A 115,343-nucleotide genomic window follows, 5' to 3' on the forward strand; every position below is an offset into this window, starting at 1 on the left:
TCGAGCGAATGTGTGAGTTGGCGCTTCACATCCTGCCGCCGAAGACCCGCCCTCTTCTCAACCACCCACCGTCATCAACGTCACGACCCACAACAGCTAGGGCTCGAGCAGGGCGTGCCGGTCGGTCCAGGCGGCGACGGCCTTGCCTATGGCGTCGGGTTGGTCCTCGGGGGCGTGGTGGCCCGCGGGGCCGATCGAGACGGTTTCGGCGGACGCGAAGGTGGTCGCCGCCCAGTCGATGATCGTGCCCGCGCCGAGGCCGACGCCGTTGTCCACAGCCATGATCAGCTTGGGGACGGCCGGGGTGGCGGCCATGGCGCGGCCGTAGTCCTCGACGACGGCGACCACGTCGGCCGGTTCGCCGCTGAGCGGGAACTCGCGGGACCACGCGAGCATCGGGCGGCGGGATTCGGGGGTCGGGTACGGGCGGCGGTACGCGTCGAGGTCGGCGTCGGTGAGGGATTTGGCGCCGAAGGGAAGGTTGAACTCGATGAACATGTTCTCCTCGAGGATCATGCGTTCCCCCTCGGGCGAGCGGAACCGGCGGAACAGCTCCGCGCCCTGCGGCGGCATCTCCGACCAGTCCATCGGGCGCAGGAAGGTCTCGAGCACCGCGATCCCCGCGACCCGTTCGGGATATCTTGCCGCCCAATGCATTCCGAGCGCACCACCCCAGTCGTGGCCGACGAGCACGACGCGGTCCAGGCCCAGCCCGTCGAACCAGGCGTCGAGATAGCGGGCGTGATCGGCGAAGCGATAGGCGATATCGGGCTTCCCGGACTCGCCCATGCCGACGAGATCCGGCGCGAGGACGCGGGTGCGGTCGGCGACGTGCGGAATCACCTTGCGCCACAGGTACGACGAGGTGGGGTTGCCGTGCAGGAACACGATCGGGATCGCGCCGCTGCCGGTGTCGGTGTAGTGCAGGTAGGAATCGAGAACGTCGAGGGTGGGCATCGGAGGGTCCTTCCGTGAGGTGATGACATTCGGTTGGACACGGCCGATGCGCGGCCCGTGACCGGCCCGGGAAGTGACCTCCGTCACCCGGCCGTCGGGGTACGGTGCCCGTATGAAGGCCGTGGTCTGTTCCGAGGGCAAGCTGGACGTCGCCGATATCGAGACCCCGAGGCCCGGGCCCGGACAGTTGCTCATCACCGTCGAGCGGTGCGGGATCTGCGGTTCGGATCTGCACGCGCGGGTGCACTGCGACGAACTCGCCGAGCTGGCGCGGGCGACCGGGTACGAGCACTTCATGCGCTCGCATCAGCGCGTCGTCCTGGGGCACGAATTCGTCGGGCGGGTGGCCGAATACGGGCCCGGCTGCCGGAAGCGCTGGAAGTCCGGCACGTGGGTGGTGGCCCTGCCGATCCTGCGCACCGATGGGGAACCCCAGCTGACCGGGTTGTCCGAGCAGGCGCCCGGCGGTTACGCCGAACAGGTCGTGGTGCAGGAATCCATGACCTTCCCCGTACCCAACGGCCTGTCCGCCGACCACGCCGCGCTCACCGAGCCGATGGCGGTGGCCTGGCACGCGGTGCGGCGCGGGCGGGTCGGCGCCCGGCAGACCGCGTTCGTCATCGGCTGCGGTCCGATCGGCCTCGCGGTGATCACCATGTTGAAGGCCGCCGGGGTGAAAACCGTTGTGGCGAGCGATCTCTCACCGCGCCGTCGCGAACTCGCCACCCGCTGCGGGGCCGACGTCGTGGTCGATCCCGCCGTCGAGGAGCCCTGGACCGCCACCCCGCGCAAGCCCCGCATCACCGGCGCGGCCGACATCTTGAATCTCGGCTTCGACGCCATGGACCGCCTGCGCGCCGTGCCGAAACTGCCCTGGTGGCTGGCCTTCCGCCTGGCCCACACCCTCGACGCGGGCCCCACCGGCCCCGCCGTCTTCGAATGTGTCGGCGTCCCCGGCATTCTCGACCGGATCCTCACGGCCGCTCCCCCACGCTCCCGCGTCATCGTCGTCGGCGTCTGCATGCAACCCGACACCATCCGCCCCGCCATGGCCATCAACAAGGAACTGGACCTCCGCTTCGTCTTCGGCTACGACCCGGGCGAATTCCGCGACACCCTCCACATGCTCGCCTCCGGCAAGATCGACCCCACCCCCCTCATCACCGGCACGGTCGGCCTCCCCGGCGTCCCCACCGCCTTCACCACCCTCGCCACCCCCGACCACCACGCCAAAATCCTCATAGACCCCACCAGCCCCACCACCACCCTCTAACCCCAGGCACGGCAACCCAGCCGCACCCTTTATTCGAATCCGCACCCTGTACAGGGCCATGAAACGGGTGCGGATCCGAATAAGGGGTGCGGCTGTGCTGCCGTACCTGGGGGTGCCCGGCTATTTGGGTCGCCGGGGGTCAGGGGTGGAGGTGGGTGAGGGGGGTGGTCGGGGGGTCGTGGAGGAGGTCGAGGATGCCTTCGGCGCTGCGGGCGGCGGTGCGGCAGGCGGTGGCGGTGAAGCGGTCGGCGAGGGGGTGGGTGGCGCGGGAGCGCCATTTGCGGACGGCGGCGAGGGCGTGGTCGCGGAGGGTGGTGGGGTCGGTGTGCGGGGGGAGGGCCAGGCGGAGGTGGGGGGCGACGCCGGAGCCGCCGATGAGGCGGTGGAGTTCGGCGAGGTCCTCGGGGGGGAGGGGGAGTTCGTCGGTGCGGAGGCGGCCGAGGAGGCGGAGTTCGGCGAAACCGTGGACGTCGGCGAGGAGGGTGCGCACGCGCGGGAGGAGCTGGTCGGCGGTCGGGCCCGGGTGGGCGGTGAGGGTGCGCGCGAGGGCGGTGAGGGCGGAATGGGCCTTCAATTGGTCGGCGCGCTGGGCGAATTGGACGTCGAGGACGGTGCGCAGCTCGTCGAGTCCGCTGCGCTCGGTCAATTCGGCGGCGAGCGTGGCGGAGTCGCGGACACCGAGGCGAATCAGCGTGACCGCCATGCGAATTCCGAACAGGCCGAAGCGGGCCGCGAGGTGGGCGCGCAGCTCGGGGGACACCGGCAACGGCAGATCTGACCGGGCGAACCGGTCGGCCGAGAGCAGGGCGACGCTCAGATCCTCCGCCGGAACCCCCGCCAGCGCCTCGAACGCGTCGTATTCGCGCTGCCGCAGGGTCGCCGCGGCGAACGCGAGCAACCCCGCCACCGGAATCACGGCCTGGCACAGGCCCGTTCGCTCGAGTTCCCCGGCGAACCGCGCGGCCACGTCCCGCGCCGAGTGCAGCGCGTCGATCCGCCCCGCCCCGATCTCGTCGGCCCGCGACACCACGCCGATCACACCGAGCGGCCCGGACTGCCCCGCCGCCGCACCGATCCGCTCCAGGAAACCGACATCGGCGGCGTCGAGACGACGCAGCAGATACACGATGGCATCCGCCCCCGGCAGCGCACCGGCGGCCGGATCGTCGGGCGTCAACAGCCGGGTCGTCCGCATCGACACCTCCCGCGACAGCGACGAGGTGCCGGGCGTATCGATGATCGTGGTGCGCGCCAACGTCTCCGCGGGCCATTCCACCTCGAGATGCGCGACCTCCCGCGGCGCCCCCGCGTTCCAGCGCAACCCGGACAGATCGAAGGTCAACCCGTGCGCGCCCGGCAAACCGTCGGCCCCGGGCTGCCGCCGCACCACCACGTCCGCCCGCGCCCCGTCCCCGGCGACGGCCCGCACGCGCGGCGCGGAACCGTTGCGATACCAGGTGACCACGCGCGTGCACTCGGTCGCGTCGGTGGGCGCGATGTCCTGCCCCACCAAAGCGTTCAGCAATGTCGACTTACCGGCCTTCAGCTGACCCGCGAGCGCGACCCGCAACGGCTGGTCGAGCCGTCGCGCGCAATCGTCGAGCAACGCCGCCGGGCGCGACCGCGGCGCGAACCCCCGCCGGGCCGCCGCAACCAGCCGGCGCGCCTCGGGAACGATGCCCTGGCCTGCGCCGGTGACCTCGAAACTCACGCGGTCACCGTACCGGAGCGCGCTGGGAGCTTCCTGGCACTACCCGGGCGGCAGCAGTGCGTCGGCGTGCCGCCGCAATTCGGCCACCACGCGCAGCTGACGTTCGAGTTCGGCGCCGCGCTCGGCGCGCCGGGCGCTCTCCACCCCGGCCGCGTCCTGGGCGGCCTGCAACGAGTCGTTGATCGAGCGCAGGCTGCGATCGGCGATGCCGGTGAAGTGGTCGCGCAGCACGCGGTGCACCCGATGCAGCCGATCCCGGGACTCCTTGCTCGCCTCGAAGCTGACATCGTCGAGGTAGCGCCGCACCGCCATCTTCGCCTCGTTCCGGCGGCGCGTCAGGCGTTCCCGCTTGTCGTCGCGGAAGGCCTTGCCGCCCAACAGCAGTCCCGCGCCGAGCGAGATCGGATTGACCAGCGCCAGCCCCGCGACGGTGCTCGCCAGGCCGATCATCACCATGCCGCCGTAGGAACCGCGCATGCCGACGAGCAGTTTGTGCCCGAGGCCCAGATCCGGTTCCAGATCGGTGAGCGACACCGACTCGACGCGCGAACCGCCCGGATCGAGCCGGGAACCGACATTGGGCAGGTCGACCGCGCCGAATTCGAGGAAGTGCTCGGAGACGCGTTCGGCCAGATTCAGCGCGCGGGCATGGGTCCACAGCAGGTTGTCGCCCACCGCGCTGTCGACGGTCGCGGTGAGCCATTCCGCCATGGTGTCCCACAGCCGCCCGGGATCGTTGTCGTCGATCCACTCCTCGGCGGTACGGCCGATGGCGCGCAGGCGATCTCGCAGATCGTGGTCGATGTCGGCGACCAGATCGGTGATGCCGTCGCCGAGGGTCTGCTGCCAGGCGGCGGTGCGGCGGTGCAGATCCTCGGCCTGCGTCTTGGCGGTGCGCAGTTCGCGGATCGCGGCCGCGCCGCGTTCGGGATCGCGCAGGGCGACGAGTTCGCTGCCCAGGGCCAGCGCGAGATGTTCGGCGGCGGAGGAGATGTCGAGGGCGACGGCGCGGCGGGTGGCGGCCTGATCGCGGGCCACGACCTGTTCGCGCAGGAAGTCGAACAGCGGGCCGAAGCCGGATTCGCGGCCGAGTTGTTCGTCGCGCAGGCGCATGGCGTGGGCGCGCAACAGGGCCGAGACCGGGATGATGGGGAGTTGAATGTCGTTGCGCCGCAGATGGTTCGCGTCGGCCTCGTGCACCTGACGCCAGTGCGGATACAGGTCGATCTTGGTGAGCAGCAGGGCGACGACCGGGCAGAGCTGACGCACCTGCCGGAGGAAGTCCACCTCGGGTTCGGTGAGTTCGGTGGAGGCGTCCGAGAGCACCAGCACCGCGTCGGCGGCGGGCGCGAGACCGAGCACCGCGGTGGCGCCCGGGTTGCCGTGGCCGCCGAGGGCGGGGGTGTCGACGAGCACGATGCCGTCGGCGAGCAGCGGGTTGGGCGCCTGGATGTCCAGCCGCAGGACGTGACCGTGCGGGGAATGCGTTGTCACCGAACCGATCTCGTCGACCGGAATCGGGACGCGGCGGCCGTCGGTCTCGTTTCCGGTGGGACCGGCGAGGACGAGTTCGGCCGCGGGTTCCGGGCCGTGGGCGAGGAGGACGGGCACCGTGGTGGTCGCGTCGTCGCCGACCGGGCAGACGTCGAGATTCAGCAGGGCGTTGACGAATTGGCTCTTGCCCTGATTTCCCAAGCCCGCCACCACGATTCGCCGCCGCGGATCGCGGACCCGGTCGGCCAGTCGTTCCAGCCGGCCGACCAGGTCCCCGCGTTGCGCGGTGCGCGCGGCGGTGATGGTCTCCGCGAGCACCGTCTGCAAGGGCACAGCCGGTGCGTCGGTCGCGGTCGTGGCAACCACGGTTCCCATACCCGTCCTCACCCGTCCTCACTCGCCTTCCCGATCAGTGCAGCAGGCCGCCGGTGATATCGCCGCCCGCGTGCGTGTCCAGCGCACCGGAGGCGGTGCCGCTCGCATCCCCGAACAGCCCCGTCGACCCGTGCCCCGCCGACTCGAGCCCGCCACCCAGCGATCCGCCGCCACTCGCGCCGAGCGTGGAATCGATCCCACCCGACGCCCCCGTATCGAGCGAACTCCCGAACGCGTGCGAAACATCCACACTGGACCAGGTATTCGCCGCACCTCCCAGCGCCCCGTCCACATGCGACGACAGCCCGCTCTCGACCCCGGTCCCCGCGTGCGCGGCCCCGTCGATCCCCGAGGAGACACCCGTCCCCAGACCGGCACCGGCCTGCGCGGCACCCCCGATACCGGAGGAAAGCCCGGTCCCCAGATCGGCTCCGGCGTGCGCGGCACCACCGATACCGGAGGAGAGTCCGGTCCCGAGATCCGCCCCGGTATGCGCGGCACCACCGAGCGAACCGTCGATACCGGACGAAATGCCCGTTCCCAGACCGGCACCCGCCTGCGCGGCACCACCGAGTCCCGAGGAGATACCCGACTCCAAACCGGCACCGGCGTGCGCGGCACCACCCAGCGAACCGTCGATACCCGACGAAATGCCCGACCCCAGACCGGCGCCCGCCTGCGCGGCACCGCCAAGTCCCGAGGAGATACCCGACTCCAAACCGGCACCGGCGTGCGCGGCACCACCCAGCGAACCGTCGATACCCGACGAAATGCCCGTTCCCAGACCAGCACCTGCCTGTGCGGCACCGCCGAGCCCGGACGAGATGCCCGTCTCCAAACCGGCGCCCGCCTGCGCGGCACCGCCCAGGGAGCCATCGATCCCCGACGACAGCCCGGTCCCCAGATCGGCCCCGGCGTGCGCGGCACCACCGAGCGCGCTATCGATGCCGGTGGAGATACCGGTACCCAGCCCGGCCCCGGCCTGGGCCGCGCCGCCGAGTCCCGCGCCGAGATCGGCGGCGGTCTGCGCGGCGCCGCCCACGGAGCCGTTGAGGCTCGTGGAAAGGCCGGTGCCCAGATCGGTTCCGAGCTGGCCCGCTCCGGTGAGGCCCGCGCCCAGGTCCGCACCGGCCTGGGCGGCTCCGCCGAGGCCCGTGGAAATGCCTGTGCCCAGCTGACTTCCGACCTGACCGGCACCGTTCAGGGCGCCGCCGAGGTTGGACGAGAGTCCGGCCCCCGCGCCCAGCGAGGCGTCCAGGCCCGAGGAGATTCCGGTCTCCAGACCGCTGCCGACCTGGGCCGCGCCGCCGAGGGCACCGCTCAGATCCGAGGACACGCCGGCCCCGAGATTCCCGGCGGCCTGCGCTCCCCCGGCGAGCGCCCCGCCGAGACCCGCCGCGGCCGAACCCGCGCCCTCGATACCGCCGTTCAGCGAACCACCCAGCGCCGCACCGAGATCCGAGCCCAGTTCGGCCGCCCCACCGAGGGCGCCCCCGAGCTCGGTCCCCGCCTCGAGGCCAGTGTTCAGCGCCCCACCGAGATTCGCGCCGAGGTCGCCCGCCGCGCCCAGAGAACCGTTGAGGGCGGCCCCGAGGTCACCGACGGAACCATTGAGGGCCGCACCGAGATCGCCGACCGCACCATTCAAGGCCGCACCCAGGTCACCGACCGCACCCACGGAACCATTCAGGGCCGCGCCCAGATCCGTGCCGAGGTGGGTGGTGGCGTCGGCGAGGCCGCCGACCGTGGCCTGCGTGGCGGCGTTCACCGCGCCGGTGATATCGGCCGTGGCCTCGGTGAATGCCGATGCGGCCGTCGAGATTCCGGCCTCCAGGCCGGTCGTCACATCCGCGCCGATCTCCGTGCCGAGGGTGCCCTCGAGCCCGGTGCCGAGCGCGCCTTCCAGGCCCGTGCCGATCTCCGCGCCGAGGTCACCACTGATGTCGGTGGTGGCGCCGAGCGAACCGCCGAGGCCGCCCGCGACACCCGCGAGGGCGCCGATTCCGGCCGCGAGGCCCGCCTCGAGTCCGGCGACCGCGCCGGTTCCCACCGCGGCGGCCGCGCCGAGTCCGGCGGACAGCCCGGCGCCCAGACCGGCCGCGGTCTGCAGGCCGGTCGCCAGCCCCGCGCCCAGATCGAGGCCCGTCGCACCGGTCAGGCCGAGGTCCAGACCCGTCCCGGCCTGCACGCCGGTGTCTACCCCAGCCGCGACACCGGCGCCCAGGCCCGCCTCGGTGACCGCGCCCGCGGTCGCGCCGAGTCCCCCGGCCGCGGCGGCACCGGCGCCCGCGCCCGCCGCCACGATCGCCGAGAGCTGGGAACCGCCACTGATCAGGGCCGATTCGGCCACCATGGGCGCCACGGCGGCGATATCCTCCGGGGTCACCGCCTCGAGACCCGCGGCGCACAGCGCCTGGGTCGGGTTCGCGCAGTAGCCGACCGCGGCCTCGTGGTCACGCAGCAGGCTGAGGATGAACTCGAGAATCGCGTTGGGGCTCATCGCCATCGTCTCCTGGTTCGGCGGACCATCGGCGATCCGCAGTTGTCGAATTGCCTTTCACGCTAGGAAGCCCTTGCGTTACGCGAAACGGGGTGAAGCCCCCTCCTCGCCCACTCCGGGGGCATTGGGGGCCGTCGGCGTATTAGGGGAATTTCCCCGTATTAATCGACCCCGAGTAACGAGGAACCCCCAGCAACCGACAGGCCCGTTAGGTCGAGACGACCGCACCGCGCTAACGACAGGGGATTCCCGAATGACTCAGGGCCTCGCGCTCGGCATCACCGTCGGGTCGTCGAACACCGTCGCCGTCACGATTCCGGAGCGAGACGACGACCTGCACGCCGCCGCGATCGATGTCCGGCCGAGCGCGCCGGTGTCGGAGGACGTGCTGGCGCGGGTCGGCGATCCGGTCGCCATCCGCACCGACGACGGCGACTCGATCGCCGCGGCCGACCTCGTGGCCGAACTGGTCGGTTGTCTCAGCGACGACACCGGGCCGGTCGCGACGGTGCTCGGCTACCCCGCGTGGTGGTCCGGGCACGCCGTCACCGCCCTGCGCGCCGCGCTGGATCACGCCCGCCTGACCGATCTCACCCTGATCCCCGAACCGGTCGCCGCCGTGCGCGGTCTCGCCGCCACCCACGACGACGTCTCCGGCGGCGCACCGGTCGTCGTCTACGACCTGGGCGCGTCCGGGATCACGGTCTCGGTCGTGGGCGCCGAGCCGGGCGCCGGGCTGCTCGCGCAACCGCTGCGGTCCACCGAGACCGGCGGCGCCGAATTCGATCTGTTGACAATGCGTTACGTACTGGCAAACGCTCAGGGCGAAAACTCCTTCGACCCCTTCGACCCGATGGTCGAAAGGGAATTGGCGGCCCTGCGCCGTCGCTGCGAAAAAGCGAAAGAGGAGCTTTCCGCTATTACCGCGACCGTCGTACCGGTCCGGCTGCCGGACAGCGCCCGCGACGTCCGCCTGGTCCGCGACGAACTCGAGGATCTGCTGCGCGAATCCCTGCTCGCCTCACTGGATCTGATCCACCGGGCCGCGCGCCTGGCCGGACTGGACCGGATCGAGCGCGTCCTGCTGACCGGCGGCGGCAGCGGCATCCCGCTGCTGACCGAACTGGTCTCCACCGAATTCGGCGTCACCCCGATCACCGTCGAGAATCCCGCGCACACCGCGGCGTGCGGCGCGGCCCTGCTGGCCGCCGACATCGCGGCACAGGCGGTCGACACCGCCCCCGCACCCGAGGTGGCCGCGACCACCGAAGCCCTTGCGGTGCAACGACTTCCGGAACCCGAGCGGGCCGCCCTGCTACCGCCCCTCCCGCAGGCGCGTCCCACCCCGCGCTTCGGCACCTGGCGGCGCGCGGCCTTCGTCGCCGGCGCCGCGGTGGCCGTTGCCGCGCTCGCGACCGGCACCCTCGCGGTGGGCACGGCCCTGCAATCCACGCCGACCTCGAATTCGTCGTCGACCTCCACGGGCACCAGCGCCACCAGTACGGCGACCACCGCGAACGGCGCCACCGCCTCCGCCGGTTCGGTCGCGCCGGTCGCGAATACCGCTCCCGGCCAATCGGATCGGGCCCCGGGCGCCGCCGCACCGGTCGCCTCCCGCAACTCGACCGATCCCGCCGCCCCCGCCGCCGCGGGCAACCCCGGCACACCCGGCACCCCGGGCACCGCGTCGGGCGCTCCGCAGGCCGCGGCACCGGCCCCGGACGCCAATACCCCGGCCCCCCAGGCGAATTCACCCGCCCCACAACCGGCCCCGGCCCCCGCTCCGGCACCCTCCGCGCCGACCGCGCAGCCGCCGGTCGTGCAGCCACCCACCGCGCCGTCCCCACCCACCCGGCCGTCCGTGCCGGATCTGGGCAGCACGCTGAACAACGGACTGGATCAGACCGGCAACACCCTCGGTCAGGTGCTCGACACACCGGGCCAGGTGCTCGGACATACGGGTGGCTGAGGTCGAAACGTGGTCACCGACAACACAGTCGCGCTCGAATCGCTCCCGGGTGCGCGCGATATCCTCCGCGAACTCGACGCCCAGGACGGGGAGCACCGGGTCTACCTGATCCGCGGCCGCTCCGGCACCGGCAAGTCCACCCTGCTCGCCGCCATCCGAAAACGGTTGCGGGGCAGGGATTCCGCCACCGTCCTCATCGTCGACGACGCGCACACGCTCGCGCGCGCCGACCTTGCCGAACTCACCGCCACGGTGACCGCCGGTACCCGCACGGTCGTCGTCGCGACCCGGCCGCGGCCGCACGACGCCGGACTGCGCGCGCTCACCGACGCCGTCTCCCGGCGCGGTCGCGTCCTGGACCTGCGCGCCCTGGGCGCGGCCGAGATCGCCCCGTTCGCACGGGAATTGGGCATGATGGTGCCCCGCCCGGTCGCCCAGCACATCCATCGCCGGACCGGAGGCATCCACGGCGGTGTCGTCGCGGCCCTCACCGCCGCGTGCGCCACCCGCCTCGACGCCGGGATCGCCGCGGTCGACGAGGCCGTGGCGGGCTGGGCCCGCTCGCTGCTCGACGGCACCGATCCGGGCCTGCTCGACGTGTTCGTGGTGGCCACCACCGGCGCCGGACTCGACCCCGGCGAACTGGGCGAGGTGCTCGACATCGAGCACGAGACCGCCCTCGACCTCATCGACCGCGCCCGCGCGAGCGCCCTGATCACCGACGCGGATCTGTTGCTCGCCCCCGCGATCGCGCCGCTGCGCACCCTGGTCGGCGACCGCCGCTTCCTGGCCGTGCAGCGCCGACTGCTGGAGGCGCGCTGGGCCGCGGGCCTGCTGCGCGACCACACCGCGCTGCTGCTGGCCGAATCGGGCCTACGCGATCCCCGCTTGGCCGAATTCCTTTGCGCCGCGGCCGAAAAGGCGGGCGAGGAGGCGGTGCGCTACTACGCCGCGGCGGCCGCCGCCGGGGCCGACCGGCAGGCGGTCGCGGTGCGCTGGGCCGAGGCCGCCGCCCGCGCGGGCGACGACGAGACGGCGCTGCGCCTGGCCGAACCCGTCTTGTCCGGAACCACCGCTCCCCCAGCAGAACTCGCCGCGGCCGTGCGGATCTGCGCGAGCGTGTGGACCCGCCGCGGCCTGGCCGCCCGTGCGGCGCAACTGTATTCGTGGCTCGGCCCGCAGCGCGTCGGCCCGGACTGGGCCGTCGGCGCCACCGTCCAATATCTGGCGGGCGAGGTCGAGGCGGCGACCATGCTGTCGGCCTCGGCCGCGCACTGGCCGCCCACCGAGGCCACCGCCCGCGCGGGCCTGATCGCCACCGCACTGGCCTACACCCTGCCCGAACCCCTTCCGCCCGGCGGCGCGCCGCGTCCCGGCGAAAGCGTCCGCGCGGCAGCGGTTTCCGCCGCGTCGACCCTGATCCAGGCCGCCCGCGCCGCGACCACCCCGGCCGCCGACCGCTTCCTGCCCTGCACCGCGGTGTCCATCGCGACCCTGCTGTGCCTGAGCATGGGCGAGCCGCGCCGCGCGGCCGACGCCCTGCGCGGCGGCTCCGAACGCGATCCGCATCTGCTGGTGTTGAGCGCCTGGACCGCCATGCTCGGCGGCGACGAACAGGCCGCGGCCGGATTCCTCGCCGCACTGGATCTCCCGGCCCTGTCGCGCCGCGATCAGTTGCTGGCGCACGGCGTCGCGATCGGACTGGCCCGCCGCGGCGGCGATCACGCCGCGCTCACCCGGGCCTGGGAGTCGGCGTATCCGCTGTTCGACGATGTCGCCGCCGACCTGCTGGCGCTGTTGCCGATCGGCGAGCTGTGGCTGGCGGCGATCCGCCTGCGCGACGAACGCCGGGTGAGCGCACTGGTGGACGCCGCGCGAGAGTTGTTGCACCGCTTGGGCAATCCGCCCGCCTGGGCGAACGCCTTCAGCTGGTACGAGATCCAGGCCGCGATCGCCCACGAACGTCCCGACGAACTGCTGCCGCCCGCCCACCGGCTCAAGGCCGCCGCCCGCACCGGCGACCCGCACGCCGCGGTGCTCGCCGACGCGGGCCGCACCTGGGTGCTCGTGCTGCGCGGGGAGGTCGCCCACGACGAGGTCGCCGCCGCCGTGCGCCGCCTCGCCGAGATCGGCATGAGCTGGGACGCCGCCCGGCTGGCCAGCGAGGCCGCCCTGGCGACGGGCGACTCCGCCACCGCCACCGCGCTGCTCAAACTGGCCCGCTCGGTGCGCGCCGAGGCCCGCCCGCCGCAGCGGCCCGCCCCCGCGCCCGATCCGGCCCCGCGGGCCCGGCCCGAACAGGCGGCCGCGCCCACCGACGCCCTGCTCAGCGACCGCGAACGCGAGGTCGCCGAATTGGTGCTGCTCGGCCTGACCTATCGCGAGATCGGCGCCCGGCTGTACATCTCGGCGAAGACGGTGGAGCATCATGTGGCGCGGATCCGGCGTCGGATCGGAGCGGGCTCCCGTTCCGAGTTATTGTCGATGCTCCGCGCCATGGGACACGGTTCGCTGCTCGTGTGATGCTCGGCGCGGACGGCGCCGCCCCGGGGGCGCACGAGACGCGAAGCGAGGTAACGAGGATGGCCACAGGGGTGGGCCTACGGATCGCCGAGGACGAGTGCATCGCGGCGATCCTCACCAGCGGCACCGAGGACGCCCCCGAACCGGTCTACATCGTGCGCGAACCCGTGCTGCACATGTCCGACGACGGCGACGCGGCGCTCGGCGGCGAACCACCTGTGGGACACAGCCATTCGATCACCGGATTCTTCGCCGCGGTCGGCGATCCGGCGGGCATCCCGGTCGACGACGGCGAGGCGTACCGGGCCGAGGATCTGGTCGCCACCGCGCTGTTCTGCCTGATCAATCTGGCCGCCGACCATCTCGAGGGTCCGGCCGAGTTCTACGCCACCCATCCCTCGGACTGGCCCGAACAGCAGGTCGCCGCCCTGCGCGACGCGCTGGACTATCTGGGTCTGCGGGCGGTCGTGCTGGTCAGCGAGGCCGATCTGCCCGAAACCGACGGCGGCGGACGGGCTTACGCGCGCGACGCGGCCCGCGCCGCCCTCGCCGCCGTGCTCGCCACCCCGGCCGGGACCACCCCGCCCGACCCCACGCACGCCGAGAACGCGCTCGACGTCACCGACATCCTGCCCGCGTTGCAGACCCCGCAACCGGTCGCGCAGGCGTACTCCGCCGCCTTCCCGGCCGCCGAATCCGTCGAGACCACGGCCGCCGAACGGCCGCCCACCACCGCCGAACCCCCCGCGTCCCGACAGCGCCGCCGCATACCGCTGCTGATCGCCGCGGCCGCACTGGTCGGACTCATGCTGGGCGGTCTGGTCGTGGCCCTGCTGCTCCGCGACCACGACGCCCCGGCGTCCCCACCTCCGGACGCGCGCTCCTCGATCTCGACCACCACGCCGCCCCCGCCGCCGCCCGCCCCGACGCCCGAACCGGTCACCGAGGTCCCCGAACCCGCGCCGATCGAGACCCCCGAGGTCACCGAGACCACCCCACCACCGCCCCCGCCGACGACCACACCGCCGCCGACCAGCGCGCCCTCGTCGACCACGACGCCCGCCCGGCCCACCCGGACCACGCCGCGACGCTCCACACCCACGGTTCCGAACCCCTGGGATCCCATTCCGGGCCTGCCGCTGCCGCCCGCGCTGGAGGTCCCGAATCCGTGATCGTTTTGTAGCGAACTTTGCCCGTTCGTGCCCTAAAGTGAAGCGCTGACCGGTGTTACCGCACAACGGCTTACCGCCCCCGGATCTGCCGGCACACACCGGTGCCTGACGAAGGGACTCCATGCGCAACCTGCCGGCGCGTCGCGCCACGGTCAAAGCCGCCGCCGTCGCATTCGCCTCCACCGTACTCCTCGCCCCGGTGTTCACCGCGCCCGCGCAGGCCGCGCCCGGGGTGGAGCAATCCACCGCGGACGAGTTGTCACCCGAACTGGCACAAGCGATTTCGCGTGATCTGAAGATGACGCCCGCCGAATACCTGGACCGGGCGGCCCGGGCGCAGCAACTGGGCGACTACGCGCGCGAGTTCCGCTCCGAGCGGCCCGAGGACTTCGCCGGGGCGTGGCTGGGCGCCGACGGCAAGCCGATCGTGGCGGTCACCTCGCTCGACGCGGCCCGGATCGCGGCCTCCGACGGGTATCAGACGCGGCTGGCGCCGATCTCGGCCGACGGGCTGGAGAGTTCCCTGGATCAGTTGGCGCAGTGGATCGGCGGGCTGCCGCGCGAGATCTCCTCGGCGATCAACTCGGTGGCCATCGACTTCCTCAACAGCCAACTGGTCGTCAATGTCGCCAACACCCCGGCCGGACATCTGCTGAACCTGCCCACGCTGATCGCCAACGTCAAGGTGGTGCTCTCCCCAGGCGGCGGCGGGCCGGTCGAGCGGCGGCCGATGGGCGGGGACACCTACATCAGCGCGCCGACCTCGCTGGCCGACGAGGCGCTCAGGACGGTCGACGTGTGCTCGTTCGGCTTCAACAGTTTCGACGCCTCGGGCAACGCGCTGAACATCAGTGCGGGACACTGCGATCCGAACATCGACAAGGGCGATCAGCACGCCGAGGTCTACGTGCCCGACGTCCGCGACCTCAAGGCCAGCCCGCAGGTCGGCTCGTTCGTGCGGGCCCAGCTGGGCGGGCGCAGCGGCCTGGACTACTCGGTGATCAAACTGAACGACCGCGCGGTGCGGGCGGGCATGGATCAGCCCTCGGTGCGCGGCGCGAACGGGACCACCCTGACCGTCACCGGCGTCGCCGATCCGATCGTCGGCGCGCCGGTCTGCAAGTCGGGCCAATCGTCCACGTTCACTTGCGGTTTCGTGGTCGCCGACCGGGTCGAGACCCAGCTCTACACCACCGACGGCGAATCGAAGACCGTACGCGGTTTCGCCAGTTCGGCCTGCACCCTCGGCGGTGACAGCGGCGGCGCGATCGTCTCCGGCACGCTCGCCCTGGGCATCACCAGCGGCTCCAACGCCGCCGACGCCCCGGACTGCGGGGAGGCCAACATCGGTCTCGCGCAGTACGGGGGAACCGCCTCGCTGGGCATTCCGATTCGCGCGATTCTCGCCGATATCGAAGCCAATCCCGCAGGTGGGGTGGGTTCCGGAATTACGGTTCGCACGCGTAACAACGCGGGCTGAACCCGAACGCGAGATGAATTTTCCCCGCTCCTTCGAGACGAGTAGGCATAACGATCAGAACCCCATATAGTCGCCTCATGCTCCTGCCACGCATCCGTCTGTCCGCCGCGGGATCGAGCCCGCGGAACCCTCTCCGCAGAGCAGCGGTCGCCGCGTCGGCCGCCGCGCTGGTCCTCGGACCGATGGCGGGGTCGGCGTCCGCGGAACCCGCGCCGGCGCCGAATCTCCCGGCCGAGCTCGTCGCGGCGGTCCAGCGCGACCTGAAGATCTCCCCCGAGGAGTACCTGCACCGCGCGGACGTCGCGCAGAAGCTGGCCGGTTTCGCGACCAACGCCCAGCGGCAGTATCCGCAGTCCTACGCGGGCGCGTGGCTGGACAACGCCGGCCAGGCCGTGGTCGCGCTGGCGCAGGGACAGGGCCTCGACGACGCCCGCAAGGCCGCGCAGGACGCCGGTTTCACCGTCAAGGATGTCGCCAAGACCGAGACCGTGCTGCGCAGCGAGAAAAACGCCTTCCAGCAATGGCTTTCGAATCAGCCCGAGGCCGTGGCCAAGGCCGTGCGCGGCGTCGCGATCGACACCGTGAACAACAGCATCGCGGTGCGCGTCGACAAGGCCGGTCTGCCGATGCCCGGATTCGTCGATCCGGCGCGCGTCATCGTCATGCCCGCCCCGCCGGTCGGCCCCGAGGAGGCGGAGATCCCGCAGGCCCAGCCCGTCGCGGGCGAGGGCAACGGCGCGTACTCCGCCGGCACCGGATACGCCTCGGTCGCCGGACGCATGCAGCTGATCTGCTCGGCCGGGTTCAACGGCCTCGACCGCAACAACAACGTCGTGAACATCACCGCGGGCCACTGCGATCCGAACATCCCCGCCGCGGGCACCGCCAACGCGCCGGGCATGTTCGAACTGCTGCCGGGCAACCGCCTCGGCAACCAGCTGGGTTCGTTCCAGAAGTCGGTGCTGGGCAACCAGGACTACTCGATCATCGCGATCAACGACGGCAGCCGGGATCGCTTCAGCAACAACCTGGTTCGCGCGGCCGCGGGCCCGATCGCCATCACCGGCGTGGCCGACCCCGTCGTCGGCGCCCCCGTCTGCAAGTCGGGCTCGCGCACCGGCTTCAGCTGCGGCGTCGTCAACGCCGTCGACCAGACCGTCCAGGTCGGCGATCGTGAACTGACCCAGTCGTTCTCGGCCAACATCTGCGCCCTCCCCGGCGACAGCGGCGGCCCGATCGTCACCGGCACCCTGGCCCTCGGCATCTCCAGCGCCTCCTCGGTAGCCGACTACCCCGTCTGCGCCATCCCCGAGTTCCTCGGCCTCCTCACCGGCGACGCCCCCCAACTCTTCGCCCAGCCGGTCAACGTGGTCCTCTCGGACAACCCCGGCCTCCGGGTCCGCACCAACTGACCCTGACGCCGAAAAGGCCGACAGCCCTTGGGCTGTCGGCCTTTTTTTGTCGTTGATCAGGGGTTCCGCCCCTCAGGCACGGCATCGCTCAGGCACGACACTCCTCAGGCACGGCACCCCTCGAGCAAAGCACCCCCTCCGAAGGCTCACCGATCCGAAGGCCCCGCATGAGTACTGCCTCCGGAGGGTGAGTACTGCCCCCCCAGAGGGCACGCTTTCAATGGCAAGGCAACCCCAGTCGCACCCCTTATTCAAATCCGCACCCGTTTCAGGGCCTTACAAGGGGTGCGGATCCGAATAAAGGGTGCGGCTGGGTTGCCTTGCCTGGGGATGCCAAACTTGTGGGAGGCAGTGCCTTTGAAGGTGCGGCAACCCCAGTCGCACCCTTTATTCGGATCCGCACCCGTTTCTGGGCTCTGGAAGGGGTGCGGATTCGAATAAGGGGTGCGGCTGGGGTTGCCGTTACCACGTAGAGGTACAGGTTTTTTGGGGTGTAGACGGAAGCGGCCCGTGCTCTGGGAGCACGGGCCGCTTCGGGGCTTGCGGGGGTTACTTCTGGGCGGGCTGTTGGTTTTGGGCGGCCTGTTGCTTGGCCATGTTCTCGTCGCTCCACTGGGTGGTGCCCGCGTCGGCGATCATGGTGTTGACGAGTTCGATGCCCGTGGCGATCAGGGTGGGGCCGCCGACGGCGACCGTGCCCAGGATGCCGCCGATGCCGGCGCCGAGGGGGAGGCCGGCGAGGCAGCCCACGCCGAACAGCGGCAGGCCGAAGACGCAGCCGACGACCGCGCCGATGGCGGTGCCGACGAAGCCGCCGACGGCCGTCGCGATGCCGAACTTGCTCGCGAAGTCGTTCATCGCGCGCTGGTTCTCGATCGGCGAGGCGACATCCTTGAGGGCCACCCGGCTGCCGTCGCGGCCGACCGTCTGCACCTCGACCTGGTGCTGGTCGGCGACGGGGGCGATGGTCTTGTCGGGGGTCAGCTGGAGTTCCTTGCCCTCACCCTTGATCTCCGGCTTCACCTGCACCTGCTGGCCCGCGAAGCTGTAGGTGAGCGGCAGCGTCACCAGGGTCTTGCCCTCGGCGTCCTTGACGTCGACCGTGTCCACCGTCGCCGCCGGCTCGTCGGCCTTGGCCGCGACCTCGGTCTTCGAGAGCTGGAACGTTCCCCCTTGCAGTCGCGTCACCACCGACTTCGGCGCTCCGGGCTGCTGCGCGTCCACGAGCTGGACGGAGTAGTTGACTCCCTCGGCCGGAGCGGCCGGCTCGGCATGGGCAGTTCCCAACCCGATGGCCATAGCGCCGATGACCAGGGTGCCCACCGCAGGGTAGCTGCGGAGCTTCATTCGGTTATCCAATCCATCATCAAGTTTCGCCTTGCACGTGTCGTCATCCCCGCGAGAGCCCACGCATCCCTCAGGTCGTACCTGTGGAACCCTCCCCGAGCGGGGAGATGACACACACAGCTAGCAGGACGACTGGAGCTTAGTCCAATAGCTGGCGAGAAGCGAGATCCCTTTTCCGCCAAACGAACTAAGCTGTCCCGGGTTTGGGACGGCATTTGCCGGGTTTTACCGTGATAGCGATCCGCGCTCGCACATAACCGCAGGACGATGGGTGAGCGCGGTCACATCACCGGTCCGGTCAAGCCCCTGCAAGCTGGGGCCTTCCGAGCCGTGAGGATATGATGGACGGATAAGTTACCGGTGGGTAACTTACTGCCCGTTAGGATAACGAGCAATAAGGGTGGCACATCAGCCCTGCCGCCCGGACAGCTCGTTGAACCGAAGGAAGGTCGCGACATGAATGCCCTGACAGTGACGCTGGGCACGATAGGGGCGCTGCTCAGTCTGGTGTGCTGGGCAGCGTTCTTCGGCGGCGTGTGGAAGATCGTCTCCGCCATCATGATCGGACAGCCCGCCCCGGACCGCTGGCGTCCGTTCTTCCCGCGTTTCGGGCAGATGCTGATCGAGTTCATCGCGCACACGCGCATGAACAAGTTCCGCACGGTCGGCTGGGCGCACTGGCTGGTGATGGTCGGCTTCATCACCGGTGCCATCCTCTGGTTCGAGGCCTACGGGCAGACCTTCGATCCCGAATTCCACTGGCCGATCATCGGCAACTGGGGCTTCTACCACTTCTGGGACGAGCTGATGGGCATCGGCACGGTCGTCGGCATTCTGGTGCTGATCACCATCCGCCAGCTCAACCACCCCCGCGTGCCCGAACGGATGTCGCGCTTCAGCGGTTCGAAGTTCGCCCCGGCCTACGTGATCGAGGCGATCGTCCTGCTCGAGGGTCTGGGCATGATCTTCGTGAAGGCGGGCAAGATCGCGCTGAACGGCGAGGGCAACCCCGCCACCGACTTCTTCACCATGCAGGTGGCCAAGCTGCTGCCCGCCAGCCCGACCATGGTGTCGATCTTCGCGTTCATCAAGCTGATGTCGGGCATGGCCTTCCTCTACTTCGTGGGCCGCAGCATCACCTGGGGCGTGGCCTGGCACCGGTTCGCGGCCTTCTTCAACATCTACTTCAAGCGTGAGGACGACGGCGGCGTCGCGCTGGGCGCGGCCAAGCCGATGATGTCCAAGGGCAAGGCGATCGATATGGAGACCGCCGACCCCGACAACGACACCTTCGGCGCGGGCCGCATCGAGGACTTCTCCTGGAAGGGCTGGCTGGACTTCACCACCTGCACCGAGTGCGGCCGCTGCCAGAGCCAGTGCCCGGCGTGGAACACCGGAAAGCCGTTGTCGCCCAAGCTGTTGATCATGTCGCTGCGCGATCACGGCGCGGCCAAGGCCCCCTACCTACTGGCGGGTGGCCGCAAGGATATGGGCGGCGACGAGGTCGGTCTGGTCGACGCCGAGGGCAAGCCGAACGAGGCCGCGCTGGCGAAGATCTCCGAGGCCGCCCGCGCCGAGGCCGAGCGCCCGCTGGTCGGCCCCGAGGACGCGAACGGCGTCATCGATCCCGAGGTGCTGTGGAGCTGCACGACCTGCGGCGCGTGTGTGGAGCAGTGCCCGGTCGACATCGAGCACGTGGACCACATCCTCGACATGCGCCGCTACCAGGTTTTGATCGAGTCGGAGTTCCCGACCGAGCTCGCGGGCCTGTTCAAGAATCTGGAGAACAAGGGCAACCCCTGGGGCCAGAACGCCAAGGACCGGCTCAATTGGATCTCCGAGGTGGACTTCGAGGTTCCGGTGTTCGGGCAGGACGCCGAGACGTTCGAGGGCTACGAGTACCTGTTCTGGGTCGGCTGCGCGGGCGCGTACGAGGACCGCGCGAAGCGGACCACGAAGGCCGTCGCCGAACTACTCGCCACCGCGGGCGTGAAGTACATGGTGCTCGGCCAGGAGGAGACCTGCACCGGTGACTCGGCCCGCCGCGCGGGCAACGAGTTCCTGTTCCAGCAGTTGGCGATGCAGAACATCGAGACGCTGAACTCGGTGTTCGAGGGCGTCGAGGACAACAAGAAGAAGATCGTCGTCACCTGCGCGCACTGCTTCAACGCGCTCAACAACGAGTACCCGCAGATCGGCGGCGTCTACGAGGTCGTGCACCACACCCAGCTGCTGAACCGCCTGGTGCGGCAGAAGAAGCTGGTGCCGGTGTCGTCGGTGTCGGAGAAGGTCACCTACCACGACCCCTGCTACCTGGGGCGGCACAACAAGATCTACAACGCGCCGCGCGAGCTGATGGCCGCCTCCGGTGCCCGCGTGGCCGAAATGCCGCGCCACGGCGAGCGTTCCATGTGCTGTGGCGCGGGCGGTGCGCGCATGTGGATGGAGGAGCAGCTCGGCAAGCGCGTCAACCTGGACCGGACCGACGAGGCGCTGGCGACCCTGGACGGCGGTAACGAGCCCTCCCGCATCGCGACCGGGTGCCCGTTCTGCCGCGTGATGCTCACCGACGGCGTCACCGCGCGCAAGGATTCGGGCGAGGTCGGCCAGGGCGTCGAGGTCATCGACGTCGCGCAGCTCATGCTCGACGCCATCGAGCGGGTCGAACCGACCACGCTGACCGAGAACCTGAAGGTGGTCCAGCAGCCCAAGCGGGTCGAGGCCGAGCCGGAACCGGAGCCGGAACCCGTTGCGGCCGAGGCCGATACGGAGACCGCCGAGCCGAAGGCCGCGCCCGCCGAGGGCAAGGGCCTCGCCATGAAGGGCCCCGCGAAGGCGCCCGGCGGCAAAGGTCTGGCCATGAAGGGCCCGGCGAAGGCACCGGGCGGCAAGGGTCTCGCGATGAAGGGCGCCGCCAAGGCTCCCGGCGCGAACCAGGACGCCCCCGCCGCCGAGACCGGTGACGACGAGTCGGTGATCCCGTCGGCCAAGCCCGGCGGCCTGGCCATGAAGGGTCCGGCGAAAGCGCCTGGCGGTAAGGGCCTTTCGATGAAGGGCGCCGCGAAGGCGCCGGGGGCCAAGGCACCCGACCAGGAGACTCCGGCCGCCGAGAAGGCCGAGGATTCGGGCAGCGCGTCCGCTCCCGCCGCCAAGCCCGGCGGCCTCGCGATGAAGGGCGCGGCCAAGGCGCCGGGCGGCAAGAGCCCGGCGAAGGCCGCGGAAACCCCGGCGGCACAGCCCGAATCGGCCCCCGCCGAGGAGGCGCCGCAGGCGTCGGCCCAGCCCACGGAGACCGAGCCCACGGAGACCAAGCCCACGGTCGCCCCCAAGGGCCTCGCCATGAAGTCGGGCTTCAAGCGTCCGGGCGCCAAGGCCCCGGGTGCGCCGAAGCCCGCGGCGGAAACCCCTGCCGCCGAGCAGGCTTCGGCCCCCGCGGAAACCCCGGCGGCCGAGGAGTCGTCCGACGCCCCGGAAACCGCTGCCCCCTCGGCCTCTAACGAACCCGCGGCGGAGGACCCGAAGCCCACGGAGGCCAACGGCACCCCGAAGCCCCCGACCGCCAAGCCGGGCGGACTCGGCTTCAAGTCGGGCGCGAAGGCCCCGGGCCGAAAGAACTGATCGGCCCGTTATGACCGCGAGGGCGGTGTTGCCGGAAAGTGGCAGCACCGCCCTCGTCGCGTGAGGACACTCTCGAACGGACATAGCCGAGAGTTAGCCTCCACGTGGAAAACTCGACCCGAAACACCCCCTCAAACAAGCATCGCCCCCGCCGAGAAACGGCGGGGGCGATCTCCTGCAGGGGAGGTCGGACATTCGATTCCTATCACGGGAAGCGAATGGGGTTCCAGTGTCGGACAGTTCGACGGACACACTGACGGTAGCCGGTTGATAACGTCGATTCACCAGTAGAAATTGGCGATTCAACACTGGCAAGGCTCTCACCTCGCGCTCCAGCGACACCGCGCGCCGCTGGGCACAGCCGATCTCGACCAGGAAAACCGTCAAGCTACCTCAAGGCTATTGGGAGATTTAAATCACCGACATTCGGTGTAACATCCGCGCATTCGAACGCGACCATCTCTAATGGGCTTTTCCCCTGAGACGACGCGCCAGGCCTTGCGCCCATCGGCCATGCCGAGGCCGAGGGCCCGCAGTGCGGCGGGGTCGGCGATATCGCCTGCCGGTTCCAGGGCCACGCGGGCGCGCCGTCGGGGCCGACCGGTCCGACCGGGCCCTCGCGCAGTTCGACGAGTACGTCGCGGGTCCACGAGTTCGACCGGGTTCACCGTGTGTGGCAAGCCGATCGGGTCCGCGACACCGCGCATCACGTCGTTGTCGTAAGACGATGGGTGTGTCGGTCATCGATTGGGCCCGACGGCCTAGGGCGCGAGGAGCAGGCCGACGGGCCGCGCCCAGCAGACGATCTGCGCACCGGCCAGCGAATAGTTGTAGTTGGCCGATCCGGCGTTGCGCCGGATCACCACGACGAGCACGGCGTGCCTGTCCTGCCGAAACGACGCCGGCGGTACTGCTCGGGGGGGACCCGGCCGCCGTAGTACTCCTGGAAGCGGCAGTGCGCGTAGATGGTTCGCAAGCCAGGGCCAACGGTATCGGTACGCCAAGTAGCACACGATATCGCCGCTACTCGGGCATTGGCCGGCTCAAGCGCCCATCGGACGGCCGCCTCGACCTCGTCGTCCCGGTCCGTCGCGTCGATTGCCCGGGTCGGGCGAACGAGTGCGGTATCCAGGTCCAAGGTCCGGTCCCGCCCTTCGAAAACCTTCGGGACGCTTCGAAACTCGTCGATCAAGTCGACCGCGTCCACTCTGGATTCGATCCGAACGGCGGGGTTACCTCGCCAGTTCGGTGGCGATGCGCGCGCGTCCGGCGGAAGTGACCATTCCGGGGTCACCGAGTCGATCCTGTTCTCTGGGTACCGAGCCATACATCAAGCTGAGAATTCAGCTTCGGCCCGTCGTCCGCTCGCGCGTATTCGGGGGAAGGGGGCGAGCGGCGATTCTGTCAAGGCCGATGGCGGTCGTCTTCCTCGTGGGTCGCGCGCAACGACGGATAGAACTCGATGTCTTCCCAGGCGTCGTCGAACGCCTCGAGCATCCACTCGTACCATCGGATGCCGCGCAGATCATCGTGTTTCACGCACTCCATGAGATTGCGGTGCAGGTCGTCCGCAAGCCAGGACCACCGGTATCTGAAGGCCAGGTATCTGACGATATCGCCGCCGCTCGGGCAGTTGTCCGACTCGAGCACCCATCTGACTACCTCCTCGATCTCGTCCGCTCGGTCCGTCGCGTCGATCGCCCGGGTCAGGCGAACGAGCGCGGTATCCGAGTCCAGGGTCATGTCCCGACCTTCGAAAACGTCTGCTACAGCGCGAAATCCGTCGACCAGCTCGAGGTAGGCGGAGCCATGCTCCATCGTCGCTCTCTTCCGTACGCGGCTCGATGGATGTTATGTCACAGGGCCGCGGGCGCGTAGGACAGAACGCGGAGTTTCTCGGCTCCGAGCTTCTGCGCGATCGGTCTCACCCGCGGGCTGACAAGTGAGCGATAAACAGCCCCGTGGAATCGTAGGTCACTCAGGTTTCGGATCCTGCGTGTGGCCCCTCTTGTTGTAACCGTCCGATCGCATGATGGAGAGCAGCACCTCCTCGATCGCCGGCCCTTCGGCACCGACCCGCCGCAGCGCCTGGGTTGGCACCGCCCAAGGATCCCGAACGATAGCCAGGAACAGATGTTCCACCCCGACATAGTCGTGACCCATGTCGTTCGCGGCCGCTGTGGCGGCGGCGATGATCTGCTGGTATCGCGGAGTCGGTTTCGGTGCGTCTGTCACGTAATGACTTTATCCAATCGATCGGTTCAGCGCGTAATGGCCGCGAGCTGGCGGTATCCGATCCCATTGGTTGTTTCCGCGCTTCCCGAAATATTCCCGGACGAACCACGAGCACCGGGTAATGCAGCTTGTATTGCTGACCGTCATCGGGGTTGGTCCAGATAATGATCTCTTCGTCGCCGTCAACCTTCCTGGCCGCACGGAAAGTCGGGATGTAGGTGCGTTTTCGGCGCGTTCGAACTGAGCTACCTTTCACCGTCCGTTATGCCCAGCCGCACAATGAATTTCGGACATACCCGACCGCCGGAGTATACACAGAAACATCGGGTTTTCATCAGATACGCACGTGGACAAGGCATCTGATCCAGGGGGTCGATTCCGGGATTCCGGGTCCGCCTCGTCGACTGCCAAAGGAGGCGGAACCGGAATCGGGGCGCGAGGGTTATACCTCGCCGCCGCCCACCGCCAGGGCCGTGGTGATCACGACCGAAAGGGGTGGGAGTTCGAGATCGGGCGCGGGCGGGACGATCCAGGTGCAGCCCTCGCGCGTCCAGCGGCCGAGGCCGGTGGGGAGCATGACCGCGCTGCCGATGCCCGGAATGCCGATATCGAGACGATTGAGAACGTCGAGAACCTGTGTGCCGGGCCGAGAGTCGGGGACGACCAGGAAACTCCAGCGAATCTGGCGCGCCAGGACCGGGCCGATCATATCCTGGTCGGTGAGGGCGTCGCGGACTCGTTCGGCGCGCATCGTCGGCAGGTGCACCACACCGGTCCGGCCGGTGATCGGCAGCATGACGAAACCGCCGCGTTCGGTGACCGGCAGCCCGAATTCGTCCCGGTAGTGCGCGACCCAATCCGCTGTGGTCCTGGGCTTTTCCACGTTCACGACGCGCTCCTCGATCCTCCCCATCAGCTTCGCTTCGGATGCTTCCGACCGGAACGCCCGCTCGCCCTCCTTGCGCTGCCCTTGCGCTGCCTTTGGCGCTCACCTGCGAACTCGCTGATACCAGCTCGGTTTCGGCTGTGGTCATGATCACCATCCGCTCGTACTCTGGACTGTGAGTTCGTCGCGGAAGGGATGACATCGTGGTCCGGCAGTGGTCAGGCAGAGAAGCCCGCGCCCTCCGCGATGCGAAGCGGATGAGTATCCGAGAGTTCGCGGCGCATTTGGGTGTTCACGAACGACTGGTCTCCAAATGGGAGGCGGGCGGCTCGCGGGTGCATCCGCGTCCGGTCAATCAGGCCGCCCTCGACACCTCCCTCGCCAGGTCCGACGATGTGGTGCGGGCACGGTTCGCGGCGTTGATCGATCAGCCCCTTATCGATCGGCCCGCACCGGAATTCGAGGCGCGCGGTGAGGGTTCCGCGCCCACCAGGTATTCGAGCGACGCGGAACTGTTGGCACTCGTCGATTCCGGTGCGATGAGAGGCGATGCGTTAGCAGCGATTTCGGAGAGGGATCTGATCATGGCGGCTGCCCACGAAGCGAGCGAGCACGCCGGACGGGCCGAGGCCACCAACGTCGGCGCTTCCACGCTGGAGCAACTCGACGCCGACGTCACGCGCATCGCCAACGACTACGTCCACGTCCCGCCGGTTCCGATGATGGTGGAGATGCTGCGCGTGCGCCGCCGGGTGTACCGGCTGCTCGAGGGTCATCAACGGCCCGCGGACACCGGGCATCTGTACATGCTGGCCGGGACGCTGTCGGGCCTGTTGGCCAACGCCAGCACCGATCTCGGCTACCACGACGCCGCGGGCGAGCAGGCCCGCGCGGCGTGGGCGTACGCGGAACTGTGCGCGCACAACGGTTTACGCGCGTGGACCCGCGGCATGCAGGCGCTGATCGAATACAAGTCCGAACGCCCGCGCCGCGGCATCATGCTCGCCCAGAGCGGGCAGCAGTACGCCGAATCGGCGACGGCCCGGGTGCGGCTGCACAACATCGAGGCCCGCATCTGGTCCAAACTGGGCAGCGTCGCCGACACCGAGCGCTGCATCCGCGCCGCCGACGCCGCGCGCGGCAGCGGCGAGACCGATTCGCTGCACGACGAGGTGGGCGGGGTGTTCGGCTTCAACGAACCCAAGAGCCACTACTACGCCGGGGCCACCTACATCCATCTCGACCGCGCCGAGCCCGCGCTCGCCGCGACCCAGCGCGCGATCGAGCTGTACGCGGCCGGTCCGGAGGAGCAACGCTCCTACGGCGCCGAATCGCTGGCCCGCATCGACAACGCGGCCGCGCATCTGCTCAACGGCAGCCTCGACGGCGCGGCCGAGGCGCTGGCCCCGGTGCTCGAACTCGCCGAGGAGAAGCGCATCGCGCAGTTGGAGGAGCGGCTGAGCGGATTGCGCCGCCGCATCGCGGCACCCCAGTTCCGCGATGCCGCCGAGGCCCGCAACCTGGACGAACGCATCGAGGAGTTCTGCGGTTCGACCTCCGCGGTGCGGATGATTCCGGTCCATTTGTCGGCCTAGGGCACTCCGCGCGGGCGCGACCCGCAGTGGCACCATGGGACGGGTGAGTCCTACCAGCCAGTCACCTCATCTGCCGCCGCGCGTGCTGGAGCAGTCGACCAAGCTCCAGAACGTCGTCTACGAGATCCGGGGACCGGTACACGCGCACGCGGCGCGGCTCGAGGGCGAGGGCCACCGCATCCTCAAGCTGAACATCGGCAATCCGGCGCCGTTCGGTTTCGAGGCGCCCGACGTGATCATGCGCGACATCATCGCCGCGCTGCCCTACGCGCAGGGCTACTCCGAGTCCAAGGGCATCCTGCCCGCCCGCCGCGCGATCGTGACCCGCTACGAGCTGGTGCCGGGCTTCCCGGAGTTCGACGTCGACGACGTCTACCTGGGCAACGGCGTCTCCGAGCTGATCACCATCACCATGCAGGCGCTGCTGGACAACGGTGACGAGGTCCTCATCCCCGCGCCCGACTATCCGCTCTGGACGGCCATGACCAGCCTGGCCGGGGGCACGCCCGTGCACTACCTGTGCGACGAGTCCAACGGCTGGCAGCCCGATATCGCCGATATCGAAGCGAAGATCACCGATCGCACCAAAGCGCTGCTGGTCATCAATCCGAACAACCCGACCGGCGCGGTGTACTCGACCGAGGTGCTGCAACAGCTGGTGGACCTGGCCCGCAAGCACCGGCTGCTGCTGCTGGCCGACGAGATCTACGACAAGATCCTCTACGACGACGCCAAGCACATCTCGCTGGCCACGCTCGCGCCGGATCTGCTGTGCCTGACCTTCAACGGGCTGTCCAAGGCGTACCGGGTCGCCGGATACCGCTCGGGCTGGCTGGTCATCACGGGTCCGAAGGAGCACGCGGCGGGATTCCTCGAGGGCATCGATCTGCTGGCCTCGTCGCGGCTGTGCCCGAATGTGCCCGCGCAGCACGCGATTCAGGTCGCGCTCGGCGGCCATCAGAGCATCGACGATCTGGTGCTGCCGGGCGGGCGGCTGCTCGAACAGCGCGATGTGGCGTGGGAGAAGCTCAATATGATCCCCGGCGTCTCCTGCGTGAAGCCGCGCGGCGCGCTGTACGCCTTCCCGCGGCTGGATCCCGAGGTCTACGAGATCCACGACGATTCGAAGCTGATCCTGGATCTGCTGTTGCAGGAGAAGATCCTGATGGTCCAGGGCACCGGCTTCAACTGGCCGCATCACGATCACCTCCGCATCGTCACGCTGCCGTGGGCGCGCGATCTCGCGGTGGCGATCGAGCGGTTCGGCAACTTCCTGGCCAGCTACCGGCAGTGACGGTCGCCCCGGGTTCACTCCCAGGCGAAACCAACCGTGAGTCTGAAAAATCGAGGTTTTTGAAGACTTAGCTGGCGCTAAGAACGCCGATTTGTGTACAGTAGTCCTCGGCACCGAAAGTGCCCGGCCGAGCCGCCTACCCCCCCTGGGCCGCTCGGCCCTGGATTCGACCGCCTACCCCCCTGGGCGTCGAGTCCCTGGGCGGCGGAGACATCCCCCTGCTCTCCGCCGCCCCTCCCCCCTCTTCAGCTGCGTATTCGCCGCGATCCCGGCATCGGCGTACATGCGTCGCCACGGTGAAGCCGAAAATCGAATCCTTTAAGCTCGCTCCGGTCAGGCACGCAACGGACAGGTAGGGACCGGTGAGCGACCACCATCACCACCACGATCACTCGGGGCCGATCGCGATCGGTACCTCCGCCGCCCGGGTGGTGGTCGGGCTACTCGTCGGCATCGGTGTCCTCGTCGTCGGCGGGGTGATCTGGCTGTGGCCCAGCCACCAGCACGTGGACATCCCGCTGCCGATGCAGACCGCGGGCGGCGGCGCGATGCGGACCGAATCGGGTCTGGTGGTCATGCAGGACATCGGCCCGTGCGGCAGTCAGTCCAACGGCCGGGTGTTCGACGACACCCCGACCCCGCCCGCCACCAGCGCCTACACCTGTCAGCGCAGCCTGGTCTCGATCGACTCCGGCCCGCATCAGGGCAAGCACACCCTGCTCGAAATCGCCCCGGGCCCAGGGCAACCCGATCTGCACGCGGGCGACAAGATCCGGCTGGTCCGGCAGAACGATCCCAGCGGCACCCCCGTCTACGCCTTCGACGACTATTCGCGCGCCCTGCCCCTGGCGGTGATCGCGCTGGTGTTCGCGGCGGTGATCGTCGCGGTGGCGCGCTGGCGCGGATTGCGCGCGGTGCTGGGGCTGGTGTTCGCGTTCGGGGTGCTGGTGGTGTTCCTGCTGCCCGCGCTGCTGGACGGACAGCCCGCGCTGCCGGTGGCGCTGGTGTCGGGGGCGCTGATCCTCTACGCGGTGCTGTATCTGGCGCACGGGGTGAATCTGCGGACCAGTTCGGCGCTGCTGGGCACACTGAGCGCGATGGTGCTGGCGGCGGTGCTGTCCTGGCTGACATTGAAGATGACCCACGTGACGGGGTTGTCCCAGGAGGACAACACCAATGTGGCCACCTACCTCCAACACGTCAGCATCACCGGACTGCTGTTGGCGGGCTTCATCATCGGCTCGCTCGGTGTGCTCAACGATGTCACCATCACCCAGGCGTCGGCGGCCTTCGAACTCGCCGCGCTCGACGAACAGGCCACGCGCCGTGAGGTTTTCGCCGCCGCCATGCGGGTCGGGCGCGACCACATCGCCAGCACGGTGTACACGCTGGTGCTCGCCTACGCGGGCGGGGCGCTGCCGTTGCTGTTGCTGTTCTCCGTGGCGGGACGGTCGATCGGGGACGTGCTGACCGGGGACGCGGTCGCGATCGAGATCACGCGGTCGGCGGTGGGCGGTATCTGTTTGGCGTTGTCGGTGCCGTTGACGACGGCGATCGCGGTTCTGCTGGCGCGGCCGTTCACCCTGCGGTCGGAGCCCGCGGCTCCGGTGCGTTCCGGGGGACCGAGGCGTTCGCCCGGGTCGGGGGGCGCGACTCGAAGGTCCGAGCGTGCCGGGGGACGAGTTCCGGTGGGCGGCAAGGACTCCGGGCCGCCGAGCGGTGAGGCGCGCGGGCGTGGACATGCGGGCGGGGAAGCGCGGCCCCCGGCCGGGCGCAGCGGGGAAGCGCGGGGCCGCCGCGCCGCGCCCGGGCCGCCGCGCGGCGAATTCCGAGTGCGCGACAACGGATCCGGGCCGCCCAGCGTGGAATTCCGGGTGCCCGGTAACGCGTCCGATCAGCCGGGCGCGGAGCACCGAGGGCACGGCAGCGAACCGAACCGCTGGGGCGGCAACGATTTCGGCCGGACGGGCCGCGAATCCTCCACTCCCGGAAGCGATTTCGGATATCCGAACGAATCCGACCACAACACGGGCACTTTCGACGGCTTCACCGACCACGGGCACGAGGAGCAGCCGGACCCTCGGCAGTCCTGGCCCACGCGACGCCCCGAACCGCGGCGGCACCGCTACCGCGACGACTGACCGACTACCGTCCCGGCCCCGGCAGCTGGATCGGCGGCAGCAGCGGCGGAATCGTCGGCACCACGATCGGCGGCAGGCCCGGCACGACGATGGTGTTCTGATTGGGCGGCGGCGGGGCCGCGGTCTGGGTGGTCGTCTGCTGCTGCCACTCCGGCGGCGGGGCGGCCAGCGACTCGTTGGTGGTGTCGGGTCCCGGCGGGGCCGAGGTGGGGGCGGCCGAGGTCGTCGGCGCCTTGGTCGCGCTGGATTCGCCCTCGGACTTGCTGCTCTGCGAATTGCCTTGCAGCACTTGGGGAGCCCAGCCCAGACCCAGTCCGACGGCGGCCACGACGACGAGCGCGCCGACGGCCACACCCGCCACGCTCAACTCCCGGCGACGGCCGCGCGGACGCTCGATGTCGAGGTCGTCGACGGGATCGCGGCGCGGACGCGGCGCGGGCTCCTCGACCAGCCACGCCGGCTGGAGCTGCTCGGTCTCCTCGATCACCAGCGGCGGGGGCTGCGGCGCGCCGATCGGCCGGGCCGGGCGGGCCAGCAGCGCGGCGCCGCGCGCCACCACCGCCTCGGGACGGTCGGGCACCACGACGGGCATGCCGAGCCAGCGTCCGAGTACCTTGGGCACCAACGGGATTCGCGCGCAACCACCCAGGGCGACGACCGCCTGCACGGCCTGCTCGGACCGCATGATCACATCGCGGGTCATGCGCGCCGACGATTCCACGGCGAGGGTGATCAGCGCCTCGAAGTTCTCCTGCGAGATCAACACCAGCCCGTGCTCGCTCGGCAGCGCGACCGCGGTGTTGATCGACAGCTGCTCCTTGGCCTGGCGGCACAGCGAATCCAGCACGGCCAGCCCCGCCGGATCGGCCGGATGGGCGATGCGGCCGGAGGCGATCTGCTGTTCGCGGATGAGCGAATCCAGGTAGTCGCCGCTGATGTCGCTGGTGCGCTCGCTGTGCACGACGCGGCGGCTCGCGACGTCGACCACGGTGACCGACAGGCCGGAGCTGCCCAGGTCGTACAGCGCGATCGTGCGGTAGCCGTGCGTCTCCCCGGAGGACTGGAGGAATTGCAGGGCTGCGACGGCCTCGGGCACGAGTTCGTAATTGGTCAGTTGCCGCCGGGCGAGGGCCGCGCGCAGGGCACGGGCGTGCTGCTCGTTGCGGAAACCGATGGCGGTGGCCGAGATGTCGAGGGTGAGGGCGGCGGCGAGACCGTCGGCGGCGACCTCGGCCATCGGATGGTCGTCGACGGACAGGGCGTGCAGATCGAACAGGTCGGGTGCGAACCGCTCGGCGGAGTTTCCGGAGCGTGGCCGCGCGATGCGGATCGCGCCCGCTCCCACGGAAACTCCCAGTACCGAACTCATCTGCTGCCCATCTCGTTCGCATTCCACGACGCGCGGCGGGCGCCGCCTGCGGATGGCCAGCGTCGCCACACAGTGGGAGCCACTGTACCCGTCCGGAATACCCTACGACGTGCCGAGCCCGGCGTACACCCATCCGGCCGACCGCCAGCTGGCGCGATCGAGACAGTTCCGGCCGTCGATGATGGACCGCGAGCGGACGACCGGGTCCAGGTCGGCGGGCGTGAGCGCGGTGAACTCGCGCCATTCGGTCAGCACCAGAACGACATCCGCGCGTTCGCACGCCTCCGCGACGGAGGTGGCGTAGTTCAGCGTGGGGAAGACCTTACGCGAATTCTCCAGCGCCTTCGGGTCGTACACGGTGACGACCGCGCCGTGCAGCTGGATCATTCCGGCGACATTGAGCGCGGGCGAGTCACGCACATCGTCGGATTCGGGTTTGAACGCCGCGCCGAGCACGGCCACGTTCGCGCCCAACAGCGAACCGCCGCACGCCTGCGCGGCCATGTCGACGACCTTGGTGCGGCGGCGCATGTTGATGTTGTCGACCTCGCGCAGGAACGCCACCGCGTGGTCGGCGCCCAGCTCACCCGCGCGGGCCATGAACGCGCGAATGTCCTTGGGCAGACAGCCGCCCCCGAAGCCGAGCCCGGCGTTGAGGAACCGGCGGCCGATGCGGGCGTCGTAACCCAGCGCGTCGGCGAGCACGGTGACGTCCGCCCCGGTGGCCTCGCAGACCTCGGAGACCGCGTTGATGAACGAGATCTTGGTCGCCAGAAAGGCATTGGCGGAGACCTTCACCAATTCGGCCGTCGCCAAATCGGTTACGAGGTAGGGCACCTCGGCGGCGATCAGATCCGCGTAGATCTCCCGCACCAGTTCCTCGACCCAGGCCGAGTTCGGCCGGTCCCGATCGATCCCCAGCACCAGCCGATCCGGCCGCAGCGTGTCCCGCACCGCGAACCCCTCCCGCAGGAACTCCGGATTCCACGCCACCTCCACCTCGGTCGAGGCGCCCGCCCGCGCCCGCGCCCCCAGCGCCGCCGCGGTCCCGACCGGCACGGTCGACTTCCCCACGATCACGCTGGGCCGCTCCAACATCGGCGCGAGCGTGTCCACCACCGCGTGCACATACCTCAGATCCGCCGCGTACTCCCCCTTCTTCTGCGGCGTCCCCACCCCCAGGAAGTGCACATCCGCATGCCCCGCCGCCTCCTCGTAGGACGTGCTGAACCGCAACCGCTTCCGCTCCAGATTGCGCCGCAACACCTCCTCGAGCCCCGGCTCGTAGAACGGCACCACCCCATCCGAGAGCTTCGCGACCTTCCCCGGATCGACATCCACCCCCACCACGTCATGCCCGAGCTCGGCCATGCACGCGGCATGGGTCGCTCCCAGATACCCAGTCCCGAATACGGTGACACGCATGATCGATTGGTAAGGGGTGGGGGTGGCGGGGTGGGGTCGGTGGGGGAAGGCTGGGGGTAATTGTGGGTGTACAGGGGGAAACTGGGTGGTCAGGGGGTGTGGGGATGATCAGGGGAGGGCTTCGGCCCGGTCGTCCAAGAGCTCCCTGCGGATCAGTGAAGCCTGTAACACCTTGGAACAAGCCGACCTCGTGCACGACGCTGTGCTGCCCGCCGTCGCGCTGGTTGCCCAGCAGCCGCAGGAAACGCTTTGCGAGCGAGGCGAATTGATTGTCCCCCCTGCTGCCGACATAACTCAGCTTTTGCCGGACCAATGCAATTCGAGCAGCGGCCCTAGCTCCACCTGCAACCGATCGGAGATGAGGACGGTCAGCAGGCCCACTGCGAATACGTCTCCCGAGCCAGTCGCATCCTGGGTCTCGTCTTCGCCAACGAGAGTTGGGCCGTAAAAATCCCGAAAATCCTTCTGTCTGTTTCGCTGAAAGTGCCAGATTCCGGTCCGCCTTCGAGCACGACAACAGCGTGAGAACTGCCAATCGACATCAGGATACAGCTCGCCATGTCTTCGTTCGACTCTCCGCAACGATATAGGCCGGTCTAGTGGAATCCGGTCTGATTGACCAGCAGACAACCACCGAGTTGCATTATTACCGGATAAGCGACGGCCTTATCGAAACGACGATCCATAAGTTCGTCATGTCCCGGTCGACCCGGAGTGCGTATGCATCAGGTGGATGTCCTTCAAGAACGCCATGGATTGGGCCGAGTCGCCCTCCTGGTCGAGTACGGCTGGGGCCTGTGCGCGAGTCTGCTCGCCCGAGCTGTCCAGGAACATCCTCGCGTCGCGGCGGTTGAGGTCGAAATCCACGGTCCACGGGGGAGAGCGCTGGTCGTGGTCAGCCAGTTGCCCGCCGACTCCTCGCGCGAAGTCGAGAAGGTCGTCGGCCTCCCTGGCTGAATCGAACCCTAGGCGGTCTGTTATGACTCGGACGGCGCGGGCGAGGCCTGCACGCATGAGCATCGACTGCACTTTCTCTCCAGCGCACAACCTTCCGCCGCATTAGAGTGACCTCGAGCCTGATCCTTGGACAGCTGGGTGCAAGTCCGGGGTGAATGTGCGCGGTGGACTGGATGCAATGCACCCCACAGCACATCGCGATGGTGCCATACTCGGTTAAGCATGAGATAGCTATCCTATGGAGAGGTGACCGTGATGAGCTATCAAAACCCCGAGAATAACGTGCATGGTTACAGTAGATCCAGCGGAACAATTCCAGGTTTAGCGTGGGCAATACTAACACTGGCGATATTTCCAGTACTGGCAATTATTGTTGTGTGGATTCTTCTTACACTGGTGGGAGTTGACACTAGCGATAGCGGTGGACTATTCAAGGTTTTCGTAGCCCTCGTCACTCTCACCGCCTACTACAGCGTGCTCGCAATCACACGTTATAGCGGAAGAAAACCAGCACAAAGAACAAACTCCGGTCCTCCGCCACCCGGATTTTATCCGGATCCGACGGGCTTGCTCCGCTGGTGGGACGGTGCGAAATGGACTGAGCACGTGCAACCGCCGCGAATGTAGCGCTGGAATTGAAAACCGAAAATCTGGAGCCGGTGACGGGAATCGAACCCGCGCCATCTGCTTGGGAAGCAGAGATTCTACCATTGAACTACACCGGCGGTTCACATGATGTGTGACAGTGACTTTAGCAGACGCTCGGGCGTGCAAGTCAACTTGGCAGGTCGCGCACCCACCCTCGGGTTCGGAGGGGTGGATAAGTGCCTGACCGCCCGGTCCACTACGTCGACACCCCTCCGGACGGCGTGGTGGAGCCGGGCGGGTCGGCCCGCTGGGGGTCAGGGCGTTCGGGGTTGCCGGGATGCCTTGGGGGCCAACGGGTTCGGGGTGCGCGGGTGGGGGTTGCCCGGGTGGCGCGGGGGGATGGGGGGAGATGATTCGTGCACGCCTCGGCCTCGTCAGTGGTCGGCTCGCGGAGCGCGGGCCTGGGTCACCATTGAGCGCGGGCGGCGTCCCCTGGGGACAGACCACACAACCTCCGGGGAGGTGCGCGTGTCACAGCGGACCTGGAGAGTGGCCGAACGGGCCAGGTCTCGAAGCGGACCCTGTGCAGGGCCGATGGTAGTCGATCTCGGGGCGGGCTTCCAGGGGAGTCAGGCGGGGTCGTCGGCGATGGTGACCAGGGACAGGGCGAGCGTGGGAGAGACCTCGGGGTCGAGGAGTTGGGCGACGAAATCGGCGGTCATCCACCCGCCGCCGAATTTGCGGACGCGGACGCTGTCGCGGACCACGCCTTCGGTGCGCGCCTTCTCGACAAGCCCTGGGACGCGGACGATGTCGTCGGGATGCATGCCGGGGGTCTGGCCGGTGGCGACGCCGTGGCCCAGGTTCGGGGCCCAGCCGGTCAGCCATTGCAGCGGGCAGGTGGTGGGCCAGCGGGTCTCGAGGACCACGCCGTAGGTGCCGCTCGCGGCGATCGCGGCGCGGGAAACGGCCAGATCCAGCATGTCGACACGCAGTTGGAGCCGATCGAATCCGGCCATGTTCTGGCACAGCACGCGCAGGCGGGGGCCGACGTCGGTCGGGACGTATCGCTGGGCGTAGAGCAGCATTTCGAGATTCTCCGCGCCCGTGCGCACGGGGACGGTGCCCGTTTCGGCGTAACCGGGTGCGGCCCCGAGGATCGCGTGCCACATGCGGACCAGATCCGGAATGCGCGCGACCCGGCCGAAGAAATCCAGCGGGCCGTAGACGCTGCGATCCAAATGCTGGTCCGCGATTTCCAGCAGATCGATGAATTCGGGGGTGACGTGCAGCCTCGGCGGCCCGCCCGTCACGTCGAGTTCCTATTGGAACGCCGCGGCGTGCGCGCTCGGCGTCCCGATACCGTTCCCGTACACGACCTGTACCCCGGAGACGATATTGTCCGGACCGGACACGGGATATCCGGCGTAATGCCGTTCGGTCGTCCCGCCCGGGGCATCGGGGACGTCCGCGGTGCGCACCACGGGCTCGGCGGACTTCACCACCTCACCGACGAGCCGGGTGACCGTGCGCGCGTCGACCGGGCGCAGCACGCTGGAAATCTTGCGAAAATCGCGCACCCGGCCGTTCTCCGCGATGACGCGCGGTTCGCGGCCCAATGTCTCGATCAGAAGTTCGCTGCGGCTCGGCACATGTCGATCCTGCATGGGGACGATCCTGCCCCTTCGAGGAAATCGTTGCACCCCTGTGGTTCCCGGCGGGCCGCCGGAATACGCTTCGATAGCATCGGTCCGGTCGTCCGCGCGCCGAAACGGGAAGGGCCTGGCATGTCGAAGGATTGGCCGTCCGAGGCCCGAATGCTCGTCGCGGAGGTGCTCGACGGGGCCGCGGCCGAGGTCGATCGGTCGGCCCGCGTTCCGCCCGCGCATCTCGACGAACTGGCCCGGCGCGGGTTCTACGGCTTCGTGCTGTCGGAGGGGATGACGCCCGACGTCCTGATCGATACCGCGGCCACGATCCTCGGCGGCTGCCTGTCCACCGGCTTCGTCTGGGCCCAGCATCTGGGCGCCCTGCGCGCGGTGGCCGCCGGAAATCCGGCTCTGCGCGAACGGTTCCTGGGGCCGATGGCCGCGGGTGAGTACCGGTGCGGGGTCTCCTACGCGGGCGCGCGGACCGAACCCACGCTGTTCGCCGAACGGACCGACGCCGGTTTCGTCGTCGACGGCACGGCCCCGTTCGTCACCGGCTGGGGTCAGCTCGACGCCCTGGCCACCTCGGTCCGATTGCGTTCGGCCGCAACCGAATCGGTGGCGACGCTGCTGATCCCGGTCGCCGAGGTCGAGGGGTTGACCGCCGATCCGCTCACCCTGGTGGCCGCGAACGCCAGCGCCACGGTCCGGCTGCGTTTCGACCGGGTCCTTGTCGGCGAGGACCGGCTCGTCGGCGACGCGCCCGTGACCGCGTTCCGCGCCGGGCGGGCGGGCATCGCGGACTGGATCAACGGCGCGCTGCCGCTGGGCGTCCTGTCCGCCTGTCTGCGGGAGCTGCGGACCCTCGCGGTGGACGACACCCCCTACGCGGCCCGATATGCCGCGCTGCGTGGCCGTTTCGCGGCCGCGCTGGGCGATCCCGAGGCCACCTACGCCCTGCGCGCGGATATCGCGCACGCGGCGGTCGAGGCGGCCGCGGCGGTGGTGGTCGCGGCGGGCAGCCGCGCGGCGCTCGCGGGCTCGACGCCCGAACGGCTGGCGCGGCAGGCCACCTTCGCGCTGGTCTGCACGACCCGCGACCCGATCCGGTCCGCGCTGCTCACCCGGCTGGCGCCGAATCGGACTCCCGCACCGGACTGAGCATCCACAGCCACCAGCCCGAGCGCGGGAACTGCACCGCGAACGACGTGATGTACATCTCCCGCTCGACCCCGGTCTCGGGATGGATGTGGATGAGCGTGTCGAACGGCCGCGGATCGACCGGACGGGTGTTCCACATCCGTTCCCATTCCGGCGCGCGGCGGCAGGTCTCGATGATCGGCCCGCTGATCTCCGGTTCCATCGCCCCGAGGGCCAGGACCTTCAGCGAGTAGACGAAGCCGTGGGCCGCCTTCTCCCAATCGCCGACCACGCGACGCGAGCGCGGATCCGTCATCAGCCATTCCACCAGGCTGGTCCCGGGCGCCAGGCCCGGAAGCGCCACGCGCGCGGCCGCATTGGCCGCCACGATCCGGTAGGTGTGGATGTCCTGATAACAGGCCGGGGTGGCGATGGCCTCCAGCGCCGAGAGCTCCTGCGGGTTCGGGGTGACCTGCGCGGGCACCGGAACCCCGGCGTGCAGGCCGGTCATGGCCTGGATCTTCTCCGGTTCCACGCCGAGCGCGGTGAACAGCGGCGTGAGCACGCTCCGGGAAATGGGACGTTTGTTGCGTTCGATGGCCGAGAGCGTCTCCTCGGAGATGCCGACCATTTTGGCGAGTTCGCTCTGGGTGAGATTCGCGACATTTCTCTGCTCGCGCACGAACGAGCCCAGATTTCGAATGGACGGCGACATCGAAACGTTCCTAACTCGGAGCCCGGACAAGATGTACGGGTCGCAGGTGTTGACTCCGACGCGCCCACTATCCAATGCTGATAGTCGGACAGGCAAGCGGGCCTGGTCCGATTCCGGGGGTCGGGGTGGGCGACCGACTCGTCGGAGGGGAGAGCCGGACGCCCGCCCCCGCGTCCGACGCACTACGCTCTGTCGGCGTGCTGCTTTCCGATCGCGACATTCGTGCCGAGCTCACGGCCGGCCGGCTCGGGGTGGATCCGTTCGACGAGAAACTGGTTCAGCCGTCGAGTATCGATGTGCGGTTGGATCGAATGTTCCGGGTGTTCAACAACACTCGCTATACCCACATCGATCCCGCGCAGCGGCAGGACGAGCTGACCACCCTCGTCGAACCCGCCGAGGGCGAGCCGTTCGTGCTGCATCCGGGCGAATTCGTGCTGGGTTCCACGCTCGAGGTGTGCACGCTGCCCACCGATCTGGCCGGGCGGCTGGAGGGGAAATCGAGCCTCGGCCGGTTGGGCCTGCTCACCCATTCGACGGCCGGATTCATCGATCCGGGTTTCAGCGGGCACATCACCCTCGAACTGTCGAATGTCGCGAATCTGCCCATCACGCTGTGGCCCGGGATGAAGATCGGGCAGCTGTGCCTGTTCCGGCTGTCCAGCCCCGCCGAGAATCCCTACGGCAGCGCGGCGGCGGGATCGAAGTACCAGGGGCAGCGCGGTCCCACGCCGTCCAAGGCGTATTTGAATTTCCCTCTACCGCACAGTATTTGACAATTCTCGACGGGATTCAGCAGTCCTCGATCGCCGCCTTCGCATATCCGGCCGACTGGTAGAGATATTGATAGGCCCAGCGCGCCGGGGTGATGCGCGGGTGGGCGACCACCACGAGAATCTCACCGCCCCAACACTTTCGGAGAATGTAGCGGGCCCGGGAGACGTGCGGGGTGAAGGTCACCACGAGCACCCGGCGCCAGCCGCCCGCGCGGGCCCGCGCCGCCAATTCGCGGCCCTCGCCCCGGGTGGTGCGCGGATCCGGATCGAAGCAGTCCACCTCGAAGCGGTAACCGCCGTGACAGACGCGGTTCAGCAGCGCGCTGTGCTCGTAGGGATTCGAGAACAGCACCCGGGGCGCGTAGCCGTCGTGGGCCAGCCGCAGCGCCAGTTCCTCGCGCCCGTCGTGCGCGCCGCCGAGGACCACGATGGCGTCGGCCGGGGCCGGGGCGTCGACGCGCGGTCGCACGTACACCGGCCACAGCGCGGCCACGGCCACGGCGAGGACGAGCACCGGCGCCGCGACCGCTCGGACGATCCGCCGCCCGGTCAGGGGATCAGTTGGGGGCGGTGAAGCACTCGGTCGCGATCTTCTGCGCCGCGGTGCGGGCCTTGTCGGCGTCCTCCTTGCTCATGCCCGCGCCCGGGTCGGCGGTGGGGGCCGTCGAGGGGGACTTGGTCATGGCGCGCAGGCCGTCCTGCGAAATACCCGCGTCCACAAAGTGTTTCGCGGCGCAGTCGGCCAGGTTGGCCTGCAGGCCGCCGGATTGCAGGGACTTGGAGACGTCGGCCTGGGTCACCTGGGGCTGGGAGTCCTTGTGGTCGGAGCCGCACGCCGCCAGCAGCGGCAGGGCGACGAATGCGGCGGCGATCAGCGAATTCCTCAACTGTTCCTCGATTCTCGCGAATAAGTCGGCAGCGGCGGCGCGGGCACCGCCGTGGTGATCCTGCCGTATCACGCGGCGCGGCAACAGACGTGGGTCACAGATCCGTCACAGATCCATGGCCGCGCGTAGGGCGGTATCGAGACGTTCCACAATCTCGGCGTCGATCTCGTCGATCCGATGGGCGAGCCAACCGCGGTAGATGCGACCCAGATTCCCGGCGTGCACCCAGCCGTGGCCGGGGATCGAGACGGCGAGGATGTCGTCGGGATCGGTGTCCTGCACCTCGGCCGCGATCAGCCAGGGGCGCGGCGACTCGTTGATGCCGTCACTCGAGATCAGGACGACGGTGCGTTGCCGCGGGGAACCGTGCGGGTTGTAGAGCCAGAGTTCACCCCTGCGCACGCAGTTCCTTCTCCGCGGCCAGCAACTCCGCCTCGTCGGCGGCCGCCAGCGCGGCCGCGTCCGGCACCGGACCACACCCTGTCCGCACGGCCTCGCGCCGCGCGGCCCGGGATATCCACGCCGAGGGCGACATTCCCGCGCGAGCGGCGGCCTGCTCGGCGTAGGACCAGGCCGCTTCGTCCAGGGAGAGAGTTACCTTACGGGTTGCCATACTTTTTATCGTACCCTCGCCCCTCCGCTTCGCTCCGGGGCGAGGGACAGGGGATGTGGTTCTGGGGCAAGGGACACGAGGCGCGGCCCCGAGTCCGGGACAAGGTGCGGCCCCGAGTCCGGGGCGAGGGACAAGAGGTGCGGCTCTTGGGCCGGGGGAAGGGACATGAGGCCCAAGGCCCTGGGAAGGGAAGAGAACACGGGATCTCGGGCGAGGGAAGTCGGGGTCATGGGGACGCGTCAAGTCTGTTGGCGGGGTGTCAATGGTTGTTAGGGTGGGCGCGCGAACGTGAGGTTGGGAGTGGAGATGTTGAATCACCATCGGGTGGGGCGTGGGGAGCCGTTGGTGTTGGTGCACGGGGTGGGGAGTCGGTGGCAGGTGTGGGAGCCGATGATCGAGGCGTTGGCGGGGCGGTTCGAGGTGGTGGCGGTGGATCTGCCGGGGTTCGGGGGGTCGGCGGCGATTCCGGGGGCGGGGGTGGACGAGCTGACCGACGCGTTGGCGGCGTTTCTGGTGGAGGCGGGGATCGAGCGGCCGCATCTGGCGGGGAATTCGATGGGCGGGCTGATCGTGCTGAATCTGGCGGCGCGCGGACTGGCCCGGAGCGTGACCGCGTATTCGCCGATCGGATTCTGGTCGACCAGCGGGCGGGTGTGGTGTCAGCAGTCGCTGGGGCGTTCGAAGGATCTCGGAGTGCGGATGCGGGGGGCGTTGCCCGCGATCATGCGGACGGCGGCGGGGCGGACGGCGTTCCTCGGGCTGGTCTTCGGCAAGCCGTGGCGGGTGGACGCGCGGGTGGCCCGCGACACCGCGACGGGCGCGCTGGATTCGCCCGGATTCGATTGCGCCCTGGCCTCTTTCACGCACGCGCGATTGCAGAACGGCGGCCGGCTCGACCGTATTCCGGTGACGATCGCGTGGGGCCACCGCGACATCCTGCTCACCTACGCCACCCAGAGCCGCCGCGCCCGCGCCTGGCTGCCGCGAGCCCGGCACCTCACCCTGCGCGGCAGCGGCCACACCCCCTTCTACGACGACCCCGCCGGATGCGCGAGGATCCTGCTGGAACAGCCGACAGAAAGTTCGCAATGAGCCACGTATCGCTGCGCTTCGACGGGGACCGCGCCCGCGTCGCCCTGGACCGCCCGGACAAGCACAACGGCCTGACCATCCCGATGCTGCGCGACCTGGTCGGCGTCGCCCGAGAGATCCGCGGCCGCAACGACATTCGCGCGGTGATCCTGTCCGGCAACGGCCCCAGCTTCTCCTCCGGCCTCGACATCGCGAAGGCCGTCGGCGATCCGCTCACGATCGTGCGCAATTTCGTCCCGCTGCCCGGCCGCGGCACCAACACCTTCCAGGAGGCGTGCTGGGCGTGGCGGCGGCTGCCGCAACCGGTCATCGCCGCGGTGCACGGGCACTGCTACGGCGGCGGCCTGCAACTGGCCCTGGCCGCCGACTTCCGCCTCGCCACGCCCGACGCCGACTTCTCGGTGATGGAGGCCAAGCACGGCCTCATCCCGGATATGACCGGGGCCGTGACACTTTCGCGCCTGATCGGCATGGACAAGGCCCTGCTGCTGACCATGACCGCCGACCCGGTCGACGCCGCCTACGCCGAGCGGATCGGACTGATCACCGAGGTCACCGCCGATCCGGTCACGGCCGCCGACGAACTCGCCACGCGCATCGCCGCCCGGCCCCCGCGCGCGATCGCCGCCGCCAAGCGGATGTTCGACCGCAGCTGGCACAGCGGCGTCCGGCGAACTCTCGGCATCGAACGCGCGACCCAGCTTCCGCTGCTGCTCGGACAGGCCCTCGGCCGCCGCTGACCTCGCGAAACAATTTCCAGCCGAAAAATTTCATTGATACCCAGATCTCCGGTGCGTGAAACCCATACGATCATGGCAAGCTGTTAGCATTCGCAGACCTTGCCAGCCAAGTCGATGATCGTGTGCGGAGTCACAGATCTTCCGGTGGGCCGCACCGCTCGGCAATGACCCGGAAGGCCCACCGACCTTGATCAAGACCGCATCCATCCTGTCCGTGCTGACGGGAGTCTCGGCCTTGCTCCTCACCGTCACCCCGCCTGCCGTCGCCAACCCCAACGCCATCAATCCGATTCCGGTCCTCAACGGCACCAGCGGCCTCCCCCAACTGGTCGGGCGCAGCCGCGCCGTCTTCCAGGTGACCGGCATGGCCAGCCCCAACCACACCGAGAACAACAATGTGCTCGGCACCGACCTGGGCATCATGTGGGACAACGGCGCGGGCCAGATGCTCACCGCCTTCGGCGACACCGCCGGTGTCGGCCTGCCGAATCTGCTCGCGGGCAGCGTCTGGGCGTGGCGCTCGAATGTGTTGCTGCGCAGCCACACCCAGGATCCGAGCAACGGCATCTACTTCGACAGCGTCGTGCGCGACGGCCTCGGCCAGGCCCGCGATCTGATCCCCAGCCCGAAGATCCCGTTCATCGAGATCAGCCGCATCCCCACCGCCGGGATCGCCGTCGACGGCGTGCAGTACATGAGCCTGATGTCGGTGCAGAGCTGGGACGAGGTCGGCCAGTGGACGACCAACTACTCCGGCCTGGCCGCCTCCGCCGACAACGGCGAGACCTGGGCGGATCTGTCGTTCACCCGTCGCCCGAACGAGGGCGGCGACGCCAACTTCCAGATGAACGCCTTCGTGAAGTCCGGCGGATACGTCTACGAGTACGGAACCCCTTCGGGCCGAAACCATTTCGCCTACGTCGCCCGCGTCCACGAGCACGACATCCAGAACCTCGACGAGTACGAGTACTGGGACGGCGGCGGCTGGCGCAAGGGCGATGTGAACGCGGCGGCCCCGATCACCGGCGGCGTCGGCGAGCTGTCGGTGATGTGGAACCAGTACCTCGGCCAGTACGTCATGCTCACCACCGACCCGTGGAATTCGGTGGTCATGCGCCGGGCGCCGTCGCCGGAGGGGCCGTGGAGTCCGCCGGAGGTGCTGATCGACACGCGCGAACTGCCCACCGCCTACGCCCCGTCGATCTTCCCGTACCAGACCGGGCGTGACCTGTACTTCCTCACCACCGTGCACAGTCAGTACAACGTCCTGCTCATGCGCACGACCCTGTAATCCCGCCCTTTACACTCGGCCACATGGATGCGGCGGAGTGGGATGCCCGGTATTCGCGCAGCGAACTGGTCTGGGGCGCACCGCCCAACGCGACCGTCGTCGAGCACGTCTACGGGCTGGAGAAGCGGGTGCGGCTGGTGCCCGACGCCCCCGGTGAGGAGCCGCCCGCCCTGCCCCGCGCGTTGGATCTGGCGTGCGGGGAGGGGCGCAACGCGCTGTGGCTGGCCACGCACGGCTGGCAGGTGCGCGCGGTGGACTTCTCCCAGGTCGCCATCGATAAGGGCCGCACGGTCGCCTCGCGCCTGTCGCGGTCGGTGCGCGCCCGCGTCGACTGGCAGTGCGCCGATGTCACCGAACCGGACGCCGCGGGCATCACCGGGCCGTTCGAGCTGATCCTCATGGTCTTCCTGCATCTGCCCGCCGACCAGCGCCGCGCGCTGCTGGCCCGGGCGGCCGAGTGGCTCTCCCCCGGCGGCACCCTGCTCGTGCTCGGGCACGACAGCCGCAATCTCACCGACGGCTTCGGGGGTCCGCAGGATCCGTCGATCCTGTTCACCCCCGACGACGTGTCCCGCGAACTGGCCGACCTCCCGGTGCGTGTTCACGTCGCCGATCGCGTGCTGCGTGCCACCGAGGGCCGCGACGCCATCGACGCGCTCGTGGTCGCCACCCGGATCGTGCCCGATCTCGACGAGCAGGCGACCGCGGGCTGAGCGGGATCACTCCCGTCCGGACCAGCGCCGCAGCCACGGCTCGACGGTCTCGGCGATCTCGTCGAATCCGGCGCGGAACGAATGTGCTTGTCCCGCGATGACTTTCACCTCGGCGGCGTCGGCCGGATCCGGAACGCCGAACGGATCGCGCGCGCCGTTGATCACCAACACCTCGATCGCCGCCGAGGCCGCCGAAAGCTCGGCGCGCCTGGACTTTTCGGGTTTCCCCGGCGGATGCAGCGGAAACGACAGCGCCACAACGCCTTTCGCACCGAGCGGCACGGCGGTCCGGCAGGCCACGCGCGCGCCGTTGCTGCGCCCGCCCTGGATCAGCGGAACACGCCGCACCTTCTTGCGCAGGGCCGCGACGATCTCGGCCCACGCCGCGTCCTGCGCGACCGCCGAGCCGGGCGCGCGCCGACCGGCGACCCGATAGGGCTGGGTCACCCGGGCCACGGCCACGCCGAGTTCGACCGCGCGATCGCGGACGACGAGCAGATCCTTCGCGTCGACGCCGCCGCCGGAGCCGTGGGTCAGCACCAGCAGCGCGCCGGCCCGCCGGGGACGGTCGAGTTCGATCTCCGCGGGGCCCGCACTCGTCTCGATGCGCACGAGCCCACGGTAGCGGGCCTGTTCTTCGCGTCACATTCGGGCGTCGACCTCTTGGACTGCCCATTACCCACCGGTAATATACAGTGTAAGTTACCCGCGAGTAGTAGGCGGTACTCCGACGACTACCCCGGTGGAGACACAAGGGCGGGAACGGGACACAGACCGACCGCACCGACTCAACGGAGAGTGAGCAACAGAGATGGGTCACTACAAGAGCAACGTCCGCGACCTGGAGTTCAACCTCTTCGAGGTGCTCGGCCTCGGTCCGATCCTCGACTCCGGCGCCTTCGGTGATCTCGACACCGACACCGTCAAGGAGATGCTCAACGAGGTTCGCCGACTGGCCGAGGGTCCGCTCGGGGAGTCCTTCGCCGACGCCGACCGCAACCCGCCGGTCTTCGATCCGAACACCCACAGCGTGACGCTGCCGGAGTCGTTCAAGAAGAGCTACCGCGCGTTGCAGGAGGGCGGCTGGGACAAGCTGGGCGTCGCCGAGGACCTGGGCGGCATCCCCTTCCCGCGGTCGGCCTACTGGGCCATCGCCGAGCTGATCCTGGGCGCGCAGCCCGCCGCGTTCATGTACGCCGCGGGCGCGGGCTTCGCGAACATCTTCTACAACAACGCCACCGAGGAGCAGAAGGGCTGGGCGAAGATCGCCGCCGAGCAGGGCTGGGGCGCCACCATGGTGCTCACCGAGCCCGACGCCGGGTCCGATGTGGGCGCGGGCCGCACCAAGGCGATCCAGCAGGAGGACGGCTCCTGGCACATCGAGGGCGTCAAGCGGTTCATCACCTCCGCCGACTCCGACGATCTGTTCCCGAACATCATGCATCTGGTGCTGGCTCGCCCCGAGGGCGCCGGGCCGGGCACCAAGGGTCTGTCGCTGTTCTTCGTGCCGAAGTTCCACTTCGACCACGAGACCGGTGAGCTGGGCGAGCGCAACGGCGTGTTCGTCACCAACGTCGAGCACAAGATGGGCCTGAAGGTCTCGGCCACCTGTGAGGTCACCTTCGGCGGCCACGGCGTTCCGGCCAAGGGCTGGCTCGTCGGCGAGGTGCACAACGGCATCGCGCAGATGTTCGAGGTCATCGAGCACGCGCGAATGATGGTGGGCACCAAGGCCATTTCGACGCTGTCGACCGGCTACCTGAACGCGCTGGACTACGCCAAGCAGCGCGTGCAGGGCGCGGACCTGACCAAGATGACCGACAAGACGGCCCCGCGCGTCACCATCACCCACCACCCCGACGTCCGCCGCAGCCTGGCGACCCAGAAGGCGTACGCCGAGGGTCTGCGGGCGATCTACCTGTACACGGCCGCCCATCAGGATCCCGTTGTGGCCGAGCGGGTTTCGGGTGCGGACGCGGATCTGGCGGCGCGGGTGAACGATCTGCTGCTGCCGATCGTGAAGGGCGTGGGTTCGGAGCGGGCCTACCAGTACCTGACCGAGTCGTTGCAGACCCTGGGCGGGTCGGGATTCCTGCAGGATTACCCGATCGAGCAGTACATCCGGGATTCGAAGATCGACTCGCTGTACGAGGGCACGACCGCGATCCAGGCGCAGGACTTCTTCTTCCGCAAGATCGCTCGCGATCGTGGTGTGGCGTTGGGTCATGTGGCGGGGCAGATCCAGACGTTCATCGACTCCGAGGCGGGCAACGGCCGGTTGAAGGGGGAGCGCAAGCTGCTGGCGACCGCGCTCGAGGATGTGCAGGCGATGGCGGCGACGCTGACCGGGCATCTGATGGGCGCGCAGGAGAATCCGGCCGAGTTGTACAAGGTCGGTCTGGGCTCGGTGCGGTTCCTGCTGGCCGTGGGTGATCTGCTGATCGGCTGGCAGCTGCTGCGGCAGGCCGAGGTCGCCCTGGCCGCGCTGGACGGCGGCTCGACCGAGCCGTTCTATCAGGGCAAGGTCGCCACCGCGCAGTTCTTCGCCCGCAACGTGCTGCCGGAGCTGACCGCCGTGCGGACCGTGCTGTCGAACCTGGACAACGACATCATGGAGCTGGACGAAGCGGCCTTCTGATCCGAGGGTTCCACTCAGGCCCCGTCACCCCGCGGTGACGGGGCCTGACCCGTTTTCCGGAGCCTCCACGATGACGACGGTGTTGCCGCCCGCGTTCTTGGCCCGATACATCGCGACATCCGAGGCGCGCAGCAGGCGGCGGCCGGTCTCCTCGGCGTCCTCGGCGGCCCCGGGCTCGCCGAGTGCGACGCCCACGCTGGCGGTGAGGCGAATGGGAAGATCCCGGATCGAGGCGATGGATCTCCGCAGCCGTTCGGCGATCTCGGTGACGTCCTCGGCGGGTCGCAGCGCGCCGACCACCACGAACTCCTCGCCGCCGTTGCGGGCCACGACCGCGTCCGGGGCGGCCGCGATCCGCAGCCGTTCGGCGGTCTCGACGAGGGCGTCGTCGCCGGAGGAATGGCCGAAGGTGTCGTTGACGGATTTGAACCGGTCCAGGTCGAGGGTGATCACATAGGCCCGGCGACCCACCCGGGCGGCGTGCGAGTCGACGTAGCGGGACAGGTAGTAGTCGAGCCCCCGCCGGTTCAGCAGCATGGTCAGCGGATCCGACAGCGCGTCGCGGCGCAGCAGCCAGGTGCAGAAGTGCAACTGCGGCAACGCGATCAGCATCGCCGCCGCGATGATCAGCACGATCGACCCGGCCAGGGCGTAGTCCCCGCCGAACTCCTGATCGCCCAGCACCAGCCGCGCGGACAGCGCCACCACCACGAGCAGCGACCAGCCGACGTGCAGCGCGAGCAGCCGCGGCCCGTGGAAGATCGTCACGTATCCGCCGATCACCACCGACAGCACCGTCGCGACCGCGCCGAAGAGCCGGTTCTGCTGGGCCAGGCAATTGCCGAGCACGGCGAGATCGGCCAGGCTCACCCAGATCAGCGATTCGGTCCGGCTCGGCCAGGGCAACAGCCACCACCGCAGCGCCCACGCCGCCGACAACACCGCCACCAGCGTGCTGACGGTCAGTCCGGCGACACCCCGGGGACCGGCCGCGGACAGCGCGCTGAGCACGGTGATGGCCAGCAGCAGCGCGCCGCCGGAACCGACCATCCAGCGCATCGGCCGCAGCGCGTGGTGGGATGCGAAAGTGTCCACCAGCCAGCGATAATCGACCCGATCTCGCCACCACGCACGCACCATGGAACGGCTGCCGCTCATCGGTACCGCCTTGTATCGGAGGACAAGGGGTTTACTGACCCGAGCGTGCCACATACCCTCGGCGTGACTCACGGAAGGGACCGCAGAGAATGAAAAGATCGCTGTCCGCGCTTGCCGGAGCCTGCGCCGCTGCCGCCGTCCTGGCGGTGGCGGCAGCGCCCGCGGGTGCGGATCCCAACAACATCAACCCGTTCCCGGTGCTCAACGGCACCAACGGGTTGCCCACCCTGCCCGGGCCGACGCAGGCCGTCTTCCAGCTCACCGGCATGGCCAGCCCGAACCACACCGACGGCAACAACGTCCTCGGCACGGATCTGGGCATCATGTGGGACGACGGCCACGGCCAGATGCTCAGCGCCTACGGCGACACCGCCGGGATCGGCGCGCCGAATCTGCTCGCGGGCAGCCTGTGGGCGTGGCGGTCGAACGTACTGTATCGCAGCCCCGCCGGGATCTCCCCCGCCGACGGCATCCGCTACACCAGCTTCGTCGACAATCCGCTGCCCAGCCCGAAGATCCCGGGCATCGAGATCAGCTTCATCCCGACCGCGGGCGTATCCGTCGGCGGGGTGCAGTACATGAGCATGATGTCGGTGCGCGAGTGGGGCGCGGACGGCAAGTGGGAGACCAACTTCTCCACGCTGGCGGTCTCCGGCGACGACGGCCAGACCTGGGCGCAGCTGCCGACCACGCGCCGCTCCAACGACGACGGCTTCGACAAGTTCCAGCAGGCCGCCTTCACCAAGGCCGACGGCTACGTCTACCGCTACGGCACGGCCGCGGGCCGCGACAATCTCGGCTTCATCGCGCGCGTCAAGGAACCCGACATCGCCAACTGGGACGCCTACGAGTTCTGGGACGGCCACGGCTGGAAGCCCAAGGACGCCAACGCGGCCCAGCCCATCGTCGGCGGCGTCGGCGAGCTGTCGGTCGGCTGGAACGACCACCTCGGCCGCTACGTCATGCTGACCACCGACCCGGCCAACTCCGTCGTCATGCGCACCGCGCCCGCCCCCGAGGGCCCGTGGACCGACCCGCAGGTCCTGATCGACGCCCGCGACCTGCCCAGCGCCTACGCGCCGATGATCTACCCGTATCAGACGGGCCGTGACCTGTACTTCGCGCTGGGTATCCACAACCAGTACAACGTGGTGCTCATGCGGACGCCGCTGTAGCGGGACGGAAAGGCCCCGTGCGACGGAAAAGGCCCCGTGCGGTTGCCGGGTCGGGGGTCTGGCAACTGCACGGAGCCGATCTGTTTATCGGTGGCCCGCTCGGGGCGTTACACGTGTTCGCGAGAGAATCGACCACGGGCACTGCGACCTGAGAGCTCGGACCCGCCGGAGCTCGGACGACTCGAGGAGATGAGTATGCAGCTGGGAATGATCGGGCTCGGCCGGATGGGCGCCAACATCGTGCGCCGCATCGTCCGCGACGGCCACACCGCGGTCGGCTATTCGCGGCACGAGGACCAGATCAAGGAGTTCAGCGCCGAACTGGGCGAGAACTTCTCGGGCGCCACCGACTACCCCGCGTTCGTCGCGCTGCTCGAGAAGCCCCGCGTGGTGTGGGTGATGATCCCCGCGGGCGCCACCGGCGCCGTCATCGACCAGGTCGCCGACCTGCTCGAACCCGGCGACATCATCATCGACGGCGGCAACAGCCGCTACCACGAGGACATCAAGCGCGCGGAAGCCTTGCGCCCCAAGGGCATCCACTACCTCGACATCGGCACCTCCGGCGGCGTCTGGGGCCTCGAGCGCGGCTACTGCCTGATGATCGGCGGCGAGGCCGAACAGGTCGCCCACCTCGAACCCCTCCTGAAGTCCATCGCCCCCGGCGTCGAGGCGGCCGAACGCACCCCCGGCCGCACCGGCGACCCCTCCCCCGCCGAACAGGGCTGGCTGCACTGCGGCCCCGCCGGCGCGGGCCACTTCGTCAAGATGGTCCACAACGGCATCGAATACGGCGCCATGGCCGCCTACGCCGAGGGCATGAACATCCTCGCCAAGGCCAATATCGGCAAGATCCTCACCGAGGAGCACTCGGCGGAGGAAACCCCCATGGAGAACCCCGAGCACTACCGCTACGACATCAATGTCCCCGAGGTGACCGAGGTTTGGCGCCGAGGCTCGGTCGTGGCCTCCTGGCTGCTGGACCTCACGGCCGCGGCCCTGTACGCCGACCCGGAACTGTCCTCGTTCGGCGGCCGCGTCTCCGACTCCGGCGAGGGCCGCTGGACCATCCACGCCGCCATCGACGAGGGCGTCCCCGCCCCCGTCCTCTCCGCCGCTCTGTACCAACGGTTCTCGTCGCGTGGCGAGGCGCTGTACGCGGACAAGGTGCTCTCGGCCATGCGCAAGGCGTTCGGCGGGCACAACGAGTTGCCGGGGAAGTGATTCGGCAGCCTCGCGCGGCCCTTTCGAGGGCCGCGCGAGGCTCCGCTCATTCGATCATCGATATCTCGACAAGCCTGTACGAAAATTCGCCGACCGTCGCCCACCCGCCGACCGGCTCGGCACCCCACCATTCCCGACCCTCCGGGTCGACCCATCGCACATCGTCCGGATCCGGTGGGCCACCGGCCATTTGGACGTCGAGCAGATTCGACGCCTGCTTGATCGCGAATCCTGACACCCGATCCTCGACGCCGGAATGCAGCGCGCCACTGATCGGGGAAATCTCGGGCTGAGCACGAAAGCCGAAGCGGCCCAACGAAGTTGAACCCTCGCCATAGGCGCTCGGCCTGTTCGAGTAATGCACGCAGATGCCCAATTCGGTATCAACCCAACACGAATCAATCCCGTGCAGCGCGGACGGCTGAGCCGCCAGCCACACCAGATTCTCTGCCACAGCGATCGCCCATCGGCGGTGTGCATCACCGACCAATTCGGTATAGGAGGGGTTCGGTGGACGCGGACCTACGGCAGCGGAGGGGAGCGAAGGAACCGAGCCTTCACTCGTCCCGCCGACATAGTGCTTGAAGTGCTGTGTCTCACTCATTCGGCCTGCACACGACGACCCGTTTCCGAGAACCCGCCATACTGACACAGTAGGTGCTGGTAGCGAGCCGCCTCCATGCAACTCGACCGATTTCAGGCAAAGGACACAACCACGTCCCATCGCACGATCATCTCGGAACAACCGCCACCTTCAAGGTCCGTGTGGCGTGGACCTGGAGGCGACAGTGGAACTTAACACCACGTTAAATGCCCGGGGGAGAACATGATCGGGAAAGGCATGGGCTGAATGCTCGTACGGCCCGTTGATCCACGAGATACGAGCTGGGAGACTGAAAATCCCATGTTTCGCGTCTACCTGTGGGATACCGCCGCGCTGTGCTCACACGAATACGAGATCATCGGGGCGGACGTGGCGGAGGTGTTGGATTGGGCCGAGGCGCATACGGCGGAAGGGTGGGCCAACACGGTGTACGTCGTGGTGAAGGATGGCGGGCGCGGTCCTGTTCGGGGCTTCGTGGCCACTCATGAGTTCGATGCCCCAATCGAAGCGATCACCTCGTCGCGAATACCCGCCATCGTATCGCGGTCGGGCGCTTCGACATTCAGTCGCAGGAGTGGCTCGGTGTTGGAGGGACGGAGATTGAACCAGGCGTTACCGTCGAGGCGCACGGTGAGGCCCTCGAGGCGATCGATTTCGGCGCCGTCGTACTTCGCCTCGATTGCGGCGAGAGTGCTTGGCACATCGTGGACCTGGAAGCTGATCTCGCCGGAGGCGGCGTAGCGGGTGTACTCGCTGACGAGGGTGGACAGCGGTTTGTCGGTGGTGCCGAGGGCGGCCAGGATGTGCAGGGCGGCGAGCATGCCGGTGTCGGCGCGCCAGAAGTCGCGGAAGTAGTAGTGGCCGGAGTGTTCGCCGCCGAACACCGCGTCTCGTTCGGCCATGAGGGCTTTCACGAAGGTGTGGCCGACGCGGGCGCGGACCGGGACGCCGCCGTGTTCGGTGATGATCTCCGGGACCGCGCGGGAGGTGATCGCGTTGTAGACGATCGCGGATCCGGGGGTTTTGGCCAGTTCACGGGTAGCGATCAGCGCGACGATGGCCGAGGGCGGGACCGGGGCGCCGGTTTCGTCGACGACGAAGCAGCGGTCGGCGTCACCGTCGAAGGCCAGGCCGATATCGGCGCCGACTTCGCGGACCTTGTTCTGGAGGTCGACAAGATTCGCCGAAACCAGGGGATTCGCTTCGTGATTGGGGAATGTGCCGTCCAATTCGAAGTACATGGGCACGATTTCGACGGGCAGCCCCCGGAACACGATCGGCACCATGTGCCCGGCCATTCCATTGGCCGCGTCCACCGCGACTTTCAACGGTCGAATCCCGTTGAGATCCACCAGCTTTCGCAGGTACTCGGCGTAATCGGAGGTGAGGTCGCGGTGTGCGACCGTGCCGGGCGCACCCGTGTGGACGGGAATGCCGTCCTCGAGCATGGCGCGAATCTCGGCGAGCCCGCTGTCCTGGCCGACTGGAGTAGCACCGGGACGACACAACTTGATGCCGTTGTAGCGCGCGGGATTATGGCTCGCGGTAATCATGGCCCCCGCGATATCGAGCCGTCCGGCCGCGAAGTACACCAGATCGGTACTCCCGAGACCGACGTGCACAACATCCTGCCCCTGGCTGATCACGCCTTCGGCGAACGCCTCCGCGAAAGGTTCCGACGACGGCCGCATATCGTGCACAACCGCGACCGAGGTACCCACGAGACGCGCGAACGCCGCCCCTACCTCCCGCACGATATCCGCATCGATCTCCTCACCGACGACTCCCCGAACGTCATACGCCTTGACCAGCTTGGACAGATCCCGCATACGCTGGTGTCCCTTCGTCGGACCGGTGCCTTCGTCGAGCATAAGCCGCGCAGGATTCCAACCTCGGTAAGCGGACTCGGCGTCCGAACGGCGTCGGCCAATCCGGCGAGTAGCCGGTGGAGTTCTCCTCGAGCGTGAAGTCGGCTCAGGTGTACAGCAGTTGCCGAACATCCTGGAGGCGGCGCTCGACGCGATCGGAGCCGATGTCACCGGCGATCAGCGCGAGTGTGTCTGCGGCGGCGTCGAATTGGCCGGACTTGGCGAATGCCTCGGCCAGCCATGTTCGGTAGAGCGCTACCTCGCGTTGGTGCTCGGCGGGATAGGCGTCGATCGCGCGGGTCAGGAGGGGTTGGGCCGTGGAGCCGTCGCCGAGTTCGACGAAACAACGTGCTGCCATGATGTCGATTTCGTCGCGATTCAGCCAGTAGACCCAATCCGGTTCGGGGACTTCGGCTTTCCTGTCGTCGTAGGCGTCGTCGACCGTGTCGAGGGCTCGGCGGGCGCTGTCGGTATCGCGGGCACGAGCGCTGGCCCAGGCGACACGCTCCCACAGGAGAGCTCGGGTGACCGGCGTGGCATCGCGGGCTCCGGCGACCGCCGAGCGAGCGAGCAGGAGAGCGTCGGCCGCATCGCCCGTATTGGCCTGCTGATAGGCGAGAGTCGAGAGCAACTGGGCGGCCAAGGCCCGATTGCCCGCCGCGGCCGATGCGCGATGCCCATCCAAATAGATACGTCGCGCCTCGGCGAAGTGCCCGGCGTCGGACGCCACCCATCCCCCGAGCTGGGACAGTTCGCCGACGACAGTGAGCAGACGCCGTTCGATCCGCGCGCTGTAGCTCCCGTCACGGACCACGCTCTCGACATCGCGCAATTCCTTGGAGACGACCGGAAACAGATCGCGTCCCCCAATCGAATCATCCAGCCGCCGAATGTCTTTGACGCGCTGCTCGAGCTCCCCGGCGAGGCTCTCGCCCACCCTGTGCCCAGCTCTGCTGTGCACGACCGCCGGAGTCTCGTTCACGAGCCACTCATGAGCGACCCGCAGAGGATCGTCCGGCGCTGACGTGAGCGTCTGCACACTGACGCCGAGCGCCCGTGAATACGCGCTCACGTGCTCCGGCCGAATCTGCCGCTGCCCGGTTTCCAGCAGCCCGAGAAGCGCTTTCGAGTAGTGCGTGCGCGCTGCCAGCGCGGAAAGGCTGAGCCCTACCGATTCTCGCGCGGCACGAAGACGACTGCCGGTGACAGGATCCACCCTTCGAGTTTAAGCCCGCTGTCGACGCGTGTAGACCCCGAAAGCCTGCATTCCGCCGCGGATAGCGGCCACTCTTGCGGGGCAGCGTTGTCTCAGCAGAGGGGAAGACATGCGGCGGTACTTGGTTCGGGTTCATTGTTGCGGTTCGCGCTGGCTCGTTCATGTGCCGACGCACGAAATCTGGACGCTGGTGGATGACAAGAAGGAGATCAAACGAGTTGCCGCGGCCATGATTTCCGGATCGTCCGGATTATCGGGCGAGACTTTCGCCATGGATCTCGAAGAAGGCCGCGTCCTCGCGAGTCCGGACGAATTCGTACTCGCCTTCATCTTCGCTCAGCACTGGAACGGAGTCAGCGCTGCCTCCCATGAAATGCCCCGCCGAGAAAAGGATGCGTGATATGCCAGCATTAGGATCGACACTCGCCCGCCGCGCGCTCGGACGGCAGCTCAACGCCTTTCGGAAGAAGGCGGAGATCAGTCAGGCGCAAGCGGCGAAATTCCTGGGGATTTCGCCACAGACCATGGGCCGAATGGAAGATGGCGTATCCATGCGGTCGGCTACCGATCTTCACGTCAACGAGTTGTGCAATCGCTACGGCGTGGGGGACGACAAGCGACGGCTGGTCTTGGCTCTGGCTCGGGAGGCTCGAATCGTGGCAAAGCACGGGGGTGGTTGGTGGCGGGCGGATGCGGACCAGGGTGATGGTTTCGATCATTATCCGGTCCTGCTGAATTCCGCTCAGCGGATGACGGCCTGGCGGGTTGTCTTGTTGCCGGAGATCGTGCAGACGAGGGACTACCAGCGTGCGGTCGCGTGGGCGAAGTACCCGAGTCTGCCCTCCGACGAGATCGACAAACACATCGAGTCGTCCGCGAAACGGCAACGGCCGCTGGACGACTCGGCATTCACCGTCGAGATTCTGTTGTCGGAGGCGGCGATACGCGAGGAGTGGGGCGGACCGGCCGTCATGGCAGAGCAGCGTCGGCACCTTGCCGATATCGGGCGGCGGTCCAATGTGTCGATTCGCGTGGTTCCGTTCCAGGCTCGCAGCCATATCGGAGCGCTGGCAGGTTCGTTCTCGCTCCTGGAGTTTCCGGTCTTGCCGCACTCGAAGCTCGTCGAGCCGCCGGTTGTCCATGTCGAGGAGTACACCGGTGACCTCTATCTGGAGCGAGCGGAGGAAATCTCTCGCTACCGAGACGCGATCGCTGAGTTGCGGCGCGTGGCGCTGAGCGAGAGCGATTCCAGCGCACTGATTCTGGGGATATGAGTCCGGGGCGGTGGAATACCACCGCCCCGGCTCGTCAATCGACACTCACTCGAACGACCGATCCAGCCAATCGATCGTCTGCATACCGAAAAGATCCGTCCCCCAACCGTAAAGATTGGTGATCATCCGAATCATGCTGCAATCCGTAGGCTGGTAACTGACATCCACTCCCTGCGACCGATATGTCTCAGCCAGCTCCCGCGAATCCCGAGCCGGAACCAAAGACATGAACGAATCATCCGCCGCACACGAGGCGATGAGGACCTTCGCCTTCGGCGTCCCCGCCTTGCCCAGTTCGTTATCATCGAACACCGCCTGGAAGTCGGGCTCGTCGGCGGGATTACGGTTCGTGTTGAACAACGTATTCAGCGGCAAAAACGGAAGACCGAAGTACGCCGGAGTCTGGCATTGCGTCCGGAAGAAGTTGGCGATGCCCTGCCCGGCGGGGGTCAGCTTCGAATCCAGCTTCATCTCCGGATACCAGGGATCGAGCCCCAGCAGCGTCGCGAAGGCGAAGCCCGAGCCGACCGAGCCGTTCGCCACGCGCATGAAGTTGCGCTGGTTGACGACCATGCCCTCCAGGACCGCCGACTTCACATTCAGCTCCGGCGCGTACTCGGGCTGCAATTCCGCCGAAAAGCCCGCTCCCACACCGCCTCCCGCGATGCCGAACAGAGCCACGGGGGCGTTCGGATCCAGGCCCGCTTCGCCATAGCCCAAAGCCGCGCGCACGCCGTCCAATTGAGCGTGCCCGGCGAACTTCCCCGCGAACACTCCGTGCGGCCGCCGATCGGCGTCGTTGCCGACATCGGAGATCATGACCGCGTACCCCTTGCCGAACATCAACGCCAACGGCCCCAGCGCAGACCACGACGCCCCGTCGAGCGGATCACCGCCCGTCCATTGGGTGCTCGGGTGGCAACCCCACCCCACGCTGTCGTTGGCCTCCTGATACGAGGCCACCCGCCGCTCCGAATTCGGCCGTCCGTCACGCGGAATCATGAGGATGCCCGTGCTGACGACCGGGGTGACGCCATCGACGCCCGTGGTCACGTACATCAGTTTGTACGCGTCCAGATTCGCGGGCTTCACGCCGGTGAACAGGACGTCCACCCGCTTCGCCTTCAACAGCGTGCCGGGCTTCTCGTCGCCGGTCAGCGGGGGCTCCTGATAGAACGGGTCGTCCGCGCGCAGGGCCTCGAACGCCTCCTGGGGTGAGGCCAGGGTCGCGCCGCGCAGCGTGCCCACGACGTAGCCGTTGAACACCTCGTCCAGGCCGGGGGTGCGGCTGGGCGTATCCGATTGCGCGCCAGCGGTTCCCGCGACGCCGAGCGCCAACGCCACGACCACCACGACCAGAGTCCGTACCCGCATGTCAGTCCCCTTGCCCCGCGGGCTCCACCCGCAACTCGTTCGCCGCCGACAGCAGCAACTGCGGAATGTTCAACAACGGCCGATGCGATTCCAGCTGCACCTCGTACGGCGTCCGCAGCGTGGCTTCCAATGCGGGCCAATTGTTCTCGACCTGCCACTTGTACTTGGGCAACAGTTCGCCGGTGATGTAGTCCCAGCGATCGTCGAGCACCGACCAGTTCCAGCTCGGCAGCGGCAGAACCAGGCGCAGCGGTTCGCCGTTCGCGCCGGTGAAAGGCACTCGGACGGGCCGGAATTCGCGCGGCGGGATGACGCCCGCCACCGACGGCGATCCGGCCGCGCCGCTGAGGTAGGTGATGGCCTCGCCGACGCTGCCCTTGTAGGCGCGGGTCTGATCCCACTGCCCGCCGATGGCCCAATCCTGTTCGCGGCGCAGCAGGGTGGCGTTGCCCGTCGCCACGCGGTTCTCGTCGCCGGAGGCGATATCGCGCCACGCGCCCATGATGTCGTCGCCGAACAGGCCCGCCGCCTCGAATTCGCTCAGCGCGGGCAGGCCGCCGGTCACGTAGGCGTCGTGCATGGGCATCAGATCGGAGAAGATGTTCTTCTGCATCACCAGGATCATCCCCAGGATCCAGCGCAGATCCTCGGGCGTGATCCGGGTTCCGGCGTCGGCCAGCGCCCGCAACCCCGCCGGCAGCAGCGCGAGCGCCTGCGGGCCCGCGGTCTGCACGACCGTGTTCACGACGGTGCGGGCCGCGTCCGCGATTCCGGGCAGGTCGTAGATATCGCTCATCAATTCGAAATCGATGAGCCCGCCGCCGAAATCGGCCCCGACCTGACCGCCCATTCCGGCCCACTGCAATTCGCGATGGGCCAGTTGCAGGTCCTCGTAGTAGCGGTAGGAGCGAATCAGGTTCTCGCGGTTGGCCTGCACGCCCGCGCGCGGATTCCAGGAGGCCAGATCGATCCCGGCCTTGGTGGTCGCGTCGACCAGCCAGTACTGGTACAGCAGCGCGGCGTATCGGGTCGGCGGCACGCCCCGCGAGCGCGCCTCGTCCAGCAGACCCGCGAGTTCGCCCTCGTCATAGGGCAATTCGGGGTTGACCCCGCCCGGCCCCTGAGCCGCGTCGCGGTTGACCAGCGGCAGGTCCAGATAGTGGTCGAGGTCGTCGGCCGCGACCGCGGTGCCCGCGGTCCCGAGTCCGAGCGTCAGCACTGCCGCGAGAGTCAATCCCGCGCCACGCACGAGCGCGCCGATGCGCATGGTGTTCAGCCTTCCGAGTTGGGATTACCGAGCGAACGAGTCAGACACGCCGATCAGCCGTCGAATAGCCGATTTCCGCCCAGACGATAATTCACGATCGACCGAACTCCTTTACCGACGTGCCGAGAGTCACCGAGCGACTCCTGGGTTACGGGCAGGTTACCAACCGGTGATCACGGCTGGCGGCGCGGGTCGCGAAGGCACCGGAAGATCCTGTCCGGAAATCGAATTGGGTAATCACGTTTCGATAACACGCGCCACGCGCCACCCGAACGACCGCGTGCCGCCGCGCCGATTCTGGTTTTCCGGCGCTCCCACGCGGTACGGTCGGAACCCATGCGCATCGTTCCGGGGATCCTCCTCGCCGTGGCCGCGGTCGCCCTGTCGGCCTGTTCGAGTGGCGGCGGCGACACCACCGCGTCGTCGAGCCCGTCGACGCCCACCCCCGCACCCACCACCACGACGGAGACCACGACGACCGGCCGAACCGATTGCGGCGCGGGCTATCTCGCCCAGTTCTCCACCCGGCAGAAGCTGGCCCAGCTGCTCACGGTGGGTGTGGCGAGCGCCGCGGACGCGGAGAACGTGGTGCGCGCCGAGCAGATCGGCGGCATCTTCGTCGGCAGCTGGACCGATCCGGCGCTGTTGGCGGACAAGCAGATCGACCGCGTCAAGGCCACCGCCCGCACCCCGCTGATGGTCACCATCGACGAGGAGGGCGGGCGAGTCTCGCGGCTGGCCAACCAGATCGGGGCCGCGCCCTCGGCCCGGGTCACCGCGCAGACGGTCTCCGCCGACGACTTCTACACCCAGAGCCTCGCGCGCGGGCGGGCCATGAAGGACCTCGGCGTCACCGTCGATTTCGCGCCCGACGTGGATGTCAGTGCGCAACCGGATGATTCGGTGATCGGCGACCGGTCCTTCTCCACCGATCCCGCGGTGGTCACCGAGTACGCGGGCGCGTTCATCCGGGCCATGCACGACGCCGGGGTGGGCGCGGTCATGAAGCATTTCCCCGGCCACGGTTCCGGTTCGGGCGATTCGCACACCGGCGCGGTCCGCACGCCGCCGCTGGACCAGTTGCAGCAGGTCGACCTCGTGCCGTTCCGCAATCTGGTGGGTTCCGGCGCGGCGGTCATGGTCGGCCACCTCGACGTGCCCGGCCTGACCACGCCGGACACCCCGGCCAGCATCAGCCCGCAGGTCATGTCGCTGCTGCGGCAGGGCAGCGGGTACGGCGCGGCGCCCTTCGACGGGCCGATCTTCACCGACGACCTGAGCGGTATGGCCGCCATCACCAGCCGCCTGGGCATCGCCGACGCGGTGGCCGCCGCGCTCGAGGCGGGCGCGGACAACGCCCTGTGGATCAGCACCGACGCGGTCACCCAGGTGCTGAACCGGTTGGAGCAGGAGGTCCGCGAGGGCCGCCTGCCGCTGAAGCAGGTCGACGACTCCGTGTTGCGCATGGCCCGGTTCAAGGGCATCCCGCTGACCTGCTGATCACCGGCGAATCGTCGGCAATTGCGCCCGGTGGAACTTACCTTGGAGTAAGATAGGGGCTTCGACATGGGCTAGGGAGAGACGGATGGCAGGCGGAACGAAGCGGCTCCCTCGGGCGGTTCGTGAGCAGCAGATGCTGGACGCCGCCGTCGAGGTGTTCTCGCGCAAGGGTTATCACGACACCTCGATGGACGCCATCGCCGCCGAAGCCAAGATCTCCAAGCCCATGCTGTACCTGTACTACGGGTCCAAGGACGAGTTGTTCCGGGCGTGCATCCAGCGCGAGAGCATCCGGTTCATCGAGGCCGTCGCCGTCGCGGGCAACCCGAAGCTGACCCCGCACGAGCAGTTGCGCGCGGGGCTCGAGGCGTTCCTGTCGTATGTGGACAACAACCGGTTGTCTTGGCAGGTGCTCTACCGGCAGGCCCTCGGGCAGCAGCCGTTCGCCTCGGAGATCGCCAACAGCCGTGAGCGGGTGATCGAGCTGACCGCGAAGCTGCTCGAGTCCAGTGCCAAATACGCCGAGCCGGGGACGAATTTCGACATCGTGTCGGTCGCGGTGATCGGGGCGGGCGAGGCCATCGCCGACCGGATCGCCAGCGGTGAGGTGGATGTGGCCGAGGCGGTCGACCTGCTCGACAATCTGGCCTGGCGTGGTCTGGCGGGCAAGAAGAAGGCCGAATAGAGTTCATGATCGAGTGACGGGACGGCCGCATCCGGCCGCTGAGCTTCGGGACGGATGTGTTCGGACTTCTCACCCCCTGCGCGCACCACGCGGGCGACCACGGCATCGACGCGCGCGAATGGCATTCCCAGCTCTGCGGCCTGTGCCTCGGCCTGCGCGACGCCCACGGCCAAACCGCCCGCGCCGCAACCAATACCGACGCCGTCGTGCTGAGCATCCTCACCGAGGCCCAGTCCCCCGCGCCCACGGCCCGCACGACCACCGGCCCCTGCGCCCTGCGCGGCCTGCGCCGCACCAGCGTCGCCCCCGCCGACTCCCCCGGCGTCCGGCTGGCCGCCACCGCGTCCCTGCTGCTGGGCGCGGCCAAGATCCGCGACCGCGTGGACGACGGCGAGGCCGGATGGGCCGGACGCCCGATGACCCTGGTCGCCGACCGCTGGTTCGACCGCGCCCGCACGAGCGCGGCCCCCCTCGACCTCGATATCGAACCACTCATCGCCGCCATCCGCGCCCAGGCTGCGACCGAGCGCGCGCTCACCGGAAACACTTGCGGCGCTGACGATTCCGCTCCCCACCTCAGTGCGAAGACCGCAGCCGAGCCCAATCATCTGCTTCGCGACGCCCTCGACGACCAAGGCGCGAGCGCCGAACACCTGCACCGGAAAGCGGCCCTCGACGGCCGGGTAAGCCACGAGCGCGGGTTGGCGGCGCTGACCGCCGCGACCCAGTTGTGCGCGGCCGAATTGTTCGCGCATACAGCCGTTCTGGCGGGGCGGACCGAGAATCGGGGCGCGTTGTGGGAGGCCGGGTGGCATTTCGGGCGGATCGCGCATCTGGCCGACGCGATCGAGGATCTGGACGAGGACGCGCGGCGGGGGCGGTTCAATCCGTTGACGGCGACCGGGACCTCCCGGGAGCGGGCGTACGAGCTTGTGCGGGAATCGGATTCGCGGATCCGGGCGGCCCTCGACCGGGCGGGGTTGGGCGAGGCGGGGCTGGTGCGGTGGTGGTTGCTCGATCCGTTGCGCGGGGTGGTGCGGACCCTGCGGCGGGCGGCGGGGCTGGCGTGCGGATGTGCTCGGGGAGCGGCCTGTTCGGTCGGGGCGGCGGCGGGGACGGTCGCGCTGCTGGGACAGCCGATGATGCACGCGTCGGGGAAATCGGTGCGCCCGGAGCAGCCCGGCCTGCTGGAGGGCATCGGGATCATCTGCACGCAGTACTGCACCGGATACGCCTGCTGCGCCGAGCACACCCGCCCGTGCAGCGGCGAACGGCGGCGGGCGTGGTCGGATCGCTGCGATTGCGACTGCGATCCGGGGTGCGGCGACTGCGGTGAGTGCTGCAACTGCTGCGACTGCGGGTGCGACTGCGGCTGCTGAAATCCGCTGGGCCACAGCGCGTCCGCGGGCGGATCGGATCCCCCGTGCGATCCGATCCGCCCGCGGCCCGGCTCAGCGCAGTGTCGCGGTGAGGTGCGGGTACCCCTTCTTCGGGTGCTTGAGCGACAGATCCCAGCCGCCCTCGACCTGATCGGCGTACACGTTCACCGTCGACGGCAGCAGGATGGGCTTGCCGAACTTCACCGCGTAGGTGGTGTGCGCGGGGATCCGGCCCTCGATCGCGCCGAGAACCGCGGCGCAGGACCACATTCCGTGCGCGATCGCGCGCGGGAAGCCGAACGCCTTGGCGCTCAACGCCGACATGTGGATGGGATTGCGGTCGCCCGCGGCCGCGGCGTAGCGGTGGATCAACGGCTGATCGACCTTCAGCGTGCGCAATGGCGGCGGGGGCACCTCCTCCGGCTTGGGCTCGGGCTTCGGGCCGCCCGACAGCGACGTCCGCTGCTGGTGCAGGAAGGTGGTCACCTGCCGCCACACCAATTCCCGGCCCACCTTGACCTCGCTGATCGCGTCGACCAGCAGACCGCGCGGATGCTCACGCAGATTCTCCACGTGCGCGTGGATGTCCAGCGGCTCGCTGACCGAGATCTCGCGGGTGCGCTCGATCAGATTCTCCGCGTGCACCGCGCCGACCGCGATGAACGGGAAGTCCCGCGCGGCCACCAGCTGGGTGACCACCGGGAAGGTGAGCACGAACGGATAGGTCAGCGGCAGCGCGTCCCCGAACCGCAGCCCGGTCGCGTGGCAGTAGGCGGCCAGATTGTCCGGATCGACGCGGAAGTTCCGCAATTCGACCGCGCGATCGGGGATTTCGGGCTTGCGCGCCGAGACCAGCGGCAGCGGCAGGGCGCCCAGCGCCGCCTTGAGGTAGAGGCCGCCGAGCTTGGGTGGCTCGGACAGCGAGATGGTCTCGGTCATCTCAGGCTCCGATCATGGCCTGGCCGCACACGCGAACCACGTTGCCGCTCACCGCGTTCGAGGCCGGGCTGGCGAAGTAGGCGATGGTCTCGGCGACGTCGACGGTCTGCCCGCCCTGCAGCAGCGAGCTGAGCAGGCGGCCCGCCTCGCGGGTGCCCACCGGGATGGCCGCGGTCATGGCGGTCTCGATGAAGCCCGGGGCGACGGCGTTGATGGTGATGCCCTTCTCGGCCAGCTTCGGGGCCTCGGCGTTCACCATGCCGATGACGCCCGCCTTGGACGCGCCGTAGTTGGTCTGGCCGCGGTTGCCCGCGATGCCCGCGATCGAGGAGACGTCGATCACCCGGCCGCCCTCCTTCAGCGCGCCCTTGGCCACCAGACCCTCCGTAATGCGGTGCGGCGCGGCCAGATTCACGTTCAGCACCGAGTTCCAGCGCGCGTCGTCCATGTTGGCGAGCAGCTTGTCGCGGGTGATGCCGGCGTTGTGCACGATGATGTCGATGCCGCCGAAGCGCTCGGTCGCGAACGCGGCCAGCTTGTCCGCGGCGTCGGGGGCGGTGACGTCGACCGCGATGGATACGCCGCCGACCTTGTTGGCGGTCTCGGCGAGGGCCTCCCCGGCGGCCGGGATGTCGGCCACGATGACCTTCGCGCCGTCGCGGGCGAAGACCTCGGCGATGGTCGCGCCGATGCCGCGCGCGGCGCCGGTGACCACGGCGACCTTGCCGTCCAGCGGCTTGGCCCAGTCGATTCCGGCGGCGGCGTTGTCGTCCTTGCCGACGCGGAAGACCTGGCCGTCGACGAAGGCCGACTTGGCCGAGAGGACGAAGCGCAGGGTGGACTCCAGGCCCGTCGCGGCCGCGGCGGCCTCGGGGTGCAGGTACACCAGGTTCGAGGTGGCGCCGCGCAGCAGCTCCTTGCCCACGCTGCGGGTGAAGCCCTCGAGCGCGCGCTGGGCGATCTGGCCCTCGACGCTGCCCGCGAGTTCGGGGGTGGTGCCGATGACGAGCACGCGCCCGGACGGGGCGATGCTGCGCATGGCGGGCTGGAAGAACTGGAACAGCTGCTCGAGCTCCTCGACCGAGTTGAGTCCGGTGGCGTCGAAGACGAGCGCGCCGAACTTCACGCCGGGGCTGACCGAGTCGACGAACGTGTAGTCCGACAACAGGTTCCGCACGGCGTCGGCGACGCGGCCCTTGCCGCCGAGCAGCACCGGACCCGGCAGGGCCGGTTCGCCCGGGGTGTAGCGGCGCAGCTTCTCCGGCTGCGGCAACCCCAGCTTGCTCGCCAGGAAGTGACCGGGGGCCGAGTTGACGAACGATCCGTACAGGTTGGGAGCGCCCTTGTTCTTGCTGGCTGCCACTTTTCCTACCTTTTCCTTCGTGTCGGATGAGGTCCGGTGTCGACAATTAACTTACTCCAGAGTAAGTTTAATGTAAACCGACGTCGAGACATGTGGAGACTCGAGTGACCAGCAAAGCCCGTTCGACGAAGGCCGCGTCCGCGAGCGGCGGGGCCAAGTCCACCAAGCAGACCCGTCCCGTCGCCGTTCTGGGCGGTAATCGCATCCCGTTCGCGCGGTCGGACGGCCGCTACGCCCACGCCTCCAACCAGGACATGTTCACCGCCGCGCTGAACGGTCTGGTGAGCCGCTTCGGCCTGCAGGGCGAGCGCCTCGGCATGGTCGTCGGCGGCGCGGTGCTCAAGCGCGTCGGCGAGCACGGCATGATCCGCGAGAGCGTGCTCGGCAGCGAGCTGTCGCCCTACACCCCCGCCCACGATCTGCAGCTGGCCTGCGGCACCGGGTTGCAGTCGATCGTCACGGTCGGCGACGCGATCGCGCTGGGCCGTATCGAGGCCGGCGTCGGCGGCGGCACCGACACCACCTCCGACGCGCCGATCGGGGTGAGCGAGCCGATGCGCGAGTGGATGCTCGACGCCAATCGGGCCAAGAAGAACTCCGACTACGTCAAGCTGGTCGGCCGGTTGCGGCCGAGCATGGTCGGCATCGAGATCCCGCGCAACGCCGAGCCGCGCACGGGTCTGTCGATGGGCGAGCACGCGGCCATCACGGCCAAGGAGTTCGGCATCGCCCGCGAGGCGCAGGACGAGCTGGCCTACCTGTCGCACAAGAACATGGCCGCCGCCTACGACCGCGGCTTCTTCGACGATCTGGTCACCCCGTTCCTGGGCCTGACCCGCGACGACAACCTGCGGCCGAACTCCTCGCTGGAGAAGCTGGCCACGCTCAAGCCGGTGTTCGGCACCAAGCTGGGCGACGCGACCATGACCGCGGGCAACTCCACCCCGCTCACCGACGGCGCGTCGGCGGCGCTGCTGTCGAGCGAGGAGTGGGCCGCCGAGCGCAACCTGACGCCGCTGGCCTATCTGGTCGACAGCGAGGTCGCCGCGGTCGACTACGTGTGGGGTCCGGACGGGCTGCTGATGGCCCCGACCTACGCGGTGCCGCGGCTGCTGGCGCGCAACGGACTCACGTTGCAGGACTTCGACTTCTACGAGATCCACGAGGCGTTCGCCTCGGTGGTCCTCGCGACGTTGCAGGCCTGGGAGTCCGACCAGTACTGCAAGGAGCGCCTGGGCCTGGACGGCGCGCTGGGTCCGATCGACCGCAGCAAGCTCAATGTCAACGGCTCCTCGCTGGCCGCCGGTCACCCGTTCGCGGCCACCGGCGGCCGCATCATCGCCCAGGCCGCCAAGCAGCTGGCGGAGAAGGGCTCCGGCCGCGCGCTGATCTCCATCTGTGCCGCGGGCGGCCAAGGTGTGGTGGCCATCCTGGAACGCTGATTCGGAATGCCCTGCCCTGCGCCCTGGCGGGCACAGGGCAGGGACAGAAATGAGCGCGGCCTGAGGCGAGGGCGGGCGGGGACAGAAAACGAGCGCTCCCCGAAGCCGGGGCAGAAAAACGAGCCCGCCCGAGGCCGGGGCGGGGACAGAAAATGAGGGCGTCCCGAGGAGAGCCCGGCACGTCGCGTGAGGCGCGAATGAGCCCGGGCGCGGCCTGATTCGGTGGCACGGCCTCATCCGACCGGGCGTGGGTAGTGGTCGGTGACGTGGCGGCGGGACAGGTCGAAGGTGCGGCGGGCGAGGGCGGTGATGCTGGCGCCGTCGTAGCCGGAGACGGCGGTGTGGAGGGTGTCGTGCAGGGGGGCGGTCCAGTGGTCGGGGATGCCGCTCGCGCCCGCGAGGACGCCCGCGACGGATCCGGCCGTGGCGCCGTTGGAGTCGGTGTCCCAGCCGCCCTGCACGGTCAGGCCGATGGTGGTGGTGAAATCGCCCGCGCCCCAGAGTAATCCGGCGGTGATGACGCAGGCGTTGCCGATCGCGTGCACCCAGTTGTAGTGCCCGTGGCGGGCATGGATCGCGGCGAGGGCTGTGTCCCAACCCATTCCGCGCCGGTGGTCGTCGAGGACGTCCGAGATCGCCCGCGCGAGACGGGAATTCGCGGGGATCACGCGCTGGGCGACGTCGAGCGCGGCGGCCGCCGATCCGGCCGTGAACGCGGCGGCCACCAGGGCCGCGCCCCAGCTCGCCGCCCAGACGCCGTTGCCGGTGTGCGAGACCGCCGCGTCGCGGGCGGCGAGTTCGGCGGCGCGGACCGGATCGCCGGGGCACACGTAGCCGTAGACGTCGGCCCGGATGAGCGCGCCGATCCATTCGCGATAGGGGTTGCGGTGGCGGGCCGTATCGGGCGGGGCGAAGCCGTCGATGAGGTTGCGGTAGGCCACCCGCTCGGCGGTGTAGGTCTGCAGGAACGGCAGCAGTTCCAGCCACTGGCCCGCCACGTCGGCGGCGGTGAAACCCCAGCCCTGCTGTTCGAGCAGGTGCAGGCCGAGCACCGTGTAGTCCAGATCGTCGTCGCGCGGGCAGCCGTCGACGCGGTCGCGGGTGGACTCGGGCCAATTGCCCTGGAGCCGAGGGCCTTCCGGCATCGGGGACAGGACGGGCACGTAGTCGGTCAGCGGGTAGGCGTCGGCGCGCTCGAGGTAGGCGCGGATGCGCCCGGGGGACCACAGCACCCCGTTCTCGAGCGGTTTGCCCAGGGTGCAGCCCACGCAGCGGCCGAGCCAGCCGCCGAGGACGCGGTCGTAGAGCCGGGTCGGCACGGGCGGGTCGCCCGGCGCGGGCGGGTCCTCGACCGGATCGCCGTCCTCGGCGTAGGGCCACGACGGATCGCGCGGCGCGGATTCGACGCGGTCGAGCAGTCGCCAGCAGGCCCCGTCGTCGGCGATCGGGGCCCCGGCGAGATCGTGCACCTCCTCGCCGAAATCGTCCACGCGGAAACCGGATTCACGGCGCTGCGACCATTCGAAGTACAGCAGGGCGCGCGGGTCCCCTTCCGGGTGCCGGAAGTGGGCCGTATCGATGAATTCCATGACCTTCACAGGATGGTGATGACCGCCGCGACGAGCTCGGACAGCAAGGGCAGCGATTCGTCACGCTGCGGGGGCCGAGCCCACCAGCGCCCCTCGTGGGTGTGCCGGCCGAAACCGGTGGGCAGGATGACGTTGCTGCGATGCGGGCCGATATCCACGCCGTGACGCTCCAGTTGGACAGTGCATTCCAGGGGAGGGTACCCATCGAAGACCGCGAGGAACGTCCGTCGCGCCGGTCGATCCCGCACCAGCACCGGACCCGCGGTGCCGCGCCGGATCATCTCGTCGAGTATCAACGCGCCCAACGGTTCCGGCGTGTTCACCGCCGCGATGGAATCCACCAGCGGTAACACGACGAATCCAGGGGAGGTGACGTGCACCCGCGGGAAGCCGAACACATACCGATACACCGCAGCCCAATCCTGCGGGGTGACAAGCTCTTCCAACCGCACGACAACCTCGCTCGGCGCTCTCCGTACCGACATCCCTGCCCCGACGTCGGTGATGGTGCTGACAGTCAATCCCGAAACGTCCGGTGTGGCAGCGATTTCGGTGAATCGTTAGCGAATTGTCGAAGACCGCTCCGTGCCGGAGGCGTACGGACCGGACGTCCCGCACTTCCGGATGGATACGACAATGATTCGATCACCTTTTCCCATCGCGATCGGAAAATGCCGATGCGATACCCCGGGATGACCGTTTTCCGGCGGCTCCCCGGGTACGCTCGGGCACGTAGCCGACCGCTGAACCTGGGAGGTTCGTCATGGCGTGCGATCTGATGCTCATCGCCTACGACGGTTCCGAGAATGCGAAACGAGCCGTCGAGTACGCGGGCCGATTCCTGTCGGCGACCAAGGCGATCGTGCTGACCGCCTGGGAGCCGATGGTGCGCCAGGCCGCGCGCATCTCCGGCCTGTCGGGTGTCACGCAACCGGAATGGATCGGCGACGAGGAGATCGAGGACGTGGCCTACGTCGACGCCAAACAGGTCAATACCGAGGGCGTGCGGCTGGCCAAACTCGCCGGATTGAATGCCGAGGCGCGCACGGTGGAATGCACCTCGACGATCTGGAATGCGATCGTCGACGTCGCCGACGAACTCGATGTGGACATCATCGTCGCGGGGACGCGGGGGGCCACCGGAATTCGCGCGTTACTGCACTCCAGCGTGGCCGAGGCGGTCCTCAAACACTGCCACCGTCCCATTCTGCTGGTGCCGCCGGGCCGAAATCCGGTCGGGCACGAGCATTGACGGGCGGATTGAGATATTGATCGCTGTCCGGCCGTTCGGGCGGAATGCGGGGGCTATGGTCGGGTCATGGACGGCTTTCTCCTCGCGCAACCCGGAGGTGTGATCCGGACGTCGGGAATCCGGCGCACCTTCGACGACGCCGGGCGGGCCGCCGCGGCATTGCGCGCGGGAGCCGGGCTCGTGGTCGGGGCGCTGGCGTTCGACCCCCGCGAACGCGCCGCGCTGTGCGAGCCCGAGCGCGCCGAACGCACCGCCGGGCCGTGGCGTCCGGCCGCGCCGCCGGAGCCGCCGCCGGTGCGAGTGGTCACCGAAATGCCCAGTCCCGCCGAACATGTCGCGCGCGTGACGAAACTCGTGGAGCAGCTCTCCGATCCCGGGCAGCCGCTGCGCAAGGTGGTCGCGGCCCGCTCGCTGCTGCTCGCCGCGGACGCCCCGCTCGATCCGGTGGTCGTGGCGGCGCGGTTGCTGACGCGGCATCCGCGGGCCAATGTCTTCGCCGTCGATCTCGGTCCGGCGGGGCGGCCCGGCGCGACCCTGGTCGGCGCGACGCCGGAGGTGCTGGTCGCGCGGCACGGCGATACCGTCACCCTGCGTCCGCTCGCGGGCACCGCGCCCCGGCATCCGGATCCGGGTATCGATGCCGAACGTTCGCGAGAGTTGTTGGCCAGCACCAAGAATCGCGCCGAGCACGCCTTCGTCATCGACTGGATCCGCGAGCGCCTCACCCCGGTCTGCGCCGAACTCGACGTGCCCGCCGAGCCCGAGTTGATCAGCACGGCCGAGGTGTGGCATCTGGCCACCCCGATCCGCGGCCGCCTGCGCGATCCGGAGGTGACCGCGCTCGAGCTGGCGGTGCTGTTGCATCCCACCCCCGCGGTCTGCGGCACGCCGACCGAGCTGGCCCTCGAGACGATCACCGGGCTGGAGGAGGATCGCGGCTTCTACGGCGGCGCGGTCGGCTGGTGCGACGGCCGCGGTGACGGCGAGTGGGTGGTGGCGATCCGGTGCGCCGAACTGTCCGCCGACGGCCGCACGGTCCGCGCGTTCGGCGGCGGCGGCATCGTCGCCGACTCCGACCCCCGGGCCGAACTCGACGAGACCACGGCCAAATTGCGCACCCTGCTCGGCGGACTGCGCTGCGAACTGCCGCCCGCCTGACCCGCCCGACTGCCCGGTCCGTACGCCATGTTGTAGGTTGGCTCGGAATACGACTGTGTCGACCATGTGGGAGTGCCGCGATGAAGTTTGCCGTTCCTGGGGTAGCGAGCGCCGTCGCCGGGGCTGTGCTCGGTGCCGTCGCGGTGTTCGTCATCACGCTGGCGGCGCAGCAGAATTCGCGGCCCGAGGTGGATCGCAGCGGCAACGCCTCCTCGTCGCTGCTCAACAACGTTGAGTACGGCGCACGCTGATTCGCCCTCTCGCGTCGATCCGGCAGCACCGCTAGGGGCGCGCTGGGTCGCCGGTACGGTCGTCGCGGCGTTCCTGCTCACCTTCGCGCAGGCGCCCGGAAACACCGTCGCCGACACGAAATACGATCTCGCCCAGAACCCGCTGGGCTTTCTGGCCCGCGCGGCGCACCTGTGGAGCAGTCAGGCCCCGATGGGGCAGGTGCAGAATCAGGCGTACGGCTATTTCTTCCCGCACGGCGCGTTCTTCTCTCTCGGCCATGTGCTCGGATTGCCCGCGTGGGTGACCCAGCGGATCTGGTGGGCGCTGCTGATCCTGGCGGGCTTCTGGGGGATCGTCCGGTTGTGCGAGGCGCTGGGCATCGGCTCGCGCGGATCGCGGGTGGTCGCGGCGGTGGCGTTCGCGCTGTCGCCGCGCGTGCTGACCACCATCGGATCGATTTCCTCGGAGACGCTGCCGATGATGCTCGCGCCCTGGGTGTTGCTGGCCCCGGCCGCGCTGGGCCGCATGCGGTTGCCGCGCCGGGGCGCGGCCTCACCCGCGGGCAGCGCGCTCGCGCTCGCGTTGATGGGCGCGGTGAACGCGGTGGCGACCGCGGCCGCGTTCCTGCCCGCCGCGCTGTGGTGGATCTCGTATCGGCCGGACCGGAATTGGTGGCGCTTCACCCGGGTGTGGCTTCCGCTGCTGGTGCTCGCGACGTGCTGGTGGGTGGTGCCGCTGCTGGTGCTCGGCAAGGTGAGTCCGCCGTTCCTGGACTACATCGAATCCTCCGGGGTGACCACCCAGTGGGCGTCGCTGGGTGAGGTGTTGCGCGGCACCGACAGTTGGACGCCGTTCGTCTCGCCGGAGCGGATCGCGGGGGCGGTGCTGGTCACCCAGCCCGCGGCGGTGCTGGCGACCGGACTGCTGGCGGCGGCCGGAATGGCCGGGCTCGCCCTGCGGTCCATGCCGTGCCGCGGCCGGTTCACCCTCGTCCTGATCGTGGGACTGGTCGGGATCTGCGCCGGATACGCCGGGCAATTGGGCGGGCCGTTCGCCGAATCGGTGCGGATGTTCCTGGACTCCGGCGGCGCGCCGCTGCGCAATGTGCACAAGCTCGAACCGTTGATCCGGATTCCGCTGGTGGTCGGGCTGGCGCATCTGCTGCGCCGGGTGCCGCTGCCCGCGTCGGTCCGAATGCCGGTGTGGCGCAACGCCTTCGCCCACCCCGAGCGGGACCGGATGGTCGCGGTCACCGCGCTGATCCTGGCCGCGCTGACGCTGGCGACCTCGCTGGCGTGGACCAGCCGACTCGCCCCGCGCGGCGCGTACGACGCGGTGCCCGGCTACTGGCGGCAGACCGCGCAATGGCTGGCGCACAACGCCGCCGACACCCGCGCGCTGGTGGTGCCGGGCGCGCCGTTCGGCAGTCAGATCTGGGGACTGACCCGCGACGAACCGTTGCAGGCGCTGGCCACGACCCCGTGGGCGGTGCGCGACGCGGTGCCGCTGACCCCGCCGGGCGCGATCCGGGCCATGGATTCGGTGCAGCGGCTCATCGCCGACGGGCGGGCCTCGACCGCGCTCGCGCCGACCCTGATCGATCAGGGCATCGGAATCCTGGTGCTGCGCAACGATCTCGACCCCGACACCTCGCGCTCGACCCGGCCGATGCTGGCGCACGCAGCGATCGAGGGTTCGCCGGGGCTGACGAAGGTCGCCGAATTCGGCAACGACATCGAGGTCGGGCACGGCGACGGGCTGGTCACCGACGGTGATCTGCGGCCGACGTATCCGGCGATCGAGATCTACCGGGTGACCACCCCGCGGCCCGGCACGCCCGTCGAACCGCGCAGCGGGACAGGCGCTCCCGGATCGTTCCCCGGCGCCTACACGGTGCCGCTCGGTTCGGTGCCCGTCGTACAGGGCGGACCCGAGGCGCTGGAACGGCTGCGCCGCACGGCCGCCGCGCCGAACGGTCCCGCCCTGCTGGCCGCCGACGCGCGGCAGGCGGGGCTGGCGAACCCGTCGGTGACGGTCACCGACACCCCGATGGATCGCGAAACCGATTTCGGGAAGGTGGACAACCACAACTCGGCCCTGCGCGCGCCGACCGACGCCCGCCGGACCCACAACCTCGTGCCGGACTACGCGGTGCCGGGCGAACGGCTCGTCGAGGGCGAATGGTCGGGGGCCGTGGTGACAGCGTCGAGTTCGGCCGCCGACGCCACCCAGCTCGGCGGGTCCGCGCCGGGCAGTTCCACCGCCGCCGCGGTCGACGGCGATCCGACCACGGCGTGGCTGAGCAACAGCGCGGAAACCGCTGTGGGGCAATGGCTTCGGCTTCAGCTGGAACAGCCGGTCCGGGTCGGGGTGCTGCACGTGACGACCAGTCCGGCCGCCATCGGCGATCCCGTGAAGTGGATCGAGGTGCGCACCGCGGGCGGTACGGTCGCCGCGCGTATCACCGAACCCGGTGCGCCCGTGACGGTTTCGCTGCCCCCGGGCAACACCGACTGGCTCACCGTCACCGCGACCCGCACCGAGAACGGCACGGGCGGTGGACAGTTCGGGATCAGCGAGATCTCTCTCGAGGACTACGCCGATCGGGAGAATCCGCGGGCGGTGGAGATCCGGCATCGCACGGTGCTGCCGCCGGTGGCGGCGGACACACGGGTGCGGGGGTGGAGCCTGGGGCAGGAGTTCCCCGGGCGCGCAGGCTGTTTCGACGCGCCCGACCGGGTGCGGTGCAGTAAGGGGCTGGGCCTGCCCGCCGAGGAACCGGGGGCGTTCGAGCGGACGCTCCAGGTGCCCGAACCCATGACCGTCACACCGGGGCTGACCGTCCGCGCGCGGCAGGGGCCCGCGCTCGAGGCGCTGCTCACCGATCCCGACCGGCCCGTCGCCCGCGGCAAGGCCGACGTCGCGGATCTGCGCGGATCGGCGTTCGCGGCGACCGACGGCGATCCACGCACGAGCTGGATCGCGCCCGAGGAGGATGTGCGCGCTCCGGCCGGGGCCAAACCGACGCTGACCCTGTGGCTGCCCCGGGCGGAGCTGGTGACCGGATTGGACGTGACGCCGTCACCGGGGGCGCTGCCCGCGCGGCCCACCTCCGTCGCGGTGAATCTCGGCGACGGGCCGCAGGTGCGCGAGATCGATCCGGACGCCGAGCCCGGGACGCCGGTGCGGGTGCCGCTGGAGCCGCGGGTCACCGATCGGATCGAGCTGAGCATCGACAGCTGGAAGCCCGTATTGGACCGCAACGCACTGGGTTTCACGCAGGAGCAGCCGCCGGGACTGGCGGAGGTCGCGGTGCTGGGGCCGGATCTGCCGCCGTCCGATGGGCCGGACCGGCCCGTCACCGTCGACTGCGAGCACGGGCCGACGCTCATGGTGGCCGGGCGCGTCGTGCACACGTCGGTGACCGCGACGATGGACCAATTGCGTTCCGGGGCACCGGTTCCCGCGCGGGTCTGCGCCGCGGACGGCGATCCGGTGGAGCTGCCCGTGGGCCGGGTCGACACCGCGGTCTCCCCCGGCGACCTGTTCTCCGTCGACGAACTGCGCCTGGACCGCACCTCCGACGTCACCCAGCCCGTCGCCGCTCCGCCCGGCACCCGGCTGCTGGTCCTGCCGTTGAGCACGAATGTCGGCTGGCGGGCGCGGACCGGCGACGGGCACGTCCTCACCTCGATCGTCGTGGACGGCTGGGAACAGGGCTGGCTGCTGCCCGCCGACGCCGCCGGGCCGGTGACCATCGACTTTCCCGTGGATCGCTGGTATCGGTGGGCGATTTTCGGGGGGTTGGTGTTGTTGATTCCGTTGTTGGCGTTGGCGGTTCCGTGGCGGCGGCGGAGAAGCACCGCTCGTCCGCCGGAGGCAATGAGTAGGACTGCGGACACCGTCGCCACGGAAGAACCACTGCCGCAGGGGGATTCGTCGACGTCCAGTTGGACGACGGCTGGCGACGGCTTCCCGCCTCGGGCTGATCGGGCACCGGCGTCAGCACGGACGGCGGAAGACGAACTGCCGCATCATGATTCGCGGCCTGGGACAGTCGCAGGCGAGCCGCCCCGGCCGTGGCGGGCTCGGGTCGTGGGCGCGGTGGGGTTGGTCGCGGCAGCGGGAGTGATCTCCGGCCCGGTGGGGGTCGGGTTGGCGGGGGCCGGGCTGGTCGCGGCGTGGCTCTTCCCGGCGGTGGTGCCCCGGGTGTGGGTGGCGCTGGCCGGGGCGGGGACCGCGGTGTCGGCGGCGGCCTTGTCGACGGGCCCGTGGCGTGCGCCCGGAGGGTATATGGGCGGGTCGTTGTGGGTGCAGTTCCCGGCCCTGGTGGCGGTGGTGGCAGTGGGGCTGGCGGCGCTCAGCCGAAACGGCGGCGAACCCAGTGGCGGACGGGTTCTTCCACGAGTGCGTAGCTGGCGGCGGCGAGGGGGACGGTGAACGCGATGGTCAGGACGAGGACATGCAGGAAGCCGCCCGCGAACGGGATCATGCCGAACACCGGGAAGATGATGGCCAGCACCGCCAGATGCCAGATGAAGATGCCGTAGGACCAGCGGCCCAGCGTCGCGGCCACGCGGCTCTCCAGCCAGCGATGCCGCCCGTCGCCCAGGACCAGCGGGGCGAGCAGGCCGAACCCGATCAGCGCGCCGAGCCCCATCTTCATGACGTACTGCCACGGCTCGCCGCGCGTCAGTCCGACCGGTCCCGCCAGTTCGGTCGCGGCCAGCGCGAACGCGACCACCGCGAGAGACCACATGGCCCAACGATTTCCGAGGATCCGCCACGCGCGCGGCGACTCGTCCTCGACCAGTTCGGCGAGCACCATGCCCGCCGCGAACCACGGCAGATAGCCGGGCAGCCAGTTGTCGGCGTGGATCGCGTCGGGCGTCGGCACCGGCACCAGATTCCAGCCGAGGCCGACGATCCCCAACCCCGCGACCGTCGCCACCCGCCAGCGCGGCGAGCGCAGCCGCACCAGCGCCCACGCCAGCACCGGCAATACGAGGTAGAAGGCCACCTCGACCGACAGGCTCCACATCTGGGTGAGCCCATCGGTCAGCGTCAACGGCACGAACACCTGCACCAGAGCCAGATTCGCGAACCAGACCCGCCAACCCGCCGACGCCGCCGCCGACGGCAGCAGGATCAGCACCGCGCACACCACCACCCAGTAGGCGGGCAGGATGCGCGCCGCGCGATGCAGCAGATAGCGGCCCGCCGACGGCGCGGCGCCCCGGCCCCGCGCGGCGGCCGCGTGCGGACGCCACAACAGAAAGCCCGACAGTCCGAAGAACACGGCCACCGCCATATCGAAGCGCTCCCACACCCGGCCCAGCACCGGCATGGAGGTCGCGCCGGTCTGAAACGCCGCGTGGGTCAACAACACTCCCAGCGCCGCCAGCGCGCGCATCCCCTCCAACGCGGGCACGAACGCGCGCGGCGCCACCCGCGCGGGCGCGGGGGAAATCGGTGCGGCGGGATCGGTCACGGTGGCGGTCATCGCGCTCCAGTGTGCCCGGTAACAGCGGGCGCGCGAATTCCCACTCGGATTCGGGAACTTTCGGCACTCGGCTCGCCACTGTAGGGTGCGCGGCTGTTAGTGTCGGGGCTCACGGCGGCAGTGACCGCCCGGTAACGGCCTGTTCGACGACGAGGAGAGTTTGCATGGCACTCGGTGCCGGTACCAAGAGGACGGTGGCCTGCGTGCTCGTAGGGCTCGGCACGCTGCTGATCGTCGCGGCAGTGCTGACCCCCACGTATGCGGTCTCACAGCTGGCCAAGACTCCCCTCGATCTCGAGATCACGACCATCGCCACCAACAATCCGAACGCACCCAGCGAGGTGCTGGACTCGAAGTCGCTGACCTCGGGCACGGATCCGGCGAAGGTCGACAAGAACGTCTCGCTGATCTCGCAGCGCTTCCTCACCGTCGAGGATCCGTCGGACAAGAAGAATATGACCATTCAGGCCGGTCAAACGCTCCGACGCATCGACAAGCAGGGCGACACGGGCCTGCTCACCGCGACCATCGACCGGGTGACCATCGACCGCAAGACCGGGATGCCGATCGATTCGGACCCCAACGGTTCCATCGCGGTCACGGTGAACAGCAAGGGTGAGAGCGTCGCGGATCCGGTGCAGCACACCGGTTTGCAGTACCGCTTCCCGATCGGCACGGAGAAGAAGGACTACCCCTACTTCGATCTGAACGTGCGCAAGACCTTCGACATCAAGTTCCTGGAGGAGACCGAGATCAACGATCTGAAGGTCTACCACTTCCAGCAGCAGGTCCCCGTCACCGATCTGGCCAAGGTGGTCAACTCGCCCACCAACCGGCTCACCCTGCCCGCCGCCAAGTGGGGCGTCGAGGGCGACGGGGATGTGACCATGGACCGCTTCTACTCCAACACCCGGGACGTGTGGGTCGAGCCCAAGACCGGCACGGTCATCAAGGGCGGCGAGCAGCTCAATATCTTCTACGCGCGTTCGGGTGACAAGCCCGAGGTCACCGCGCTGAAGTCGAATGTGGTGTTCGACGACAAGACGATCGACTCGCAGATCGCGGAGGCGAAGAAGTACAGCGACGAGATCTCGCTGTACAGCCGGGTGTTGCCGATCGTGCTCGGGGTGATCGGGGCGGTGCTGTTGATCGCGGGGCTCGTGCTCGGGTTGCTCGGGGGCGGGGATGACAAGCCGGGGCGGGTGGTGCGGAAGCGGCCGGCCGGTGGGGCTACGGTCGCTGATGACAATCCGACGCAGCAGATTGATATGGGGCGGCGGCTTTAGGGGTTTGGGTGGTGGCCCCTCGGAGAGTGTCTCCGGGGGGCCATTGTTGTTTCGGGTTCCGTGCTCCGGCTGCGGCACGTGGATTGCTGTCGCGGCGGCTTCTCGCGGCGTTTGGTCGAGGGTGCGTCCCGAGCGTAGGGCTGTTCGGATGGGCGTTCGGCAACTCGAATCTCGGGGGCGCAATCCGAGCGCGGGCCCGTTCGGGTAGGTGTTCGGCAACTCGAATCTCGGGGGCGCAATCCGAGCGCAGGGCCGTTCGGATAGGCACTCGGCAACCCGAATCTCAAGGGCGTAAACCGAGCGCAGGCCGTTCGGATAGTCGCTCAGCAACCCGATTCTCAAGGGCGCAATCCGAGCGCAGGGCCGTTCGGATAGGCACTCGGCAACCCGATTCCCGAGGGCGTAAACCGAGCGCAGGGCCGTTCGCGTAGGCGCTCGGCAACTCGAATTTCAAGGGCGTGACCCGAGCGCAGGCACGTTCGGTCACGGGTACGTCAACTCAACTCTGTTGAATTGCAAGGGTTTTCGGCTGGGTGGACAGGACGAAGGCGATGAGGGCGGCGGTGACCGTGGCGGTGACGGCGGTCGTGAGCGCGATCAAGGCGGGGAGGGAGTGAATCACGGTGAGCGCCAAGGCGATTTCGATCCCCAGGCCCACCCAGGTGAGGACGGCAGGAGCCGTCCGGTCGACCGCGATGGCCGACAGCAACGCCCCCTGGAGCAACGCGAGCAGGGCCCCGTCGAGGGCGAACAACCACAGCAAGCCCTCGATCGGCGCGTAATCCCGCCCCGCGAACAACGGAGCCAACGGCGCCAATACGGCCGCCCCCACCACCGCCAACACCCCGATCCCCGCCAACACCCCCAACGCGTCCCGCACGGCCCGAGCCGAATGCCCCGGCCGAGCCATCCGCGGATACAACACCACCCCCACGGCCTGCGGCAACCAGAACGCGATCTTGGTAGCGATCGCCCCCAACGCATACCGACTCGCATCCACCTCCCCCAGAACCACCCGCGCCACAATCAAATCCACCGACGACAACGCCATCAACGCCGCCTGCACCTGCGCCGCCCGCACCACCGCCCCCACCCCAGCCCGCCCCCGACGGCCACCCCCCCTAATGCCGGGCAACCCAGCCGCACCCTTTATTCGCATCCGCACCCCTTGCAGGGCTCTGAAGGGGGTGCGGATTCGAATAAAGGGTGCGGCGGGAGTTGCCTCAGCCTGGTGGGGGTGCTCCTGGGGTGGGGCGGGGTCCGGGGTTGGGGTGGGCTTCGCCGCACTCTTTATTGGGATTCGCACCCCTTGTGGGGCCTTGAAGGGGGTGCGGATTCGGATAGGGGGTGCGGATTGGGTTGGTGGGTTTTGGGTGTGGGCATAGAGGGCGGCGAGCGTGAGGCCCAGGGCGGCGGCGGTGAGGGTGGGGGTGGTGGTGGCGCCGAGGGCGAGGGTGAGGAGGGCGGGGGTTACTCGGGCTGTGCCGGTCAGGGCTAGGACCTTGGCCAGGGGGCGGAAGCGATGGGTGCCTTGGAGGATGCCCTGATCGGCGGAGATGAGGACGAGGATGGGGGCGGAGACGAGGGCCGCGGCGGCGGCGGTGACGGGGACGTGGAGGGCTAGGGCGGCGGCGGGGGTGAGGGCGGCGGCGAGGAGGGCGACCAGGGCGGCGCAGCGGTAGCCGAGGGCTCGGGCCTCGGAAACGGGGATGCCCCGGACGATTTCGCGGGCGATCACGTTCTGCAGGGCCAGGGCGGGGACGGCGCACAGGAGCTGGACGGCCAGCAGGCTGGCGAATTCGCTGTACCCGGCCACGCCGAGCCAGCGGCCCGCCAGCAGTTGCAGCAGGTAACCCGCCACATTGGCGACCATGGCCCCCGCCGTCACCAGGGTCATGTCCGCGACCATGGGCAGACGACGCGAGGCAGGCACCCCGCCATGCTGCCACCCCACACCGGGCGGCACGTAGGGTGGCTGAGCGTGACGGCGGGTGATCGGGACGACGGCGGCCCTCGGCGGCAGTGGCTCCCGGCCGCCTGGAGCCTGGCCCTCGCCCTGCTCGTCGTCGGCCCCCTACTCGCGCCCGGCTACCTCTTGCTGCGCGACGCCGTGAGCACCCCCCGCTCCTACCCCACCGACGCGGCCCTCGGACTGGGCGACGCCGCCCCCCGAGCGGTCCCCCAGGACGGACTGCTGGCCGCCCTGTCGACCGTCGTGGACGGCGGTCTCGTCGTCAAGGCCGTTCTCGTCGCCGCCCTCTGGGCCGCGGGCTGGGGAGCCGCGGTCCTCACCCGCCGCACCCTGTGCGCCGCCCTCGGCCCGCAACTGGTCGCCGCCACACTGGCCATCTGGAATCCCTATGTCGCCGAACGACTTCTACAGGGCCATTGGAGCCTGCTCACCGGCTACGCCGCACTGCCGTGGACCGCCCTAGCGGCCCAGCGAATTCGCGCGCACACGGGCACCACCGGCAGATTCCGCCGCCCCTCCCGCCAGCACCCCGAACGCCATTACGGCTCCAGCGAATTCAGCGGCCCGAATCACCAAACCCAGCAGGCCGATTCGATATCCGGGACGGGACGGGCCTGGGCGGGGCTGGCGGGGTGGTTCGCTGTCGCGGGGTTGACGCCGACGGGATCATTGTTGGCGGGGATTGTCGCGGTGGTTGTGGTGGGGCGGCGGAATGTGCTCGGGGTGGTGGGGTTGTGGGTGGTGGCTGCCGCGCCCTGGTTGGTGGGGGCGGGGTTGTCGGGGGGTGGGGCCGAACCGTCGGATCCGGCGGGGGTTGTGGCCTTCGCGGCGCGGGCCGAGCCGGGGCTCGGGACGTTGGGGAGTCTTGTCGGGCTCGGGGGGATTTGGAACGGCGATGCCGTACCTGCTTCGCGCACAACGGGTTTCGCGCTGGTCGCCACGGTCGTGTTGGTGTTGCTCGTGGCGAGCGGGGTGCGGGCGGTGGCCGCCGCGGGTGATCCCGGGACCCGGCGGCTGCGGCGGGCGCTGCTCGTGATCGCGGCGGTGGCGGTGGTGATGCCTGCGCTGGGAGCCACGGGGTGGGGGGTGGCGGTCGGGGAATGGCTGGTGACGCGGGTGCCGGGGGCCGGGCTGTTGCGGGATACCCAGAAGTACGTGGCCTTGGCCGTGCCCGCCTATACCGTGTGCGCGGCGGCGGGCTGTCGTGCGGTCGCGGTCGCCGTGCGGAACCGGGCCCCGGCGGTCGAGGCGGTGCCCTTGGTCGCGGCAGTGTTCGTCGCCGTACCGCTTGTCACCCTGCCGGATCTGGCTTGGGGAGTGGGCGGGGCGCTGCGGCCCGTGCATTATCCGGCGGGATGGCAGCGAGTGGCGGCGGCGATCGACGGGCCGGGGGATGTGGCGGTGTTGCCCGCGGGCATGTTCCGCCGATTCCCCTTCAGCGGCCGGGTCGCGGTGCTCGATCCCGCGCCGCGCCTGCTGCCGCGCGATGTGCTGCAAACAGGCGAACTTCCCGTGCGCGGCCGCGTCGTCGCGGGCGAGGGTGGCCGGGCCCGGGACGTCGAGCGACTGCTGGCGAACGGGGCCGCGCCGGGCGAACTGGCCGCCCGCGGCGTCGGCTGGGTGCTGGTCGAGAAGACCACCCCGGGTCCGCTCGGTGCCTCGGAAACCACACTGGCCCAATTGGATTCACGCTATGCGGACGCCGACCTCGCGCTCTATCGGGTGCCGGGGCCGATCGATCCGCACGGCCCGTCCGACGCCACCCACCGCGCCCTCGCCATCGCCGCCCACCTCGTCTGGGCGCTGTGTCTGCTCGGCGGCGCGGTGTGGTCGACGGCCCGGCGCGCGAGAACGTCGCCTGTTCGGCGGTGACCAGCCGGGCCGCGAACGCCTCGGCGGCGTCGGCGTACGGGATCGCCTTCTCGCCAGCCTGGGGTCGGCTCGGGTCGATCCGAGAGAATACCCCCATGACCAGCTACCCCACGCTCCGATCGATAGTCCTCGACACCACCGACGCGCGCGGGCTCGCCGAGTTCTATCGAAGGCTGCTCGGCTACGAATACCGGGCGGGCGACGAACCGCCCGACACCGTGGAACGGGACTGGCTCGTGCTGCGCGATCCGGCTGGCACGGCGCGCCTCGCGTTCCAGCGGGTCCCGGACCTGCCCGCGTCGACCTGGCCGGAACCCGAAGTGCCGCAACAACTTCACCTCGATCTGACCGTCACGAGCACCGACGAGCTTGTCGCGCAACGTGATCGGGCCCTCGAACTCGACGCGACACTGCTCTTGGACCGTTTCGACGATCCGGCCGAGCCGCTCTACGTCTTCGCCGACCCCGCGGGCCATCCGTTCTGCGTCTTCGTCGCCGACCCGAACGAGGAATAGGTCAGGCCGCGCGGTCGCTGTCCGAGCGCGCGGTGACCAGGCCGGAGGCGAACTCGCCCCGCACGGCGGCCGCGAGCACCTCGTACACGCCGTTCGCCGTTTGCTCCCAGGAGAATTCGCGGGAGCGGGCACGGGCCTTCTCGCCCATCACCGTGCGCTCCTGGGAATCGACGAGGAGGTCGCCGACCGCGGTGGTGAGATGGGTGACGTCGTCGACCAGCAGGCCGGTGACGCCGTCGACGATCGAATCGGTCAGCCCGCGGGAGCCGCGGTAGCCGACGGTCGGGACACCGTGCTGGGCGGCCTCGATCACGGCCAGGCCCCAGCCCTCCTTGCGGGAGGGCAGGACGTGCACCCAGGCGCGGGCGAGCAGTTCGTGTTTGCGGCACTCGTCCACGTGGCCGTGGAAGGTGACCGCGTCATCGATATCCAGTTCGCGCGCACGGGTTTTCAGGTTGTCGGCCCACCAGCCGTCGCCGATCACGTCCAGCCGCAGCCCGGGAACACGCTGGCGGAGCCCGGCGACCACCGCGAGGGCGTCCTCGATCTGCTTGTGCGGCACCAGCCGGGACAGCACGACGATGCTCGGATGGCCGGTGCGGGTCGTGCCCGCACCGGTCGGGGCGAGCGCCGGAACGGGCTCGGCGCCGTTGCGCACCACCGCGATTCGGGCGCGGTTCACCCCGAGCGTCGCCAACTCCTCCGCCGAGGGCAGCGACACCGTCAGGTACTGGTTGTGCCGATGCACCCGGGGCGAGAGCCGCGACTCGATCCACCAGCCGATCCGCCCGACGAGCCGACCGGCGACCGGCCACTGCTCGCGATGACCGTGGTGCACCAGCACCACCGCGGGCGCGAGCGTGGCCAGACGGGCGAAGAACGGAATGCCGTTCTGGGTGTCGATCACCACGTCGGGGCGCAGCCCGCGCAGCGGACCCAGACCGGCCCGGCCGAACAGCATGGCCGCGAGCGCGCGGGGATAGACGCTGAAACGGCCACCCGCCCTGCTGATCTCGATGCCGTCGCGGCGTTCGCGCCGGGGCGCGCCCGGATAGCGCGCGGTCCGCAGCGTCACCTTGATCCCGCGCGCGGCCAGATGCGCGCCGACCTGCTCCAGATAGCGCTCACTGCCCCCGCCCTGGGGATGGCCGGTATCGCGCCAGCAGAGCAACAGCACCTCACGCACTCTGCCGGGATCGGACACGGCACAACTCCAGATGATCTAGGGACAAGTGGCTCCACCCTACAGCTTGGGCGCGGGCGGTCTCATCGAGCCGCTGTGCGAAACTGGTTCGCCATGCTCACCGACCTTCGCTTCGGGCGCCGCGCCACGCTGCGCCGATCGCTGCGGCTGCTGAGCAGTTTCCGGTTCGAGCAGACCGACCCGGGCCTGTTCTACGGCGGCATCGCCGCAGACACCGTGGATCTGGTCGACGACTTCCATCGCGATCTCACCGGCCGCGACCTGTCCGGCACCATCGTGCTGGATGTGGGCGGCGGGCCCGGCTACTTCGCCGATCGGTTCGCCGCGGCGGGCGCGCGCTACCTGCCGGTGGAACCGGATCCGGCCGAGATGCACGCGGCCGGGCTGCGGGTGCCGGGTTCGGTGCGCGGTTCCGGGACGGCGCTGCCGTTCCGCGACGACGCGGTCGACATCTGCGTCTCCTCCAATGTGGCCGAGCACGTCGCGGATCCGTGGCGGATGGCCGAGGAGATGCTGCGGGTCACCAAACCCGGTGGGCTGGTGGTGTTCTCGTACACGGTGTGGCTCGGTCCGTTCGGCGGGCACGAGACCGGGCCCTGGCATTATCTGGGCGGGGAGTTCGCGGCGCGGCGGTATCGGCGCAAGCACGGCCGCGAACCCAAGAATCGTTTCGGCACATCGCTGTTCGCGGTCACCGCGGCCGCGGGGCTGCGCTGGGCGGACGGACTCGGGGGGCGGGGCGAGGTGCTCGCGGCGTTCCCGCGCTATCACCCGCGCTGGGCGTGGTGGCTGGTGCGGGTGCCGGGACTGCGAGAGTTGTTGGTCAGCAACCTCGTTCTGGTGATCGCGAAACGCTGAACCCGGGCGGGATCAGCGATCCTGGCGACCGCGCAGCCACGTCCGGCGCGTGCCGTGCACGGCGGGTTCGCTCCAGGGTGGCTCCTGCATGGCCAGGCCGACGGTCTCGAGCGGGGTGAGCCCGACCCGGTCGGCCAGCGCGCGCACCGCGGCCACCGCCTCGGCGGCCTGCAACGCCGCCGCGGCCTGCTCGAGGGTGAGGGTTCGGCCGGGCAGGAAGGACACCACCCAGCCGCCCATGCCGACACACCTCGCCTGATGTGGGGTCTGATCGCTGGTCATCAAGGACCGGCCGACCACTTGCACCGCCATGACTCGGACTCCCCTGCGATTGCATCTGAAAAATCGAGCGGCTGAGAGCGAATAGCTACAAGCATGCTCCGACCGCTCGCGGAACGCAATAGTGCGTTTTCGCGAAATGCCAACCGGCAGGTAGGGTTTGGGGCTTTCGTTCAGTTCTCGGGCATGCGCACCCGAAGCACGGGCTGCCCGGCATGATCGGCGCGGAACGGATCGACGATGTCGACCTCCCAGCCGGGCGGCAGCACGGCCTCGAGGCGGCGCGCGACCCGGCGCAGCGGAGTGCTGGCGGCCGGATCGAACGCCTCCGGTACCAGGGGTGCGTCGAACTGTAGATCGGTCATCCCAATCACCCATCTCTCACACGCTCGGCCCGACCGGTCGCGGAGGAGACGAACCCGCGAGCAACGGTGTGGCAATCAGTCCACTCGAATGGCTAACTACCTGCAATCGAACTGGTCAGTCATGAGATGTAGAACACACCCAGAACTCGGGCAACCGCCTCGAATGCATCTTTACACAGCGCGCGCGGCCCGGGAAAGGAAACGCCCGCACACCTGGGGAATACCCAGATGCGCGGGCGTTAGGCCGGGGACTATCCCAACCGCTGCTTCAGGGCCTCGAACTCGTCCCGGACGCCGGAGGGGAGCTTGTCGCCGATGAACTCGAACCACTCCTCGATCAGCGGGATCTCCTTGCGCCACTCGTCGAGGTCGACGCCCAGGGCCTCGTCCACATCGGCGGGGTTGACGTTCAGGTTGTCCAGGTCGAGGTGCGCGGCGGTGGGGACGTTGCCGATCGCGGTGGCCTCGGCCTCGGCCCGGCCCTCGATGCGGTTGACGATCCACTCCAGCACGCGGGAGTTCTCGCCGAAGCCGGGCCACAGGAAGCGGCCGTCGTCACCGCGACGGAACCAGTTGACGTAGTAGATCTTCGGGAGCTTGGTGGCGTCGGCGTTCTTGCCCAGGTTGATCCAGTGGCCCAGGTAGTCGCCGACGTGGTAGCCCAGGAACGGCAGCATGGCCATCGGGTCGCGGCGCACGGTGCCGACCTTGCCCTCGGCGGCGGCGGTCTGCTCCGAGGACAGCGTCGCGCCCATGAACACGCCGTGCTGCCAGTCGAAGGACTCGGTCACCAGCGGGACGGTGGTCTTGCGGCGGCCGCCGAACAGGATCGCCGAGATCGGCACGCCCTGCGGGTCGTCCCACTCGGGGGCCAGCGTCGGGCACTGCGACATGGGCGTGCAGTACCGCGAGTTGGGATGGGCGGCAAGCGTTTCGGTCTCCCGCAGGAACCAGTCGTGGCCCTTCCAGTCGATCAGGTGGTCGGGCTCGTTCTCCAGGCCCTCCCACCACACGTCGTTGTCGTCGGTCAGCGCGACGTTGGTGAAGACGGTGTTGCCCGCGTCGATGGTGGCCATCGCGTTGGGGTTGGACTTGTGGTTGGTGCCCGGCGCGACCCCGAAGAATCCGAACTCGGGGTTGACAGCGTAGAGACGGCCGTCCTTGCCGAATCGCATCCAGGCGATGTCGTCGCCCAGGGTCTCCGCGCGCCAGCCCGGCACGGTCGGCTGGATCATCGCGAGGTTGGTCTTGCCGCAGGCGCTGGGGAACGCGGCCGCGATGTAGTAGTTCTTGTTCTCCGGGGAGATCAGCTTGAGGATCAGCATGTGCTCGGCCAGCCAGCCCTCGTCGTGGGCCATGGCCGAGGCGATGCGCAGCGAGTAGCACTTCTTGCCCAGCAGCGCGTTGCCGCCGTAACCCGAGCCGTAGCTCCAGATCTCGCGATCCTCGGGGAAGTGGGTGATGTACTTGGTGTCGTTGCACGGCCACGGCACGTCGGCCTGGCCCGGCTCGAGCGGCGCGCCGACCGAGTGCAGACACTTCACGAACGGCTTGTCGGTGCCGAGCTTCTCCAGCGCGGCCTTGCCCATGCGGGTCATCACGCGCATCGAGACGACCACGTACTCCGAATCGGTCAGCTCGACGCCCAGCTTGGGGTCCTCGGCGCCCAGCGGACCCATGCAGAAGGGGACCACGTAGAGCGTGCGGCCCTTCATCGAACCGCGGTACAGCTCGGTCATGGTCTTGCGCATCTCGTCCGGGGCGACCCAGTTGTTGGTCGGTCCGGCGCCGGACTCCTCGCGCGAGCAGATGAACGTCCGCGATTCGACGCGGGCCACGTCGGAGGGGTCCGACAGGGCCAGGAACGAGTTGGGCTTCTTGCTCGGGTTGAGCCGCTTGAACGTGCCCGCGGCGACGAGTTCGCCGGTCAGCCGGTCCCACTCCTCGTCGGAGCCGTCCGCCCAGACGACGCGCTCCGGCTGGGTGAGTTCTGCGACCTCCTGTACCCAGGCGAGCAGTCCCGCGTGCTCGGTCGGTGCGGTGCCATCGGATCCGTGAAGACCGGGAATGGTCACTGAGGTCATCGAAAACTCTCCTGAGTGGGGCGGCGACTCCCGGCAGCTCGCGACGCCGGAGAGCCACCGTTGGCGGGTGGGTACCCGCTCCGGCTCGACGGCACGCCCCGGGTCGGACGGCGTACAGGACGAAGCGGACGCCCAGGTTCCTTGTGTAAAGAGGTTAACGCGATGTGACCGCCGGTACGGAATGGGGTTCCTCACTCGATATCCGGCTGAAATTTGCCGGGCGCGTGCGGTGAACGTGTTATCGCGCGTCGAGAACGGCCAGGTCGCGTTCGCATGCGGCCAATTGCGCCGGACGATTCGAGTGCAGTTGGCGCAATTGCGCCTCGAGTTCGGCGATCCGCTGGTCGGTGGCGACGACCCGCGCGGTGCTCGCCCGGACCACCTGGTCGGTGAGCTCCGACTCGGCCTCCATGAGCGCGGTGGACATCCGCCGCTCGAGTTCGGACTTGACGTTGCCGAGGGCCTCGGCGATCCATTCGCGCAGGTGCGCCCGGTCGGCCACGTGCCCGCGGGCCCGGACCACCCAGTAGGCCACGCCCGCGCCGAGCGCGAGTGCGATCGGCCACGTCGCGTAGTCCAGCGCGGGCACCAGCGACAGCGGAGCGACCACGAGCCGGCCGATGCCGAAACCGGCCGAGGCGCCGACGGCAACCATCAGGCGATCCTCCACGCCGCGGCGGCGCGGGGCGAAGTCCGGGCGCAGGCGCGGGGGCGGATCGGTGCGCGGGACGGGCGCGGTGACCGGACCGGTGAGGGCCTCGAGCTGGCGGGTGATCTCGGCGAGCCGACGGGTGAGCATGGCGTCGAGTTCGGCGGTCAGCTCGTGCACGGCCTGTTGCAGCCGGTCCTGGAAGGCGGCGGCGTCGCGGCGGCGGAGCCGTTCCAGATCGGCGCGGGCGGCGGTGTTCAGGGTGCGGACGCGGGCGCTGGCCTCGTGCACGAGATCGAGCCGGGCCAGATTCGCGCGGTTGCGCAGGGCGCCCAGCGCCTGGGCGCGGCCGCCGTCGCGCCCGGCCAGCAGGGTCGCGCGCTCCTCGCGGACCTGTCGCGCGAGTTCGCCCGAGCGCAGCGCCTCGGCCTGGTCGAGGATGCGGCGGCGGGTGTCGGCGAGGACCCGCTCGACGACGACCCCGTTGCTCCCGGCGGGCGCGCCGACCGCCGCGGTGAGCCGGGCGTGCAGCGCGCCGACGCCGGACCGATCGAGCAGGGCGGCGTCGCCGCGGTCGCGGGCGGTGGCCGCCATGCGCGCGGACACCGGCAGCACCTCCGGCTCCGCGCCGAGCGCTCGGCCCAGCAGGGTCCGATCCCGTTCGTGGATCGCCCGCCATTCGGCATGGGCGTGAAATCCGTTGAGCGCGAAGATCATTGGCGAGCCAGCCGCGTGCAGGCGGGCGGCCAGATCGAGGGTCGCGGCGCCGAGGGCGGCGCCCGCGTCGAGCAGGATCAGCGCCACGGCGGGCGGGGCGGCCGGATCCGGTCCGGGCTCGGCGAGTTCGACGCGGGGCTCGAATCGGCCCAGTTCCCAGCGCAATTGGGCCGTGGTGGCGTCGTCGGGTCCGATCACCGTGACCGGGACGCCGCCCGCGCCGCCCGCCGGGGGAACCGCGCGCAGCAGCGCGTCGCCCTGGGGATTCCAGCGCGCGACGACGGCCGCGACCGCCGGGGACAGCGGTTCAGAGTCCGACACTGCTCATCCGCCCCCAGATCCGGACGTACCCGTTGTGCACGCGAACCGCGGCCCGGCGCGCGTCGGCGGGCAGATCGCTCGCGATCACCGCGCGCCAGCGCTCGGCCCGGGCCAGGGCGTCGTCGGCGTCGGCGGGCCGCGCGGGACCCGAGGCGAGATGTCGCACCTGCGGGCAGGCCAGCCCGGCTCGCACGCCCAGCCACAGCGCCTCGTCCCCGGCCAGGTAGTCCTCGATGAGATCGCTTGCGCGCGAATCGGATTCGGGCAGCGCACGGGCGGCGAGGCGGGCGAGTTCGTCGAGCAGTTCGCCGCCACGCCGCGCGACGATTCCCCCATATTGCACATGGACGCGGGTGTGCACGGCGTCGATGCCGCTGACCGCGTGCAGCAGCCGCAGCAGCGGTTGCGGGCCCAGCCCCGGTTCGTGGCGCAGCGCGACGAGCGCGCAGGCCACCCCGTAGAGCCCCCAGCGATCCAGCAGCGCCTGCCGATCGGCGGTGTCCGGGCCCGCGTCGGCGGCGGTGAACAGCTCCGGGGAGAGGGTGAAGGCCGGATCGTCGCGGCCCGCGTGGCGGCGCAGCGTGCGCAGATCGTCCTCGCTCGGCGTGCCCGCGCGGGTGTGGGCGGCCAGCGCGGACACCACCGGCAGCACGGGCAGGCCGAGTTCGCGGGCGTAGCGGTCGGCGGCGGTGACGGCGTCGGCCCAGCGCGAGCCGATCGCGTCGGCCTTGTTCAACACGACCACGACCCGATCCGGCGGCAGCGCGGCGAGCACGCGGCGATCGGCGGGTTGCAGCGCGGCCGCGAGGACGTAGACGATCAGATCGCCGTCGAGGTCCGGTTCCGGTTCGCCCGGTTCGTCCACCGGCGCGGTCTCCTCCGCCGAGATCAGCGCGAGGGCGCGCAGCAGGGCGCTCTTTCCCGAGCGGGCCCGGCCGGTGACCTGGATGCGCAAGGGCCGCCGCCATTTTCCGGCCGCCGCGGCCAGTCCCTCGGCCGCACCCGGATCGCCCGCCCGCCGCAGCGTCGCGAGCAGCTGATCGAGACCCGGTGTGTGCCCGCCGTAGTCGCCGACCAGGCCGGACGCCGTGACACCTGCTGACAACGGAGCGCACCCCCTTCCGGCGAAGGATTCTGTCAGAAGTGGGCCGAATTGTCGGCAGGGCGACCGGTTTTCCTGTGTCCGCGCTCACAACCAGTGGGCGAGTAGTATGGACGGTCTGGGGAAATCGTCACGATATGTTATGGCTTGTCCTGTGGGACAGCACAATTGGCACCGAACTGTCTTCCTGCGTAAACAGCCGGTCACCTATCGTGAACGGATCGGCGCTTCGCCGATGCGCGGCTTCGGCACCGCGGTCCCCGGGCAGATCCGGCGCCTGCGCGCCGCCGGATCGGCGGCGAACCGGAGGAGGTTGGGGATGAGCGTCATCGGTGACGTCATCGAGGAGATCGGCGCGGGCCGCCCGCTGCCGCCGTCACAAGACCCGTTCCTGCGCCCGCCTGTCGACCTGGCCGGATACGCCCCGGGCACGATCCTGCGCACCCGCGCGGTCCGGGTCGCGCTGCTGGGCCTCGTTCCGCAGCAGGTCTCGGCCTGGCAGCTGCTGTATCGCAGCAACGATCTGCACGACCGGCCCGAGGCCGCCATCACCACCGTGCTGCTGCCCGCGGACGCGGATCCCAGCCAGCCGCGACCGCTGCTGGCCTTCCAATCCGCCATCGACGCCGTCTCCGAACGCTGCGCGCCGTCCTACGCGCTGCGGTTGGGTTCGGCCGCGCTCGGCTCGATCACCCAGCTGGAGTGGATGCTGGTCGCGGGCGCGCTGCGGCGCGGCTGGGCGGTGAGCATCGCCGACCACGAGGGACCCGACGGCAACTTCGGCGCCCCGCGCGAACCGGGCTATCGGGCCCTCGACGGCATTCGCGCGGCGCTGCGCTTCCCGCCGCTGGGCCTGCACGCCGACACCCCGGTCGCGGTCTGGGGGTATTCGGGCGGCGGCATGGCCAGTTCCTGGCTGGTGGAGATGGCGCCCACCTACGCGCCCGAGATCGATCTGGTCGGGGCCGTGCTCGGCGCGCCCGTCGGCGATCCGGGCCAGGTGTTCCTGCGGCTCAACGGCGGCCGGTACGCCGCGCTCCCGGCCATCGTGATCGCGGCCATGCACCGCATCTATCCCGCGCTGGGCAGGGTCATCGACGAGGATCTGACCGAGACCGGGATGAAACTGGTCCAGCGGGCCGCGCGGCTGACCCCGGCCGCGGCGATCTTCCGGCTCGCCAACCAGAACGTGGAGGATCATCTGCGCCGCCCGCTGGCCGAGGTGCTCGACGAGCCCGAGATGCGACTCATGCTCGACGACATGCGCCTGGGCGGCCACGCGCCGCGCTGCCCGATCCTGGTCGTGCAGCCCGTGCACGACCAGATCATCCACGTCGAGGGCATCGACGGACAGGTCGACCGGTACCGCCGCGCGGGCTCGGTGGTGACCTATCTGCGCGACCGCCTCAGCGACCATCTCACCCTGTTGCCGTTGAGCACGCCGCTGAGCCTGGAGTGGCTCGCCGACCGGATCGCCGGGCGGCCCGTGATCGATACCACGACGCGAACCGTCTGGTCGGTCACCACGGCACCGGAGAGTCGCCGCGGCCTGCTCGAAATGCTCGGCACCGCAATACGAGTCGCGCTCGGCCGCCCGTTGCGGCAGGAGAGCGCACCGGAACTGCGCCCGGCCCACACCCTCGCCGCCTGAGCCCGGCACGACGCCCCGGGGATGCGGTCGATTGCTGCGCCGATGATCGAACCTGGACAATGGACGAGTGAACGACGCCGCGAACCACACTGCCGAGACAGTCCCGGGGCCGCGGTCCACAGCCACCGGCTCTCGCCTGTATCCCCGCGTGACCAGTTTCCGGTCCCGCCGAGGCGCGCTCACCCCGAGCCAACAGCAGGCGTGGCAGCGGACCTGGCCGCGGATCGGACGCGAGGTGGGCGACGAATTGCTCGACACCGCCGCCTGGTTCGGCCGCGAGGCGCCGCTGATCGTCGAGATAGGCTGTGGCACCGGCACCGCGACCGCGGCGATGGCCCAGGCCGAACCGCAGTTCGACCTGCTCGGCATCGAGGTGTACAAGCCGGGCCTGGCCCAGCTCGTGCACCGCATCGAGCGGGAGGGCATCGAGAACATCCGGCTGTTGCGCGGTGATGCCGTGGACGTCCTCGAAAACATGATTGCCGACAATTCGCTGACGGGCGTTCGCGTCTTCTTCCCGGACCCCTGGCCGAAGGCCCGCCACCACAAGCGGCGATTGCTGCAACCGGCCACCATGACCCTCATCGCGAATCGGCTGCGGCCCGGCGGCGTGTTGCACGTGGCCACCGACCACCCCGGTTACGCCGAGCACATCGCCGCCGTCGGCGCGGAAGAACCCCAGCTCATCGGGCTGAACACGGCCGCCGGAGGCGACGACGAGACCTTCCGCGCGACCGCCCCGATCGGCTTCGATCGGCCCGTCACCAAGTTCGAAGGCAAGGCGCATCGGGCCGGTAGCGCCATTACGGAGCTCATCTGGGGGAAGATCGAGGCATGAGCGTCAGTGAGATGGCCCACGAGGTCATGGATGTTGCCGAAATAATGCACGGCAGTGTCTCCGAGGGCCCGAGCACCTCGTCGGCGCTGCCGCCGGGCGGAGATCTGCGCCGGGTGCTGCTGGTGTGGGACGCCCCCAATCTGGATATGGGCCTGGGCGCGATCCTCGGCGGCAGACCCACGGCCGCCTACCGCCCGCGCTTCGACGCGCTGGGCCGCTGGCTGCTCGCGCGCACGGCGGAACTGTCGGCGGGCAGTCCGCATCGGGTGGAGGCGGAGGCGACCGTGTTCACCAATATCGCCCCGGGCACGGCCGATGTGGTGCGGCCCTGGGTGGAGGCGCTGCGCAATGTCGGCTACGCGGTGTTCGCCAAGCCCAAGATCGACGAGGACTCCGATGTCGACAGCGATATGCTGGCGCACATCGAATTACGCCGCCGCGGCGCCGGGCTCGCCGGGATCATGGTGGCCTCGGCCGACGGACAGGCCTTCCGCGAACCGCTCGAGGCGCTCGCGACCAGCGGAATTCCGGTGCAGGTACTGGGATTCCGCGAGCACGCGAGTTGGGCGGTGACGTCCGATATCCTCGAGTTCATCGACCTCGAGGACATCCCGGGCGTGTTCCGCGAACCGCTGCCCCGGGTCAGCCTCGACTCGCTGCCCGAAGAGGGAGCCTGGCTGCAGCCCTTCCGACCGCTGTCGGCCCTGCTCACCTCCCGCCCCGCACAAGGAGTCGCTTAGTGTTCACCCGCTGGGGCGACCTGGTCTTCAAGTTCCGCTTCGCCGTGCTCGCCGCGGTGGTCGCCGCGCTGCTCGGAATGGGCGGATACGGCTTCGGGGTGGAGAAGCACCTCAGCTCCAGCGGGTGGTTCGATCCCAATGCCGAGTCGTCGCAGGCGGCCCGGCTGGTCGACGAGGCGTACGGGCGCGACCACACCGGCGACGTGCTGCTGCTGTACACCGCGCCGGACGGGAAGACGGTCGACGATCCCGACTTCAGCGCGCGGATCACCGACTCGCTCAACGCGCTGCCGCAGCAGCATCCCGACCAGATCACCGGCGTCAACGCCTCGTACTGGCGGCTCGCGAATTCGAAGACGCAGTACTCGTCGATCCTGGCGACCCAGGACAAGAAGGTGGCCTTCGCGTCCGTCGCCATCAAGGGCGACGACGACACCACCACGATGAACAACTACCGGGATGTCAAGGACGCGTTCCTGATTCCCGGGGTGAACGTGCAGATCGCGGGCCTGCAAGCGGTTTCGGGCACCCTCCAGGACACCATCGCCAACGATCAGCACCGCATGGAGGTGCTGGCGATCCCGGCGGTCGGCGTGCTGCTGTTCTTCATCTTCGGCGGCGTGGTGGCCGCGGCCCTGCCGTTGATCCTCGGCGGGCTGACCATCTGGGGCGCCAACGGCATCGTCCGGTTCATCACCAACTTCACCGAGGTCAACTCGTTCGTCGGCGCGGTCGTGTCGATGATCGGCCTGGGTCTGGCCATCGATTACGGCCTGTTCATCGTGAGCCGCTTCCGGGAGGAACTGGCCGAGGGTTACGACACCCGTGCGGCCGTGCGCCGCACAGTGATGACCGCGGGCCGGACCGTCACGTTCTCCGCGATCATGATCATCGCGGCGAGCGCGGGCATGCTGCTGTTCCCGCAGGGCTTCCTGAAGTCGCTGGCCTACGGCACGATCGCGACCGTGCTGCTGGCCGCGGTCTCCTCGATCACCATCCTCCCGGCCATCCTGAGCATCCTCGGCCCGCGCGTGGACCTGCTGGGCCTGAAGTGGATGCGCAAGACCAAGACCGCCGAAGAGGTGGAGAACGGGCTGTGGGGCCGCAGCACCCAGTGGGTGATGAAGCATCCGCTGAAGGTGGCCATCCCGCTGTGCATCGCCCTGCTGCTGCTGATCATTCCGGTGAAGAACCTGCAGTTCGGCGGGATCAGCGAAAGCTATCTGCCGCCGGACAATCCGACCCGCGTGGCGCAGGAGGAGTTCGACCGCCTCTTCCCGTCCTTCCGCACCGAGAAGATCCAGCTGGTCGTCGTCGGCACCGACACCAATGCCGTGGGCTCGGTCATCAAGCAGGCGAGCAAGGCGCCCGGCCTGATCCAGAGCTTCCCCACACCGGGTTTCCCGCCCAAGGGTTCGGACGTGTGGAAGACCGACGCCCAGCCCAAGGATCCGGACCACTCCGAGGAGACCGTGGACTATCTGCGGTCGATGGATGTGCCCGATTCGGTGAAGGTGTACGTCGGCGGGCAGCCGGTGCTGATGAAGGACAGCCTCGACGCGCTCATGCAGCGGATGCCGATCATGATCGCGCTGGTGCTGTTCGCGACGACGCTGCTGATGTTCCTGACGTTCGGTTCGCTGGTGCTGCCGATCAAGGCCGCGCTCATGAGCGCGCTCGGATTGGGTTCCACGCTGGGCATTCTCACGTGGATCTTCGTCGACGGGCACGGCGCGGGACTGCTGAACTTCACGCCGCAGCCGATCATGGCGCCGGTGCTGGTGTTGATCATCGCGATCATCTACGGCCTGTCGATCGACTACGAGGTGTTCCTGTTGTCGCGCATGGTGGAGGCGCGCGCCCAGGGCGCGTCCACCACCGAGGCGGTGCGCATCGGCACCGCGCAGACCGGGCGCATCATCACCGCGGCCGCGCTCATCCTGCTCGTGGTGACCGGGGCGTTCGCGTTCTCGGATCTGGTGATGATGCAGTACATCGCCTACGGCATGGTGTCGGCGCTGCTGATCGACGCGACCGTGCTGCGCATGTTGCTGGTGCCCGCGACGATGAAGCTGCTCGGCGACGACTGCTGGTGGGCGCCCGCGTGGATGAAGCGCATCCAGCAGCGGGTGGGCCTCGGCGAGCCGATGCTGCACAGCGAGCGGCCCGGCGACGAGGACGTCGTGGACCTGGTCAAGACCACGCCGGTCACCGATCCGGTGACCATGCAGATCCCCATGCTGCCCGACGGCACCCCGGCCAAACCGGCCCGGAAACCCAAGCGCGCCAGATTCGTTCGCGACGCCGATCCCGACGCGCCGACCGAACGTTTCGGCCGGGTGCCCAAGAAGGGCGCGGCCCGGGTGACGCCGCCGCCGGTCGTTCCGCTCGCGCCGCCCGAACCGGACGCCGGATCGACGGCTCGGTCGGAAACCATTGCGCCGCACGGTGATTCGCGGCCGCCGACGCCGCCGCAACTGCCCAGTGTGTCCACCCCCCAGGTCTCCCGGCCCGCCGCGCCGCCGCGTCTGGCCCCGCCCGTCCGAGGCGTCGACCCGGCCGCGCCGACGGCCCCCGTCGGGGCCACCCCGCGCGTCCTCCCGCCCCAACCGCAGCCGCACCCGGCGAGCCGGGCCCAGCACTACGCGCGGCCCGAACCCGAACAGGGCGGCGCGGAGAGTGCGGAGCGGGACTACCCGCGGCCCGAGCAGCAGGGCACGGAGAGTGCGCAACAGCACTACCCACGGCCCGAGCAGCAGGGCACGGAACAGCACTACCCACAGTCTGAGCGGGAGAGTGCGCAACAGCACTTCCCGCGGCCCCAACAGCAGGGCGCGGACAGTGCGGAACGGTACTACCCACGGCCCGAGCAGCGGGATGTGGAGAGCGCGCCGGAACGTCGCGCGCCCGAGGGCGCGGAGCAGCGGGGCGTGGAAACGCCCGCGCCCGAGGCGGATTCGGCGCCGGAACCCGATCCGGCCGATCGCAGCAGCATCGAACGGTGGATGTCCGATCTGCGCGCCTCCCGTCGCCGCCCGAATGCCGGTGACGCCGACGGTCCCAAGCAGCCCGGCAACCCGAGCCGCACGGTCAGCGTGAACGAACTGCTCCGCCGCCAGAACCGCGACTGATCGGCGGACTCAGAACCCCGACATCATGCGCCGCCACTGCGCGGCGAAGGGGTGTTTGGCGGTGACCGAACCGAACCGGGTGCGGCCGTGCACGACCAGGTGCAGCGGACCCATCGGCGGCCCGGTGCGCACCTTGTTGTTGGCGCTGGACCCGATCAGCTCCACGCCGTTGAGGTCGGCGGTCGCCTCGGCGGGCAGGATGAGCGTCAGCGAGCTGCAGAAATCGTCGAGCCGCACCTCCACCACCTGGGTGCTCATGACGGCCTGGGTGAAGTCGAGCGTGACGCCGGACAGGTAGTTGTTCAGATACAGCGTCGGCGGCACCTGCCACGGACCCTTGCGGGTCACCCCGGACATGCGGGCGCGGATCACATTGCCCGCGGATCCGGGCGCGCTCGGCGGCGGCGCGTATTGCGGCCGAGGCGTCGAATTCGGCTGTCCCGCAAGGCGAATCCCGGGTAGATCGATCAGCACCGCGTTCAGTTCGCCGCGCGTCTTGGCGGCCAGCGCGGTGTCCATCCGCTCGGTGAACTCGCCCAGCGACAGCATCCCGAGCCCGACCGCCCGTTGCAGCAACATCCCCACGTGTTCCCGCTCGGCATCCGACACCCGCAGATCCCGATCGCCCACGGCGGGAGAAACCGTCTCGCCCATGCGATCGAGGCTACCGACGCGACGGCTCCCGCACATCAGGGCAATCCCTGATCCGCTGGGCCTGGGGCCTGATCAGGTGCACAGGCAATCCCTGATCCGCTGGGCCTCGGGGCCTGATCAGGTGCGCAGGCAATCCCTGGTGCGCTGGGCCTAGGGGGCCTCATCAGGTGCGCAGGCAACCCCTGATCCGCTGGGCCAGGTGCCGCGCGTGTTCGGGTGGCCCGATCAGGTGGCGGGGGCGGGTGGGTCGTAGCGGCCGGGGGTGGGCTCGTCGGGTTCGGCGTGGAACAGGCGGGGCTCGTCGTCGCCGGTGTTCAGCTCGTACAGCTCCTCGGGGCTGTCGGCGAGCAGGGAGCGGATGGCGGTGTTGAGGACCGCGACGAACGGGACGGCCAGCAGGCCGCCGGGGATTCCGGCCAGCACCACGCCGGTGGTGATCGCCAGCACCACCGCCAGCGGATGGATGTCGACCGCGCGGCCCAGCAGGAGTGGTTGCAGCACATGGCCTTCCAGCTGCATGACCGCCACCGTGATGCCGAGCACGATCACCGCCGTCACCCAGCCCTTGGTCATCAGCGCCAGGAACACCGCGATGGAACCGGCCAGCACCGAACCGACGATGGGGATGAACGCGCCGATGAACACCAGCGACGCCAGCGGCAGCGCGAGCGGCACCCCGAGGATCGCCAGGCCCGCGCCGATGCCGATCGCGTCCACCGCCGCGACCATGACCGTGCCGCGCACGAACCCGATCAGCGTGCCGAAGCCCAGCCGCCCGGCGGTGCGGACCCGTTCGCGCTGCGGGGTCGGCACGATCCGGGTCAGGAAGTCCCAGATGTGGTCGCCGCCGTAGAGGAAGAAGATCAGGATGAACAGCGTCAGGAACGCGCCGGTGAAGAATTCGCCGATCGCCGCCGCCGTGGTCAGCGCGCCGTTGGTGAGCGAATCCTGGTTGGACTCAACGGTTTTGATGATCGTATTGCCCGCGTCGCGGATCTGGTCGTTGCTCAGGTGCAGCGGCCCGTTGATCAGCCAGTCCTGGATCTGATGGATGCTGGTCTTGAATTCGTCGGTCAGCTGCGGCACACCGGTGACGGCCTGTTCGATCACGAACGTGAAGATGCCCGCCACCAGCCCGAGCGACCCGATCAGCGCCACGAACACCGCGAGCCCGCGCGGCACCCCGACCCGCTGCATCCAGTCCACCGCCGGCGAGAGCAGCGCCGCCGCCAGCAGCCCGATCGCCAGCGGGATCACCACCGTCGTCAACTTGTGCGCCAGCCACGCGACGGCCAGCACCGCGACCAGGATGATCAGCAGCCGCCAACACCACTCGGCGGCCTCGCGCACCAGCGGATGCACGGCGTCGGCCGCCGGCTTGCGCGCCCGCTCCGCCCCCGATCTCCGCGCCGAACCGGCGGTCGCCTGGATCTCCGTGCCCTCGTTCACGTCGCGAGCCTATCCGCCCCGGCCCGCGCGGGCACGCGCGTAATACCTTGTCGCCCGGCCCCGCCCGCTTCGATATCCGCTGTCGAGGGCGAATACGGCCGCGCGGACGCGGCCCGGCGACTGCCACGCCCCCGGCGTGGGCACGTGTGTGCGAGGGGCTGGCGCTAGATTGGTGATCGTGTCGGCGCCCACCCTCGAAGCGGTCAAACAGACCATGCGAACGCGCTGGCCGCTGTACCTCGCATCGATGCTGGCGGCCAACGCCTTCGGTGCGATTCTGGTGTACGCGTTCATCCAGTACGGCCTGCCCGCGCCCGAGGGCAGCCCCAACGGGATTCGCCGGACCGGGGTGCTGGTGCCGGGGCTGGTCTTCCTCGTGGGCGGGGCGCTGAGCGTGACCGCGTCGGCGCTCATGCTGCGGCCGGTGATGCGCTGGCAGATGCGCGGCGGGCCGCCGAGCCGGCAGGAGCAGATGGCCGCGCTGCACGCGCCGCTGCGGCAGGCCATCGTGCATCTGGCGCTGTGGCTGGTCGGCGGGGCTGTGCTGGCGTGGTCGATCATCGCCGACACGCCGCGGCTCGCGGGCGCGGTGATCGTCACCGAATGTATGGCCGCCACCATCGTGTTCGGCTTCACCTACATGCTGGGCGAGCGCATCCTGCGCCCGGTGGCCGCGCACGCCTTGCAGACCGGCACCTTCGACCACACCCTCACCCCGGGCGTCGGCACCCGCATGGCGATGACCTGGGGCATGGGCACTTTCGCGCCGACCATCGCGATCGTGCTGCTGTGCGTCACCCAGATCACCTCGCAGGTGCAGTTCTCCGCTCGTTCGCTGGCGGTGTCGATCCTGCTGCTGTGCGGGGTGGTGATCCTGCAGGCGCTGGCGCTGTCCATGCTGACCGGCTCGAGCATCTCCGATCCGGTGCGGCAGCTCTCGCGCGCGATCGACCGGGTCCAGGAGGGCGCGCGGGATGTGCAGGTCGAGGTGTTCGACGGCAGCGAGATCGGGCTGCTCCAGGTCGGATTCAACCGGATGATGGAGGAGGCCGCGCAGCGCCGCGAACTCCAGGAGCTGTTCGGTCAGCACGTGGGCGAGGAGGTCGCCCGCCGCGCGCTCGAGTACGGCACCGAACTCGGCGGCGAGACCCGGTTCGTGGCGGTGTTGTTCGTGGACATGGTCGGTTCGACGGCCACCGCGGCCGAGCGCCCGCCGACCGAGGTGGTGAGCCTGCTCAACGAGTTCTTCCGGATCGTGGTCGATGTGGTCGACCGGCACAGCGGCCTGATCAACAAATTCGTCGGCGACGCCGCGCTGGCCATCTTCGGCGCGCCCCTGGATCGTCCCGACGCGCCCACCGCCGCGCTCGCCGCCGCCCGCGAACTGCGCGAGGCCCTGCGCGAGGTGCCCGGTCTGGACATCGGCATCGGCGTGTCGGCCGGGCTGGCGGTCGCGGGAAACATCGGCGCCGCCAACCGTTTCGAGTACACCGTCATCGGCGATCCGGTGAACGAGGCGTCCCGGCTGACCGAACTGGCCAAGGAACATCCCGGCCGCGTCCTCGCCTCGGGCAGCGCGCTGTATTTCGCCGACGGGTTCGAGCAGCAATTCTGGAATACCGGCGAAGAGGTCCAATTGCGCGGCCGCCGCCGCAAGACCCAATTGGCCTGGCCGAAGGAGGGTTCGGCGCTGTTAGGCTGACCTCGTGACGGCCGATGGTGACTCCGCCGACGGCCCCCCGTCCGCGGTGCGGCCCCGTCGTCGGGGGCGTTTGCGCTGGGTGAAGCGGATACTCGTGGTAGCCGTGGCCGCCCTGCTGGTGGTCGAGGGCGTGTATCTGTGGCCGCGGCTGCACGAATCCTGGCGGACCCTGACCGAGATCCATTGGGGCTGGGTCGCGGTCTGCGTGCTGATGCAGGCCGTCTCCATGGACGGCTACGGCCGCATCCAGAAACAGCTCCTGCACGCCGGTGGCGTGAATGTGAACCAGAGCAGATCGGTCGCGGTGGTCTACGGCGCGACCGCGATGTCGGTGACCCTGCCCGCCGGGCAGGTGTTCTCCACCGCGTTCACCTATCGGCAGACCCGGCGCTGGGGCGCGAGCCCGGTGCTGGCGTCCTGGCAGCTGGCGATGTCCGGGGTGGTGGCCGCGGCCGGGATGGTGCTGCTCGGGGTGGGCGGCGCGGTGCTGGCCGGGGATCGGATCGGGCCGGGCAAGCTGATCCCGACGCTGGGCGGGGTGGTGCTGCTGGTGTGGGCGGGGAACTACGCCTCGCGTCATCCGGGTTCGGTGCGGGCACTCGGCCGTCGAATCCTGCACCTGGTCAACCGGATTCGCGGGCACCGGCCCGACGACGGCAGCGACAAACTCGCCGAGACGCTGCGGCAGCTGGAATCGGTGGAGCTGGGCCGCCGCGACGGGGCCCTGGTCACCCTGTGGGCCCTGATGCACCGCCTCGGCGATGTGGCCTGCCTGGCGGCGGCCTGTTACGCGGTCGGGGCCGAACCCCGCGTCGCCGGGCTGATGATCGCGTTCAGCGTGGGCAAGGCGGTGGGCACGATCCCGCTGGCCCCCGGCGGCCTGGTCTACGTCGAACTCACCCTGGTCTACAGCCTGTCCGCGGCCGCGGGACTGCCCGCCGCCCAGGCGGTCTCGGCCGCGTTCGTCTACCGCCTGATCAGCTTCATCCTGGTGGCGATCGTGGGCTGGATCGTGTTCGCCTTCCTGTTCCGCAAGCCGCACGCCGACGACGCGGCCCTGGAGCGCGAATTCGAGAGCCGGTACTAGCCGATTACCCTGGCGGCGTGACGAAACTGGTGCCGCTCGCGCTCGACGCCCTGCTGGTGCTCGTGTTCTGCGCCATCGGCAGGCGCAGCCACGACGAGGCCGTCCTGCCCGGCCTGCTCCGCACGTTCTGGCCCTTCGCGAGCGGGCTGCTGTTGGGCTGGCTGCTGGCCCTGTGGTTGTTCGCGCGCGCCGAATCGTCCACGGCCGCGCGCGGTTTCGAGGACCGGGGGCGGTTGCCCACGGCCGTGCTCACGGGGTTCGACGCCCGGCGGCTCTGGCCCACGGGCGTGGTCGTCTGGCTGGGCACCCTGATCGGGGGCATGGTCCTGCGCGCGGTCAGCGGGCAGGGCGTCGCGGTGAGTTTCGTGATCGTCGCGGCCGTGGTGCTCGGATTCTTCCTGCTGGGGTGGCGCGGGGCCTGGAAGGCGTTGAGCTGAGCCGCTATTTGTCGTCCGGGGCCGCGAGCGATTGCAGCAGGCGGGCGGCCATGCGGGCGGTGGCGTCGCCGGAGTCGACATCGTCGATGTGGATGGCGAAGGCCAGATCGCCCATCGTGGCCACCAGCCAGCCGTTGGTGCCCGCGGTGGCGGCGTAGGCGCCCACATCGGCGTAGCGGCGCAGGCTGGCCAGTTCGGGGGCGGCGAGTCCGTCGCGCAGCATGCCGCGCAGCCGGTCCACGACCTCGGGCGGGAGCGGGGCGAGGTCGGCCTCCGTCGTTGCGGGACGGCCGATTTCGATCATGGGTGGGGCCACGCCGCCGCGCGCGATCGCGGCCGCCGCGACGGCCAGCCCCAGCGGGCTGGCGAGAATCGGATCGTTGCCGCCCTGGCGGACCTGTTCCACCCCGCGCCCGCCGATGGGCAGGCGGCCGGTGGTCTGGTCCAGGCCGGGCACCTTGAAGCCGATGCCCACGCCGACGGCGGCCGCGGCCTCGGCCATGTCCTGCGTCGAAACGTCCTGCGGCGCTTTCTTCTTGACGATCGCGGCCACCGCGCGGAACAACTCGTTCATCCCGCCCGTCGGGTACACCCCGGTGAAGGCCACCGAACCCTGCGCGCTGGCGTAGGTGTTCTGCGCGGCGGCGACCACCGCCCCCGTGGACGGCTGGATGGCCACGATCGAGGCCGCGGTGCCCGCGCTGACCACGGCGTCCTCGGCCGCCCGCTGCAACCGCTGATCCATGGTCGAGGCGATGTCCGGGCCGGGCGGTCCCTGTTGCCCGGCGAGCTGGGTGACCAGTTTGCCGTCCGGCTCGAACAGCTGAACGCCCCAGCCCGCGTGCTGATCCCGGTTCTCCTGCCAGACCTTGCGCAGCCCGTCCAGCAACGGTGACCACACGCGCCGGTCCGCGGCGATCAGCTGCGGCTGCTTCTCCATCACCACACCGGGAATCGGCGCCATTCGCGGTTCCAGGATGGCGAAGTCGTCCTCGCGCAGGTTCACCGCGACGATCGGCTTGCCCTGGGAGGCGGCGAGCTGCTGCATCAACGACGGTCCGGTGATCAAAGGAGCCACCGGCGCAATGGCGTCGGCGAGGGCGTTGGTGGTCCCGACCGGGTCGCCGGTGCGGCTCGGATCGACCTTGATCACGTTGATGATCTGCTCGGTCATCAGGGGTGCGCCCGCGTTGTCGTTCACCTTCGGCGACGGGGTGGCGTCGGTCTTGACCAGTTTGACCGTGCGCTTGTAGTCGAGCTGCGGCATCACCACGTTCGGCTCCCACGAGATTCGCCAGCCGATCGCCAGTTTGCGGATGCTGCCCTGGAGGTCGTAGGTCCAATCCTTACCGGGCCCGAAGTTCCAGTCCGCCTTCAGGTTGAACATGGCCGCGTCGGCGTCCAGGCCGATGTACTGCTCGACCTCGTAATCGGGTTTGCCGGGATTGAGCCCGGCGAAGATCTGCTGCAACGTCGCCTCGGCCCCGCCGGGGTAGGAGGTCAGCTGCGCGGCACCGGTGGCGTCCTGTTTGTCCAACAGCTGGGTGAAGCGTTCGACGATGGATCTGGGGTCGCTCGGGGTGTCGTGAAACCCGCACGCTCCCAGCGCGATCGCCAGGGCGGCAGCCGTCCCGGCGGCCACTGCGCCCCGAACGCGAAAGCGGCGGGATCCCCACACATCCATATCGCCCACTCTTCACTCTTGACACTTCAGCAACAAGACCAACGGTAAATTCACCATGCTCAGCGACCACAATAGTGCCCGATTCGACGCAGCCCGGGCACCGGTCGCCGAATCGTCGGCCACCGTTGCCGAATCGCCACCCGACCTCGTTCTCCCAGAGCGCAACCCGCGCGTCGCATTTCGCCGTAATCTTGTAATCACTGAAACACTTCTTGCACAGACAAGCGAGGCATTACTCATGCGACACGGACACAGAGGACGCGGATTCGGTCGTCCCGGCGGTTGGCAGCAGGCCGACCTCCCCGACGCCGCGGACGCCCCCGATTGGTTCGCGGGAAGATTGCCCGCGGACTGGTTCGTCAGTACGCCGACGGTGGAGATCGATCGCGACGAGATCGTCGTCATCGGCGAACTCCCCCTGCCCACCCCCGATTCCGGCCCGACCGACGCCGAACAGCCCGCCGACGCCGAACCGCCCGCCGGCTCGGTCCCCCGGGCCACCCGCGACGGCGCGGTCGCCCGCTTCCGCGAATCCACCCGGCCCGCGCGGATGCAGATCGCCCAGGAGGCGCAGGCTCGCTACGGCCGCAGCGTGGCCTGGGGCGTCTCGGTCGAGGGCGAGCGAATCATGTTCACCCACCTGGCCGTTCCGGTCATGACCCGGCTGCGTCAGCCCGAGCGCAAGGTGCTCGACACCCTGGTGGACGCGGGCGTGGCCCGATCCCGCGCCGACGCCCTGGCGTGGACGGTGAAGCTGGCGGGCAAACATGCCGAGGAGTGGCTCGAGGAGTTGCGCTCGGCCATGCGCAAGGTCGACGGCCTGCGCGCCGAGGGGCCGCGCGGCCTCTGAGCCGGACCCGACCGGCTAGATTCGGGGCATGGCCCCGATCCTCGTGCTCAACGGCCCCAACCTGAACATGCTCGGCGTCCGCCAACCGGAGGTCTACGGCGCGCAGACCCTCGACGACGTGGTCGAACTGTGCCGCCGCACGGCCGCGCGGTTCGACCGGGAGATCGTGGCCTTCCAGTCGAATCACGAAGGGGCACTGATCGATCGGATCCACGCCGCCCGTGGGGCCGAGTCCGCCATCGTGATCAACCCCGGCGGGCTCACCCACACCTCGGTCGCCCTGCGCGACGCGCTGGTGATCCCCGAGGTGCCGATCGTCGAGGTACACATCTCGAATGTCCATGCGCGCGAGGCATTCCGGCACCACTCCTACATCTCGCCCATCGCCACGGCCGTGATCGCGGGGATGGGCGTGCAGGGGTACGCCGCCGCCATCGAATTCCTCTGCGCGCCAGCCTGATTCCCGATCGCCCCCGCCGCACCCTTGCCCGCCCGTCCATGTAGTAGATATGCTACATACCATCCTGGTATTACTACGGAGGGCAGGATGACGGTAGGCGACCGGATCGCGCTCGACGTCCGCGGTCTGCGGATGCGCTACGGCGACCGAGACGTATTGCAGGACGTGACATTCCGCGCGCACAGCGGCGAGGTGCTGGTGCTGCTCGGCCCCAACGGCGCGGGCAAGACCACCACCATCGAGGTGCTCGAGGGGTTCCGGATGCGGTCCGCGGGCGAGGTCACGGTGCTCGGCACCGATCCCGCGCACGGGCGCGAGGACTGGCGCGCGCGCATCGGCGTCGTGCTCCAGTCCTGGCGCGACCACGGCCGCTGGCGGGTGCGGGAACTGCTCGCCCACCTGGGCACCTATTACGCGCCCTATACGACCCCCGCCATCCGAAGGCCCTGGGATCCGGACGAACTCGTCGCCGCCGTCGGCCTGACCGAACAGGCGGACAAGAAGATCGCCACGCTCTCGGGCGGCCAGCGCCGCCGCCTGGACGTGGCGATCGGCATCGTCGGGCGGCCCGAACTGCTGTTCCTCGACGAGCCGACCGCCGGATTCGATCCGCGGGCGCGACGCGAGTTCCACGATCTGATCCACCGGCTCGCCGACGACGAGCGGACCACGATCCTGCTCACCACCCACGATCTCGACGAGGCCGAGAAGCTCGCCGACCGCATCCTGGTCCTGGCGGGCGGGCGGATCATCGCCGACGGCTCGGCCGACGAACTGTCGCGCCGCATCCAGGGCGAGGCGGAGATCCGCTGGACCCGCGACGGGCAGCGGTTCGTCCACACCACCACCGAATCCACCAAATTCGTCCACGAGCTGTTCAAGCAGTACGGCGAGGGGATCGACGAGCTCGAGGTCCGCCGGGCCTCGCTCGAGGACACCTATATGACGCTGGTCCAGCGCTTCGAGTCCGGACAGTTCGACACCGCGACGCACACGCTCGAGGAGGTGACCCGATGATCTCGCTCGGCGTGGCCACGCGGTCCGGGCTGACCCGCGGGCTGATCGAACTGCGACAGAACCTGACCAACGGTATGGATCTGTTCACCCAGTTCCTGTGGCCCGTCATTCTTCTGGTAGCACTGTTCTTCATGCGCAACGGGCACTTCGGCGGGACGGGCTTCGGGCTCGGCGCGCTGGCGTTGCCCGGCGTCATGGGCATGCTGATCGCCTCCAACGGCATCTTCGGCATCGGGCAGTACCTGGCGCTGGACCGCGAGGACGGCACCCTGTTGCGGGCCAAGGCGATTCCGAACGGGATGGTCGGCTATCTCATCGGCAAGCTGGTCACCGTGTCCGGCATCGTGCTGATCCAGGTCGCGGTGGTGCTGATCTTCGGGCTCACCGTGCTGGGCGGGCTGCGGCTGGACGGTCCGCGCGGGTGGGCGCTGTTTATCGGGGTGCTGCTGCTGGGCCTGTTGGCGACGCTGCCGCTGGGCGCGATCGTGGGCTCGGTGTTCGAGAGCCCGCGGTCGATCGGGTTCGTCTCCTTCCCGGTGATGGGTCTGGTGGCCGTTTCGGGCGTCTTCTATCCGATCACCTCGATGCCGGGGTGGGTGCAGGGCCTGGCCCAGGTGTTCCCGATCTACTGGCTGGGGCTCGGGATGCGGTCGGCCCTGCTGCCGCCGGAGGCCGCGGTCGTCGAACTCGGGCAGTCGTGGCGGCACTGGGAGACGTTCGGGGTGCTCGGCGTGTGGGCGGCGTTCGGGCTGACGGTGGCCCCGATCGTGTTGCGGCGCATGGCCCGTCGCGAATCGGGTTCCCATGTCGCGGCCCGGCGCGAGAAGGCGATGGCGCGTGCCTACTGAGGTCATCTACAACCGCATCGCGATGCTGCGCGCCGAGCGCGGCATCTCACGGCGGCAGCTGGCCGAGGCGCTCGGGGTGCACTATCAGACCGTCGGATATCTGGAACGCGGCGAGTACAGCCCGAGCTTGCATCTGGCGCTGCGCATCTCGGAGTACTTCGAGGTGCCGGTGGAGGTGGTGTTCTCCACCCGGCCGTTCCCGCGGCTGGGGTCGTCCACCGAGACCGCTTGAGCGTCAGGCGGTTTCGCCGCGCATGAGCCGGTACAGCGGGATCGGTTCGCCCGCACTGGAATTGGCCTCGATGCCCTTGCGCCACAAGCGGTGTGCCGCGTGCGAGAGCGACGCGTCCACGCCGACCTCCTCGCTGGCGTCGATGATGTGCTGCGCACCGGCCACCATCATGGTGTAGCTCGCGAGATCGCCCCAGCCGCCGGCCTTCGCGCTGGCGGCGTACTCGGTCATGAAGAACGGGAACGCCTCGTGGGAGCGCAGCGCGTAGGGCAGGAAGCGGGCGACGTCGTGCCCGGAGTTCTCGATCAGCGCCAGGGCCTGGTGATAGCCCAGCGTCCAGGGATGGAACACGGTCAGCAGCGCCTGGTAGAAGACCTGGGCGAGACCGTCGTCGTCGCCCAGGTACTCCTGCGGGCTCAACGGCCGCAGCAGGTCGGCGTGCGCCTCGAAGTCCACCCGCGGCCCGCTGTAGAACAGGTACGAGGCGGGGTGGGTGATGTTGTCTCCCGCCGACATGAAGCCGCCCGAGAGGAACCGCGCGCCGTGCTCGCGGACCCAGGCCCCGCCCCTGCGGGCGTTCTCGGGCGAGTCCGAGGACAGGTTCGCGATCACCTTGCCCGGCAGGTGATCCGGGGCCTGCCCGAGGACGTCGTACATGGCGGCGTAGTGGGTGAGGCTGAGCACGATCACCTCGTTGGCGTCGAGCGCCTCGGCCACGGTGGCCGCGCGCGTCGCCCCGAGTTCGGCCATGGCCGCGGCCTTCTCGGGGCTGCGGTTCCACACCGTCACCGCCACCCCGGCGTCCAGGAAGGCCCGCACCATGGCCCGGCCCATGGGTCCGAGACCGATGACGGTGACCGATCGTTGTGGCTGCATGTATTCCTCCGATTCCGTAATGTCCCTGGTGGGAATGGTTGTGCCGAGCGGAGGATCGGGCAATAACGCACGTGCGGATGCGGTTGCTTACCGAGACGTACGCAATACGGTCAGGAGGACGCGGTGACGACTGCGAGTGATACGGATCACCAGGTGTGCGGCATGTCGATAGCCATCGACGTGGTCGGCGGCAAGTGGCGCATGCACCTGATGTGGGTACTGGGCGAGGGTCCACAGCGCTTCGGGCGGATCCGCGCGCTCCTGCCCGGCGTGAGCGAGAAGGTGCTCACCGAGAATCTGCGCCACCTCGAGTCCGCCGGTGTCGTCCACCGCGAGATCTACCCGGAAATCCCACCCCGCGTGGAATATTCGCTCACCCCCCTGGGCGAGGACCTGGCCCAAGCCCTGAAACCCCTCGAGGACTGGGGCGACCGCCACCGCCACCGCCTCGCACCCCCGGCCTGACCCCAGGCCCGGCAACCCAGCCGCACCCCTTATTCGAATCCGCACCCGTTGTGGGGCTCTGAAAGGGGTGCGGATTCGAATAAAGGGTGCGGCTGGGTTGGTCAGGCAGGGGGAAGGTAGGTGAGGGCTAGGTGGGTGGCTAGTTGGGTCAGGAGGGGGGCGGCGGCGGGGATGGAGCGGGTGGGGTCGGGTTCGAGGTCGGAGAGGGGGTGGCAGGCGGTGAAACCGGCTCGGCGCCATTGGGGTTCGGTGAGGAGGCAGCGGCCGGCTACGGCTATCACCGGGATTCCGGCGGCGCGGGCGGCCTCGCTCACGCCCAGGGGGGCCTTGCCGTGGAGGGTTTGTTCGTCGAGAGAGCCCTCGCCGGTGATCACGAGGTCGGCGTCGGCTATGCGGGATTGGAAGTCGATCAGGTCGAGGACGACTCGGATGCCGGGGCGGGCGACGGCGTCGAGGACCGCCATGGCTCCGAAGCCGGTGCCTCCGGCGGCGCCCGCGCCGGGGCGGTCGGCGGTCTCGGGGGCGACGACGCGGGCCCAGTTCGCCAGGGCCGCGTCGAGGATCGCGCGTTGCTCGGCGTCCGCGCCCTTCTGTGCGCCGAAAACCATTGCGGCCCCGCGTTTTCCGAGAAGAGGATTGTCCACGTCACTGGCAAGGACGAACCGCGTCTCGCGCAGGGCCGGGTGCAGTCCGGCGCGATCGATGCGGTCCGCGTTCGCGAGAGCCGCTCCCCCCTCGGGCAATTCGCGGCCCGCAGCGTCGAGTACGCGCAGCCCGAGCGCCCGCAACATGCCCGCTCCCCCATCGGTGGACGCGCTGCCGCCCAGCCCCAGCACGATCTCGCGCGCCCCACGATCGAGGGTGTGCGCGACGACCTGACCGAGCCCGAAGGTGCTGGCGCGCAATGGATCCGGAATCCCGTCGGGTAGCCGCTCCTGACCCACCACCGCCGCGAGTTCGATGACAGCGGTCTGGTCACGCACAGCGTAGACCGCCTCGCCCGGCTCCCCGGTGGGCCCGCCCGCCGTCACCGTCACCCGATCCCATCCGGCCGCGAGGAACGCGTCCACCGTCCCATCCCCACCATCGGCCACCGGCAAACAGCGCAACTCCGCATCGGGCCGCACCCGCGCGATCCCGACCGCCAGCGCCGCCGCCACCTCGGGCCCGCTCAACGAACCCTTGAACTTGTCCGGCGCGAGGACAACCCGAACCCGCTTCTCCCGCATCCCGACATTCTGCTGCCCGCCCACCATCACCGCATCAGCTGATCCCCCGCCGGGCCACCACCGCCGCGTCAGCCGAGGGGAGCCTGGTCGGCGTGGTCTATGGTCACCGCACCGGTGTGCAGGTAGGTCAGGACCGCCTCATCGAGGATGGTGTTGCCGCGGCCGAAGGTGCCGTGGTCGCCGCCGTCGACTGTGATCAGGTGGCCGTTCAGGGCGGCGGTTGTTGCCGGGCCGCCCTCGTATTGGGTGAGGGCGTCGTGGCGGCTCTGCAAGACCAGCGGTGGGGTGTGTAAACCGTTGTCGGCGATGGGTACCGGGGTGGTGACGGCGGGCCAGTCGTCGCAGGCGATGCCGGAGCGGATGAGGTCGGCGCGGGCGTCGAGGGCGTTGCCGCCCGAGGCGACGGTGGCGGCCGCCGTGCCGATCAGCTCCGGCCTGCCCTCGATCGCGTTCTCGTTGCAGGTGATCGCGGCGAAGACGGCTCGGCCCGTCGGGTCGGTCGAGGTCACGCCCTCCAGCGCGCGCATGATCCGGGTGTCGTCGGGGTTGGTGTCGGTGTCGGCCATGGCCCGGGCGAAACTCGGCCAGAAGCCGCGGGTGTAGGTGGCCACCGAGGTGGCCGCCAGCAGCGGGACCTGCGCGGAGGCGCCGCCGGAGGCCAGCGTGCGGGCCAGATTCTGGGCCTGGCCGATCTGGTCGCGGCTGCCGTTGAAACCGTCGCGGGCGATGTCGGCCAGCGGCGGCGGTACGGTCGCGGGCACGTCGGCGGTGGTCGCGGGCGGCGGGGTGAGATTGGCGTACCAGCCGCCGCCCTGCGCGACCACCAGCCGCACCCAGTTCTGATACACCCGCAGCGGGGTGTCACCGAGGTGGTACTCGGCGTCGTGCGCGGCGATCCACGCGAACAGATCGTCCAACCGCTGCTTGCCCGCCACCTGCTGCTGGGCGAACTGCTCGGTCCACACCCAGTGCGGATTCACATTGGAGTCCAACACCATTCGGTCCACGCGCCCCGGGAACAGCGCCGCGTACACCGCGCCCAGGTAGGTGCCGTAGGAGATGCCGAGGAAGTCGATGCGGTCCACGCCGAGCGCGGACCGCACGGCGTCGAGATCGCGCGCGGTGTTCTCGGTGGTGATGGTGTCGACGTAGCCGGGCTGGGCGGCCTCGCACGCGGCCCGGGTGGGCGGGCGGTCCCTGCCGTCGGGCGACCGGCAGTCCAACGGAGTGGACCAGCGCATGCCGCGCGGCTGCACCGCGATCCGGTCGTAGTGGGCGCCGAGTTCGGCCGGGAGTTCCCGCACCCGCCGCGACCAGTAGTCGAGCGCGTCCGCGCCGGGGCCGCCGGGATTGGCGAAGATCGTCCCCCAGCGTTCGCCGGTGGCGCGAATCCGGCTCACGGTCAACTCGATTCGAGGTCCCGCGGGGGAGGTGTAGTCGCGCGGAACCGTGATCACCGCGCACTGCGCCCCGTTGCCGGGCGTCACCGCGCCCGCCGGGCAGGCGCCGAACACCGGCGCGGCCTCGGCGCCGGCCACCCCGCCGACCAGGTGTGCCGCCAGCACCGCCGCGAACATCCCGACCGTCGCGCGGGTCACCGTTCGTGTCGCCATCTGCGTCAATCTCTCCGGTCGTGCCGCCCGCGCACGGGGCCGCCTCACCCTCGACCCGAACATTCTGGGCAGCCGAACCCCCGCCGACAACTCGAACGCGACAAGCCGGGCCATCCGCGCACACTCGGCAACCCTCGGGTTCTAGGCTCGACGAGTGACAGCAGCGCTGACAGTCAGCAACAACACCGAGCAAGCGCGCTTCGAACTGCGGGTGGACGGCAATCTCGCCGGAATCGCGCAATATCAGGACACGGCCGGGGAACGCGCCTTCGTGCACACCGAGATCTATCCGCGCTACGAGGGCCAGGGCTACGGCCGCAAACTCGTGCAGGCGGCCCTGGACGACACCCGCGACGAGGGTTTCGGGATTCTGCCGCTGTGCCCGATGGTCCATCATTTCGTGGAATCGCGGCCGCAATATGTCGCATTGGTCCCCCATTGGGCGCGCGAACGATTCGGCCTGCCGGACAACTTGCCGGGATAAGCGGTAAACGGACACAACTCGAGCGGGCGTACGGGTTGATCCGGTGCGATGATGACCTAGTGGCACGCGCAGAGGAACACGGCGATCGCTCGCGACGCGAATTCCGGCACGAAGAACAGACGGTGCGGCCCGGCACGCTGCTGATCTCGGCGACCGATCTGGTCGAGCCGTCGTTCCGCCGAACCGTGGTGTACATCGTCGAGCACAACGACGCGGGCAGTCTGGGCGTGGTGCTGAACCGCCCCAGCGACACCGCCATTCACGACGTGCTGCCCCGCTGGGCCGAACTGGCCGCCCCGCCGCGCGCGCTGTATCTGGGCGGTCCGGTCAAACGCGACGCGGCCCTGTGCCTGGCCACCGTCCGGGTCGGCGCGTCGATCGATCGGGTGGCGGGCCTGCGCCGGGTGGACGGCCGGGTCGCCCTGCTGGATCTGGACTCGGATCCGGATCTGGTCGCGCCGCTGATCGAGGGCATCCGCGTCTTCGCCGGATACGCGGGCTGGACCTTCGGTCAGCTCGAGGGCGAACTGGAACGCGGCGACTGGATCGTGCTCTCGGCGCTGCCGTCGGACCCGATCGCCGGGCGCACCGATCTGTGGGCGCAGGTGCTGCGCCGCCAGCCGTTACCGCTGTCGCTGCTCGCCACACATCCGATCGAACCAGAACGCAACTGAGATACGTATTCACCCAGTGTGGGCATTTTCTCGCGATCGTCACATCGACTGACTCGGTGAGCTCGTGGCGGGCTCATCCTGGACGCCCCGCGACGGGGCCGACACGCAGCCGTCCCGCGTCGGTCCGCCGATTCCCGACGGGACCGACGGGGATTCCTCGCAGGCGCGACTGCTGCGGGTGCTCTACGACGAGCACGCGACCGCGCTGTGGCGCTACACCTACAGCCTCGTCGGGGATTCGGGACGGGCCGAGGACATCGTGCAGGAGACGCTGCTGCGGGCGTGGCAGCGACCGCACGTCCTCGATCAGTCGACCGCGTCGGCGCGGGCCTGGTTGTTCACCGTGGCCCGCAACATGGCCGTCGACGAACATCGCAGCGCCCGGCGCCGGCGCGAGTACCGCACCGACAATCCGCCCGAACAGGCCAGCCCCGATCAGGCCGATCGCGCCCTGGACGGCTGGCTCATCGCCGACGCGCTCGCCCGGTTGAGCACCGACCATCGCGAGGTGATCGTACGGGCCTACTACCGCGGCCTGTCCACCCACCAGATCGCGACCGAACTGGCCATTCCCGAAGGCACCGTGAAATCCCGAATGCACTACGGCATGCGAGCGCTGCGCTCGGCACTACAGGAGATGGGGGTGACGAAGTGACCGACGACGAGTACGCGACGTGGGACGCGCCGTACGTACTCGGCGCGCTCGATCGGGCCGAACGGCTGGAATACGAGGAGCATCTGGCCACCTGCCGCCCCTGCCGGGCCGCGGTGGCCGAGCTGGCCGGGCTGCCGAGTCTGCTCGGCCGCGTGGAACCGGCCGTGGCCCTGTCGCTGGTGGATCCGCAGCCCGAACCGCTGCACGAGCGGACCAATCATCGTCCCGAACCCGTTGCGCCGCAACCCGATTCGACGCCGGAACTGCTGCCCCGGCTGGTGCGCCGGACCGACGCGAGTCGCCGGAGGGGACGGCTCGCGGCGGCGGGCGCGGCGGTGCTGGCGGCGGCCGCGGCGGTCGCCGTCGCGGTCCCGATCACCGTGGGCGTGACCCATCGGGACACCCCGTCCGTGGCCGCGACCGGGCAGGTGGTGGCCGAGCGGCAACTGGAACCGCTGGCGGCGACGGCCGTCTCGGCCACCGTCAGGATCATCGACGCGGGCGGGCGGGCCACGGTGGAGATGTCGTGCCGCTACGCGCCCGGCTCCTCCCCGTACCAGGAGAACTTCGAACTCTGGCTGACCTCGCGAACCGGGTTGACCGCCGAGCTGGTCGGCTGGACGGCGGGGCCCGGCGACGATCTGACCCTGACGCGCACGACGGACGTGCCGCCGGATCAGATCGCCGCGGTCGAGATCCGCGCCAAGGGCGCGACGATCCTGCGCTCGGCGATCTGACGCCTAGCGGCGCAGGCTCTCCTCGTCCGGCGTGGCCCGCACGGTCAGCGACCACAGATTGGTGTCGTCGCGCCGCAGCGAGCGCCGGATGCCGTCGCCCGCGGGATGATTCAGCGCGTGCCGCACCGCGGCCGCGGCGGCCGGATCGCCCACCGCGATGCGCGCGCTGCCGTCCGGATACCCCTTCGCCGCGATACCCGCGCGGGCCAGTGTGTCGGCGATCCCCGAACCGGGAAGGTACAGGAAGTTCGCGCGGCTGCGCGGCACCCGAAAACCCTCCCGCCGCAACGCCGTTCGCAACAGCTCCCGCTCGGTGGTGATCCGCAGGACGCGCTCGGCCAGCTCGGATTCGGCGGCGTAGGAGGCCGTCACCGCCGCCACCGCCGTCTCCGGGATGCCGAAGGGCACCTGCAACCGGCGCACCCGGCTCACCAGTTCGGGCGCGCCGAAAACGTACCCGATCCGCAGTCCCGCCAGACCGTACGCCTTGGAGAAGGTGCGCAGCACCAGCAGATTCGGATACCGGGCGACCAGGTCGAGCGGATCGAGCAGGTCACCGGCGCCGAGGAATTCCACGTACGCCTCGTCCAGGATGACGGGGATGTGCCGGGGCACGGCGAACAGGAACGCCTTCAACTCGCTCGCCGGAACCACGGTGCCCGTCGGATTGTGCGGACGGCACACCGCGACCAGGCCGGTGCGGTCGTCCACCGCGCGCAGCATCGCCCACAGATCCTGCCGCCCCGACGAATCCAGCGGCACCGCAACCGATTCCAGCCCGACCATCTCGGCCATGATCGGATAGCCGTCGAAGGTCGGCGCGGCGAACACCATGCGCTGCCGCGGTGCGGTGAGCGCCTGCATGATCTGCATGATCACCCCGGTGCCGCCCGCGCCCACCACCACGCGGTCCGGCGGCACCCCGAGGTGGTGGGCGATCAGGTTCGGCAGCCGCCGCGGCAGGAACTCCGGGTAGCGGTTGGCGTGCGCGACCGTGCTGCGCACCGCGTCGAGGACCGAGGGCAGGGGCGGGAACGGATTCTCGCTGAGCGTCAGGTCGTAGCGCGGCCCGACCGGACGGGACACCTCGTGTTCCCGCGAACGCGTCGGTTCGGTGCGCCACGACCTGCTGCTCATCGTGTCGCTCCCCACCGCACGGCCGCCGCGGCCGCGAAGTCGCCCGCGTGCGCGAAGGCCGACATGAGCACGACCGAGCCCGGCCGCAATCGGCCCGCGGAGTTCTCCACGTCCAGCGTCACCGGAATGCCCGCGGCGAACAGGTTTCCGCACCGGTCGAAGGTGTCGGGATGGCGTTCGGCGGGCAGTTCCAGCGCGTCGTGCCAGTTACGCAGGAACAGCCGGTTGGGCTGATTGGTGACGAAGGTGTCGATGTCGCGGGCCTTCACCCCGATCCGCTCGCACACCGCCAGCGCGACCTCGGGCACCAGCCGGTTGCCGCGCGCGAACACCTTGGTGATCTTGGATTCGGTGAAGCTCACGCAGCCCTGGCCCTCGCCGGGCTCCCAGTACTTGCGCTCGGAGTTGGTGCTGAACTCCATATCGCCCGCGAACTCCGGATAGGTCCGGCACTCGATGTCGAGGATCGGGGCGTCGGCGTTCTTCACCAGCAGCCCCACCCCGCAGCCGTCGCCGGGCACGGGCGCCTGGGCCAGGCCGCGGATATCGGTCTGGGTGAACACCGGACCGGCCGTGTTCTGCGACACCGCGATCAGCGCGCTGCGCGCGTCGGTGGTGCGCAGGATCATCCGGGCCAGCGACATCAGGTGCACGAAGGCCGCGCAGCCGCCGTTGTGCACGTCGATCACGTGGTCCGGGCGCATGTTGAGTCGCCGGGCCACCTCCGGTCCGCACCCGAGGACGGGATTGGTGGGCAGCTGGGTGTGGGTGAGCAGCACGTCCACACCCGAGATCGCCTCGCGCCCATGGCGTTCCACCAAGGGCGCGATCGCGCGCTCGACCATGTCCACCGCCGTCTCGTCGCGGTCGACGTGGTGGCGGGCCTTGGGCGCGCGGAACATGACGTTCTTGGCCATCCGCTCGGAACGGGAGAACTGGGTGAAGTATTCGGTGCCGACGGGTTCGCCGGGCAGGTAGCTCGCCACGTCGACCAGGCTCACCGGTGGTGCTGTCGTGTCCATGCCGGATCTCATTTCATCCACTCGGGTTTGATCGGAAGGCCGTGCGCGGCACGGTATTCCGCGATCGCCTTGAGGTTGTCCAGTTCCAGTTGGTGGCCCGCGGAGAACATCTCCCAGAAATCGCCCACCCACACCGGGCGTTTCGGCGGCGCGGCCTCGGGATAGGGATTCTCGTCGTAGAACGGGTGACGGCAATTCGTCCACAGCACAACCGAGCCCGGCTTATCGAACACCACCTGCGCGTCGACCACCCGCATCAGATAGATCATCCACAGGTGTTCGCCCTGATCCCACGCGCAGTGGTAATCGACGGTCATCGCCTCGGGATTGGCGACCGTGCGGGTGTAGATCTTGGTCTCCGGGCCCAGCCGGTCGTAGGCCAGCCACAGCCCCGGCCGCTCGGTGGGCACGAATCCGCGCAGGCTGTAGGTCCATTCCTCCAGCGAGCGGGTGTCGGCCAGATACTCGTAGAGCTCGCGCGGCGGCGCGTCGATATACCCCTGCACCGGGCAGAAGTCGCCGTAGATCTGGTCGTGCGGATACACCGACCGGAGCATGTCCATGATGATCGGGGTGGTCGCCTCGCGATCGGAGTTCTCGATGCGCAGTACTCCCGGAATCACCTTCTCGGGAATATCGCTGAGTGCGGGCAGGGCGCTGGTGGTCACGAATGCCTCCTCGGTGCCGACAGGAACGGTAGAAACGGCGGAATCTCGTCCGGGTCGCAGTCGATCGAGACGAACGACGGGCCCGGGTGCTGCGTGCAGCGGCGGACGGCAGCACTCAATTCGTCCGCGCTGGCGGGCGAATACGCGGGTAGGTCGGGGAACATCGCCGCCATGCCCGCGCCGGGATGCGCGGGCCGGAAACGGTTGAAGCTGTAGCGATCCCCGTAGTAGAGCTGTTCGCGGGTTATGCACATGGCGTGCGCGTTGTTGTTGAAGATCACGAACGTCACCGGCAGGTCGTATTCGATGGCGGTGTGCACCTCCATGCCGTGCATGAAGAAAGCGCCGTCACCGGCGATGACGAAGGTCCGCCGCACCCCGCCGTCGGGGCGGCGCCGGCGCGCGAAGGCCGAGCCGATGCCCGCGCCGAACGCGTACCCCATCCCGCCCATCCCCAGGGCGACGACGAACCGTCCCCCGCGCGGCAACCGCAGGTGATGCACCACGGCCGCCCCGGTGTTGCCCGCGTCGACGAAGACGTCGGTGCCGGGTTCCATTGCCGCGCCGAGTGTTTCGACGATCTCCCGATAGCGCAGACCGGGTCCGGTGGCCTCGGGCACCGACAGCGGGGTGGTGCGCGCCGCGGCGCTCGTCGCGGCCCGCCCGTCGTCCAGATCGTCGGCCAGCTCCGCGAGCGCGGCGGCCAGGTCGCCGGTCTGGGCGTGCGTCGAATCCGCGTACGGCGCTTCGGCTCCCACGCTGACCAGCGCCGGATGGGTGAGCGCCTCGTCCAGCCCGGTGCGCGCGGTGATCGGTAGCCGGGTGCCGACCAGCAGGCACACCGCCGCGCCCCGGACCGCCTCGACCAGTTCGGGATGCCCCATGCTCCCGGCCACCCCGCAGAAGCCGGGTTCGTCGTGGTCGAAGACGTCCTTGGCGTCCGGCGCGACGCCGACCGCAGCGTCCAGAACCGCTGCCAGCCTGCGCAGTTCGCCGCGCGCGT

Annotated in this window: 97 protein-coding genes, 1 tRNA gene and 1 pseudogene (1 of these 99 running past the window's edge); 51 read left to right on the forward strand and 48 right to left on the reverse strand. The window is 69.5% G+C overall.

Features of this window, described 5'->3' with window-relative positions:
* Positions 1–96 precede the first annotated feature (96 nt).
* Positions 97–957: a haloalkane dehalogenase gene (locus ACFYTQ_RS07600; RefSeq protein ID WP_387357980.1), complete on the reverse strand. Its 861-nt coding sequence runs from the start codon at positions 955–957 to the stop codon at positions 97–99.
* 112 nt (positions 958–1,069) lie between these two features.
* Here ACFYTQ_RS07600 and ACFYTQ_RS07605 point away from each other — a divergent pair, with 112 nt between their 5' ends.
* On the forward strand, positions 1,070–2,230 hold the full coding sequence (locus tag ACFYTQ_RS07605) for a zinc-binding dehydrogenase (RefSeq protein ID WP_387357982.1): 1,161 nt from the start codon (positions 1,070–1,072) through the stop codon (positions 2,228–2,230).
* A gap of 139 nt (positions 2,231–2,369) precedes the next feature.
* On the opposite strand, the gene ACFYTQ_RS07610 is transcribed toward ACFYTQ_RS07605, so the two are convergent.
* Genes ACFYTQ_RS07610 through ACFYTQ_RS07620 form a run of 3 tightly spaced genes read right to left on the reverse strand, consistent with a single transcriptional unit; the run spans position 2,370 to position 8,310 of the window.
* A complete protein-coding gene (locus ACFYTQ_RS07610) occupies positions 2,370–3,941 on the reverse strand; it encodes a dynamin family protein (protein WP_387357984.1) in 1,572 nt (523 codons plus the stop codon).
* A gap of 39 nt (positions 3,942–3,980) precedes the next feature.
* A complete protein-coding gene (locus ACFYTQ_RS07615; RefSeq protein WP_387357986.1) occupies positions 3,981–5,810 on the reverse strand; it encodes a dynamin family protein in 1,830 nt (609 codons plus the stop codon).
* Positions 5,811–5,844: 34 nt separating this feature from the next.
* Complete coding sequence (locus tag ACFYTQ_RS07620; protein ID WP_387357988.1) at positions 5,845–8,310, reverse strand: IniB N-terminal domain-containing protein; 2,466 nt, start codon at positions 8,308–8,310, stop codon at positions 5,845–5,847.
* Between the two features lie 253 nt (positions 8,311–8,563).
* On the opposite strand from ACFYTQ_RS07620, the gene ACFYTQ_RS07625 reads away from it, so the two are divergent.
* From ACFYTQ_RS07625 to ACFYTQ_RS07645, 5 genes are all read left to right on the forward strand, one after another.
* Positions 8,564–10,279 carry an Hsp70 family protein gene (locus tag ACFYTQ_RS07625; protein ID WP_387357990.1) on the forward strand — a complete coding sequence of 572 codons (1,716 nt, stop codon included), beginning with the start codon at positions 8,564–8,566 and terminating at the stop codon, positions 10,277–10,279.
* 9 nt (positions 10,280–10,288) lie between these two features.
* Complete coding sequence (locus tag ACFYTQ_RS07630; protein WP_387357992.1) at positions 10,289–12,802, forward strand: LuxR C-terminal-related transcriptional regulator; 2,514 nt, start codon at positions 10,289–10,291, stop codon at positions 12,800–12,802.
* Positions 12,803–12,861: 59 nt separating this feature from the next.
* Positions 12,862–13,974, forward strand: a complete 1,113-nt coding sequence (locus ACFYTQ_RS07635) for a hypothetical protein (protein WP_387357994.1) — start codon at positions 12,862–12,864, stop codon at positions 13,972–13,974.
* A gap of 121 nt (positions 13,975–14,095) precedes the next feature.
* Positions 14,096–15,454 carry a S1 family peptidase gene (locus ACFYTQ_RS07640; protein ID WP_387357996.1) on the forward strand — a complete coding sequence of 453 codons (1,359 nt, stop codon included), beginning with the start codon at positions 14,096–14,098 and terminating at the stop codon, positions 15,452–15,454.
* 77 nt (positions 15,455–15,531) lie between these two features.
* Entirely contained in the window at positions 15,532–16,866 is a 1,335-nt protein-coding gene (locus ACFYTQ_RS07645; RefSeq protein ID WP_387357998.1) for a S1 family peptidase, read from the forward strand.
* Positions 16,867–17,415: 549 nt separating this feature from the next.
* Here ACFYTQ_RS07645 and ACFYTQ_RS07650 read toward each other — a convergent pair.
* Entirely contained in the window at positions 17,416–18,213 is a 798-nt protein-coding gene (locus ACFYTQ_RS07650; RefSeq protein WP_387358000.1) for a hypothetical protein, read from the reverse strand.
* Positions 18,214–18,669: 456 nt separating this feature from the next.
* Here ACFYTQ_RS07650 and ACFYTQ_RS07655 point away from each other — a divergent pair, with 456 nt between their 5' ends.
* Positions 18,670–21,831 carry a heterodisulfide reductase-related iron-sulfur binding cluster gene (locus ACFYTQ_RS07655; protein ID WP_387358002.1) on the forward strand — a complete coding sequence of 1,054 codons (3,162 nt, stop codon included), beginning with the start codon at positions 18,670–18,672 and terminating at the stop codon, positions 21,829–21,831.
* A gap of 1,404 nt (positions 21,832–23,235) precedes the next feature.
* Here the strand turns inward: ACFYTQ_RS07655 and ACFYTQ_RS07660 are convergent.
* The 3 genes from ACFYTQ_RS07660 to ACFYTQ_RS07670 form a co-directional block, all read right to left on the reverse strand.
* A complete protein-coding gene (locus ACFYTQ_RS07660) occupies positions 23,236–23,574 on the reverse strand; it encodes a hypothetical protein (RefSeq protein ID WP_387358004.1) in 339 nt (112 codons plus the stop codon).
* Between the two features lie 231 nt (positions 23,575–23,805).
* Positions 23,806–24,066: a Clp protease N-terminal domain-containing protein gene (locus ACFYTQ_RS07665; RefSeq protein ID WP_387358006.1), complete on the reverse strand. Its 261-nt coding sequence runs from the start codon at positions 24,064–24,066 to the stop codon at positions 23,806–23,808.
* Positions 24,067–24,508: 442 nt separating this feature from the next.
* Positions 24,509–24,955: a hypothetical protein gene (locus ACFYTQ_RS07670; protein ID WP_387358008.1), complete on the reverse strand. Its 447-nt coding sequence runs from the start codon at positions 24,953–24,955 to the stop codon at positions 24,509–24,511.
* 254 nt (positions 24,956–25,209) lie between these two features.
* On the opposite strand from ACFYTQ_RS07670, the gene ACFYTQ_RS07675 reads away from it, so the two are divergent.
* From ACFYTQ_RS07675 to ACFYTQ_RS07685, 3 genes and pseudogenes are all read left to right on the forward strand, one after another.
* Positions 25,210–26,547: an XRE family transcriptional regulator gene (locus tag ACFYTQ_RS07675; protein WP_387358010.1), complete on the forward strand. Its 1,338-nt coding sequence runs from the start codon at positions 25,210–25,212 to the stop codon at positions 26,545–26,547.
* A 34-nt stretch (positions 26,548–26,581) separates the two neighbouring features.
* Positions 26,582–27,841: a pyridoxal phosphate-dependent aminotransferase gene (locus tag ACFYTQ_RS07680; RefSeq protein WP_387358012.1), complete on the forward strand. Its 1,260-nt coding sequence runs from the start codon at positions 26,582–26,584 to the stop codon at positions 27,839–27,841.
* A 362-nt stretch (positions 27,842–28,203) separates the two neighbouring features.
* Positions 28,204–29,472 (forward strand): annotated as a pseudogene (locus ACFYTQ_RS07685) (YibE/F family protein); the annotation flags it as partial.
* A gap of 514 nt (positions 29,473–29,986) precedes the next feature.
* On the opposite strand, the gene ACFYTQ_RS07690 reads toward ACFYTQ_RS07685, so the two are convergent.
* From ACFYTQ_RS07690 to ACFYTQ_RS07700, 3 genes are all read right to left on the reverse strand, one after another.
* On the reverse strand, positions 29,987–31,351 hold the full coding sequence (locus ACFYTQ_RS07690) for an Hsp70 family protein (RefSeq protein WP_387358014.1): 1,365 nt from the start codon (positions 31,349–31,351) through the stop codon (positions 29,987–29,989).
* 102 nt (positions 31,352–31,453) lie between these two features.
* Positions 31,454–32,776, reverse strand: a complete 1,323-nt coding sequence (locus ACFYTQ_RS07695; RefSeq protein WP_387358016.1) for a UDP-glucose dehydrogenase family protein — start codon at positions 32,774–32,776, stop codon at positions 31,454–31,456.
* A 693-nt stretch (positions 32,777–33,469) separates the two neighbouring features.
* A complete protein-coding gene (locus ACFYTQ_RS07700; protein ID WP_387358018.1) occupies positions 33,470–33,805 on the reverse strand; it encodes a hypothetical protein in 336 nt (111 codons plus the stop codon).
* Between the two features lie 183 nt (positions 33,806–33,988).
* Here ACFYTQ_RS07700 and ACFYTQ_RS07705 point away from each other — a divergent pair, with 183 nt between their 5' ends.
* Positions 33,989–34,360 (forward strand): DUF2510 domain-containing protein, encoded by a 372-nt coding sequence (locus ACFYTQ_RS07705; RefSeq protein WP_387359151.1) that lies wholly within the window; start codon positions 33,989–33,991, stop codon positions 34,358–34,360.
* Between the two features lie 24 nt (positions 34,361–34,384).
* Here ACFYTQ_RS07705 and ACFYTQ_RS07710 read toward each other — a convergent pair.
* From ACFYTQ_RS07710 to ACFYTQ_RS07720, 3 genes are all read right to left on the reverse strand, one after another.
* Positions 34,385–34,458 (reverse strand) — tRNA-Gly (locus tag ACFYTQ_RS07710).
* 492 nt (positions 34,459–34,950) lie between these two features.
* Positions 34,951–35,634, reverse strand: coding sequence for a hypothetical protein (locus tag ACFYTQ_RS07715; RefSeq protein ID WP_387358020.1), 684 nt, complete (start codon positions 35,632–35,634; stop codon positions 34,951–34,953).
* A 9-nt stretch (positions 35,635–35,643) separates the two neighbouring features.
* Positions 35,644–35,988: a GAF domain-containing protein gene (locus ACFYTQ_RS07720; protein WP_387358022.1), complete on the reverse strand. Its 345-nt coding sequence runs from the start codon at positions 35,986–35,988 to the stop codon at positions 35,644–35,646.
* A 120-nt stretch (positions 35,989–36,108) separates the two neighbouring features.
* Here ACFYTQ_RS07720 and ACFYTQ_RS07725 point away from each other — a divergent pair, with 120 nt between their 5' ends.
* A complete protein-coding gene (locus ACFYTQ_RS07725; protein ID WP_387358024.1) occupies positions 36,109–37,131 on the forward strand; it encodes an acyl-CoA dehydrogenase family protein in 1,023 nt (340 codons plus the stop codon).
* Here ACFYTQ_RS07725 and ACFYTQ_RS07730 read toward each other — a convergent pair.
* On the reverse strand, positions 37,091–37,825 hold the full coding sequence (locus ACFYTQ_RS07730; RefSeq protein WP_387358026.1) for a helix-turn-helix domain-containing protein: 735 nt from the start codon (positions 37,823–37,825) through the stop codon (positions 37,091–37,093). The two genes, ACFYTQ_RS07725 and ACFYTQ_RS07730, sit on opposite strands and share 41 nt — an antisense overlap.
* 197 nt (positions 37,826–38,022) lie before the next feature.
* Here ACFYTQ_RS07730 and dcd point away from each other — a divergent pair, with 197 nt between their 5' ends.
* The gene (dcd, locus tag ACFYTQ_RS07735) at positions 38,023–38,601 is read left to right on the forward strand and encodes a dCTP deaminase (RefSeq protein ID WP_387358028.1); all 579 of its coding nucleotides are present in this window, start codon (positions 38,023–38,025) and stop codon (positions 38,599–38,601) included.
* A 16-nt stretch (positions 38,602–38,617) separates the two neighbouring features.
* Here the strand turns inward: dcd and ACFYTQ_RS07740 are convergent, their stop codons facing one another.
* The 4 genes from ACFYTQ_RS07740 to ACFYTQ_RS07755 form a co-directional block, all read right to left on the reverse strand.
* Complete coding sequence (locus ACFYTQ_RS07740) at positions 38,618–39,115, reverse strand: YdcF family protein (protein WP_387358030.1); 498 nt, start codon at positions 39,113–39,115, stop codon at positions 38,618–38,620.
* Positions 39,116–39,158: 43 nt separating this feature from the next.
* Positions 39,159–39,488, reverse strand: coding sequence for a hypothetical protein (locus tag ACFYTQ_RS07745; protein WP_387358032.1), 330 nt, complete (start codon positions 39,486–39,488; stop codon positions 39,159–39,161).
* Positions 39,489–39,593: 105 nt separating this feature from the next.
* Positions 39,594–39,890 carry a hypothetical protein gene (locus ACFYTQ_RS07750; RefSeq protein ID WP_387358034.1) on the reverse strand — a complete coding sequence of 99 codons (297 nt, stop codon included), beginning with the start codon at positions 39,888–39,890 and terminating at the stop codon, positions 39,594–39,596.
* On the reverse strand, positions 39,877–40,101 hold the full coding sequence (locus ACFYTQ_RS07755; RefSeq protein ID WP_387358036.1) for a hypothetical protein: 225 nt from the start codon (positions 40,099–40,101) through the stop codon (positions 39,877–39,879). The genes ACFYTQ_RS07750 and ACFYTQ_RS07755 overlap by 14 nt, the downstream gene beginning before the upstream one ends.
* A 306-nt stretch (positions 40,102–40,407) precedes the next feature.
* Here ACFYTQ_RS07755 and ACFYTQ_RS07760 point away from each other — a divergent pair, with 306 nt between their 5' ends.
* The 4 genes from ACFYTQ_RS07760 (at position 40,408) to ACFYTQ_RS07775 (ending at position 43,937) form a co-directional block, all read left to right on the forward strand.
* Positions 40,408–41,193, forward strand: coding sequence for an alpha/beta fold hydrolase (locus ACFYTQ_RS07760; RefSeq protein ID WP_387358038.1), 786 nt, complete (start codon positions 40,408–40,410; stop codon positions 41,191–41,193).
* Complete coding sequence (locus ACFYTQ_RS07765; RefSeq protein ID WP_387358041.1) at positions 41,190–41,933, forward strand: crotonase/enoyl-CoA hydratase family protein; 744 nt, start codon at positions 41,190–41,192, stop codon at positions 41,931–41,933. The genes ACFYTQ_RS07760 and ACFYTQ_RS07765 overlap by 4 nt, the downstream gene beginning before the upstream one ends.
* Before the next feature lie 187 nt (positions 41,934–42,120).
* Positions 42,121–43,224 carry a DUF4185 domain-containing protein gene (locus ACFYTQ_RS07770; RefSeq protein ID WP_387358043.1) on the forward strand — a complete coding sequence of 368 codons (1,104 nt, stop codon included), beginning with the start codon at positions 42,121–42,123 and terminating at the stop codon, positions 43,222–43,224.
* 23 nt (positions 43,225–43,247) lie between these two features.
* Positions 43,248–43,937 carry a class I SAM-dependent methyltransferase gene (locus ACFYTQ_RS07775; protein ID WP_387358045.1) on the forward strand — a complete coding sequence of 230 codons (690 nt, stop codon included), beginning with the start codon at positions 43,248–43,250 and terminating at the stop codon, positions 43,935–43,937.
* A 6-nt stretch (positions 43,938–43,943) separates the two neighbouring features.
* On the opposite strand, the gene ACFYTQ_RS07780 is transcribed toward ACFYTQ_RS07775, so the two are convergent.
* Positions 43,944–44,549 carry an alpha/beta family hydrolase gene (locus ACFYTQ_RS07780; RefSeq protein WP_387358047.1) on the reverse strand — a complete coding sequence of 202 codons (606 nt, stop codon included), beginning with the start codon at positions 44,547–44,549 and terminating at the stop codon, positions 43,944–43,946.
* 199 nt (positions 44,550–44,748) lie between these two features.
* Here ACFYTQ_RS07780 and ACFYTQ_RS07785 point away from each other — a divergent pair, with 199 nt between their 5' ends.
* The gene (locus tag ACFYTQ_RS07785) at positions 44,749–46,575 is read left to right on the forward strand and encodes an acyl-CoA dehydrogenase (RefSeq protein ID WP_387358049.1); all 1,827 of its coding nucleotides are present in this window, start codon (positions 44,749–44,751) and stop codon (positions 46,573–46,575) included.
* 24 nt (positions 46,576–46,599) lie between these two features.
* Here the strand turns inward: ACFYTQ_RS07785 and ACFYTQ_RS07790 are convergent, their stop codons facing one another.
* Positions 46,600–47,733: a diguanylate cyclase gene (locus ACFYTQ_RS07790; RefSeq protein WP_387358051.1), complete on the reverse strand. Its 1,134-nt coding sequence runs from the start codon at positions 47,731–47,733 to the stop codon at positions 46,600–46,602.
* Between the two features lie 89 nt (positions 47,734–47,822).
* Here ACFYTQ_RS07790 and ACFYTQ_RS07795 point away from each other — a divergent pair, with 89 nt between their 5' ends.
* Positions 47,823–48,908, forward strand: a complete 1,086-nt coding sequence (locus tag ACFYTQ_RS07795) for a DUF4185 domain-containing protein (protein WP_387358053.1) — start codon at positions 47,823–47,825, stop codon at positions 48,906–48,908.
* A gap of 195 nt (positions 48,909–49,103) precedes the next feature.
* A complete protein-coding gene (gene gnd, locus ACFYTQ_RS07800) occupies positions 49,104–50,132 on the forward strand; it encodes a phosphogluconate dehydrogenase (NAD(+)-dependent, decarboxylating) (RefSeq protein WP_387358055.1) in 1,029 nt (342 codons plus the stop codon).
* A 46-nt stretch (positions 50,133–50,178) separates the two neighbouring features.
* On the opposite strand, the gene ACFYTQ_RS07805 is transcribed toward gnd, so the two are convergent.
* The 3 genes from ACFYTQ_RS07805 to ACFYTQ_RS07815 form a co-directional block, all read right to left on the reverse strand.
* Positions 50,179–50,736, reverse strand: coding sequence for a hypothetical protein (locus ACFYTQ_RS07805; protein ID WP_387358056.1), 558 nt, complete (start codon positions 50,734–50,736; stop codon positions 50,179–50,181).
* Between the two features lie 482 nt (positions 50,737–51,218).
* Positions 51,219–52,565 (reverse strand): phosphomannomutase/phosphoglucomutase, encoded by a 1,347-nt coding sequence (locus ACFYTQ_RS07810; protein WP_387358058.1) that lies wholly within the window; start codon positions 52,563–52,565, stop codon positions 51,219–51,221.
* Between the two features lie 145 nt (positions 52,566–52,710).
* Complete coding sequence (locus ACFYTQ_RS07815; RefSeq protein WP_387358060.1) at positions 52,711–53,820, reverse strand: helix-turn-helix domain-containing protein; 1,110 nt, start codon at positions 53,818–53,820, stop codon at positions 52,711–52,713.
* Positions 53,821–53,983: 163 nt separating this feature from the next.
* Here ACFYTQ_RS07815 and ACFYTQ_RS07820 point away from each other — a divergent pair, with 163 nt between their 5' ends.
* On the forward strand, positions 53,984–54,220 hold the full coding sequence (locus ACFYTQ_RS07820) for a hypothetical protein (RefSeq protein ID WP_387358062.1): 237 nt from the start codon (positions 53,984–53,986) through the stop codon (positions 54,218–54,220).
* A 1-nt stretch (position 54,221) separates the two neighbouring features.
* A complete protein-coding gene (locus tag ACFYTQ_RS07825) occupies positions 54,222–55,094 on the forward strand; it encodes a Scr1 family TA system antitoxin-like transcriptional regulator (protein ID WP_387358064.1) in 873 nt (290 codons plus the stop codon).
* Positions 55,095–55,139: 45 nt separating this feature from the next.
* Here the strand turns inward: ACFYTQ_RS07825 and ACFYTQ_RS07830 are convergent, their stop codons facing one another.
* Positions 55,140–56,468, reverse strand: a complete 1,329-nt coding sequence (locus tag ACFYTQ_RS07830) for a lipase family protein (RefSeq protein WP_387358066.1) — start codon at positions 56,466–56,468, stop codon at positions 55,140–55,142.
* A gap of 1 nt (position 56,469) precedes the next feature.
* Complete coding sequence (locus ACFYTQ_RS07835) at positions 56,470–57,735, reverse strand: hypothetical protein (RefSeq protein ID WP_387358068.1); 1,266 nt, start codon at positions 57,733–57,735, stop codon at positions 56,470–56,472.
* 336 nt (positions 57,736–58,071) lie between these two features.
* Between ACFYTQ_RS07835 and ACFYTQ_RS07840 the strand changes: the two genes are divergently transcribed.
* The 3 genes from ACFYTQ_RS07840 (at position 58,072) to ACFYTQ_RS07850 (ending at position 61,299) form a co-directional block, all read left to right on the forward strand.
* A complete protein-coding gene (locus ACFYTQ_RS07840; protein WP_387358070.1) occupies positions 58,072–59,235 on the forward strand; it encodes a glycoside hydrolase family 3 N-terminal domain-containing protein in 1,164 nt (387 codons plus the stop codon).
* 85 nt (positions 59,236–59,320) lie between these two features.
* Positions 59,321–59,920: a TetR/AcrR family transcriptional regulator gene (locus ACFYTQ_RS07845; protein WP_387358072.1), complete on the forward strand. Its 600-nt coding sequence runs from the start codon at positions 59,321–59,323 to the stop codon at positions 59,918–59,920.
* A 56-nt stretch (positions 59,921–59,976) separates the two neighbouring features.
* The gene (locus ACFYTQ_RS07850) at positions 59,977–61,299 is read left to right on the forward strand and encodes a DUF5685 family protein (RefSeq protein ID WP_387358074.1); all 1,323 of its coding nucleotides are present in this window, start codon (positions 59,977–59,979) and stop codon (positions 61,297–61,299) included.
* Between the two features lie 72 nt (positions 61,300–61,371).
* Here the strand turns inward: ACFYTQ_RS07850 and ACFYTQ_RS07855 are convergent, their stop codons facing one another.
* Together ACFYTQ_RS07855 and ACFYTQ_RS07860 are read right to left on the reverse strand one after the other, a co-directional pair.
* Positions 61,372–62,238 (reverse strand): MaoC family dehydratase, encoded by an 867-nt coding sequence (locus ACFYTQ_RS07855; protein ID WP_387358077.1) that lies wholly within the window; start codon positions 62,236–62,238, stop codon positions 61,372–61,374.
* Between the two features lies 1 nt (position 62,239).
* Complete coding sequence (locus ACFYTQ_RS07860) at positions 62,240–63,601, reverse strand: 3-oxoacyl-ACP reductase (protein ID WP_387358079.1); 1,362 nt, start codon at positions 63,599–63,601, stop codon at positions 62,240–62,242.
* A gap of 104 nt (positions 63,602–63,705) precedes the next feature.
* On the opposite strand from ACFYTQ_RS07860, the gene ACFYTQ_RS07865 reads away from it, so the two are divergent.
* A complete protein-coding gene (locus ACFYTQ_RS07865; RefSeq protein ID WP_387358081.1) occupies positions 63,706–65,043 on the forward strand; it encodes an acetyl-CoA C-acetyltransferase in 1,338 nt (445 codons plus the stop codon).
* Between the two features lie 233 nt (positions 65,044–65,276).
* On the opposite strand, the gene ACFYTQ_RS07870 is transcribed toward ACFYTQ_RS07865, so the two are convergent.
* On the reverse strand, positions 65,277–66,632 hold the full coding sequence (locus ACFYTQ_RS07870; RefSeq protein WP_387358083.1) for an ADP-ribosylglycohydrolase family protein: 1,356 nt from the start codon (positions 66,630–66,632) through the stop codon (positions 65,277–65,279).
* A 5-nt stretch (positions 66,633–66,637) separates the two neighbouring features.
* Positions 66,638–67,084, reverse strand: a complete 447-nt coding sequence (locus tag ACFYTQ_RS07875; RefSeq protein ID WP_387358085.1) for a hypothetical protein — start codon at positions 67,082–67,084, stop codon at positions 66,638–66,640.
* A gap of 311 nt (positions 67,085–67,395) precedes the next feature.
* On the opposite strand from ACFYTQ_RS07875, the gene ACFYTQ_RS07880 reads away from it, so the two are divergent.
* The 4 genes from ACFYTQ_RS07880 to ACFYTQ_RS07895 all read left to right on the forward strand — a co-directional run bounded on the left by ACFYTQ_RS07880 (position 67,396) and on the right by ACFYTQ_RS07895 (position 73,713).
* Positions 67,396–67,884 carry a universal stress protein gene (locus ACFYTQ_RS07880; RefSeq protein ID WP_387358087.1) on the forward strand — a complete coding sequence of 163 codons (489 nt, stop codon included), beginning with the start codon at positions 67,396–67,398 and terminating at the stop codon, positions 67,882–67,884.
* 66 nt (positions 67,885–67,950) lie between these two features.
* Positions 67,951–69,042 (forward strand): isochorismate synthase MenF, encoded by a 1,092-nt coding sequence (locus ACFYTQ_RS07885; RefSeq protein WP_387358089.1) that lies wholly within the window; start codon positions 67,951–67,953, stop codon positions 69,040–69,042.
* Positions 69,043–69,122: 80 nt separating this feature from the next.
* Positions 69,123–69,293 carry a DUF2613 domain-containing protein gene (locus ACFYTQ_RS07890; RefSeq protein WP_387358091.1) on the forward strand — a complete coding sequence of 57 codons (171 nt, stop codon included), beginning with the start codon at positions 69,123–69,125 and terminating at the stop codon, positions 69,291–69,293.
* Positions 69,274–73,713, forward strand: coding sequence for an alpha-(1->3)-arabinofuranosyltransferase family protein (locus ACFYTQ_RS07895; protein ID WP_387358093.1), 4,440 nt, complete (start codon positions 69,274–69,276; stop codon positions 73,711–73,713). Before ACFYTQ_RS07890 ends, ACFYTQ_RS07895 begins: the two co-directional genes overlap by 20 nt.
* Here ACFYTQ_RS07895 and ACFYTQ_RS07900 read toward each other — a convergent pair.
* Positions 73,634–74,776 (reverse strand): acyltransferase family protein, encoded by a 1,143-nt coding sequence (locus ACFYTQ_RS07900; RefSeq protein WP_387358095.1) that lies wholly within the window; start codon positions 74,774–74,776, stop codon positions 73,634–73,636. The genes ACFYTQ_RS07895 and ACFYTQ_RS07900 overlap by 80 nt on opposite strands.
* Positions 74,777–74,940: 164 nt before the next feature.
* Between ACFYTQ_RS07900 and ACFYTQ_RS07905 the strand changes: the two genes are divergently transcribed.
* Positions 74,941–76,062 carry a DUF3068 domain-containing protein gene (locus tag ACFYTQ_RS07905; protein WP_387358097.1) on the forward strand — a complete coding sequence of 374 codons (1,122 nt, stop codon included), beginning with the start codon at positions 74,941–74,943 and terminating at the stop codon, positions 76,060–76,062.
* Between the two features lie 499 nt (positions 76,063–76,561).
* Here ACFYTQ_RS07905 and ACFYTQ_RS07910 read toward each other — a convergent pair whose 3' ends face one another.
* Positions 76,562–77,959 (reverse strand): polysaccharide biosynthesis protein, encoded by a 1,398-nt coding sequence (locus tag ACFYTQ_RS07910; protein WP_387358099.1) that lies wholly within the window; start codon positions 77,957–77,959, stop codon positions 76,562–76,564.
* A 42-nt stretch (positions 77,960–78,001) separates the two neighbouring features.
* Here ACFYTQ_RS07910 and ACFYTQ_RS07915 point away from each other — a divergent pair, with 42 nt between their 5' ends.
* Together ACFYTQ_RS07915 and ACFYTQ_RS07920 are read left to right on the forward strand one after the other, a co-directional pair.
* Positions 78,002–79,906, forward strand: coding sequence for a hypothetical protein (locus ACFYTQ_RS07915; RefSeq protein ID WP_387358101.1), 1,905 nt, complete (start codon positions 78,002–78,004; stop codon positions 79,904–79,906).
* A 95-nt stretch (positions 79,907–80,001) separates the two neighbouring features.
* Complete coding sequence (locus ACFYTQ_RS07920) at positions 80,002–80,421, forward strand: VOC family protein (RefSeq protein WP_387358103.1); 420 nt, start codon at positions 80,002–80,004, stop codon at positions 80,419–80,421.
* 1 nt (position 80,422) lies between these two features.
* On the opposite strand, the gene ACFYTQ_RS07925 is transcribed toward ACFYTQ_RS07920, so the two are convergent.
* A complete protein-coding gene (locus ACFYTQ_RS07925) occupies positions 80,423–81,607 on the reverse strand; it encodes a glycosyltransferase family 4 protein (protein WP_387359153.1) in 1,185 nt (394 codons plus the stop codon).
* A gap of 111 nt (positions 81,608–81,718) precedes the next feature.
* Here ACFYTQ_RS07925 and ACFYTQ_RS07930 point away from each other — a divergent pair, with 111 nt between their 5' ends.
* A complete protein-coding gene (locus tag ACFYTQ_RS07930; RefSeq protein WP_387358105.1) occupies positions 81,719–82,483 on the forward strand; it encodes a class I SAM-dependent methyltransferase in 765 nt (254 codons plus the stop codon).
* 12 nt (positions 82,484–82,495) lie between these two features.
* Here the strand turns inward: ACFYTQ_RS07930 and ACFYTQ_RS07935 are convergent, their stop codons facing one another.
* The 5 genes from ACFYTQ_RS07935 to ACFYTQ_RS07955 form a co-directional block, all read right to left on the reverse strand.
* Positions 82,496–82,795, reverse strand: coding sequence for a hypothetical protein (locus ACFYTQ_RS07935; protein WP_387358107.1), 300 nt, complete (start codon positions 82,793–82,795; stop codon positions 82,496–82,498).
* Positions 82,796–82,935: 140 nt separating this feature from the next.
* Positions 82,936–83,127 (reverse strand): hypothetical protein, encoded by a 192-nt coding sequence (locus ACFYTQ_RS07940; protein ID WP_387358109.1) that lies wholly within the window; start codon positions 83,125–83,127, stop codon positions 82,936–82,938.
* 251 nt (positions 83,128–83,378) lie between these two features.
* On the reverse strand, positions 83,379–85,211 hold the full coding sequence (locus ACFYTQ_RS07945) for a phosphoenolpyruvate carboxykinase (GTP) (RefSeq protein ID WP_387358111.1): 1,833 nt from the start codon (positions 85,209–85,211) through the stop codon (positions 83,379–83,381).
* 238 nt (positions 85,212–85,449) lie between these two features.
* Entirely contained in the window at positions 85,450–86,898 is a 1,449-nt protein-coding gene (locus tag ACFYTQ_RS07950; protein ID WP_387358113.1) for a hypothetical protein, read from the reverse strand.
* Positions 86,885–88,003 (reverse strand): hypothetical protein, encoded by a 1,119-nt coding sequence (locus ACFYTQ_RS07955; RefSeq protein ID WP_387358115.1) that lies wholly within the window; start codon positions 88,001–88,003, stop codon positions 86,885–86,887. The genes ACFYTQ_RS07950 and ACFYTQ_RS07955 overlap by 14 nt, the downstream gene beginning before the upstream one ends.
* A 316-nt stretch (positions 88,004–88,319) precedes the next feature.
* Here ACFYTQ_RS07955 and ACFYTQ_RS07960 point away from each other — a divergent pair, with 316 nt between their 5' ends.
* From ACFYTQ_RS07960 to ACFYTQ_RS07975, 4 genes are read left to right on the forward strand one after another with little or no spacing between them, the layout of a single operon-like run.
* Positions 88,320–89,651, forward strand: coding sequence for a lipase family protein (locus ACFYTQ_RS07960; protein ID WP_387358117.1), 1,332 nt, complete (start codon positions 88,320–88,322; stop codon positions 89,649–89,651).
* Positions 89,652–89,703: 52 nt separating this feature from the next.
* Positions 89,704–90,489, forward strand: coding sequence for a tRNA (guanosine(46)-N7)-methyltransferase TrmB (trmB, locus tag ACFYTQ_RS07965; protein WP_387359155.1), 786 nt, complete (start codon positions 89,704–89,706; stop codon positions 90,487–90,489).
* Positions 90,486–91,229 (forward strand): NYN domain-containing protein, encoded by a 744-nt coding sequence (locus ACFYTQ_RS07970; RefSeq protein WP_387358119.1) that lies wholly within the window; start codon positions 90,486–90,488, stop codon positions 91,227–91,229. Before trmB ends, ACFYTQ_RS07970 begins: the two co-directional genes overlap by 4 nt.
* Positions 91,229–94,360: an MMPL family transporter gene (locus ACFYTQ_RS07975; RefSeq protein ID WP_387358120.1), complete on the forward strand. Its 3,132-nt coding sequence runs from the start codon at positions 91,229–91,231 to the stop codon at positions 94,358–94,360. Before ACFYTQ_RS07970 ends, ACFYTQ_RS07975 begins: the two co-directional genes overlap by 1 nt.
* Before the next feature lie 9 nt (positions 94,361–94,369).
* Here ACFYTQ_RS07975 and ACFYTQ_RS07980 read toward each other — a convergent pair whose 3' ends face one another.
* Positions 94,370–95,014: a DUF1707 domain-containing protein gene (locus ACFYTQ_RS07980; protein ID WP_387358122.1), complete on the reverse strand. Its 645-nt coding sequence runs from the start codon at positions 95,012–95,014 to the stop codon at positions 94,370–94,372.
* A gap of 225 nt (positions 95,015–95,239) precedes the next feature.
* Positions 95,240–96,376 carry an AI-2E family transporter gene (locus ACFYTQ_RS07985; RefSeq protein WP_387359157.1) on the reverse strand — a complete coding sequence of 379 codons (1,137 nt, stop codon included), beginning with the start codon at positions 96,374–96,376 and terminating at the stop codon, positions 95,240–95,242.
* Positions 96,377–96,677: 301 nt separating this feature from the next.
* Between ACFYTQ_RS07985 and ACFYTQ_RS07990 the strand changes: the two genes are divergently transcribed.
* Genes ACFYTQ_RS07990 through ACFYTQ_RS08000 form a run of 3 tightly spaced genes read left to right on the forward strand, consistent with a single transcriptional unit; the run spans position 96,678 to position 99,689 of the window.
* Positions 96,678–98,165 (forward strand): adenylate/guanylate cyclase domain-containing protein, encoded by a 1,488-nt coding sequence (locus ACFYTQ_RS07990; protein ID WP_387359159.1) that lies wholly within the window; start codon positions 96,678–96,680, stop codon positions 98,163–98,165.
* A gap of 4 nt (positions 98,166–98,169) precedes the next feature.
* Positions 98,170–99,252, forward strand: a complete 1,083-nt coding sequence (locus ACFYTQ_RS07995) for a YbhN family protein (RefSeq protein ID WP_387358124.1) — start codon at positions 98,170–98,172, stop codon at positions 99,250–99,252.
* A gap of 17 nt (positions 99,253–99,269) precedes the next feature.
* A complete protein-coding gene (locus ACFYTQ_RS08000; protein WP_387358126.1) occupies positions 99,270–99,689 on the forward strand; it encodes a DUF3054 domain-containing protein in 420 nt (139 codons plus the stop codon).
* Between the two features lie 4 nt (positions 99,690–99,693).
* Here the strand turns inward: ACFYTQ_RS08000 and ACFYTQ_RS08005 are convergent, their stop codons facing one another.
* Positions 99,694–101,373 carry an NTF2-like N-terminal transpeptidase domain-containing protein gene (locus ACFYTQ_RS08005; RefSeq protein WP_387358128.1) on the reverse strand — a complete coding sequence of 560 codons (1,680 nt, stop codon included), beginning with the start codon at positions 101,371–101,373 and terminating at the stop codon, positions 99,694–99,696.
* A 238-nt stretch (positions 101,374–101,611) separates the two neighbouring features.
* Here ACFYTQ_RS08005 and ACFYTQ_RS08010 point away from each other — a divergent pair, with 238 nt between their 5' ends.
* The 5 genes from ACFYTQ_RS08010 to ACFYTQ_RS08030 all read left to right on the forward strand — a co-directional run bounded on the left by ACFYTQ_RS08010 (position 101,612) and on the right by ACFYTQ_RS08030 (position 104,780).
* Positions 101,612–102,223, forward strand: coding sequence for a hypothetical protein (locus tag ACFYTQ_RS08010; RefSeq protein ID WP_387358130.1), 612 nt, complete (start codon positions 101,612–101,614; stop codon positions 102,221–102,223).
* Between the two features lie 28 nt (positions 102,224–102,251).
* Positions 102,252–102,683: a type II 3-dehydroquinate dehydratase gene (gene aroQ / locus ACFYTQ_RS08015; protein ID WP_387358132.1), complete on the forward strand. Its 432-nt coding sequence runs from the start codon at positions 102,252–102,254 to the stop codon at positions 102,681–102,683.
* A gap of 87 nt (positions 102,684–102,770) precedes the next feature.
* Positions 102,771–103,700, forward strand: coding sequence for an ABC transporter ATP-binding protein (locus ACFYTQ_RS08020; RefSeq protein WP_387358134.1), 930 nt, complete (start codon positions 102,771–102,773; stop codon positions 103,698–103,700).
* Positions 103,697–104,548, forward strand: coding sequence for an ABC transporter permease (locus ACFYTQ_RS08025; protein WP_387358136.1), 852 nt, complete (start codon positions 103,697–103,699; stop codon positions 104,546–104,548). The genes ACFYTQ_RS08020 and ACFYTQ_RS08025 overlap by 4 nt, the downstream gene beginning before the upstream one ends.
* Complete coding sequence (locus tag ACFYTQ_RS08030) at positions 104,538–104,780, forward strand: helix-turn-helix transcriptional regulator (protein ID WP_387358138.1); 243 nt, start codon at positions 104,538–104,540, stop codon at positions 104,778–104,780. The genes ACFYTQ_RS08025 and ACFYTQ_RS08030 overlap by 11 nt, the downstream gene beginning before the upstream one ends.
* Before the next feature lie 3 nt (positions 104,781–104,783).
* On the opposite strand, the gene ACFYTQ_RS08035 is transcribed toward ACFYTQ_RS08030, so the two are convergent.
* A complete protein-coding gene (locus tag ACFYTQ_RS08035; protein ID WP_387358140.1) occupies positions 104,784–105,656 on the reverse strand; it encodes an NAD(P)-dependent oxidoreductase in 873 nt (290 codons plus the stop codon).
* A gap of 123 nt (positions 105,657–105,779) precedes the next feature.
* Between ACFYTQ_RS08035 and ACFYTQ_RS08040 the strand changes: the two genes are divergently transcribed.
* Positions 105,780–106,121: a winged helix-turn-helix transcriptional regulator gene (locus ACFYTQ_RS08040; RefSeq protein ID WP_387358142.1), complete on the forward strand. Its 342-nt coding sequence runs from the start codon at positions 105,780–105,782 to the stop codon at positions 106,119–106,121.
* Between the two features lie 101 nt (positions 106,122–106,222).
* Here ACFYTQ_RS08040 and ACFYTQ_RS08045 read toward each other — a convergent pair whose 3' ends face one another.
* Positions 106,223–107,350, reverse strand: a complete 1,128-nt coding sequence (locus tag ACFYTQ_RS08045; RefSeq protein WP_387358144.1) for a glycerate kinase — start codon at positions 107,348–107,350, stop codon at positions 106,223–106,225.
* Between the two features lie 68 nt (positions 107,351–107,418).
* Positions 107,419–108,963, reverse strand: a complete 1,545-nt coding sequence (locus ACFYTQ_RS08050) for an alpha/beta fold hydrolase (RefSeq protein ID WP_387358146.1) — start codon at positions 108,961–108,963, stop codon at positions 107,419–107,421.
* A 154-nt stretch (positions 108,964–109,117) separates the two neighbouring features.
* Here ACFYTQ_RS08050 and ACFYTQ_RS08055 point away from each other — a divergent pair, with 154 nt between their 5' ends.
* From ACFYTQ_RS08055 to ACFYTQ_RS08070, 4 genes are all read left to right on the forward strand, one after another.
* Positions 109,118–109,447, forward strand: a complete 330-nt coding sequence (locus ACFYTQ_RS08055; protein WP_387358148.1) for a GNAT family N-acetyltransferase — start codon at positions 109,118–109,120, stop codon at positions 109,445–109,447.
* A 59-nt stretch (positions 109,448–109,506) separates the two neighbouring features.
* A complete protein-coding gene (locus ACFYTQ_RS08060) occupies positions 109,507–110,121 on the forward strand; it encodes a YqgE/AlgH family protein (RefSeq protein WP_387358150.1) in 615 nt (204 codons plus the stop codon).
* A gap of 130 nt (positions 110,122–110,251) precedes the next feature.
* Positions 110,252–110,776, forward strand: coding sequence for a sigma-70 family RNA polymerase sigma factor (locus ACFYTQ_RS08065; protein WP_387359161.1), 525 nt, complete (start codon positions 110,252–110,254; stop codon positions 110,774–110,776).
* Positions 110,773–111,513: an anti-sigma factor family protein gene (locus ACFYTQ_RS08070; protein ID WP_387358152.1), complete on the forward strand. Its 741-nt coding sequence runs from the start codon at positions 110,773–110,775 to the stop codon at positions 111,511–111,513. Before ACFYTQ_RS08065 ends, ACFYTQ_RS08070 begins: the two co-directional genes overlap by 4 nt.
* A gap of 3 nt (positions 111,514–111,516) precedes the next feature.
* On the opposite strand, the gene ACFYTQ_RS08075 is transcribed toward ACFYTQ_RS08070, so the two are convergent.
* The 4 genes in view from ACFYTQ_RS08075 to ACFYTQ_RS08090 are tightly spaced (at most 8 nt apart) and all read right to left on the reverse strand, a layout consistent with a single transcriptional unit that may run on beyond the window.
* The gene (locus ACFYTQ_RS08075) at positions 111,517–112,650 is read right to left on the reverse strand and encodes an aminotransferase class I/II-fold pyridoxal phosphate-dependent enzyme (protein ID WP_387358154.1); all 1,134 of its coding nucleotides are present in this window, start codon (positions 112,648–112,650) and stop codon (positions 111,517–111,519) included.
* Entirely contained in the window at positions 112,647–113,672 is a 1,026-nt protein-coding gene (locus ACFYTQ_RS08080) for a 3-oxoacyl-ACP synthase III family protein (protein ID WP_387358156.1), read from the reverse strand. The genes ACFYTQ_RS08075 and ACFYTQ_RS08080 overlap by 4 nt, the downstream gene beginning before the upstream one ends.
* Positions 113,673–113,680: 8 nt before the next feature.
* A complete protein-coding gene (locus ACFYTQ_RS08085) occupies positions 113,681–114,340 on the reverse strand; it encodes an SRPBCC family protein (RefSeq protein ID WP_387358158.1) in 660 nt (219 codons plus the stop codon).
* A protein-coding gene (locus ACFYTQ_RS08090; protein WP_387358160.1) for a thiamine pyrophosphate-binding protein crosses the window boundary here: on the reverse strand, positions 114,337–115,343 show its 3' portion. Its footprint extends 664 nt past the window's final position; the window shows 1,007 of its 1,671 coding nt (coding positions 665–1,671); its start codon lies beyond the right edge, outside the window — the gene reads right to left on this strand; its stop codon occupies positions 114,337–114,339. Before ACFYTQ_RS08090 ends, ACFYTQ_RS08085 begins: the two co-directional genes overlap by 4 nt.

It is taken from the genome of Nocardia sp. NPDC004068, assembly GCF_042874315.1.
GTDB lineage: Bacteria > Actinomycetota > Actinomycetes > Mycobacteriales > Mycobacteriaceae > Nocardia.

Coding starts and splice junctions, on each gene's coding strand:
- ACFYTQ_RS07600 (WP_387357980.1), bottom strand. CDS start 957: ATGCCCACCCTCGACGTTCTCGATTCCTACCTGCACTACACCGACACC.
- ACFYTQ_RS07605 (WP_387357982.1), top strand. CDS start 1,070: ATGAAGGCCGTGGTCTGTTCCGAGGGCAAGCTGGACGTCGCCGATATC.
- ACFYTQ_RS07615 (WP_387357986.1), bottom strand. CDS start 5,810: ATGGGAACCGTGGTTGCCACGACCGCGACCGACGCACCGGCTGTGCCC.
- ACFYTQ_RS07620 (WP_387357988.1), bottom strand. CDS start 8,310: ATGAGCCCCAACGCGATTCTCGAGTTCATCCTCAGCCTGCTGCGTGAC.
- ACFYTQ_RS07625 (WP_387357990.1), top strand. CDS start 8,564: ATGACTCAGGGCCTCGCGCTCGGCATCACCGTCGGGTCGTCGAACACC.
- ACFYTQ_RS07635 (WP_387357994.1), top strand. CDS start 12,862: ATGGCCACAGGGGTGGGCCTACGGATCGCCGAGGACGAGTGCATCGCG.
- ACFYTQ_RS07640 (WP_387357996.1), top strand. CDS start 14,096: ATGCGCAACCTGCCGGCGCGTCGCGCCACGGTCAAAGCCGCCGCCGTC.
- ACFYTQ_RS07645 (WP_387357998.1), top strand. CDS start 15,532: ATGCTCCTGCCACGCATCCGTCTGTCCGCCGCGGGATCGAGCCCGCGG.
- ACFYTQ_RS07650 (WP_387358000.1), bottom strand. CDS start 18,213: ATGAAGCTCCGCAGCTACCCTGCGGTGGGCACCCTGGTCATCGGCGCT.
- ACFYTQ_RS07655 (WP_387358002.1), top strand. CDS start 18,670: ATGAATGCCCTGACAGTGACGCTGGGCACGATAGGGGCGCTGCTCAGT.
- ACFYTQ_RS07660 (WP_387358004.1), bottom strand. CDS start 23,574: ATGACCCTGGACTCGGATACCGCGCTCGTTCGCCTGACCCGGGCGATC.
- ACFYTQ_RS07675 (WP_387358010.1), top strand. CDS start 25,210: ATGAGTATCCGAGAGTTCGCGGCGCATTTGGGTGTTCACGAACGACTG.
- ACFYTQ_RS07680 (WP_387358012.1), top strand. CDS start 26,582: ATGGGACGGGTGAGTCCTACCAGCCAGTCACCTCATCTGCCGCCGCGC.
- ACFYTQ_RS07690 (WP_387358014.1), bottom strand. CDS start 31,351: ATGAGTTCGGTACTGGGAGTTTCCGTGGGAGCGGGCGCGATCCGCATC.
- ACFYTQ_RS07695 (WP_387358016.1), bottom strand. CDS start 32,776: ATGCGTGTCACCGTATTCGGGACTGGGTATCTGGGAGCGACCCATGCC.
- ACFYTQ_RS07705 (WP_387359151.1), top strand. CDS start 33,989: ATGAGCTATCAAAACCCCGAGAATAACGTGCATGGTTACAGTAGATCC.
- ACFYTQ_RS07720 (WP_387358022.1), bottom strand. CDS start 35,988: ATGCAGGATCGACATGTGCCGAGCCGCAGCGAACTTCTGATCGAGACA.
- ACFYTQ_RS07725 (WP_387358024.1), top strand. CDS start 36,109: ATGTCGAAGGATTGGCCGTCCGAGGCCCGAATGCTCGTCGCGGAGGTG.
- ACFYTQ_RS07730 (WP_387358026.1), bottom strand. CDS start 37,825: ATGTCGCCGTCCATTCGAAATCTGGGCTCGTTCGTGCGCGAGCAGAGA.
- ACFYTQ_RS07755 (WP_387358036.1), bottom strand. CDS start 40,101: ATGGCAACCCGTAAGGTAACTCTCTCCCTGGACGAAGCGGCCTGGTCC.
- ACFYTQ_RS07760 (WP_387358038.1), top strand. CDS start 40,408: ATGTTGAATCACCATCGGGTGGGGCGTGGGGAGCCGTTGGTGTTGGTG.
- ACFYTQ_RS07765 (WP_387358041.1), top strand. CDS start 41,190: ATGAGCCACGTATCGCTGCGCTTCGACGGGGACCGCGCCCGCGTCGCC.
- ACFYTQ_RS07775 (WP_387358045.1), top strand. CDS start 43,248: ATGGATGCGGCGGAGTGGGATGCCCGGTATTCGCGCAGCGAACTGGTC.
- ACFYTQ_RS07785 (WP_387358049.1), top strand. CDS start 44,749: ATGGGTCACTACAAGAGCAACGTCCGCGACCTGGAGTTCAACCTCTTC.
- ACFYTQ_RS07790 (WP_387358051.1), bottom strand. CDS start 47,733: ATGAGCGGCAGCCGTTCCATGGTGCGTGCGTGGTGGCGAGATCGGGTC.
- ACFYTQ_RS07795 (WP_387358053.1), top strand. CDS start 47,823: ATGAAAAGATCGCTGTCCGCGCTTGCCGGAGCCTGCGCCGCTGCCGCC.
- gnd (WP_387358055.1), top strand. CDS start 49,104: ATGCAGCTGGGAATGATCGGGCTCGGCCGGATGGGCGCCAACATCGTG.
- ACFYTQ_RS07805 (WP_387358056.1), bottom strand. CDS start 50,736: ATGAGTGAGACACAGCACTTCAAGCACTATGTCGGCGGGACGAGTGAA.
- ACFYTQ_RS07810 (WP_387358058.1), bottom strand. CDS start 52,565: ATGCGGGATCTGTCCAAGCTGGTCAAGGCGTATGACGTTCGGGGAGTC.
- ACFYTQ_RS07825 (WP_387358064.1), top strand. CDS start 54,222: ATGCCAGCATTAGGATCGACACTCGCCCGCCGCGCGCTCGGACGGCAG.
- ACFYTQ_RS07830 (WP_387358066.1), bottom strand. CDS start 56,468: ATGCGGGTACGGACTCTGGTCGTGGTGGTCGTGGCGTTGGCGCTCGGC.
- ACFYTQ_RS07835 (WP_387358068.1), bottom strand. CDS start 57,735: ATGCGCATCGGCGCGCTCGTGCGTGGCGCGGGATTGACTCTCGCGGCA.
- ACFYTQ_RS07840 (WP_387358070.1), top strand. CDS start 58,072: ATGCGCATCGTTCCGGGGATCCTCCTCGCCGTGGCCGCGGTCGCCCTG.
- ACFYTQ_RS07845 (WP_387358072.1), top strand. CDS start 59,321: ATGGCAGGCGGAACGAAGCGGCTCCCTCGGGCGGTTCGTGAGCAGCAG.
- ACFYTQ_RS07855 (WP_387358077.1), bottom strand. CDS start 62,238: ATGACCGAGACCATCTCGCTGTCCGAGCCACCCAAGCTCGGCGGCCTC.
- ACFYTQ_RS07870 (WP_387358083.1), bottom strand. CDS start 66,632: ATGGAATTCATCGATACGGCCCACTTCCGGCACCCGGAAGGGGACCCG.
- ACFYTQ_RS07880 (WP_387358087.1), top strand. CDS start 67,396: ATGGCGTGCGATCTGATGCTCATCGCCTACGACGGTTCCGAGAATGCG.
- ACFYTQ_RS07885 (WP_387358089.1), top strand. CDS start 67,951: ATGGACGGCTTTCTCCTCGCGCAACCCGGAGGTGTGATCCGGACGTCG.
- ACFYTQ_RS07890 (WP_387358091.1), top strand. CDS start 69,123: ATGAAGTTTGCCGTTCCTGGGGTAGCGAGCGCCGTCGCCGGGGCTGTG.
- ACFYTQ_RS07900 (WP_387358095.1), bottom strand. CDS start 74,776: ATGACCGCCACCGTGACCGATCCCGCCGCACCGATTTCCCCCGCGCCC.
- ACFYTQ_RS07905 (WP_387358097.1), top strand. CDS start 74,941: ATGGCACTCGGTGCCGGTACCAAGAGGACGGTGGCCTGCGTGCTCGTA.
- ACFYTQ_RS07910 (WP_387358099.1), bottom strand. CDS start 77,959: ATGACCCTGGTGACGGCGGGGGCCATGGTCGCCAATGTGGCGGGTTAC.
- ACFYTQ_RS07915 (WP_387358101.1), top strand. CDS start 78,002: ATGCTGCCACCCCACACCGGGCGGCACGTAGGGTGGCTGAGCGTGACG.
- ACFYTQ_RS07920 (WP_387358103.1), top strand. CDS start 80,002: ATGACCAGCTACCCCACGCTCCGATCGATAGTCCTCGACACCACCGAC.
- ACFYTQ_RS07930 (WP_387358105.1), top strand. CDS start 81,719: ATGCTCACCGACCTTCGCTTCGGGCGCCGCGCCACGCTGCGCCGATCG.
- ACFYTQ_RS07935 (WP_387358107.1), bottom strand. CDS start 82,795: ATGGCGGTGCAAGTGGTCGGCCGGTCCTTGATGACCAGCGATCAGACC.
- ACFYTQ_RS07940 (WP_387358109.1), bottom strand. CDS start 83,127: ATGACCGATCTACAGTTCGACGCACCCCTGGTACCGGAGGCGTTCGAT.
- ACFYTQ_RS07945 (WP_387358111.1), bottom strand. CDS start 85,211: ATGACCTCAGTGACCATTCCCGGTCTTCACGGATCCGATGGCACCGCA.
- ACFYTQ_RS07960 (WP_387358117.1), top strand. CDS start 88,320: ATGAGCGTCATCGGTGACGTCATCGAGGAGATCGGCGCGGGCCGCCCG.
- ACFYTQ_RS07970 (WP_387358119.1), top strand. CDS start 90,486: ATGAGCGTCAGTGAGATGGCCCACGAGGTCATGGATGTTGCCGAAATA.
- ACFYTQ_RS07980 (WP_387358122.1), bottom strand. CDS start 95,014: ATGGGCGAGACGGTTTCTCCCGCCGTGGGCGATCGGGATCTGCGGGTG.
- ACFYTQ_RS07990 (WP_387359159.1), top strand. CDS start 96,678: ATGCGAACGCGCTGGCCGCTGTACCTCGCATCGATGCTGGCGGCCAAC.
- ACFYTQ_RS08005 (WP_387358128.1), bottom strand. CDS start 101,373: ATGGATGTGTGGGGATCCCGCCGCTTTCGCGTTCGGGGCGCAGTGGCC.
- ACFYTQ_RS08010 (WP_387358130.1), top strand. CDS start 101,612: ATGCGACACGGACACAGAGGACGCGGATTCGGTCGTCCCGGCGGTTGG.
- aroQ (WP_387358132.1), top strand. CDS start 102,252: ATGGCCCCGATCCTCGTGCTCAACGGCCCCAACCTGAACATGCTCGGC.
- ACFYTQ_RS08020 (WP_387358134.1), top strand. CDS start 102,771: ATGACGGTAGGCGACCGGATCGCGCTCGACGTCCGCGGTCTGCGGATG.
- ACFYTQ_RS08025 (WP_387358136.1), top strand. CDS start 103,697: ATGATCTCGCTCGGCGTGGCCACGCGGTCCGGGCTGACCCGCGGGCTG.
- ACFYTQ_RS08035 (WP_387358140.1), bottom strand. CDS start 105,656: ATGCAGCCACAACGATCGGTCACCGTCATCGGTCTCGGACCCATGGGC.
- ACFYTQ_RS08045 (WP_387358144.1), bottom strand. CDS start 107,350: ATGCGGGAGAAGCGGGTTCGGGTTGTCCTCGCGCCGGACAAGTTCAAG.
- ACFYTQ_RS08050 (WP_387358146.1), bottom strand. CDS start 108,963: ATGGCGACACGAACGGTGACCCGCGCGACGGTCGGGATGTTCGCGGCG.
- ACFYTQ_RS08075 (WP_387358154.1), bottom strand. CDS start 112,650: ATGAGCAGCAGGTCGTGGCGCACCGAACCGACGCGTTCGCGGGAACAC.
- ACFYTQ_RS08080 (WP_387358156.1), bottom strand. CDS start 113,672: ATGGACACGACAGCACCACCGGTGAGCCTGGTCGACGTGGCGAGCTAC.